Source organism: Sphingomonas sp. LR60, assembly GCF_036855935.1.
Lineage (GTDB): Bacteria > Pseudomonadota > Alphaproteobacteria > Sphingomonadales > Sphingomonadaceae > Sphingomonas.
In genome coordinates, this window is record NZ_JASPFK010000001.1 from 2,978,928 (window position 1) to 3,091,673 (window position 112,746).

Below are 112,746 nucleotides of genomic sequence, written 5' to 3' on the forward strand. Positions count from 1 at the left end.
TCGTCGAGGAACAGCAATTCGGGATCGAGCGCCAACGCCCTCGCCAGCCCGGCGCGCTTCTTCATCCCGCCCGACAGTTCCGCGGGAAACTTCGGCCCGGCATCCCCCGGCAATCCGGTCATCACGACCTTGTAGGAAGCGATCTCATCGAGCAGGGCGAGGTCGAGATCGGGATAGAATTCGCGCAACGGCACCTGCACGTTCTCGGCGACGGTCAACGTCGAGAACAAGGCGCCGCCCTGGAACAGCACGCCCCAGCGCTTGCGGATTTCGACCGTGTCCAGCTCGCTGCGATCGAGGGTCGGCTCACCGAACACCTCGACGACGCCGCGGCTCGGCGATTGCAGCCCGATGATCGAGCGCATCAGCACCGACTTGCCGGTGCCCGAGCCGCCGACCACGCCGAGGATCTCGCCACGCCGCACCTCGAGATCGAGGTTTTCGTGGATCACCTGATCGCCGAACTCATTGCGCAGCCCGCTCACCTTGATGATCGGCGCGGTGTCGGGACGGCTGGCGTTGTGCTGCGGCATCAGATCCAGCCGATCTGTTCGAAGAAGACCGCGAAGAACGCGTCGACCACGATTACCATGAAGATCGCCTGCACCACTGCGGAGGTGGTCTTGAGCCCGACCTGCTCGGCGTCGCCCTTCACCTGCATGCCCTGGAAACAGCCGGCGACGGCGATGATCGCGCCGAACACCGGCGCCTTGATCAGCCCGACGAACACGTCGGTGATCGGCACCACCTCACGGATGCGCGCGACGAATGCCACCGGGGGAATGTCGAGCGCGAACCAGCACAGCAGCCCGCCGCCGATGATCGCGATGATCGACGCATAGAAACCGAGCAGCGGCATCAGGATGATCGCCGCGATCGTCCGCGGCAGCACCAGCGCCTCCATCGGCGAGACGCCGATCGTGCGCATCGCGTCGATCTCCTCGGTCAGCTTCATCGTGCCGAGCTGTGCGGCAAAAGCGGACCCCGATCGCCCCGCGACCATGATCGCGGTCATCAAGACGCCGAGTTCGCGCATCGTGATGCGCCCGACGAGGTTGATCGTGAACGCCTCGGCGCCGAATTGCCGCAGCTGCACCGCACCCTGCTGCGCGATCACGACACCGATCAGGAAGCTCATCAGGCCGATGATGCCCAGCGCCGAAACGCCGACCACCTCGAACCGCTGGACGGTCGCGTTGAAGCGGAAGCGGCTGGGATGGCGGATGACGTGACCGAAGGCGATCGCGGTCTCGCCCATGAACGCCAGCAATCCCAGAGCCGTACGCGCCGAACTCGAGGTGGATTCGCCGATTTCCGCCAGCACCCGCCGGAAGGCGGAGCGCGATTGCGGGCGCATCTGCACCGGCTGATCGGCGGCCTGCACCTGCTCCAGCAGGTTCTGCCCGTCGCCGCTCAGCCCCTCGATCTTCGCGTCGCGCTCGCGTGCGAAACGGTGGATTACCCAGGCGCCGATCGTATCGATCCGCTCGACCGCGGACAGGTCGACGACCGAAACCGTCCCCTCCTGCTTGTCGAGCCGGGTCGGCAGATCCCCCAGCCGCGCCAGCGACAGGTCGCCGGTCACCCGCAGCACCCGCCCGCCACCCGCGCGGGCGCCGTCTTGATCGATGCTGAAATCGGCAGCCGCACTCATCGGTCGATCCATGCGGCAAAGCTCATCTGGTCACAAGCGCCCAGCACGCCAATCGTTCCGCGCGCGTACCACTTTTGTGATCGTTCGCTCACAATGACACATCGATCGTGTGGATGGCGACGCCGACCAGCCCCCCGACCAACGTCCCGTTGATGCGGATGAATTGGAGATCCTTGCCGACCGCATTCTCGAGTCGCTGCGTCACGGTCTGCGCGTCCCAGCCGCGCACCGTTTCCGACACCAGCCGCACGATCGCATCGCCGTAATCGGCCGCCGCGCCCGCCGCCGCGCGACGCACGAAGCGGTTGATGATCCGCCCGAGCCGCGGGTCGTCCTGCAAGGTCGCGCCCAGTTGATGCAGCGCCTCGCCCAGCTTGCCCGCCATCAACGCGTCGGGATCGCGCGCGGCACGCAACATCGCGGCGCGCGCCTGTTCCCACAGCCCGTTGATCCAATTTTGCATCGCGGGGTTTTCAAGCAATTCGATCTTCACCGCCTCGACGCGCGCCTGCAATTCGGGCTCGTGCTGGAGCCGTTCAGCGACGCTCGCCATCGCTTCCTCGACCTTGAGTCGCAACGGATGCTCGGGATTGTCGGCCATCTCCGCGACCAGCTTGTCGAGCCCGTCGACGATCTTGTTGGCGAGCGTCCCGTCCAGCCCGGTCCAGCGCAACACCGTGCCGGCGCGGTCGTGGACCATCGCGCGGATCAGATGCTCGTTCGCCTCCAGCGCCCCGCGCATCCAGCGCACCAGCGCGTCGATCACCGGGCGATGCCGCTCCTCCGTCATCGCCGCCGCCAGCGCACGGCCCAGCATCGGCGACACCTGCGTTTCGCGCACCCGCGCCACCATCATCGCGCGCACCATCCCGCCCAGCCGCTCCTGGTCGAGTGCCTGCAATACTTCGGTGGCAAGCCGCGAGATGCCGCGCGTCAGCCGGCTGCCCCCTGCCCCACGCGGGTTGGCGAGCCACCGCCCCGCCGCCGCCGCGACGTCGATCCGCTGCATCCGCCGCGCGACGACCGCGGGGATCAGGAAATATTCGCGGAGGAATTGCGCCAGCTGGTCGCCGATCCGGTCCTTGTTGCGCGGGATGATGGCGGTGTGCGGGATCGGCAATCCGAGCGGATGACGGAACAGCGCGGTCACCGCGAACCAGTCCGCCAGCCCGCCGACCATCGCCGCCTCGGCAAAGGCGCGGACGAAACCCCAGCCGGGATGCCGCGGCTCCAGCGCGCGCGACGCGAAGAACGCCGCTGCCATCGCCACCAGCAACAGCCCCGCCACGCGCCGCATCCTCACAAGGGCGGCGGGCGGAGGGGCGGCGCGGACGATCATCCCCGTAACAATCCCCGATCGCCCGCGAAGTTCAAGCGTGTCGTTCGACGGAGAGTGGACCAGACAATGACAACCCCGTTCGCCCTGAGCTTGTCGAAGGGCGTGTTGCTGGACACGTGCTTCGACAGGCTCAGCACGAACGGGGGTGAGGAACGTCCTTAACATGTGCCCCTGCCAAGACCGAGCCCACGTCTGTCGCATCCCCCTATTCCGCCGGATGAGATCCCTCACCCCGGAACGGTATCCGCCCATGCGGCGCGCCGATCGTGTCGTGCGGCGAATGCTCGATCACCGGACCATCATCGCCCGGACGATACGTCAACAGACGCCGCCCCAGCCACGGCCCGACACGCCGCTCGACCCCGATCGCCAGCGAAAAGGCCGCAGGCACGATCAGCAGCGTCAACACGGTCGAGACGATCAGGCCGCCGATCACGACGATCCCCATCGGCGCGCGCGACGCTCCATCGCCCGACAGCGACAGCGCGGTCGGCACCATCCCGGCGACCATCGCGACAGTGGTCATCACGATCGGCTGCGCGCGCTTGTGGCCTGCGTCGACGATCGCGTCATACGACGGTACGCCCGCCTGCATTTCCTCCAGCGCGAAGTCGATCAGCAGGATCGAATTCTTGGCGACGATCCCCAGCAGCATCAGCAGCCCGATGAACACCGGCATCGACAGCGGATTGCCGGTCAGCCGCAACGCGATCAACCCGCCGAGCGGCGCGAGCGTCAACGACGCCATGTTGACGAGCGGCGGCAGCAAGCGGCGATACAGCAGCACCAGCACCGAGAAGACCAGGAACACGCCGGCCACCACCGCGACGATGAAGTTCTGGAGCATCTCCATCTGCCACTTGGCCTGCCCGACGCTCAGCTCGCCCACGCCCAGCGGCAGGTTCTTCATCGCGGGCAATTGCTTGACCTTGGGCAGCATCACGCTGATCGTCTGGCCCGGGCTCAGGTCGGCACCGATCGTCAACTGGCGTTGCTGGTTGATGCGCTGGATACGCGTCGGGCCGGACCCGAACCCGATCTCCGCGACCAGATTGAGCGGCACCGATCCGCCGGTCAGCGTCTGCACCGGCAGGTTCTGGATCGTCGCCAGCCGCGATCGCGAACTCTGCTCCAGCGCGACGCGGATCGGGATCTGCCGATCGTTGAGCGAGAAGCGCGCGCTGTTCTGGTCGATGTCGCCGATCGTCGCGATTCGGATCGCGTTCGACAACGCGGCGGTGGTCACCCCCAGGCTGGCGGCAAGGTCGAGGCGCGGCTTGATGATGATCTCCGGCCGATTGAGATCACCCGCGATCCGCGGCGCGAGCAGCCCCGGCACCGTCCCCATTTCCTTGACCAGCCGGTCGGCGGCCTGTCGCAGCACGACCGGATCGTCGCCGCCCAGCGTGATTGAGACGTCACGGTTGTTGTCGCCCCAGCCGAACTGCGACTGGAAGTTGACGCGCGCGTCGGCGATCTTCGCCAGCTCCGGCGCGAGCGCACGCTCGAACTCGGTCGAGGTCTTGTTCCGCTTCTCGCGCAACTGCGCCGTCACGCGGCCCGATCCAACCAGCGTGCGGGTATAGATGCTCTCCACCTCCGGCTGCTTGCTGAGCACGGCATAGACCTGATCGACGACGCCCTGCGTCGTCTGCAACGTGCTGCCCGGCGGCATCGTGATCGTCACGGTCGAGCGCGGCATGTCGCGCGCTGGCTGGAAGGTCAGCGACGAGGTCGCGAACATCGCGATCGTCGCCACGAACGCCAGCACGCCCGCCCCGATCATCCACAGCCGATGATCGCGCCAATAACCCACGACGCGGTGCATTCCGCCCTTGGCGCGCGCGCGCCGCGCGGGTGCCGTCGAGCGTCCAGATCAGCAGCCGTTGATAGGTGTTGAGCAACCAGCCCCCGCCATGTTCGACATGTCCGCCGGCCTTGAGGAAATAGGCCGCGACCATCGGGGTGATCAGCCGCGCCACCGCAAGGCTCATCAGCACCGCCGCGACCACGGTCAGCCCGAAGTTCTTGAAGAACTGCCCGGCGATCCCCGGCATCAGCCCGACCGGCAGGAACACCGCGACGATCGCCATCGTCGTCGCCAGCACCGCCAGCCCGATCTCGTCGGCCGCATCGATCGACGCCTGATACGCGCTCTTGCCCATCCGCATGTGGCGGACGATGTTCTCGATTTCCACGATCGCATCGTCGACCAGCACGCCCGCCACCAGGCTGAGCGCCAGCATCGTCATGTTGTTGAGCGTGAAGCCCATCAGATCCATGAACCAGAACGCCGGGATCGCCGACAGCGGGATCGCCAGCGCCGAGATGATCGTCGCACGCCAGTCGCGCAGGAACAGGAACACGACGATCACCGCCAGGACCGCGCCCTCGATCATCGCATGGATCGCGGTCTTGAACTGCTCCAGCGGATATTTCGACCCGTCGAGCCGCATCTTGAAGCGGACCTGCGGGTTGCGCTTCTCCAGCGCTTCCAGCTTGGCCTTTGCCTCGCGGAAGACGGTGACGTCCGAATAGCCCTTGGCGCGCGTGAAATCGAACGACAGCGCCTGTCGCCCGTCGACCGACGCGGCGGAGCGCTGTTCGGCGTAGAGATCGCGGACCGTCGCGACATCGGACAGCCGCACGGTGCGGCCGTTGCCGACGTTGATCTGCAACTGGCCCAGTTCGTACGCGGTATGCGCATTGCCCAGCACGCGCACCGATTGCTCCGCGCCCGCGATTTCGGCGCGGCCGCCCGGCGCGTTGAGGTTCACCTGTCGCAATTGCGCGTTGATCTGGCTGGCGGTCAGGCCCTGCGCCGCGAGCCGCGCGGGATCGAGGATCACGCGGATTTCACGGCTGACACCACCGTTGCGCGTCACCCCGCCCATGCCCGGAACCGACATCAGCTCCTTGGTCACGGTATTGTCGATGTACCAGCTAAGCTGTTCCAGCGTCATGTCGGTGCCGACCGCGGTATAGCTGCCCAGGTCATTGTCGTTGATCTTCACCCGCGCGACCTGCGGCTCAAGGATCCCCTCGGGCAAATTGCCGCGGATCTGCGTGATCGCGTCGCGCGCCTCGTTCACCGCGCGGTCGATCGGCGTGCCGATGTCGAGCTGGACGATCGTCGTCGACGTGCCCTCGGACACGAACGACTGGATCTCGTCGATCCCTTCCAGCGAACGCACCGCCGCCTCGACGCGCTGCGTGACCTGCGTTTCCAGCTCGCTGGGCGCCGCGCCCGGCTGGGTGATGTCGATCGAGACAATCGGAAAGTCGATGTCGGGCTGTTCGTTGATATCCATCCGCACGAAGCTGACGATCCCCGCGACCGTCAGCATCAGGAACAGGACGATCGACGGCACCGGGTTGCGGATCGACCAGGCGGAGATGTTACGAAAGCCCATGACGTCCCGTCCTCTTATCGCGCGGCGGTCGGCTTGGCGCGCTGTGGCTTCACCAATTGCCCGGGGTTCAGGAACGCGCCCGCCGATTGCACGATGCGTTCGTCGCCGTTCAGCCCGCTGGCGACCGCGACGCGGTCGTCCGCGACGGTGCCCAATGTCACCGACCGGCGCTCCACCTTGTTCTGCGCGTCGACGATATAGACGTAATTGCCCTTCTCGTCGCTCAGCAATGCCGATTGCGGCAGCTCCGGCTGGCGCGCACCGCCCGCGGTGATCGTCGCGCTCGCGAAACCGCCGGGGCGCAACGCCGGGTCATAGGCGAGCCGGACACGCGCGATCCCCTGCCGCGTCTGCGGGTCGATGACGGGTGCGACCTGCCACACCGTGCCCGGGAAGGAGCGCGTGTCGCCGACCGGCACCACCTGCGCGGGCGAGCCGACCCGCACCACCTGCAGATCACCCTCGGCGAGTTGCGCCCGCATCTCCATCTCGCCGCCCTTGGCCATGCGGAACAGCATCCCCGAGCCCGAGCTGACGATCTGCCCCGGCTCGACGCCGCGCGTCAGGATCAATCCGGCGGCGGGCGCACGAATGTCGAGCCGCGCGTTGCGCGCGCGCTGCTCGGACAAGGTCGCCTGCGCCACCTGCAAGCGCGCGCGCTGCATCGCGGGTCGCGATCCGACGCTGGACGTCGGCCTTAGAAATGAAGCCGCGATCGACGAGGCTCTGCGCACGCTCCAGCTCGGATTGCGCCAGCGTCAGGTCGGACTTGGCGACGTTGATCTGCGCGGCCAGCGATTGTGCGGTCTGCGCCTGCACCGAACGGTCGATCGTCGCCAGCACCTGCCCGGCGCGCACCCATTGGCCCGGCTCGACCAGCACGCGGCTGACCATCCCGCCCTCGCCCGCGACACCGACCGGCATCTCGCGCGTCGCCGCCAGCGTTCCGGTCGCGCTGATAATCCGCGACACGGACTGCGCACCCGGCACGATCACGGTCACCGCCGGTGCCTGGCTGGCGGCGGTAGCGGGCGGCGCCTCATCACCTTTGGGGCGCAGCACGTACCAGGCGATGCCCGCGGCGATCAGCGCCACCAATCCGCCGATCAGCAACCAACGACGCCGCGTGCGTGGCGAGCGATCCTCCAGCACCAGCTGTTCGCCCTGCATCTCCCCGCCCTGGTACGTCATGATTCCCCTTTCGCGCCCCGGCGTGTATTACACGCATATGTCACCGTGACAAGCGGCGCGCGGTTGCGGCGCGTCTTATCGCGATTGTCACGGCCTGTCCCGTTCATCTTGCATTCCGACGCGCTCTGGCAGTGCTCCATTCACTTGAGTTAGTGGAGTTTTCTCGCATGAACCGAATGTTGCCCGCGCTGATGCTGTCTGCCGCCGCCGTTCTGGCGACGCCGGCCGCGGCGCAGGTCGCGCTGCCGATGGCGACGGTCGTTCCCGAAGGGACCGTGCTGGACGTCACTGCCACCGGTCGCGTGTCGCGTACGCCGGATCTCGCGACGATCACTGCCGGCGTGGTGACGCAGGCGCCGGTCGCCGCCGCCGCACTGGCCGAGAATGCACAGCGAATGGACGCGGTCATCAAGGCGCTGAAGGCGGCCGGGCTCGCCGCGCGTGACCTGTCGACCAGCAACGTCGCGCTGTCGCCGCAATATCGCTACCAGGACGGCAAGCCGCCGGTCGTGACGGGATATCAGGCGAGCAATTCGGTCGCGATCCGCTTCCGCGACATCGCCAAGGCCGGTGCGGTGCTCGATGCGCTGGTGCGCGCGGGTGCCAACCAGATCGACGGGCCGAACCTGTCGCTTTCTGATCCGGATGCGGCGCTCGACGAGGCGCGGACGCAGGCGATCGCCAAGGCGCGGGCGCGCGCCGAACTCTACGCTAAGGCCGCGGGGCTGTCGGTCGGGCGGATCGTCGCGATCAACGAGGCGGGCGAGAATGGCGGCGACCGGCCGCGTCCGATGCCGATGATGGCACGCGCTGCCGTCCAGTCGGAGGCGGACACGGTGGTTCTGCCGGGCGAGACCGACGTCACCGCCAGCGTCAATGTCCGTTTCCTGTTGAAGTAAGTCACCGCTACGTCACCCCGGACTTGATCCGGGATCCCGCTTATTCTCGAAGAAGGCGTAAGACAGTGACGGACGCTCCCTCGATGGCGGGGATCACATCAATCCTCTTCGAGCCGTCATTGCGAGCGTAGCGAAGCAATCCAGAGCGTCCTGGCTGTGGCCCTGGATTGGTTCGCTACGCTCGCAATGACGATGCTGGATCGCTGACGTCATCACGACCTCGCGAATGGTTGCCGGTCTGATCATTCGACATACAAAAGCGGCCGCCCGGTTTCCCGGGCGGCCGCCTTGTCGTTCGATCTTGGTCGGTGCGATTAACGCACGCGGCCGCGACGCGCCAGGTTAACGATCGCCAGCAGAACGACCGCACCCAGCAGCGAGACCAGGAACGAATAGATCGTCAGCGGCGCGTTGTTGATCGAGCCGCCCGAGAAGATCAGGCCGCCGAGGAACGCGCCGACGATGCCGACCACGATGTTGAGGAAGATACCCTGCTGCGCGTCGGTGCGCATGATCATGCTGGCCAGCCAGCCGATGACACCGCCGATAATAAGCCACAGAATGATACCCATGATACTACTCCCCTCAGATGCGCCCGAAGTGGCTGCTCTGGCGGGAATTACTCACGAACCCGGTACATTGTTCCGGTCCCGTAACCCATATTGTCATCACGTTTGCGCACTCCGCCCCTCCGCCTGTCTCGACGCGGGACGACGTGCGACAAAGGGTCAGAACTTCTGCTGGCGCTCGTACAACGACTTGTAATGCTGGATGCGGGTGACGCGCAGTCCCGGCATCCCCGATCGGTCGATCGCGCGCTGCCAGCCGGCGAATTCCTCGACGGTCAGGCTGTAGCGGGTGCAGACGTCGTCGACGCTCAGCAGCCCGCCGTTAACCGCGGCAACCACCTCGGCCTTGCGGCGCACCACCCAGCGGGTCGTGTCCGGCGGCGGCAGGGAGTCGATGGTCAACGGCTCGCCTAGCGGACCGATGACCTTGGCAGGGCGACAATTTTCTTGTTGTTCTATCATTCCAAACCTCGGTTCGGGGCCGCGACCCCATTCCATGTCGTACCTGCTGCGTAACGGCGATGGATTGAACGGCCCCTAAAGCGGTGCGGTAAACGACCCGTTCACGGCTGTTTCCAATGGTGAATGGCCGCTGCGGCGTCGGCATTGAACGCGCCGCCGGTCGGGCGGGCCGGCTCGTCCAGCGCACGCGCGACCTGCGCGGTGCGCGACGCGAGCTGGCGCGCGCGCAGGCTGCACAACAGCGGCATATCGTGTGGGGGATGTTCGACTTTCATGCCCTCGATCTACCCCACACGGTCTGAAAGCCCGGTAAAGCCGGCGGAAACGCTTCGTTCATTTCGGTTTACGCCGCGGGGGTCGCGGCTGTATGGTGGTCGCCATCATGGACAGCGGTGAATTCCAGCTCGCGCCCGGTGCGCGACGCATCGTCGTGGCGATGTCGGGCGGGGTCGACAGCTCGGTCGTCGCCGCACTGGCTGCGCGCCAGCCGGATGCCGAAGTGATCGGCGTCACGCTCCAGCTCTACGACCATGGCGAGGCGACGAAGCGCGCCGGTGCGTGCTGCGCCGGGCGTGACATCCGCGATGCGCGCGCGGTCTGCGACAAGCTTGGCATCGCGCATTACGTCTTCGATCACGAAAGCAGCTTCCGCACGACCGTCGTCGACGCCTTTGCCGACGAATATCTCGCCGGCCGCACCCCGATACCGTGCGTCCAGTGCAACATGGGGCCGAAGTTCACCGACCTGCTGGCGCTCGCGCGCGATCTCGGCGCGGATTGCCTCGCGACCGGCCATTACGTGCGCCGCGTCATGGGACCGGCCGGGGCGGAGTTGCACCGCGCCGCCGACCCGGCGCGCGACCAGAGCTATTTCCTGTTCGCGACCACGCAGGAACAGCTCGACTTCATCCGCTTCCCGCTCGGCGGTCTGCCCAAGGCGCGCGTCCGCGAACTCGCCGCCGAACTCGCGCTGCTGGTCGCCGACAAGCCCGACAGCCAGGACATCTGCTTCGTCCCCGACGGCGATTATGCGTCGTTGGTCAAGAAGCTGCGCCCGGAGGCGGCGACCGGCGGCGACATCGTCGACCTCGCCGGCCGCAAGCTCGGCGAGCATCGCGGGCTGGTGCATTATACGGTCGGGCAGCGGCGCGGGCTGGAGATCGGCGGCACCCCCGAGCCGCTCTACGTCGTACGGATCGAGCCGGAAACGCAGCGGGTGGTGGTCGGTCCGCGTGCCGCACTGGCGGTCGCGGCTGCGCGGCTCGAGCGGCTGAACGTGCTCGGCCCGCTGGACGGTCCGCTCACCGCCAAGGTGCGATCGATGGCCAAACCAGTGCCGGCGCGCATGTCAGGCGACCGTCTGTTGTTCGACACGCCTGAATATGGCGTCGCCCCCGGTCAGGCGGCGGTGCTCTATGCGGGAGACCGCGTGCTGGGTGGCGGCTGGATTGCGGCGACCGAGCCCGCGCTGGTCATCGAGCAAACCGCCGCACTTGTCGCGAACTGACACCCAACCGACCGATCCGAAGCCGCTTCCAGACAAAGGCCCGGCGCCGCGAGGGCACCGGACCAGTTTCGTCTAGGGAGCAACTCCAGACGGTAAGGAGAGGCGGGCGACGGCAACCGGCGCCGCCCGCAATGTCGTCAGAATGCGTTGGTGGTCGCGGTCGCGACATTGCCGTCGGTGGCGTTCAGCGGCAGCGCACCGACATCCGACAGGTTCTCGTCGCCGGGCAATGTCTCGTTCAACGCCGCGTCGTTGCCCAGGTCGGCATTGATCGCGGAGTCATTGGCGGTGTCGGTCTTCGATCCGCATGCCGCCAGCGAGAGCGCCAGCGCCACCGCAGACATGCCAGCAACGATCTTCTTCATCAACGCACATCCCTTCATGGTCGATGGCGAAGCGCCACCGTCCCATTCAAAGTACATCGAATTAGTAGGAGATCAAGCCTGTTTCGTCACCGCTGCCAGCCCGGTCGCAACGCGACCCGCAGGACGCAGTCGTTGTTGGTGACGTACAGCGCCGCACCGCCCTCACCGAAGGCAACATTCGCGGCGGGCGTCGTCGTCTCGATCAGCCCGATCGGTTCGCCTTCCGGGGTCAGGAACATGATCCCGCCGGGCATCGAGCACACCAGGGTCCCGTCGCGCGCCACCTTCATCCCGTCGGGCAGCCCCGGCTTGCCCTGCGCATGCCCCGCCTTCGCGGACACCAGCACCCGCGAAGCGCGCGGCATCCCGTCACGCCCGAGGTCGTAGGCGATCACGCGCGGATCGTCGGCGTCCGAAACCGCGACGTACAGCCGCCGCTCGTCGGGTGACAGCGCAATGCCGTTTGGCCGCGTCAATGATCCGTCGACCAGCACCGCCTCCCCGCCCGCACGCCAGCGATAGACGCCGTTGACGCTCTGCTCCTTGGCGGGCGACCGGTCGTCCCCCGCCAGACCATAAGGCGGATCGGTGAACCAGATCGCCCCGTCGCGTGCGACATGCATGTCGTTGGGGCTGTTGAACCTTTTGCCCTTGTACCGGTCGACCAGCACCGTCCGCGCCCGCGTCTTCAGGTCGACGCGGTCGATCGACCGCCCCCCGCTATTCGCTATCAGTAGCCGCCCACCATGATCGAGCGTCAACCCATTCGCACCCGGCTCGCGCAGAACGGTGCGATCAGGGTCAGGGGCGCCCGACGGCGACAGGAACGTCGTCACGCCGTCGCCCCGCGACCAGCGCCGCACGACATTGGCCGGTGGATCGGAAAACAGCAGATAGCCGCCGTCCAGTGGCACCCACACCGGTCCCTCCGCCCATTGGATGCCGGTCGCGATCACCTCGACGCGCGTGCCCGGCGCGACGATGCGGTCGAAGGCCGGAGTCAGCCGTCGCAGCACAACCGAAGGAGTCGCATCCGCAAACCCAGTCAGCGCCGCCCCCGCTAGTCCCACCAGCACAGCGCGCCGGCCCGGCCGGTCAGCGTTCATCGCCATCATCCTGCAACCCCTCCACTTTTCGCATCAGGCGCACGCTCGCACGGATCGCACGCCTCGCCAAACGGGTTGAGCCGCGATGGCGCACAAGAAACCGCATCTGCCCGAGAAGATCTGCGCAAGCTGCCACCGCCCGTTCGCATGGCGCAAGAAATGGGCACGCGACTGGGATTCGGTCAAATATTGCTCGGATCGCTGCCGCGGCGTCGGCGAACGCCCGGCGCCATAGCCCGGCCGTCAACGACCGCGTTCTGCGCCACCTTCGCCAACTTCACCGCGCGCCGCGCCGATCGATAGTCGCCAGCGCACCAAGGAAGTTCGCGATCTCGCGCCGCCGCGCGTCGGTGTCCGCCAGTTCGCCGTCGACCCCCAGCCGCCACCGCAGCGACCGCCGCTCGGGCGTGTCGTGCAACGCCGCAAACACATCGGCGCGCTCCTCCACTTCCTCGGGCGATTCCGCCAGTCCGGCCTCCACCAGCCCGTCCGCCTGCCGTCGCAGCGCGATCGCGATCTCCTGCAACGACAGTTCGGGATGATATTGCACGCCCCAGAACACACCCTTGTCGTGCCGGATCTCGGCGGCCTGCACCTGCGTCACCGCATTGCCCGCCAGCCGCGTCGCGCCCGGCGGCAAGCTCTCGACCTCGTCGCCGTGGATCGCGGGCGCATCCCAGGTCGCAGCGCGCCCCGCAAGCAATGGATGCTCGCGCCCCTCGGCGGTCGCGACGATCCGCCGCGACAGCCCGGCCTCCATCCGCTCCGGCATCTTGCGGACCGTGCCGCCCGCCGCCGCCACCGCAACCTGCAACCCTGCGCACGACCCGAACGACGGCGTTCCCGCCGCGAACACCGCGCGCATGAACGCCAGTTGCCGACGCACCTCGGGTGTATCGTCGTAGACGTGCAGCGGCGAGCCGGTCAGGAACACCGCGTCATAGTCGCCCAATTGATCTGCGGTGAAGGTCGGCGAGTCGTCGTCGGCGGGCTGGCAAATCTCGATCGTCGCGCCGGGCATCATCTGTCCCAGCGTATCGGCATAGCTCTCGCCCGAACTTTGCCCGGTGTGCGCGCGGCGCGCCTCGCGCTCCTTGGGATTTTCGCTCTGCGCAATCAGAAATCGGGGCACGCCGGTCCACCTCGGGTCGTATTCGGGAACCCCGCCAACGCTTCACGTCGTGGTAAGCCCCTGGCGAGCGATATTCTTCCCCGATCGCCACACCTGTCATCAAGGCTGCACAAAGCACGCCCATCCGTGCGCCATTCCGATCCGCGCAGATGAAGAGGCTCGCCCGTGCTCGTTTCCCGCCGTTCCCTGATCGTCGGCGCCGGTGCGCTGACCGCGTCGCCGCTGTTCGCCGCCACCACTGACGCCGCGCGCGGCTTCACCCACGCCGTCGCCAGTGGCGAACCCGGCCCCGACTCGGTGCTGCTGTGGACGCGCTGCGTGATGGCGGGCGCGGGCGAGGTCACCGCCGAGATCGCCGAGCGACCCGACATGAGCGGCGCGCGTCCGGTCGGCGCGCAGATCACCGGCCCGTGGCGCGACTATACCGTCAAGCTTACTGCCGACGGGCTCGCCCCCGATCGCTGGTATTGGTTCCGCTTCATTTCCCCCGACGGCACACGCTCGGCGATCGGGCGCACCCGCACCCTGCCCGCCGATGGCGTCCGCCCGTGGCGCGCGGCGATCTTCTCGTGCTCGAACCTCGGCTATGGCTTCTTCAACGCTTATGCCCATGCGGCGGCGCGTGACGACCTCGACTGCTCGATCCACCTCGGCGACTATTTCTACGAATATGCGCCCGATCATTATCCGACGACCAGCCAGCTGGTCCCCGGCCGCCTTCCGCAGCCGCTCGCCGAGACGATCCACCTCGACGATTATCGCCAGCGCTTCGCCAGCTACCGGGCCGACCCCGATCTGCAGGTGCTCCACGCGCGGCTGCCGATGATCGCGCAGTGGGACGACCACGAAAGTGCCAACGACAGTTGGGAGGGCGGCGCGGAGAACCACGATCCCGCCACGGAGGGCGATTGGAACCAGCGCCGCTCCGCCTCGATCCAGGCGTATCGCGAATGGATGCCGGTCTCGGACGAGCCGTGGAAGAGCTATGACATCGGCGCGCTCGCCACGCTGTTCCGCACCGAGACGCGGCTGCTCGGGCGCACGCAGCAGCCCGATCTCGACGTCCTGTTTAAGTCCAGCGATCCCGCCGCCGCCTTGCGCGCCTTCCGCGACGGGGCCTGGCAGGATCCGGGCGCGACGATGATGGGGTGGCAGCAGGAAAGCTGGCTGAACCACGCGCTCGCCGCCTCGGTGCGCAGCGGGCGGCGCTGGCAGGTCGTCGGCTTCGGGACGATCATGGGGCAGACGATGATGCCCGCCGATGCGGAGACATGGGTCGCGCCCAAGTCGAACCGCTACGTGACCGCCGGCATCGCCGCCGCGCAGGCCGGGCTGCCCTTCAACTTCGATAATTGGGGCGGCTATCCCGCCGCGCGTGCGCGCTTCCTTAAGGAGGCGCAGAAGCTGGGCGGCAGCACGGTGCTGATCTCGGGCGACAGCCACAATGCCTGGGCCTATGATCTTTCGCAGGACGGCCATGCCGCCGCGGTCGAGTTTGCCGGGCACAGCGTCACCTCGCCGGGGTTCGAGAGCGCCTCGACCTACGATCCGCGCCGCATCGCCGCCGATCTGGTACGCACCAACCCCGAGCTGAAATGGTGCGACACGTCGCGTCGCGGCTATATGGCGCTGACGATCGCGCCCGATCGCGTCCGCAACGACTGGATCATGGTCGATACGATCACCAAGCGCACTCCCGCCGCGTCGATCGGCTATTCCGCCACCGTCACCCACGGCCGCAATCAGATGGCGTAGCATCATACCGTCATTCCCGCGCAGGCGGGAATGACGAAGGCGGCGGGCGATCCGGCGGGATTTATTTGCCCGAACGCCGAAGCTTCCCCGCCACCAAGCCACCCATCGTCATGAATTAGCAACCATATAGTCACGAGCCCGCAAACACCCGCGCGCAGGGGAGCGCAACGCCGCGCCATAAAGGCGGGCATAAAGGGAAAAGATCATGCTTCGTTCGATGCTGCTCGCCGGCACTGCGCTGCTCGCCGCCATCGCCACGCCCGCGCTCGCCGCCGACACGCCCCCCGCTACGCCCGCCGCCTATCCTGCCACGGACACCCCGGCCGAAACGCAGGGCAGCGAAGTCGTGGTGCTCGGTTTCGGGCAGGCGCGGCAGGTGCAGACGATCACCGCCGCCGACATCGAACGCCAGACCCCTGGCACCACCCCGCTCAAGGCGCTCGCCAAGCTGCCGGGCGTCAATTTCCAGTCGGCCGATGCCTTCGGCGCGTATGAATGGTCGAGCCGCATCTCGCTGCGCGGCTTCAACCAGAACCAGCTCGGCTTCACACTCGACGGCATTCCGCTCGGCGACATGAGCTACGGCAACGCCAACGGCCTCCACATCAGCCGCGCGATCATCTCGGAGAACGTCGGCAGCACCACTGTCGCGCAAGGTGCGGGCGCGCTGGGCGAGGCATCGACCTCCAACCTCGGCGGCACGCTGCAATTCTTCTCGCGCCGCCCGTCGGACACGTTCGGGATCGCCGCTTCGGGCACCTATGGCTCGAACGACACGTACCGCGGGTTCGTGCGCGTCGACAGCGGCGACATCACCGGCAACGGCCTGCGCGGCTATCTCAGCTACGGCTATCTCGAGGCCGGCAAGTGGAAGGGTGACGGCGTCCAGCGCCAGCATCAGGCGAACGCCAAGCTGGTGCAGGATTTCGGCGCGCGCGGCTCGATCACCGCCTTCTTCAACTTCTCGGACCGCCGCGAGAACGACTATCAGGACCTCAGCCTCGATATGATCCGGCGGCTGGGCTATGATGCCGACAATCTCGCGCCGGATTATGCGCGTGCGCTGCAATTCGCGCAGATCTACAACAATCAGGTGACGCGCGCCGGTTCGGCGACCGCTGCTTTGCCCTATCCGAGCGCCGGGCTGACCTTCCCGTCGCCCTACACGTCGGTCGATGATGCCTATTACGATGCCGCCGGCCTGCGCCGCGATTACCTGACCGGGATCACGATGGATGCGCCGCTGACCGAGGCGGTGACGCTGTCGGTCACCGGCTATTATCACGACAACCACGGCCAGGGTGTGTGGGTGACGCCGTATCTCGGCACGCCGGGCGGCGCGCCGCTGTCGATCCGCACCACCGAATATGACATCAACCGCGGCGGCACGATCGCGCGGCTGAAGGTGGAAACCGGCGCCAATACGCTGGAGGTCGGCGGCTGGTACGAATCGAACAGCTTCCGCAACGCGCGGCGCTTCTACGGCGTTGCGGGCGGATCGACCTTCTCCGGCAATGTGCTGTCGTTCCAGAAGAACCCCTTCGCCACGCAGTTCGACGTCGATTTCCAGACCGACACGAAGCTCTATTACGTCAGCGATCGCCTGACCCTCGGGCAGCTGACGCTGACCGGCGGATGGAAGGGCTACGAGGTCACCAACAAGGCGACGCCGATCGTCGGCACGCTGGCGAGCGGCAAGATCGACGCGCGCGACTGGTTCCTGCCGCAGGTCGGCGCGGTCTACGGCTTCGGCCCGGCCGAGGCATTCGTGACCTACACCGAGAACATGCGCGCCTTCGTCTCGGCCGCGGTCGGCGCCTCGCCGTTTGCAACGACACAGCAGGGCTTCGACGCGATCCGCGGTCGCCTGCGCCCGGAAAAGTCGAAGACCGCAGAGGCCGGCATCCGGTTCCGGAGCGGCGGCTTCCAGGGGTCGATCGCGGGCTATTACGTCGATTTCTCGAACCGGCTGCTCGCCTATACCAGCGGCGCCGGGATCGTCGGCAATCCGGTGACGCTCCAGAACGTCGGCGGCGTCGAGAATTACGGCGCGGAGGCGACCGCGCTCTACAAGATCGCGCGCCCGCTCTCGATCTTCGCCTCTTATTCGTACAATCACTCCGAATATAAGGACAATGTGTTCGGCGCAAACGGCGCGCTCATTACCGCCACGCGCGGCAAGACCGTCGTCGACAGCCCGCGCCACATGGCCAAGGGCGAGATCGTCTATGACGATGGCCGCTTCCTCGCGCGTGTCGGCGCCGATTACATGAGCAAGCGCTACTTCACCTACACCAACGACCAGTCGGTCGGCGACCGCGTGCTGGTGGATGCGACGATCGGCTACACGATCGGCGACCTCGGCGGGCTGCACGGCGTCCGGATCGAGGGCAGCGCCACCAACCTCCTCGACAAGCGCTACGTCTCGACGATCGGCTCGAACGGCTACACCGGCAGCGGCGACAACCAGACGCTGCTCGCCGGCGCGCCGCGCCAATTCTTCGTCTCGCTGCGCACCGGCCTGTGATCCCTGCTCTCTCGAAAGTCCTGTAAGATGCGTCATTTCCTGACTGCGGGCGTCGCCCCGCTCGCCCTGATCGTCGCGGCGCCCGCGCTGGCGCAGAGCGTCACACCGCCGACCGACGACACCGCACCGGCCGACCCGGCGGGTGACGACATCATCGTCACCGGCACCGCCACCCGCGCCGTTGCGCAGATCACCAATGTCGAGATCCAGAAGGTGCTACCCGGCATCAGCCCGCTCAAGGCGCTTCAGACGCTGCCCGGCGTCACCTATCTGACCGCCGATCCGTGGGGCAATAACGAGCAGAACATCTCGCTGTTCGTCCACGGCTTCAACGCGCAGCAGCTCGGCTACACGCTCGACGGCGTTCCGCTCGGCGATCAGCAATACGGCAATTACAACGGCCTGAGCCCGCAGCGTGCGACGATCTCGGAGAATGTCGGCCGCGTCGTGCTCGCCTCGGGTGCGGGCGATCTCGGCACCGCGTCCACCAGCAATCTCGGCGGCACGATCGACACCTTCACCAGCGATCCCAAGCCGACCTTCGGCATCAGCGCCGCGCAGACCGTCGGCAGCTACGAGGCGACGCGCAGCTACGTCCGCCTCGACAGCGGCGACATCGGCCAGAACACGCGCTTCTACATCTCGGGCGTGCGCCAGCGCGCACGCGCCTGGGACTTCGAGGGCTATCAGAAGGGCTGGCAGGCCAATGCCAAGCTGGTCCACGACGATTCGATCGGCAAGCTGACCGCATACTTCGCTTATTCCGACAAGGCCGAGCCGAACGAAGACGCGACCGTCGTCTCCGCGACCCAGACCTATCAGCCCTATATCCGCCCGTTCCTCTACCCGAACTTCGCCGGGATGCAGGCATATCTCGCCAATCAGCTGCCGTACAACAACGCCGCCAGCTATGCGGCGTCGGGGGCGAACTACAGCAATTACTACAGTGCCGCGTTGCGCACCGACTATCTCGGCTACCTCAAGTACGACTGGAACGTCACCGACCGCGTGACCTTCTCCAACCAGGCGTATTTCCACCACAATGACGGCGTCGGCATCGTCGCCGGCCCGATCACCGTCGCCGGGCTGCCGCAGCTCTTCTCCTTCTATTACCCCGGCGTCGCGGGCAGCAGCCCGACCTCGGCCGCCAACCTCGCGCGGCTGTCGACGATCTTCGGCGGCTCCGGGCTCGCAACCCGCACCACCGAATATCGCATCGACCGCGTCGGCGGCATCTCGACGTTGCGCGCCGAACTCGGCAACCACACGATCGAGCTGGGCGGCTGGTACGAGCATCAAAGCTCCGCCGCCTATCGCCGCTGGTACGCGCTCGACGTCAACGATCCGTCCTCGCCCTATGAGCGCCCGCTCGACCTCGCCAACCCGCTCATCACGCAATATGGCAGCGAGATCCGCGTGACCGAGATCCAGGCGCACATTCAGGACGCGTGGAAGATCCTCCCCACGCTCACGCTCCAGGCCGGCTTCAAGAGCACCTTCCAGCATGCACGCCAGCGCGTGCCGGTGCAGCCGATCCCGGGTTCGTTCACCGGCTCGCGCGAGTTGCCGGTCGGGCGGATCGGCACCGACGAATGGTTCCTGCCGCAGGTCGGCGTGCTGTGGGACGCGACCGACCACGAACAGGTCTTCGTCAACGCGCAGAAGAACATCCGCCAGTTCCAGACCAGCGCCGCCGCCGGCCTCTCGCCGTTCGCGCTCGGCAGCCAGACGTTGTTCGAGTTCTTCAAGGACAATACCAAGCCGGAAACAAGCTGGACCTATGAAGCCGGCATCCGCACCCGCCGCCCGCTCGATCTCGGCCCGCTGACCGGGTTCGAGGGCCAGATCAGTTACTATCACGTCGACTTCTCGAACCGGCTGCTCGCGATCAGCCCGACCACGACGATCACCGCGATCATCAGCGGCGCGCCGATCATCGCCAACGTCGGCAGCGTGAAGACCGACGGCGTCGATGCGGCGGCGACGCTGCGCTTCGGCGACCGCTTCTCGCTCTACAATGCGTTGTCGTACAACAACTCGCGCTACGCCGATAATTATACGGTCGGCGCCGCGCAGACCGTCGTGCCGACCGCCGGCAAGAAGGTCCCCGGCTCGCCCGACTGGCTCAACAAGACGGTGGCGACGCTCAGCGGCGAAGGGGTGGAGCTGCAGCTGATCGGCGACTATATCGGTCGTCGCTATGCCACGTTCACGAACGATCTGAAGGTGCCCGGCTATTTCACCCTTTCGGGTCGGATCGGCTTCGACATGCCGCTGTCGGGCGAGGGCCTGGCCAAGAAGCTGAACGTCAGCCTCAACGTGACGAACATCACCGACAAGCGGGCCTATTCGACGATCAGCGTCGGCGCGGCATCGGGGACGTACAATTTCTTCCCGCTCGCGCCGCGTCAGGCGTTCGTCACGCTCAGCGCGGGGTTCTGAGTGTGATGACGCGCCGCGCCGCGCTCGGCTCCGCGATCGCGCTGGGGGTGGCCTCCACCGCCGGCGCGGCGCCCTCCGCAAAGAAGCCGCTGGTGTTCGCGCACCGCGGCGCATCGGCGTTGCGCCCCGAACACACGCTTGGCGCCTATGCCAAGGCGATTGCGGACGGCGCGGACTTCATCGAGCCCGACCTCGTTTCGACGAAGGACGGCGTGCTGGTCGCGCGGCACGAGAACAACATCGTCGAGACGACCGATGTCGCCGATCACCCCGAATTCGCGTCGCGCCGCACCACGAAGACGATCGACGGCGAGCCGCAGACCGGCTGGTTTACCGAGGATTTCACGCTCGCCGAGCTGAAGACGTTGCGGGCGAAGGAGCGGCTCGGCGCGATCCGCCCCGAAAGCCGCAGCTATGACGGCCAGTTCCAGGTCGTGACGCTCGACGAGGTGATCGACTTCGCCGCGGCCGAGGCGGCGGCGCGCGGGCGGACGATCGGGCTGGTGCCCGAGCTGAAACATTCGACCTATTTCGCGGGCGTCGGCCTGCCCGTCGAGGACCGCTTCCTCGCCGTGCTCGCCGCACATGCCTATACCCGTCGCGCGCCGGTGCAGTTGCAGTCGTTCGAGGTCGCGAACCTGCGCTACGTCCGCGGCAAGCTGCCGAAGGGCGGCAACCTTCGGCTCGTCCAGCTCATCGGCGATCCTTCGCAAAAGCCCGCCGATGTCGCCAAGGCAGGCGGCGCGCTCGATTACCGCACGATGGTGTCGCCCGCCGGGCTGCGCGAGATGGCGCGTTACGCCGATATCGTCGCGCCGAACACGCGGATGCTGATCCCGCTCGCCGCCGACGGGCGGCTCGGCACGCCGACCACTTTGGTCGCGGACGCACATGCTGCCGGCCTCGAAGTGTGCCCGTGGACCTTCCGCCCCGAGAACCGCTTCCTCGCCGCCGACTTCCGCAGCACCGCCGGGCCGGACGCGCGCCATGACGCCGGATCGGTGGCCGAGATGCGCCGCTATATCGCGCTCGGCGTCGACTCGTTCTTCACCGACGATCCGGCGCTCGGACGGCTGGCGGTAGACGGCGCCCGATAAAGCGGTTGCGCAAATGCCACAGCGCTCGTATATTCGGATGCGGTTGGTGTAGCCTTTCGCTTCATCGGCTTTCCCGACGGCTCCGCAGCGATGCGGGGCCGTTGTGCTTTTCGCCGTTTCCGGCGTTGTCGTTCCCCAAGGAGAATTTCGCAGCATGGCAGGTTACAAGGCCCCTGACTTCAACCAGCGCGCCGCCGCCGCCCGCGACGCCAAGGCGCGCGCCCTCGAGGCGTTGAAGAACAAGGCCGCCCCCGATCCTGCAGAGGTCGCCGCCCGTCTCGCCGCCCGCGAGGCCAAGGAAGCTGCCGAGGCGGAGAAGCGCGAAGAGCGCAAGGCCGCGATCGCCGCCGAAAAGGCCGCCAAGGAAGAGGCGCGCGCGCAGACCGCTGCCGAGGAAGCCGCTGCCGCGGAGGCCGCCGCCGCCGCCAAGCGCCCACCGGTCATGCCGACCGCGGCCGAGATGAAGGCGGCACGCGACGCCCGCTACGCCGCACGCAAGGCCCGCCAGAAGAAGTGATCCGCCCCGAACTGGTCGGCGTGGCGGAGGTGCCGGATGGCCCGCCGCTCCGGCTGTTCCGGCGTGGCGCCGACTTCATGATCGTGCTCGAGCGCAACGAGCTGATGAGCACGCGGATGAGCGGCTCGGAAGTCGCGCTCGGCACGATGACGTGCGACCGGCTCGAGGATCGTTCCGCGCCGCACCTCCTGATCGGCGGCTATGGCATGGGCTTCACTTTGCGCGCCGTGCTCGGCCGGCTGGAGGCGGATGCGCAGGTCACGGTCGCCGAACTGGTGCCCGGCATCATCGAATGGGCACGCGGGCCGATGGCGGCGTTGACCGACGGCTGTCTCGACGATCCACGGGTCACGCTCGAGATGGGCGATGTCGGCGCGGCGATCGTCACGGGCGGCGGACGCTATGACGCGATCCTGCTCGACGTCGACAACGGCCCGGACGGGCTGACTCGCCCCGGCAATGACGGCCTCTATGGCCCACGCGGGCTGGCTGCGGCCCGCACCGCCTTGCGGCCCGGCGGCGTCCTGGCGGTCTGGTCGGCAGCACCCGATCCGCGCTTCGCCCGCCGCTTCGCCGACAGCGGCTTCGCGGTCGACGAGGTCAAGGTGCGCGCACGCGAAAACGGCAAGGGCGCGACCCACGTCATCTGGTTCGGCACCCGGCGCTGACGCCCATCCGTCCCCCGGACCTGATCCGGGACCCCGCTTCTACACGCAAGCCCTGAAGCCAAGCGTCACCCCGGCGAAGGCCGTGGCCCAGTTGGGGAACGCTGGTGAGAAACGTCGCGCGTCGTTTCACTGGCGTTCCCAACCGGGCCCGGGCCTTCGCCGGGGTGACAGAAGGAGATAGTCAAAGCGGGTGGATCAGCGCTAACCGCTGTCGCCCGCCCCAGCCTGATGGTAGAGGCTGCGCATGGGTCACGGGCACCACCATCACCACCACGGTCACGATCACGGGCAAGGGCACGGGCACGGGCACGACCACGATCACGGCCATTCCCATGCACATGCCACTCCGCCCGAGCGCTGGGATCATGTGTTCGCGATCGGGATCGCGCTCAACCTCATCTATGTCGTCGCTGAAGGCGTAGCCGGGTGGATGTTCGACTCGGTCGCGCTGCTCGCCGACGCCGGACACAATCTCTCCGACGTGCTCGGGCTGGCGGTGGCGTGGGGCGGCGCGGCGCTGGCGCGGACTGCACCGTCGAAGCGCTTCACTTATGGGCTGAAGGGGTCGACGATCCTCGCCGCGCTCGTCAATGCGCTGCTGCTGCTGGTTGCGATCGGCGCGATCGCATGGGAGGCGGTGCATCGCTTCGGGTCGGCGCCGGTCGTCCCGGGGCTCACCGTATCCGCCGTCGCCGCGCTGGGAATCGTCGTCAACGCGATCACCGCCTGGTTGTTCGCGCGCGGACGCAAGGGCGACGTCAACGTCCGCGGCGCCTATCTCCACATGCTCGCCGATGCGCTGGTCTCTGCCGGGGTGGTCGCCGCTGGCGTCGTCATCTGGCTGACCGGCGCGGCGTGGATCGACCCGCTGGTCAGCCTCGTCATCGCGGTGGTGATCTTCTGGCAGACCTGGGGACTTCTTCGCGAAACCGTGGAGATGTCGCTGTCGGCGGTGCCGCGCGGGATCGACTATGACCGGGTCAAGGAAGCGCTCGCGACGCTGCCCGGCGTGGAGACGATCCACGACCTCCACATCTGGCCAATGTCGACTACCGAACCGAGCCTCACCGCGCATCTGCGCATCCCGGCCGGGCATCCGGGCGATGCGTTCCTCGAGGACGTGCAGGCGATGCTGCACGAACGCTTCGGAATCGGCCATACGACGGTACAGATCGAGACCGGGACAGCCTGCGCACTCGCCGATGAGCGCACCGTTTAGGGCCCGTACTCGATCGCAACAAGGATCGTGATCGCCCGTGGAAGGCCGCCCACGAGAAGTGCAGCGCAGTCGGGTAGCGGAGCTACCCGCAAGCAAGCGACGACGCTGGGCGGCCTTCCACGGGCGACCGCTCCGCGGCGGGCGGCTTTTGGCGCCATGCGGCGTCACGCGTCGGTCACGATGCTTGGGCATCGCTCCCTCCGTGCTCCTAGCCTGGCGCCAAAATCCGCTCCGTCACGACCTTGTTGCGATCGAACACGGGCCCTAAGGCTATTTTCGCATCAACTCCCGTCCCAGGAACGCATTCAGCAGCGCCGCGCGGCGCGCATCTTCGGCGTGATCGGCCCCGACCGAATGCCCACCCTCCAGATATTCGTGGAAGTAAACGGTGTTCCCGTTCTGCTTCAGCAACGCCGCCAGCTTGCGCGCATGGCCGGGATGCACCCGGTCATCCTTGGTCGAAAGGTAAAAGAATACAGGAGGATAGCGAACGCCTGACTTCACGTTCTGATACGGTGAATAGCGGCGGATGAACGCCCAATCGGCAGGCTTGTCGGGATCGCCATATTCGTCGATCCACGACGCCCCCGCGGACAGATGCGAATACCGTTGCATATCCTCCAACGGCGACCCCGCAATCACCGCGCCATACAGGTCGGGACGCTGCTGCATGGCCACGCCGACCAGCAACCCGCCGTTCGAACGTCCTGAAATCCCGATCTTTCCTTTGTTCGACACGCCGGTACGGACCAGATCGTCGCCGACCGCATGAAGATCGTCGAACACGTTCTGGCGCTTCTCGCGGAGCCCCGCCTGATGCCAGCGCGGCCCATATTCGCCGCCGCCGCGCAGGTTGGCGAGCACATAGGCACCGCCCTGCTCGACCCAGAACAGCGCCAGCGGCCCGGCGCGATACGGCTGCTCGGTGAGATAGGTCGGCGTCTGCGCGGCCCGGAAGCCACCATAAGCGTGGATCAGCGCCGGCGCGGGAGCCGTCGCGCCCTTCTTGGTGACGAGGAAATACGGCACGCGCGTCCCGTCCCGCGAGGTCGCAAAGCGCTGAACCACCTGATATTTCGTCGCGTCGAACCGCGCCGGAAGCGCCTGCACCGCGCGCGGGGCTACGCCCGGGCGCACCGCGTAGAGCGTCGGTGGGGTGAGCATCCCCTCTACCGTCACGAACGCCTCGTCACTCTTGCCGGTCGTCGCGCCGAGGTGAAGCGTGCTGTTGCCCGGCAGCGCGACCGGAGTCTGCGTCCAGCGCCCGTCCGCCTGTCGACGCAGCGCGAGCAGCCGCCCCGACACGTCGTCGAGCAATTTGACCCACAACACATTGTCGCTGGCCGAAACTTCCTCGATCGCCTGCGTCGCGCCCGGCGCCATGACCAGCTCGCCCTTGGGACGACGGCCGGCGATAATGTCGGGGAGCGACCAGGCGACCAGAGCGCCGGCCGGGAAGCCGTCCGCGGGCTTGTTCAGTTTCGCGATCGCACGTCCGCCGATCACGTCGGTGACATCGGCGCCCTTGGGCAGCCCCAGCGGGACGAACCTGCCATCGGCCGCCTGCACGAGCAGTTCGCGTTCGAAGAAGGTGTGCCCGACGCTGACCATCGGCCAGCGGCGGTCGGCGTCGACGAACGCCGCCGTGCCGACCTGCACCGCGCTGGCGGGGGATTCGTGGACAATGGTCGCTGCGGCTAACGGCGTGCCACGCTTCCACAATTTCGCGATGCGCGGATAGCCCGAATTGGTGAGCGCCCCCGCCCCCAATCGGTCGCGACCAGCAAGGTGTCGCGGTCGACCCACACAACGTCGCTCTTCGCCTCGGGCAATACGAAGCCATCGTCGACGAAGCGGCTGGTGGTCAGATCGAACTCGCGGACGACCTGCGCGTCGGTCCCGCCGGGGCTGAGTCGAACGAGGCAGCGCGTGTAGTCGGGCTCGAGGCAGCTCGCGCCGTGCCAGACCCAGCTCTTGCCCTCCGCCTTGCCGAGCGCGTCGACGTCGATCAGCGTGCGCCATTGCGGGCGGCCGGCCCGATAGTCGGCGAGCGTCGCGACCCGCCACAGCCCGCGCGGATTCTTCGCGTCGCGCCAGAGGTTTGTGACACGGTCACCGAGCACTGTGTCGACGTCGGCAATTTGCGCCTCGTCATCGAGGATCGCCTTGGCACGGGCGCGATCCTGTTCGTAGCGCGGGCTTTTGGTGAGTTGTGCCTCGGTCTCGGCATTCCATGCCTTGACCTGCTGAAGCGCGCGGGAGCCTTCGATGTCCTCCAGCCAGCGGTAGGGGTCGGCGGCAGGGGCGGCGGCGAGGACGATTGGGGCGAGCGCGAGCGGGATCAGGCGGTGCATGGCGATATGGTAACCTTTGCCACGATCGAGCGGAAGGGGCGCATGGGTCAGCGTCAGAAGAACTGCTCCAGCCAGCCGGCGGTCGCATCGCTGAGTCCGACGATCTTGTCGGTCGCTTGGCGGTAGAGCTTGAAATCCAGCTCGAATTGCGGCGCATCTTCAGGCCCTTCGCGCCAGGGGCGCAGCTCGCGTCGCCCGCAGGGGCGCGTCGCCACGCCGTCCACGCGGATCGTGACCGAGACGCGTGGGGTCTGTCGCGGTGCGTCGGTGCGGGGCGTGACCACCGCAGCGGCGACGATCCCGCGCGCGACCAACCCTCGCCCGCCATGCGTCTCGCTGGCGAAGAGGAAGATACGGTCGCCGGGGGTGATCGTCTTGCCGCCGTACATCGTCTTCTGTGCCGCGAATGTTACCGTGTTGGCGACGGGATCATCGATCGCGGCCTTGAGGGCGAAACGGGAGAATTGGCGCGGCATCAGCGGGTTGCGCCGGGGGTCACCGGTATCTTGGGACGCGGATGTTTGCGAAGTGCGCGCAAAACGGCCATCGAGATGGTGGCAGGAGGCGGGAGCGATGGCGTCACGCCGCTCAGTCTAGCTGAGGGTGCGGGGTGTAGGACAGCGATGGCTGTCCTTTATGCGTATGCGGCGTTGTGGCGCTTCAACGCGCTGCCTGAGAAGAAGCGGGATCCCGGGTCGAGCCCGGGATGACGAGGGTTGGGGCGAGCGCCTTGCCCGTCGCGTCGTCAGTCGCCGGTCACCTTCGCGGGGCCGAGATCGCCCTGCCCGACCGTCGTGCTCGCCATCTCCAGCATCGCGTCCAGGCTCTTCTTGGCCTGCAAGCGCAGCCCCTCGTCCATCTCGATCCGCGGGGTCAGGTCGCGCAGCGCAACGTAGAGCTTTTCCAATGTATTGAGCGCCATGTACGGACAGATGTTGCAGTTGCAATTGCCGTCCGCGCCCGGCGCGCCGATGAAGGTCTTGCCCGGGAGCGCCTTTTCCATCTGGTGGATGATGTGCGGCTCGGTCGCGACGATCAGCGTGTCGCCCGGCATGGCGATCGCATAATCGAGGATGCCGCGCGTCGAGCCGACATAATCGGCGTGATCGAGGATCACCGCCGGGCATTCCGGATGCGCGGCGATCGGCGCGGTCGGATGCTGCGCGCGCAGCTTGAGCAGCTCGGTCTCGCTGAACGCCTCGTGGACGATGCACACGCCCGGCCACAGGATCAGGTCGCGCCCGGTCTTACGCGCGAGATAGCCGCCGAGATTGCGGTCGGGGCCGAAGATGATCTTCTGCTCGGGCGGGATCTTGGCGAGGATCGTCTCGGCCGAGGACGAGGTGACGATCACGTCGCTGAGCGCCTTCACCGCCGCCGAGCAATTGATGTAGGTGAGCGCTATCGCATCGGGGTGCTGCGCGCGGAAAGCGGCGAATTGCTCGGGCGGGCAGCTATCCTCGAGGCTGCACCCGGCGTCCATGTCGGGGAGGATCACGGTCTTGTGCGGCGAGAGGATCTTGGCGGTCTCGGCCATGAAGCGCACGCCGCAAAAGGCGATGACGTCGGCGTCGGTCGCCTGCGCCTTGCGGCTGAGGTCGAGGCTGTCGCCGACGAAATCCGCGAGGTCCTGGATCTCGGGCTTCTGATAGTAATGCGCGAGGATCACGGCGTTGCGCTCCTTGCGGAGGCGGTCGATCTCGGCGCGCAGGTCGAGACCCGTCAGGTTCGTCGGCTGTTCCATGTTTGCGCAGATGGCCCGTGCCGGGGGCGCAATCAAGCGAATCAGTGTGGGTGAGTGAAGCGCGCCAATCACGGACCCGTTCGCGCTGAGCTTGTCGAAGTGCGTGTTACGAGCGCTTCGCTTGGCGCACGTGCTTCGACAAGCTCAGCACGAACGGCGGTTGGGCATTCGACAAGCTCGGCCAGAGCGAGGGTGGGACCGGCTCAGGCCCAACAATCGGCTGTCATCCCCGCGAAGGCGGGGATCCAGACGCGCAGGTCCTCGCAAGGCTCGCACCGTCAGAGGTTCTGGATTCCCGCCTTCGCGGGAATAACGGACAGGTGGCGACGCGAACGCTCGCTGCTACCGCGCGTTGCCGAGTACTTCTTCGAGCGAGCGCGTAAGGTCCCATTGGTCGCGGTTGTCGGGGCGCGACTCACCGGCGAAACGCACCTCGACGTTGACGGGCAGGTTGGCCGCCTCCAGCGTCCCCTCGAACAGCCTTTCGAGTGCCGTGCGGGCGTTCTCGCGTGCCTTGCGCATGTTCTCGGGCTCGCGCGCCTTGGCCGCCACCACGTCGGTGGCCTTGGCGGAGACCTTCTTCTGCAACTCGGCCATTGCGCCGCGTGGCGGGAGGACGCCGGTGGTGGTGTCGATCGTCACGCGGCTCTCGTCGATGTTCGGCGCGCCGACCGTCACGTCGGGCACCTCGACCAGCAAGCGGCGGCGGCGCTCGTCATAGCGGAAGTCACGCGGGCGCAGCGACCCGAGCGGGACGAAATAGTCGACGTCATACGGCGCCTTGATGACGCGGACATATTTCAGCCAGCCCCACATCCGTGTTGCCGAGGCGGTCGACTGGACGGTGCCCGACAGGTGACTGACGCGCAATTCGTTGCTGCCGTACAAGCGCCCGGCGACCACGCGCGCGACCGCGACGCCGCTTGCATCGGTGGCGACCGTGTATTTCTCGGTGAAATAGCGATAGCCGACGAAGGTCGCAACGAGGATCGCCGTGGCGATAGCCAGCGACACCAGCAGCTTGCCGAGCCCGGTCAGATGCTCCGCCATGCGTCCCCTTCCTCCACCACCAGCCCGCGCCGCGCGAGATCGATCAGATGCGCGAGCACCGAGCGCGACGCCGCGCCGAGCAGCCGCGCGTCGAGCCCGACGTACATGCGTGCGACCATCGCGGCGATCGGCTGCGGCCGCTCGCGGAGCAGGCGCAGGATCTGACCCTCGCGCTGCTTGCGGTGGCCGAGCATCCCGCGCACCAGCCGCTGCGGGCGATCGACCGCATCGCCATGGCCGGGGTAATAGACCCGCTCGTCTCGCAGCAGCAGCTTTTCGAGGCTCGCCATGTAATCGCCCATGTCGCCGTCCGGGGGCGAGACGACGCTGGTTGCCCAGCCCATGACATGATCGCCCGAGAAGAGCGCGTTGGTTTCGGGGAGCGCGAAGGCGAGATGGTTGGCGGTGTGACCGGGGGTGGCGATGGCCTGAAGCGTCCAGCCGTCGCCTGCGACCTGCTCGCCATCCGCCAGCACGCGATCGGGGGCATAATTGGCATCGAAGGCGGCGTCGGCCTGCTCGCCCGCGTCGCGCACCACCAGCGGCGCGCAGCCGATAACCGAGGCACCGGTCTCGGCGGCAAGGCGCCGCGCGGCGGGGAGTGGTCGCGATGGTGATGGGTGATCAGGATCGCGCGGACCCGGCGGCCGGCGATCGTGCGGAGCAAGGCGGCGTGGTGCGCGTCGTCGGCCGGGCCGGGGTCGATGATCGCGAGGTCGCGGGTGCCGACGAGATGGGTCTGGGTGCCGGTGTAGGTATAGGCCGAGGCATTTGGGGCAAGGACGCGCGTCACCAGCGGTTCCAGCGTCACGGCCACGCCGGTGGGGAGGTCGTCTGCCATCTGAGCTGCACATGGCGGCGGTGCGCGGTGGGTGCAAGGGTTGTGGGGTTCTCGCCCTCCCGCTTCGTCATTGCGAGCGTGGCGACGCTCGCAATGACGGAAGAACCATCAGCGTCGTCAGTCGCGCTCGGCGATACGGCGGCGCATGGTGGCGAGTTCGTGGTCGAGCGAGGCGAGCGCGTCGGTGCGCTGCGCGTCGGTGAGGTCGCGGTTGATCGCCAGCCCGGCGCGGGTGCTCTCCAGACCGGCCAGGGCGGCTTGCAGCGAGTGGCGGCGCAGATTGTCCGAGTCGAGCCGGACCCGCATCGCATCCGTCTGCGCCGCGTGACGCGCCGCCCAGGCGGCCTGACGCTGGATACGGGCCGAGTCGAAGGCCGCTCTGCGCTGAATCTGTGCGGTTTGGCGTTGCAGGCGCGCGGCGTCGACCGAGGCCAGCCGGGCGGCGTTGCGCCCCAGTTCGGCAGCCCGCGCGTTCAGTTCGGCGACGTCGGCATCGCCCGGCGCCGGCGGGACGGGGGCACGGGCGGCATGGGCGGATACGGCGCGGGGGGCGCAGGCGGTGCCGGGGGCGTCTGCGCGGGGTGCGCGGCGAGGTAACGGTCGGCCTCCTCGCCCGTGTAAGTGGTGGTGCGGCCGTCGGTCGTCACGGTGACGATCGTGTCGTGGCCCTTATGCTGCTGGACGGCGATGTGACGGGTTCCAGGCGCGGTGGCCATGGCCGGCATCGGTGGCATCGGCGGCACTTCCGGAACCTCGGGCATCTCCGGCATCTCTGGCATTTCCGGCATCGTCATCTCGATCCCCGTCGCATCCTCCATCCCGGCACGAACGCGCTCGGCAGCCTGGGTGCCCGACGCGGTGAAGGCGAGGCCGCCGATCGCCAGCGCCATGATCGCCATGCTGCCGGTCGCCGTCTGCATACGGGTGGCCTTGTTCTTGCCGAGCATCTTCAATCTCCCCTTGAGATCCTTGACGGTGTTGAGGTGGCAGGCCGGCGACACCGCGCGGCCGTATGCGGCCTTGACGATCGCGCAGCCATAAGCGTGGCGCGCCGTGCCGCCGGTGCGGGCGAGGACGCGCGCGTCGTTCGCCATTTCCTGATCGGCGCGGAACTTGCGGAAGGCGATCCAGGCCAGCGGGTTGAACCAGTGAAGCGCGAGCACCGCCAGCGCGACCCAATTGGCGACGAGGTCGCCGCGTGCGTGGTGGCCCAGCTCGTGTTCGAGCGCGAGCGCACGCTCCTCGGGATCGAAGCGCGCCGCAAAATCGCGCGGGAAGGCGACGACGCGGTCGAAGACGCCGAAGGCGAGCGGGCCGTCGGTGGCGGCGCTCTGCACGACGGTTACCGAGCCGACGCGATCGACCGCGATGCCGAGCCGCAGCACGTTATAGCGGAAGCGCAAATAGCCGACCGCCTGCCACGCGAGCAGCAGCGCCGCGCCGCCGAGCCACAGCCCCAGCGCGATCAGCGGCCAGCCGAGCGCAGAATTGGTCGTTTCGACCGGGAGGGTCGCGACCGGATGCCCCAGCGAGATGGTCATCGGCTCCAGCGCGGGCAGCACCGGCAGCGCCTCGCCGCGCCAACCCTCGGGCAGCGGCGGCATCACCATCCGCAGCGCGGGCAGCGCCCAGAGTGCGTAGGCGACACGCGCGCCGAACGCGTTGCGGACCGGTCCGCGCAGGACCATGACGGCCAGCATCAGCAGCGCCGACGCCAGCATCGCCTCGATCGCCCAGCCGATCATTGCTTGAGCGCCTTGAGCAAGGCTTCGATCTCGCTGATGTCCTGATCGCTGAGCGCATCACGCTCGGCGAGGTGCGCGACCAACGGGGTCAGCCGGCCGCCGAACAGCCGGTCGATCAGCCGATCGGACTCACGCGCGACATATTCGTCGCGGCGCACCGCAGGGCTGTAGAGATAACGACGGCCATCGACCTCGTGGCGGACGGCTTCCTTGCCGAGCAATCTACCGAGCAAGGTCTTGACGGTGGCGGCGCTCCAACCGCGCTCCGGGTCCACCCGCTCGGCCACGTCCTGCGCGGTGAGCGGGCTTTCGTCCCACAGCACCTCCATGACCGCATGTTCGGCATCGCTGATCCGTTCGACCACGACTCGCTCCCTCGCCACATCCTTCGACTACAGCTGTAATCGTATCGATTACGGTTGTAGTCAATAGCGGTCGATAGGGGTTGGTCGGGTTATTCCTTACAGCGGGCGGTGCCGCTGTTTGATCGCGGTCAGCGTCGTCGCGGGGGTGATCTGTTCGATGTCGGTCAGGCAATGGAGCAGCCGCACGCCCGACGCCGTCCGCAGTCGGTCCAGCGCGGGGGCGAAGTCGGCGGTCCGTTCGATCGTCTCGGCGGTCGCGCCATAGGCGCGGGCGAGTGCGGTGAAATCGGGGTTGTGGAGCCGGGTCGCGGCGGGGCGATCGGGGTATTCGCGCTCCTGGTGCATCCGGATCGTGCCATAGGTGCCGTTGTCGACGACGATGACGAGCAGGTCGGCGCCATGCTGGACCGCGGTCGCGAGTTCCTGCCCGTTCATCAGGAAGTCGCCGTCGCCCGCCACCGCGACGACGCTGCGCCCCGGCCGTCGCAACGACGCGGCAACCGCAGCGGGCAGGCCATAGCCCATCGCTCCGGCGGTCGGTGCGAGCTGCGTTCCCGGCCCGGCATAGGGCCAGTAACGATGCCACCAGCCCGAGAAATTGCCGGCGCCGTTGCAGATGATCGTGTCGGCGGGCAACGCGTCGCGCATCGCCGCGACGCACGGGCCGAGATCGAGCGCGACGCCGTCGCGCGGCTGCGGCGCCGTCCATGCCTCGTAATCGCGGCGCGCTTCGGCGGCGTGCGGGTGCGCGCCGCCATCGAGCGGGACCAGCGCCTCGGCGAACTCCGCCATGCCGGCGCAGATCGCGAGGTCGGTGGCGTAGACGCGGTGCAGCTCCTGCGAGATCGGGGTGGACGTGCACCAGCCGCTGACCGGGGTGGTCGGGGGTGACGAGCGCATAGCCGTCGGTGGTCGCCTCGCCGAGCCGTGCGCCGACGACCAGCAACAGATCGGCATCGCGGACGCGTGCGACCAGCGCTGGGTTCGGGCCGTAGCCGAGATTGCCGGCATAGGCCGGGCAGTCGTTGGCGATCGCGTCCTGTCGGCGGAAGGCGGCGGCGACCGGCACGCCCGCGCGCGTCGCCCAATCGGCGAAGGCGTTGGCTGCGGCAGTGTCCCACCCCGCCCCGCCGACGATCGCGAGCGGTCGTTCGGCGGTCGCGAGCAAGTCGCGCAACCGGTCGAGCGTGTCGGCGTCGACGTCCTGCGCCACCCGGTCGATGCGCGCGCGATCGGCCGCCTCGACCGCGTCGAGCAGCATGTCCTCGGGCAGCGCGAGCACCACCGGGCCCGGCCGCCCGCTGACCGCGGTGGCATAGGCGCGTGCGACATATTCGGGGATGCGGCGCGCATCGTCGATCCGCGCCGCCCATTTGCACAAAGGCGCGAACATCGCGGCGAAGTCGATCTCCTGAAACGCCTCGCGGTCGCGGGTGCCGCGATCGACGTCGCCGATGAACAGGATCATCGGCTGCGAGATCCTGATGCGCGACATGGACGCCGATCGCCGCATTGGTCGCCCCCGGACCGCGCGTCACGAAGGCGATGCCGGGCCGGTGCGTCAGCGTGCCGTCGGCGCAGGCCATGAACGCCGCCCCGCCCTCCTGCCGACACGTCACCACCTCGATCGAAGGCGTATCGTGGAGCGCGTCGAGTACCGCGAGGAAACTCTCCCCCGGCACGGTGAACACGCGGTCGCAGCCTTGTGCGACGAGCTGGTCGACCAGAATACGGCCGCCGGTTCTGAGGCTTGTCATGGGCGCGCAGCCTATCGTGTGGCGGAGGGGCCGCAAGAGGCTTGTGGTCGGAGGTTCATCCTCCCCCTGCAGGGAGGATGAGGGTTGTCGTTGCCTTCGCGGTGTCGCTCGCTAAGGAGCGAGGGTGTGCGACACGGGGCACCGTGGACGCGCGCGATCTGGGGCCGGACGGGAGTGTGCAAGCCGTGGTCAACAAGGTGTACGACGATGCGGCCGCCGCGCTGGACGGGCTGCTGTTCGACGGAATGACGATCTGCGCGGGCGGGTTCGGGCTGTGCGGCATACCCGAGCGGTTGATCGACGCGATCCGCGACGCTGGCACCAAGGACCTGACGATCGCGAGCAACAATGCCGGGATCGACGGCGAAGGGCTCGGCAAGCTGCTTCGCACGCGACAGGTCAAGAAGATGATCTCCTCCTACGTCGGCGAGAACAAGGAATTCGAGCGACAATTCCTGTCCGGCGAGCTGGAGGTGGAATTCTGTCCGCAAGGCACGCTGGCCGAGCGCTGCCGCGCGGGCGGCGCGGGCATCCCCGGCTTCTACACCAAGACCGGCGTCGGCACGCAGGTGGCCGAGGGCAAGGAAGTGAAGCTGTTCGACGGAGAGGAATATATTCTCGAACGCGGCATCCGCGCCGATCTGTCGATCATCAAGGGCTGGAAGGCCGACGAGAGCGGCAATCTGATCTTCCGCAAGACCGCACGCAACTTCAACCAGCCGATGGCGACAGCGGGCAAGGTCTGCGTCGCCGAGGTCGAGGAAGTGCTGCCGGTCGGTGCGCTCGACCCCGATCACATCCACCTGCCCGGCATCTATGTGAAGCGGATGATCGTCGGCAGCCCGTACGAAAAGAAGATCGAATTTCGCACCACCCGCCCACGCGTGCAAGCGGCGTGAAGCGCGCGAGCGTCCTGCTGGCGCTCGCCGCGACGCTCGGCGGATGCGCGGCGCAGCGGCAGGTGCTGCTCGGACGGCCCAGCCCGCCACCCCTCGCAGTCGATCCGCCCGCCCCGCCGGGCGTGCCGCCCGCGATGGCGTGGCTCTATGGCTCGGGCGAGGCGGCGGCTTTGTCCGAACAGGCGTATAATGGCATGGTCCGCTACGTTCGCGACGTGTTGACCGCGGCGCGCGACCGGCGCGGGCGGCTGCCGTCGCAGCGGCCCGCGGGCACGTTGCCGCGCTGGCCGGCGTCGGTGGTGCTCGCGCCTTGGGCGACCGCGGCGAGCGCAGATACGGTGCCGTGCGGCACGCTGCCGCCCGCGGTGGTGCTCGACATGGACGAAACCGCGGTGCTCAACCTCGGCTATGAATATGACGATGCGCAAGCCCCGCGCGGCTTCGACCAGAAACGCTGGGAACGCTGGGAGAAGGGCGGCGCGACGCGCGTGGCCGCGGTGCCGGGCGCGGTGGCGGCGTTCCACGCATTGCGCGCGATGGGCGTGACGATGGTCATCAACACCAACCGCTCCGCCAGCAATGCCGAGGCGACCGCAAAGGCGCTGGCGAACGCCGGACTCGGCGACTTCCGCCACGGCGAGACGCTGTTCCTGAAGGGCGATGCCGACGGCAAGTCGGGCAAGGACGGGCGGCGTTCGGCGATCGCGGCGAAATATTGCGTCGTCGCGCTGGCGGGCGACCAGCTCGGCGACTTCGCGGATTTGTTCAACCCGCCCGGCCCTGCCCCGGCGGTCGGGCGGCGGATGCTGACCGCGGTCGCGCCGATCGAGGCGCGCTGGGGCAATGGCTGGTTCGTCTTGCCCAACCCGGTCTACGGCACCGGGCTCGGCAGCGGTTGGGACGAGACCTTCCCGGCCGACAAACGCTGGAAGGACGTGCCATGACCGACGAACCCACGGGCGCGATCGCGCTGGAGAACGGCGACGTGCTGACCGACCGTTCGGCGGAGGTCGCGCGGATCTGGGTTACCGATGGCGCGGGCGCGTCGGTGTGGATCAACGCGGGCGTGCTGGGCGATGCCCACGTCTTCGGCTATTTGATGGCCGATACCGTGCGCCACGCCGCACGCGCCTATGCCGGCACCTATGGCATGACCGAGGACGAGGCGTTGCAGACGATCGTCGCCGGGCTGAGCGAGCAATTGCGCGAGCAGGCCACCGAGATCACCACCATCCAGAACGGGAGCCTGAATTGATGTCGCAGGAAGCGAAAGGCCCAGACGCGAAGGGCTGGGATCGCAACGGCATGGCGGCGCGCGCCGCGCGCGAGCTGAAGGACGGTTATTACGTCAATCTCGGCATCGGCATCCCGACGTTGGTCGCGAACAACATTCCGGCGGGGATGACGGTGACGCTCCAGTCCGAGAACGGGATGCTGGGGATCGGGCCGTTCCCCTATGACGACGAGGTCGACCCCGACCTGATCAACGCCGGCAAGCAGACGATCAGCGAGCTGCCCTCCTCCGCCTATTTCGGCAGCGAGCAGAGCTTCGCGATGATCCGCGGCGGGCATATCGACCTGACCGTGCTCGGCGCGATGGAAGTGTCGGAGGGCGGCGACATCGCCAACTGGATGATCCCCGGCAAGATGATCAAGGGGATGGGCGGCGCGATGGATCTGGTCGCCGGCGTCAAGAAGATCATCGTCGTGATGGAGCATGTCTCCAAGGACGGCAGCCCGAAGTTCCTGCCGGCCTGTTCGTTACCGCTGACGGGCAAGAACGTCGTCGACATGATCGTCACCGATCTGGCGGTGTTCCAGCGCCCGGACCATGACGCACCGTTCCGGCTGGTCGAGCTGGCGCCCGGCGTGACCGCCGACGAGGTCGCGGCAAAGACGGCGGCGCGGTACGAGGTGTAAAGCCGGTGGCCTACACGCTCATCACCGCCAACCGTAACTATTCGAGCTGGTCGCTGCGCCCGTGGCTGCTGATGACGACGCTCGGCATCGCGTTCGAGGATCGCATCGAACCGTTCGTGTCGATGGACAATTATGCCGCGTTCCGCGCCTTCTCGCCGACGGGGCAGGTGCCGGTGCTGATCGATGGCGAGAAGACCGTTTGGGACTCGCTCGGCATCGCGCTGTATCTCGGCGAGCGGCATGACGGCCTGTGGCCGACCGACCCGACAGCGCGCGCCTGGGCGATGTGCGCCGCGACCGAGATGCACGGCGGCTTCGCCGCGCTCCGCAACGAGCGGACGATGACGGTCGGACAGCGCGTGACGCCGCACGATACCTCGCCGCGACTCGCGCGTGACGTCGCGCGACTGGCGGAGCTTTGGGAAGAAGGCTTGTCGCGGTTCGGCGGGCCGTTCCTGGCCGGCGCGTCGTTCAGCGCGGTCGACGCCTTCTTCGCACCGGTGGCGTTCCGGGTGCGCACCTATGACATCGACGTCGGCGAGGCGGGCGCACGCTGGGTGGCGTGGATGCTGGAACAACCGGCGATGCGCGCGTGGGAAGCTGCCGCCTTGGCAGAGACGTTCCGCGAAGCCTCGCATGAGGCGGAGGTCACCGCGGTCGGCGTAGTGACGGAGGATCATCGCGCATTGCCCTCGTAAGAGCTTGAAAAGGCGGCGCCCCACGCCGTCAAGCCGCCCCGGGCAGCTTTCCCACGCCATTTTGTTACGCGTGAACTTGGACCCGCGATGCTTTTCGGTTAACAGCCGCGGATCATGTCCTCCGCTCCCCGCACATTGTACGAGAAGGTCTGGGACGCTCACGTGGTCGAGCGTCGCGACGATGGCTCCTGCCTGATCTACATCGACCGTCACCTCGTCCATGAGGTGACCAGCCCACAGGCGTTCGAGGGGCTGCGCGCCGCCGGGCGGCGAGTGCGGCGGCCCGACCTGACGTTGGCGGTGCCGGACCATAATCTGCCGACCACCGCGCGGGTCGATGCGAACGGCCATGAACTGCCGATCGCCGACCGCGAAAGCGCGGCGCAGCTCGGCGCGCTGCGGCACAATGTCGCCGAGTTTGGCGTGCCCTATATCGACGCTTTGTCGGCCAAGCAGGGCATCGTCCATGTCGTCGGACCCGAGCAGGGCTTCACGCTGCCGGGCACGACGATGGTGTGCGGCGACAGCCACACCTCGGCGCACGGGGCGCTGGGCGCGCTGGCGTTCGGGATCGGCACCAGCGAGGTCGAGCATGTGCTCGCGACGCAGACACTGATCCTGTCGCCGTCAAAGACGATGGAAGTGCGCGTCGACGGCACGCTCGGCTTCGGCGTCAGCGCCAAGGACGTCGTGCTGGCGATCATCGGCAAGATCGGTGCGGCGGGCGGGACCGGATATGTCATCGAATTCACCGGCGAGGTGATCCGCAATCTCTCGGTCGAGGGACGCCTGACGGTCGCCAATATGTCGATCGAGGGCGGCGCACGCGCGGGCATGATCGCGCCCGACGAGACGACCTTCGCCTATCTCAAGGGGCGGCCGCTCGCGCCGCAGGGTGCGGACTGGGACAAGGCCGTCGCGTGGTGGCGGACGCTGCCGAGCGACGCAGGCGCGCGCTACGACAAGAGCGTGGTGCTGAACGCCGCCGAGATCGCGCCGTCGCTGACCTGGGGCACCAGCCCCGAGGATGTCGTGCCGATCACCGGCTTCGTCCCCGCCCCCGACAGCTTCGCCGATCCGTCGAAGCGCGAGGCGGCGCAGAAGTCGCTCGACTACATGGGGCTGACGCCGGGAATGCGGATGCAGGACGTGCCGGTCCAGCATGTCTTCATCGGCAGCTGCACCAACAGCCGGATCGAGGATCTGCGCGCCGCCGCCGGGGTGGCGAGCGGGCGGCACGTCGCCGATGGCGTGCGCGCAATGGTCGTGCCCGGCTCCGGACTGGTGAAGCGGCAGGCGGAGGCCGAGGGGCTGGACCGGATCTTCACCGAAGCGGGCTTCGAATGGCGCGAGCCGGGCTGCTCGATGTGTCTGGCGATGAACCCCGACAAGGTGCCGCCGGGCGAGCGCTGCGCCTCGACCAGCAACAGAAATTTCGTGGGACGTCAGGGACCTGGCGCCCGCACCCATTTGTTGTCGCCGGCAATGGCGGCGGCGGCGGCGGTCACTGGCCGGCTCGCCGACGTTCGCGAACTGATGGGTTGAGGATAGGGGACGCGTCATGAAGAAGGTATTCGTTTTCCTGATCGCCGGCTCGGTGCTGAGCGGCGTGGCCGCTTATGCCGCGATCGCGCGCGCCACGATCCCGGCCAGCCGTCCGGCGCGCTGATGGAGCCGGTCACGCGCGTTTCGGGCACCGCTTATCCCTGGGGTGCCAAGAATATCGACACCGACGTCATCATCCCGGCGCATTGGCTGAAGACGATCAAGCGATCGGGGCTGGGCAAGGGCGCGTTCGAGACGGTGCGCGCGCAGCCGGGCAATATCTTCGACGATCCCGCTTACGCCGGCGCGCCGATCCTGATCGCGGGCGATAATTTCGGGTGCGGGTCGAGCCGCGAACATGCCGCCTGGGCGCTGGGTGACATGGGGATCAAGGCAGTGATTGCGCCGAGCTTTTCCGACATCTTCTCGGGCAATGCGTTCAAGAACGGCATCGTCCCCGTCGTGCTGCCGCAAGAAGCGGTCGACCGGCTGATCGAGGTCGCGAAAACCGATCCAGTGACGGTCGATCTGGAGACGATGACCGTCACCACCCCCTATCAGGACCGCTTCCCGTTCGAACTGGACGCCTTTCGCCGCCGCTGCCTGATGGAAGGGCTGGACGAAGTCGGGCTGACGCTGGCAAAGGATACCGCGATTTCGAAATTCGAGGAGCAGCTCGACGACGAGCGGCCCTGGATCAGGAGAGATGCGGCACATGCGGGCTTTGCTGTCGAGGGCGCCGGGCGGACCTGAAACTCTGGAAGTCGGCGAATTGCCCGATCCTTCTGCCGGGCCCGGCGAGGTGGTGGTCGCGATCAAGGCGTGCTCGATCAACTATCCCGACGTGCTGGTGATCGAGGACCGCTACCAGTTCCAACCGCCCCGCCCCTTCGCGCCCGGTGGGGACATCGCCGGCATCGTCGCCGAGATCGGCGCGGGCGTAACGCAATGGCAGGTCGGCGACCGGGTGATGGGTACGGTACTGATGGGCGGACTGGCCGAGCAACGCGCCGTGTCCGCCGACGCGCTCTACCCGCTGCCCGACGGGCGCGGGTTCGAGGAAGGCGCGGCGCTGCTGCTCACCTATGCCACCAGCATCCATGCGCTGGTCGATCGCGGGCGCGTCGCGGCGGGCGATCGCGTGCTGGTGCTCGGAGCAGCCGGCGGGGTCGGGCTTGCGGCGGTCGAGCTGGCCAAGGCGTTCGGCGCGCAGGTGGTCGGCGCGGTGTCGAGCGAGGACAAGGCGCAGGCGGTGCGCGAGGCCGGCGCCGACGACGTGATCGTCTACCCGCACGCACCGTTCGACAAGCCGGCGTCCAAGGCGTTGGCGGAGCGCTTCAAACAGGCCGGCGGATCGAAGGGCTTTCAGGTCATCTACGACGCGGTCGGCGGCGATTATGCCGAGCCGGCGTTACGCGCGATCGGCTGGCAAGGACGCTATCTGGTGGTCGGCTTCCCGGCCGGCATTCCGAAGCTGCCGCTCAACCTGACGCTGCTGAAAAGCTGCGACGTGTGCGGGGTGTTCTGGGGTGCGTTCGCGGGGCGCGAGCCGGCCGCCAATCGCGCCCATATCCTGCACCTGCTCGACTTGTGGGAAGCGGGGCGGATCGCGCCGCGTGTCACCGAGGTGTTTCCGCTCGACCAGGGCGGCGCGGCGATCGCCCGACTGGGCCAGCGCAGCGCGATCGGCAAGCTGGTGGTGCGCGTCGCCGATTGAGCGACATTGAATGTCGGCGGGGCGCGCACTATCCATCGGTGATAGACCGATGGGAGCCAGCATGACCCTTTTCGACGATCGTGAGCGCGCGTTCGAGGCGAAGTTCGCCCGCGACGAGGAGGTGGCGTTCCGGATCACCGCGCGCCGCAACCGGCTGGTCGGGCAATGGGCGGCGCAACTCATGCAGCTGACCCCCGCCGAGACCGACGCTTATGCCAAGGCGGTGGTACAGGCCGATTTCGAGGAAGCCGGCGACGAGGACGTCGTCCGCAAGGTCTATGGCGACCTGACGGCGGCGAACATCGACATCGACGAAGCGGCGGTTCGGCAGGCGCTGACCGATCAAGCCGTCGAGGCGCGTCGCCAGTTGATGCAGCCGGAGTAACGCAGATGCCGATGGAAGGAAGCGACATCGCCGCGCTCATCAAGGCCGGCATCCCGGACGCGGAGGTCGAGATGACAGATCTGGCCGGCGATGGCGATCACTGGTCGGCGCGCGTCGTGGCGGCGTCGTTCGCGGGAATGCCGCGCGTGAAACAGCATCAGGCGGTCTATGCCGCGCTGGGCGGACGGATGGGCGGCGTGCTCCACGCCTTGCAGTTGACGACCGCCGTTCCGAAGTAAGCGCGCACGCACGACCGCATTCGCAAGGAAGACGATATGACCGACGATACCAACGCCCGCATCGATGCGCTGGTGAAGAGCAACCCGGTGGTGCTGTTCATGAAGGGCTCGCCGCTATTCCCGCAATGCGGCTTCTCGAGCCGGGCGATCGCCATCCTCGAGCGGCTGGGCGTGCAGTTCGAAAGCGTCGACGTGCTGCAGGATCAGGCGATCCGGCAGGGCATCAAGGGCTATTCGGACTGGCCGACGATCCCGCAGCTCTATGTCGGCGGCGAATTCGTCGGCGGATCGGACATCATGATGGAAATGTACGAGGCCGGTGAGCTGGGCGAGTTGTTCCAGAAGGCGGGCGCTGCTGCGGCGCCGCAGGGGTAAGGCGCCACGTGCCTCGGCCGGTCGGCTGACCGGTGATGGCGGTGCTGTAGTTTCTCCCGCTCGTGCGATCGGTGCCAATGCTGGCGGTGGCCGGATTGATGTTGGATCGTGACGCGGGCTGCGATGGCGTGTGATCCATTCAAGCGGAAGCGTCACCCCGGCGAAGGCCGGGGCCTAGTTGGGGGACGCTGATGATGTAGGTCGCGGCTCATTTCGTCAGCCTTCCCAACTGGGCCCGGCTTTCGCCGGGGTGGCGATGTGAAACATTTCGAGCCGCGTGGATCGAACTCCACCACCAACTCGTCATTGCGAGCGTAGCGAAGCAATCCAGGGACGGATCAGAACGCCCGGGATTGCTTCGCTACGCTCGCAATGACGAAAATAAATCTCAGTTCCGCCTTCCGTTTTTGCACGTCTCGGCAGAAAGAAGGTGCGAGATCCTAAATCACGTCCGCGATGATGAAGAAAAAGGCCGCTTCGTTCTGCACGAAGCGGCCTCTTCTTAATCTCAGGCGTAGGCCAGATCAGATGTCGTCGCCGAGCGCACCCTTGACCTTGCCCTTGAACTGCTCGCCCTTGCCTTCGGCCTGCTGTGCCTTGCCTTCGGCCGCGAGATTCGGATCACGGTTATGGTCGCCAACGGCTTCCTTAACCTTGCCGATCGCTTCGTTGACATTGCCCTTGATCTTGTCGGTCAGCTCGCCCATCGTCGATCTCCTTACTCGAAACCCTGTGACGACAGAACGGTGCTGCAACGACGCGGTTCCGTAAGGGCGGGACAAACCTTGGTTTAGATCAATCCCGACAACGGGCTGGACGGATCGGCATAGCGGCGCTTGCCCATGCGGCCGGCGCGATAGCTCATCCGCCCGCCCTCGACCGCCGCCTTCATCGCCGCCGCCATCAACACCGGATCCTTCGCCTCGGCGATCGCGGTGTTCATCAAAACACCGTCACAGCCCAGCTCCATCGCCACCGCGGCGTCGCTCGCCTGCCCGACCCCGGCGTCGACCAGCACCGGCACGTTCGCCCCCTCGACGATCAGGCGGATCGTCACCTGGTTCTGAATCCCGAGCCCGGAGCCGATCGGCGCGCCGAGCGGCATGATCGCAACGGCGCCCGCCTCTTCGAGCTGCTTCGACGCAATCGGATCGTCGACGCAATAGACCATCGGCTTGAAGCCCTCGCGCACCAGCACCTCGGTCGCCTTCAGCGTCTCGCGCATGTTCGGATAGAGCGTACGCGCCTCCCCCAGCACCTCCAGCTTGACGAGATCCCAGCCGCCCGCCTCGCGCGCCAGCCGAAGCGTGCGGATCGCGTCCTCGGCGGAGAAACAGCCCGCGGTGTTGGGCAGATAGGTGACCTTCTTGGGGTCGATAAAGTCGGTCAGCATCGGGGCGCTGGGATCGCTGACGTTGACGCGCCGCACCGCGACGGTGACGATCTCCGCGCCGGACGCCGCCACGGCGGCGGCGTTCTGGGCGAAGTCCTTGTACTTCCCGGTGCCGACAATAAGCCGCGAACGGAAGGTGCGGCCTGCGACCGTCCACGTGTCGTCGGTGATCGGCTCACGCTGGTTGCTGCCGGCCTCCACGGCCGGGTGATCGCCGCCGCCGACGAAGTGGACGATCTCCAGTTCGTCGCCGTCCTCGACCACCACCTGCGTCAACGTCGAGCGCGGGACGACCTCGAGGTTGCGCTCGACCGCCACCTTTTCGGGCACCAGCCCGAGCGACTCCGCCAACTCGGAAAGGGTGATCCCGGCGGTCACGCGCTTGTGCTCGCCGTTCACGGAAATGGTGATGGTGCCGTCAGTATGTGCCATAGGGTTCATCTAGGGCCTGCACTCAGTCGCAACAAGGATCGTGATCGCCCGTGTAAGGCCGCCCACGAGGAGTGCAGCGCAGCCGGGTAGCGGAGCTACCCGCAAGCGAACGACGACGCTGGGCGGCCTTCCACGGGCGACCGCGAAGCGGCGGGCGGATTTCGGCGCCATGCGGCGTCGCGCGTCGGTCACGATGCTTTGGCATCGCTCCCTCCTTGCTCCTAGCCTGGCGACAAAATCCGCTCCGTCACGACCTTGTTGCGACTGAGTGCAGGCCCTAGGCGCGCGGGTGCCGGGGGCAATGTTGCGCCGCCCGCCACCGAGTGCGATGGTGCACCGCGATGACCGATATTGTCTATGTCCTCAACGGACCGAACCTGAACCTGCTCGGCATGCGCGAGCCCGATATCTATGGCCGTGATACGCTCGACGATATCGCCGGCGCGCTGGAGGACCGGGCGCGCGAGCTGGGGCTGGCGATCGACATGCGCCAGTCCAACCACGAAGGCCATCTGGTCGACTGGCTGCACGAGGCGCAGGCGCATGACGCGCGCGCAGTACTGCTCAACGCCGGAGCGTTCACGCACACGTCGGTCGCGATCCACGATGCGATCAAGGCGATCAGGACGCCGGTGATCGAGGTGCATCTCTCCAATCCGCATACGCGCGAGGAATTCCGTCACACGTCGTTCGTCGGGCGCGCGGCGAAGGGCAGCATTGCCGGTTTCGGCGCACTGTCGTACCAGCTCGCGCTTGAAGCCGCGGCCCGCTTCTGACAGGAGCCGCGACCAAAGGTCAGGGATAATCGGGGTTCAATGGCTGACATTTCACACAATAGCGGGTCGATGCAGGTCGATGTCGATCTGGTCCGCCAGCTCGCCGAGCTGCTCGACACCACGCAGCTGACCGAGATCGAGGTCGAGGACGGCGATCGCAAGATCCGCGTCGCGCGCAAGGCGGCGGCGGTCAACGCCGCACCGGCGATGCATTATGCGCCGGCACCCGCCGCACCCGCGGCGACGGCCGCGCCGCAGGTCGACGTGGCCGGGCCGTCGGCGGCGTCGGACGCCAATGCGGTGCGCTCGCCGATGGTCGGCACCGTCTATCTCGCCGCCGAACCGGGCGCGAAGCCCTTCTCCAGCGTCGGGCAGAGCGTCGCGGCCGGCGACACGTTGCTGATCGTCGAGGCGATGAAGGTGATGAACCCGATCACCGCGCCGTCGGCGGGCGTCGTCAAGGCGATCCTGGTCGACAACGGCCAGCCGGTCGAGTTCGACCAGCCGTTGGTGGTGGTCGAGTAAGCGGATGCCGCAGATCAAGAAACTGCTGATCGCCAATCGCGGCGAGATCGCGTTGCGCATCCATCGCGCGTGCCATGAAATGGGCATCAAGACCGTCGCGGTGCATTCGACCGCCGACGCCGACGCGATGCACGTCCGGCTCGCGGACGAGGCGATCTGCATCGGACCGCCGGCCGCGACCGACAGCTATCTCAACATCCCGAACATCATCTCGGCCGCCGAGATCAGCGGCGCGGACGCGATCCATCCCGGCTATGGCTTTCTCAGCGAGAACGCCAAGTTCGCCGAGATCGTCGAGCTGCATAACCTGATCTTCGTCGGGCCGAAGCCCGAGCATATCCGCGTGATGGGCGACAAGGTCGAGGCCAAGCGCACCGCGGGTGCGCTCGGGCTGCCGCTGGTGCCGGGCTCTGACGGCGCGATCAGCGATGTCGCCGAGGCGCAGGCGCTCGCGGAAGAGATCGGCTATCCGGTCATCATCAAGGCCGCGAGCGGCGGCGGCGGGCGCGGCATGAAGGTGTGCCAGTCGGCCGATCAGCTCGAGACGCTGATGCAGCAGGCGGGCAGCGAGGCGAAGGCGGCGTTCGGCGACGCGACCGTCTATATGGAAAAGTACCTCGGCAACCCGCGGCACATCGAATTTCAGGTATTCGGCGACGGCAACGGGCAGGCGATCCATCTCGGCGAGCGTGATTGCTCGCTCCAGCGCCGCCACCAGAAGGTGGTCGAGGAGGCCCCCTCCCCGTCATCACCGCCGAAGAGCGCGAGCGGATGGGCGGGATCGTCGCCAAGGCGATGGCCGACATGAGCTATCGCGGCGCGGGGACGATCGAGTTCCTGTGGGAAAACGGTGAGTTCTACTTCATCGAGATGAACACCCGGCTGCAGGTGGAGCATCCGGTGACGGAGGCGATCACCGGGCTGGACCTGGTGCGCGAGCAGATCCGCATCGCCGAGGGTCATCCGCTGACGCTGCGTCAGGAAGACGTGGTGTTCCGCGGCCATGCGATCGAATGCCGCATCAACGCCGAGGACCCGCGCACCTTCGCGCCGTCGCCGGGGCTGGTGAAGCAATATCATGCACCGGGCGGGATGCACGTCCGCGTCGATTCGGGCCTGTACGCGGGCTATAAGGTGCCGCCCTATTACGACAGCATGATCGCCAAGCTGATCGTCTACGGCACCACGCGCGAAGGCGCATTGCGCCGCCTGCGTCGTGCGCTGGAAGAGTTCGTGATCGAGGGGATGAAGACCACCATCCCGCTCCACCAGGCGCTCCTGGACGATCCCGAGTTCCGCGAGGGCGCGTACACGATCAAGTGGCTGGAGGAGTGGCTGGCCAAGCAGGGGTGAGATAGCTTCACCATGCCACGTGGCAGTGAACACTCCCTACGTTGGATTGGTGAGAACCGCTCACCATTCTGCGTCGCCCCGGGCTTGACCCGGGGCCCCGCTTCTTCCCCCTGCCGCGATGGCTGGCGGGTGGGTCTACATCATGGCCGATCGGTATCGCGGGACGATGTACGTCGGCGTGACGGCGGATTTGATCGTGCGCGTGGCGCTCCATTGAGCTCGCAAGGCTTCGGCGTTCTGCGCGCAGTATGGGCTGGCCGGGCTCGGATGCGCTGACTTCAGAATTTGAGTCAGCTGGCTTGAACCATCCCTCATTGTACCCCGGCGAAGGCCGGGGCCCAGTTGGGAAGGCCTAGGAGATGAAGCGCGACGCACATCAATAGCGTCCCCCAGCTGGGCCACGGCCTTCGCCGGGGTACACGTCAGAGTTGATGGACCACATTCTAGCGAGCAGATCGACGCCTGCATTGAACACGAGAAGCGGCCCAAACGCTGGCGCCGCGCGTGGAACTTTGCGCTGATCGTAGGCGACAATCCCGACTGGCTCGATCTGTTCGACCTCTATGCTTGAAGAAGCGGGGCCGCGGATCAAGTCCGGGGCGACGAAGTAGAGCTAAGCCAACGCCAGCAACCGATCGCGCTTGTCCAGCAGCGCCGCCATGTCGCCCGTCGCCTCCACCCGTCCCGCCATCGCCCGATCCAGCCGCTCGCGCGCCGCGGGCGTGATCTCCCCAAGACGCCCCGCGATCTCTTCCATCTCGGCCATCCGCGCCCAGCAATCGAGCACCACGTCGCACCCGGCGGCGATCGCGCCCGCCGCCTTGTCCCCCGCCGACCCCGACAACGCCTTCATGTCGATGTCGTCGGTCATCAACAGCCCGTCGAAGCCGATCCGCCCGCGGATCACCTCCTCGATCACCACCGGCGACAGCGTCGCGGGGCGTTCGGCGTCCCATGCCTGATAGACGATATGGCTGGTCATCCCCATCGGCGCGTGCGCCAGCGTGCGGAACGGCGCGAGATCGTCTTCCAGCTCCTCCGCCGAGGCGGTGACTGTCGGCAGGTGGTGATGCGTGTCGACGAGCGCGCGGCCGTGACCGGGCATGTGCTTGACGACGCCGACCACACCGCCCGCTGCGAGCCCTTCCAGCGTCGCGCGCCCCATCGCGGCGACGCGCATCGGCTCGTGCCCGAAGGCGCGACAGGTGATCGCCTCGGTCGTCTCGGGACGTGCGACGTCGAGGATCGGGTGGCAGTCGACGGTGATCCCGACCTCCGACAGCATCAGCCCCAGCGCATGGCCGTTGGCGCGCGCCGCCTCGATCCCTGACATCGGCGCCAGTTCGTAGAGGCGGTCGAAGTCGGGACCGGCCGGGAATGCCGGCCATTCCGGCGGCCCGAGCCGTGCGACCCGTCCGCCTTCCTGATCGACGAGGATCGCGACATCGTCGCGGCCTTCCAGCTCGCGCAGCGAATCGGTGAGCGCGCGCAGCTGCGCGCGGGTCTCGACGTTGCGGCGGAACAGGATGTAGCCGGCGGGGCGCACCGCGTGGAAGAAGGCGCGTTCCGCCGCGGTGAGGACGGGGCCGGACAGGCCGAAGATCACAGGCTTCATGCGCGCGCTTCTAGGGCGGAACGCCCGGCGGAGGAAATGACTTTGGAAGCCCAGGCGTGCGGTCTAGCAAGAGCGTTCGTCGCAAGTGTTCGACCGGCGCGCGCAACTCGCTCTGCGCTTGTCGAAGGGCGTGTGATTGGGCACGGGCGTCGACAGGCTCAGCCCGAATGGTACGGCTGTTCAGGGCGGCGACCCGAATGACGATTGCAGGAGAAGACGATGCGCGTTTCGGGTTGCCTGGCTTGCCTCTTCGTCGCGACCCTGCCCCATGTCGCACTCGCGCAGGACGCGCCCCCGCCTGCCGACCCCGGCGCGCTGCAACCCACCACCCCTGCCGACGTGCCCCCGCCGCAGGTGCCGATGCGCGTGCAGGTCGCGATGGGCCCGCAGTGGCAGCCATGGTTCCCCGGCGACGATCAGCGGCGGCTGAGCCCGTGGTTCAGCCTCTCACGCACGCGCGGCGACACGCCATTCGCGTTCGGTGCGCCGGATGACGGCACCAACCTGACGCTGGTACGGCGCGGGACCACCGAATATGCGATTGCGCTGCGGCGTGAGGGGCGGCGCCGCGACGGCGATCTGGTGCCCGGCCTGCCCGGCATCGGGCGGACGCTCGAACTGGGCGGGTCGATCGAGACGTGGTCGAACGAGCATGTCCGGTGGCGCGGCGATATCCGCAAGGGCGTCAACGGGCACAAGGGCTGGGTCAGCCAGCTCGGCATGGATTATGTCCGCCGTGACGGTGACGACTGGCTGGTCTCGCTGGGTCCGCGCGTGCTGCTGGGTGACGCGCGCTATCAGCGTGCCTGGTTCGGGGTCGACGATCGCGCCGCGGCAGCAACCGGCTTGCAGCGCTATACGCCCAAGGCGGGGCTACGCTCGCTGGCGCTGACCGGCAGCGCGTCGAAGGAAATCTCGCGGCACTGGGGCCTCGAGGCGCAGGCCACCTACGAACGGCTGGTCGGTGACGCCGCCGATTCGCCGTTCATCCGCCGTGCCGATTCGTCGACGCAGCTGCAGGTCGCGATCGGGGTGCACTACACCTTCTCGGTGCGGCTCCCCGATCGCGGCATCTTCCGCCTCATCCGGTGACGAAACAGCCCTCGCCGGCCAGCTTCAGCCGCGCGCACAGATCGCTGGCCGCGGCGGCGTTACCGGCGTTGACGCGCAGACGATAGACGGTGCGGCCCTTCACGACGGCCGGCTGCACGATCTTTTCGAGCGTCGCGACATAGCCGAAGCGACGCGCGATCTGGCTCCACGCCCCGTTCGCGACCGCCTGGCTGGGGAAGGCACCGAGCTGGACCATCGCCCCGCCCGACGACGCGCCCGACACCTGCGTTGCCGGTGCGCTGACCGGGCGTTGCGCGCGCAGCGGCGCGGCGGCCTGCGGCACGGACACGCTGGCGGTCGGCGCGCCGCCTGCGGTCGCGCTGGCGCCGGGAACTGGCGCCGTGGCGCGTGCGACCGGCGCCTCGGGCACCTGCGCGAGGTCGATCGCGGCGTCGGTGTGGCTGCCGGCGCTGGCGGCGATCGCCGAATCGCCTTCGCCGATCACTTTCATCCCGCCGGGCTCGTCGGGGCGAACCTTATAGTCCCCGGCCGGCGCGGCGATCAGTCGCCCGTCGCCGCCGCTGCCCGAAAACTGCCAGCGGTACAAACCGAACAGGATCGCGGCGAGCAGCAGCAGCCCGACCGCGACCAGCGCGACGATCCGCCCGACCGGCACGGCATAGGGATCGTCGGCCTCGACGGTGTCGAGCCACGGCAGGCGATCCGCATCGCTCATCCGCCCGATCGGCTCCCCCTCACGCATCAATGCATCTCCGCCACCGCCTCTACCCCCATGATGGCGAGGCCGTTGCGGATAATCTGGCCGATCGCGGCGGCCAAGGACAGCCGTGCCGCGGTGACGGCGTGATCGTCGGGCACGAGGAAGCGCCGGTCGGGCCGATCGTTGCCGGCATTCCAGAGCGAGTGAAATTCTGCCGCCAGATCATAAAGATAGAAGGCGATACGATGCGGCTCGCGCGCCGCTGCCGCGGTTTCCACCATACGCGGAAACTGGCTGGCGAGCCGCACCAGCGCCAGCTCTTCCGTATCAAGACGGGACAGATCGGCGCCTTCGGCCGCAATCCCGGCTCCGGCCGCGCGGCGATGGAGCGAGTGAACGCGGGCGTGCGCATATTGCACGTAGAAGACCGGATTTTCCTTCGACGCCTCGACCACCTTGGCGAAGTCGAAATCCATCTGCGCATCCGAGCGTCGCGTGAGCATCGTGAAGCGGACGACGTCCTTGCCGACCTCGCGCACGACATCGGCCAGCGTCACGAAATTGCCCGCGCGCTTCGACATCTTGACCGGCTCGCCGCCACGCAACAGCCGCACCATCTGCACCAGCTTGACGTCGAAGCGCGTCTTGCCCTCGGTCAGCGCGGCGACCGCGGCCTGGATACGCTTGACGGTGCCGGCATGGTCGGCACCCCAGATGTCGATCAGCTGATCGGCACTTTCGGCCTTCTGGAAATGATAGGCCATGTCGGCGCCGAAGTAGGTCCAGCTGCCGTTCGACTTGCGGATCGGGCGATCCTGATCGTCGCCGAACTGCGTCGAGCGGAACAGCGGCAGTTCGACCGGCTCCCAATCGTCGGGCGTCTCGCCCTTTGGCGCTTCGAGGACGCCGTCGTAGATCAGGTCGCGCGCGCGCAGCACCGCTTCCGCCGCCTCGGGCTTCTTCGCCGCCTGCAACTCTGCCTCGGATGAGAAGACGTCGTGGTGGATACCGAGCAGCGCGAGATCGTCCTTGATCAGCACCAGCATCGCCGCGACCGCCCGGCTGCGGAACAGCGCCAGCCACTCGCCCTCGGGCGCGGCAGCGTAGCGGTCGCCGAATTCCTGCGCGAGCGCCTGTCCGACCGGGACGAGGTAGTCGCCGGGGTACAGCCCCTCCGGCACTGCGCCGACTTCCTCGCCGAGCGCCTCGCGGTAGCGCAGGTGCGTCGAGCGGGCGAGCACGTCGACCTGTCCGCCCGCGTCGTTGACGTAATATTCGCGGATCACCTGATGCCCGGCGAACTCGAGCAGGCTGGCGAGCGCGTCGCCGACCACCGCGCCGCGGCAATGTCCCATGTGCATCGGACCGGTCGGATTGGCGGAGACATATTCGATGTTCACCGACACGCCCTGCCCGCGCGTCGAGCGACCATAGTCGCTGCCCTCGCCGACGATCGTCGCAATCTCCTTGCGCCAGACGTCGTCGTGGAGCCGGAGGTTGATGAACCCCGGCCCTGCCATCGACACCTCGGCAACCTCGGGCAGCGCGCGCAACTCGCCGGCCAGCGCCTCGGCCAGCGCGCGCGGGTTGGTGCCGGCGGGCTTGGCGAGCACCATCGCCGCATTGGTCGCCAGATCGCCATGCGTCGCGTCGCGCGGCGGCTCGACCGTGACGTTGCGACGATCGAGATCGGCAGGCAGCGTGCCGGCGGCGGTCAGCGCATCGAGCGCGGCGTCAACATGGGCGGTGAAGCGGGTGAAAAGCGTCATGCCGCGCCGCTTAGCCCAAGGGCGAGGCGGACGCAAAATGCCGCTGCCGACGTGTGATTGCAGCAATCGCAACGACGAATGCGCGACCGGCAATTGCACTGTTGCAGCGCAGCACGGATGCTGCACCGCATCATCTCCTCACAAGGAAACGCCTCATGCGCTCTTCGATCGCCCTCGCCCTGACCGCCGCTGCGCTGCTCCCCGCCGTTGCCGCCGCCGCGCCGGCCGAGCGCAGCTTCACGCGCGACGGTCACACCTATGTCTACTCGCTGACCGGGAACCAGGACGGCACCACGCTGATCCAGGGCCATGAGGTCGGCAGCAGCAACGGTCGCTTCCGCCTGACCGTCAACGGCACGCGCGTGTCGGGACAGGCCAACGGCCGCAACGTCTCGTTCCGCGCAGCACGTCCGCTCGCGCCGGTGTCGGTCGCGACGAACTGATCTGATGTTTTCATCGTCCCGGACTTGATCCGGGACGACGAAGAAGGTCCGTCATTGCGACCGTAGCGAAGCAATCCAGGGCGTCCTGATCCGGCGCTGGATCGCTTCGCTACGCTCGCAACGACGTTCTGGTCAGAAGCCTTCGGGCAAATCGATGTCACCGACTGTTTCGCGATAGCGTGACACCGCGTAGCGATCAGTCATCCCCGCGATGAAGTCGGCGATGTGGCGACTGACGTGCGATTCGCGCTCGGGCAACCGCTCCCGCCATTCCTCCGGCAACAAGCGGGGATCGTCGCGATAGGCCGCGAACAGGCCCGACACGACGCGGTGCGCCGCGGTGGCCGCCGCCACCTGCCGCGGATGGTGGTAGAGATTGGCGTACATGAACCGCTTCAGCTCGCGTTCGGCGGTCGCCATCGCGGGGGAGAAGCCGATCAACGCGCGGCCGGCGGCGCGCACATCCTCGACGCTCACGACGCCGGAGTCGGCGATTTGCCGTTGCGACTCCGCGATCAGGTCGTTGACCATCGCGCCGATCTGGCTGCGGATCAGCTCGCCCGCCAGCCGCTCGCGCGGCACGTCGGGGAAGCGCGCGATCACCCGCCGCCAGCCCTCCGCCACCAGCGGCACCGCCTCGATCTGGTCGAGCGTCAGCAACCCCGCGCGCAGCCCGTCGTCGATGTCGTGATTGTCATAGGCGATGTCGTCGGCAAGCGCCGCGACCTGCGCCTCCAGCGAGGCATGGCTGGTAAGGTCGAGTGCCGCCTCGGCGTCCGCCTCCGCCAGCGCCCACGCCGGCACCGCGATCGGACCGTTATGCTTGGCCAGCCCCTCCAGCGTCTCCCAGGTCAGGTTGAGCCCCGACCAGCGTGGATAGGGGCGCTCGATCCGCATCAGCGTGCGCAGCGTATGACCGTTGTGGTCGAACCCACCCGCCGCGCCCATCGCCTGCCGCAGCGCGTCTTCCCCGGCATGGCCGAACGGCGGGTGGCCGATGTCATGCGCGAGGCACAGCGCCTCGGTCAGATCCTCGTTGAGCCCGAGCACGCGCGCAATCGTCCGGCCGATCTGCGCGACCTCGAGGCTGTGCGTCAGGCGGACCCGGAAATGATCGCCGTCGGGGGCGAGAAAGACCTGCGTCTTATGGCGCAGGCGGCGGAAGCTGATCGAGTGGATGATCCGGTCGCGGTCGCGCTGGAACGCGTCGCGGGGGCCACGATCGGCGCTTTCCTCGGGGTGCAGCCGCCCGCGGCTGCGGGCCGGATCGGCCGCCCAGGGCGCCAGCGCGGCCATGTTACTTTCCGTCCAGCTTCGTCATCTTCTGTCCGGCCTCGCTGGTGAAAGTGAAGGCGGAAAGGCCCTGCTTCTTCAGCGCGTTGACCGCGGCACGCGCCTCGGCATCGGTCTTGTACGGCCCGGTGACCAGCCGGTTGGTCGCGCGGTTGGGGACCGTATAAGCGCGCTTGCCTGCGAGGGCGTCGGCCTTGGCCTGCGCATTCTTCCACGCCTTGGGCATATCGTCCGCATTCGCGCCGCTCGCGACCTGCACCCAGATCCGGGCGGGTTCCGCGCGGGCCGCCTTCTTCTCGGCGGCTTCCTTGGCGGTGGCCTCCTTCTTGGCCTTTTCGGCGGCGAGTTCCTTGGCGCGCGCCTTGCGATCGAGCGGCTTGGCCGCCGGCTTTTCCGCAATGTCCTCCGCAGCGACCTGCTTGCGCCCCTTCTCCGCGGCGAGTTCCTTCGCACGCGCCTTGCGATCGAGCGGCTTGGCGGCGGGTTTCTCCTCCGGCTGCTCAGCCGCCGCGACTGCCTTTTGCGAGAGACGCTTGGCGGCGGCGAGCTTGGTGCGCTTCTGCTCGTCGGCGGCGGCATTGCGCTCGGCGGTCCGCGCGGCTTCGTCCAGCGTCGCGGCGGCGGGAGCCGGAGGCGCGACGACCGGAAGACGCTGCGCGCCCGGCATCGGCGCGACGCCCAGTTCGGCGGCGGGAACCGAAATGCCCGCGACGATTCGCGCGAGGATCGAATCCTCGCTGATCCGCGGCGGACTGACGCGCAACGGCGGCGCGCGGCGCGTGATCTCGGGGCGTGGCGGCGTGGTGTTCGCGGCGGCAAGCTGCGGCGCGGGCGTGATCGTCCGCGCAGGAACCGGTTGGATCTGCGCCACGGATGTCGGTGCGGAGGGGCGCGGGAGCGTAGGCGCAGGCGCGGGGATCGCGGCGGCGACCTGCGCGGCCGGCCGGACCGACTCGGTCGTGGGTTGCGGTATCGGACGCGGCGTCTCCACCGCCGCCTGCTGCACGGGCACGGGGGCCGCTGCCGCCGGTATCGGCGTGGGCGTCGCGACGGCCGGGGTCGGCACCGGCGCACGCGTGTTCGCCGCCGCGAGCTGCGCGGCGCGGTCGCGACGGCGTTGCTCGCTGCGCGACAGCTTCTTCTGCGGCGTCGGCAACGGCTGAACCGTCGGCGCGACCGCGGCGACCTGCGTGCGCACGGGCGACACGGCCAGCGGGGTAAGCGGCGGGACCATCCGTGCGTCGGCGAGCCGCGACGGGGTCGGCGCCACCTCGCCGAAATGGACCGCGAAGGCACGATCGACCGGCGACAGCGACGGCAGCCGCTGGAAGAACGCGGCCAGGCCGCCCGCCATGCCGCGCGGCATCATGCTGGCCGCGATCTTGTTGGCGCCCGACACGTCGCCGTTCATCGCGAGGATGAAGGCGCGCGCACGCCACGCGCCACGGTCCTGCCGACGGACCAACGTCTCGATCTCGGCCAGCGCCTCGTCGCGCCGTCCCGAGATACCCAGCGACAGCGCGTAGCGGCGGCGGATCTCATCCTCTTTCGCCGCCTCGCGACCGCCCTGCGCCAAGGCGAGCCGATAATCCTGCTGCGCGCGCGCCTGCTCGCCGATCAGATCGTAGGCGAGGCCGCGGTCGTCGGCATATTGCGGCATCGGCGCGCCATTTCGCTGCGCCTGCTCGAAATAGCGCAGCGCCTCGCCCGGCCGCTCGCCGTTGACGAGGATGCGCGCGATCCCCGCCTTGACGCGGCCGTTGTTGGGATCGATCGCCTCGGCCCGCTTGTAGAGCGCGGCAGCGGCGGTCGCATCGCCCAGCGCGAACGACAGGTCCCCCGCCTCGATCAGCGCCGACAGGTCGCGCGGCGCGCTGCCCAGACGGCGGACGACATCGGCAAGCCGGTCGGCGTCGGGGTTCGGGGTCGCCACCACCTCCTGTGCCGCCGCCTGGCCCGCGCCGACGATCGTGCCCGCGGCGAGTACCAGGGCGAGGCAGCCGGCAAGGTGGAAACGTCCCGATCGCGATCGAGCGATATGGGTCATGCGCAATGCTCCCCGCTCCCACCCGCAACGGAGCAGGACGGACCGGAAAAAGGAAGTGTCGGGATCGCGGCCGCGTGCCGCATCGCGCCGACCGCCGCGGACCCAGTGGCGACGAAGGCGGACGGACGGCAGATCATCGCGCCATAGAGCCGGTCGCCACCGAACCGGCAATGACATGGCCGACCCGGCTGCGACGAAACGAGCCTGTGCGGCGGTACGCGGTCGATCCGCGCACCGCCGCCAGAGCGGTTACTGGTTGTTCTGGCGGTGCAGGAAGCGCGGCAGGTCGCCCGGCTCGCGCCCGTCGTCCTCGACCGCGCGGCCACCGGCGTTGCGGGTCGCGTTCTGCATCCGCTCGAACAGCGTGCCACCCAGCTTGACGCGGGGCTGCGCGGGGGCGGGAGTTTCCTCCTCGGTGCCCGGCGACAGGAAGCGGCGACGCTGCGGGTCACCCGCCGGCGGCGTGGCGGGCATCAGCGATTCGGCACCCAGCACCAATTCGTCCTCGGCCGGATGCGCCGGCGATGGATCGATTCCTGTCCCGCCATTGGCCGGCGGCACACCCTCGGCCATCGCACCAGCGGCGGCACCGCTCGGCTGCTGCGGCGGGACGGCCGGCGTCGGCTCGTAGGCGACCGGCTGCGCTGCGGAGACCGCGGCCGGCGCGGCGGCGGCCGGCGCAGGGGCGGCATCGGTGCGACGCGGCGCGGAGAAGCTGAAGGTACGCGGCGGCTCGGAAGGCGCGCTGGCGGCGGCTGGTGCGGTCGCCTGACCGATACTCTCTATACCGGTCGCAACCACCGAGACGCGGATCTTGCCTTCCAGCTCCGGGTTGAACGCCGAACCCCAGATGATGTTCGCATCGGGATCGACCAGCTCGCGGATGTGGTTCGCAGCCTCGTCGACCTCGAGCAGGCGCATGTCGTCACCGCCGGTGATCGAGACGATCACGCCCTTGGCGCCCTGCATCGACACGCCGTCGAGCAGCGGGTTGGCGATCGCCTTCTGCGCCGCGATCAACGCGCGGTCGTCGCCTTCCGCCTCGCCGGTGCCCATCATCGCCTTGCCCATTTCCTGCATCACCGACCGGACGTCGGCGAAGTCGAGGTTGATGAGGCCCGGCATGACCATCAGGTCGGTGATGCCGCGGACGCCCTGCTGGAGCACCTCGTCCGCCATCTCGAACGCCTGCTTGAACGTGGTGTTGGCGTTGGCGACCAGGAACAGGTTCTGGTTCGGGATCACGATCAGCGTGTCGACGAACTTCTGCAGTTCCTCGATGCCCGCGTCGGCCGACTTCGAGCGGCGATTGCCCTCGAAGCTGAACGGCTTGGTCACGACGCCGACCGTCAGGATGCCCATGTCGCGCGCCGTCTTGGCGATGACCGGGGCCGCGCCGGTTCCGGTGCCGCCGCCCATGCCCGCGGCGATGAAGCACATGTGGCTGCCCTCGAGCAGCCGACCCAGCTCCTCGATCGTCTCCTCGGCCGCGGCGCGTCCGATTTCGGGACGGCTGCCCGCGCCAAGCCCCTGCGTGATCTTCGCGCCGAGCTGGATCTTCTGCTCCGCTTCCGACTGCTTGAGCGCCTGCGCGTCGGTGTTCGCGACCAGGAAGTTCACGCCCTGCACGTCCGCCCGCATCATATTGGCGATCGCGTTGCCGCCGGCACCGCCGACGCCGATCACGGTGATCCGCGGGGTCAGATCGTCGAGATCGGGCGTGATGAATTCGATGCTCATCGCAACATTACTCCGTCCGCCCGCGTCGCTGATTTCATAACGGGCCGTTTACACCGATGTGCAACATGCGGGCGCGCGGTGAAAGAGGAAACACCGTGAAACGCCCTGTTGTCGCGTCAATAATTCGCCTTCGCGGCCTGCACGAGCTTCCAGAAGCCGCGCAACCCCTTTGACGATGGACCATTTGCTGCGTCGGCGCGAGGCCGCGCAGATCGATGGGATCGCTCGCGGCGAAGAACGCCAGCCCGGACAGCGTCGCGAAACCGGGCCCGGAATGCGCCTCCGGCAGCCCGGTCAGCCCGCGCGGGCGACCGATCCGCACTGATCGACCCAGCGCCTGCTGCGCATAGTCGGCGATCCCCTTCAACTCGGCGCCGCCGCCGGTCAGCACCACCTGCCGCCCGACCGGACCCTCGAACTTCAATTCCTTGAGCGCCGCCTGGATCTCGCCGACCAGATGCTCCAGCCGCAACCGGATCACCGCGATCAGCGCCGCCTTGGTGATCTGGAGCGCTTCGGAATCCTCTTCCTGCGTGCGCTCGCGAATCGTCACCATCTCGTGATTGTCGCGCGGGCTCGCATTGGCCGATCCGTGGAAGCATTTGATCCGCTCGGCCTGCAACCGCGTGGTGCCGAAGGCGGAGGCGATATCGTCGGTGATGTCCGCCGCGCCGAACGGGATCGACTTGAGCCCAACCAGCATCGACCCCGCGAACAGCGAGACATTGGTGATCCCCGCGCCGATCTCCACGAGGGCAACCCCCAGATCGCGCTCCTCGAAGGTGAGGCAGGCGAGCCCGGTCGCGACCGGCGCGGCGATGATCGACTTCACTTCCAGGTGCGCCGACCGAACGCACAGATCGAGGTTGCGCACCGGCGAGCCGTCCGCGGCGATGACATGGATATGGACGCCGAGCCGATCGGCGTGGAGGCCGAGCGGCTTCTTCACCCCGGTCAGCCCGTCGAGCGTATAGAGCGCGGGCTGCGCATGGAGCACCATCCGCCCCTGCGGGTCGATCGACTGCCGCCCTTCGTGGAGCAAGGCGTCGATATCGGCCTGCTCGATGCGCATCCCGCCCAGCTCGGCTTCGATGAACGCCTCGTCGCTGACCAGCCCGCCCGCCGAGAAGCCGGCCCAGACGTTCTCGATGTTGAAGCCCGCGATCCGCTCCGCCTGTTCCACCGCCTCGCGCACCGCGACCTCCGTCGCGCCCATGTCCGCGATATAGCCGCGCTTGACACCGCGGCTCTCGCGCTGGCCGGTGCCGAGCACGACCAGTTCGCCGCCATCGCCCTTTTGCGCGATCATCGCCGATACCTTGGACGATCCGATGTCCAGCGCGGTAATCAGGCCGTCAGGTGCTACCTTCGCCATCGCTCTACCCCCTCATGCTTCGCCGGAGCGCAACGCTTCCCCTGCGCGCGCCTCGATCGTTCGGTCGTTGTCGCCGATCACGTTATTGCCCGTCGCCGCCGCGGCATCGGCGGGCGGATCGTTGCGGCCGTCGTCTGCGACCTGTTGCTTGTCCTGCCCGGCGCGCCGCGCATACATCTTTGGGGTCGCGCAGGTCGAAGCGCAGCCACCCCTTGCCCAGCAACGGGTCGGCGCCATCCATCTGCGCGAACTTGATCAGCGCCTGCGGCGCGCCGTCCTGCGGCAGCGCCAGCGTCTCGCCGGTGGTGAAGGTCAGGTCCCAGCGGCGATTGCCGACCCAGGTCGCGGCGCGGATGCGCGGGCGCAGCGCGGGGGCGGCGGCGAGCAGCGCCTGATAGCCCGGCTCCTGCTGGTTCGCGCCCGGCCCGATGACGAGCGGCAGATCGGGCATCCGCGACGAATCGACCGGCGCGAGCAACCGCCCGCTCGCGTCGATCAGCGTCAGCTGTCCCTTGTCCTGCCAGATCGCCGCGGGTTCGCGCTCGGTGATGTGGATCACCAGCCGATCGGGCAGGCGCCGTGCGACATAGGCGTCGGAAATCCAGCCATAGGCCAGCAGCCGCTCTCGGACGCGCTCCAGATCGACACGCAGCATTGCGCGCGACGACTGATCCTCCAGCGCGACCGCATAGACCGTCTCGCGGTCCATCCGCTTGAGCCCGGTGATGTCGACCTGTTCGACGCGCAGCCCGGCCCGCCCGGCCGCCTCGGCGACGCCCGCGCCGATCGCCTGCGGGACGCCCAGCAGATTGGCGACGAACAGCGTCGCAACGCCGACCCCGCCGAGCACCGTCCACGTCACCGCCTTGCGCAGCGCGTCCTCGCTGATCGGCATCTTGGCGAGCAGCCGGTCGCCCAGCGACGCCTTGGGCACCCGCCGCCGGTTCGGGGTCGGGCGGCGCCCCGGCGGCGCCGCGCCGCGCTTGATCGTGCGGCTCATGACTGCACTGCCCCGACCATCGCTTCGTCGACGATCGCCTGTACCAGCTCGGGGTAGCTCATCCCCGTATGCCGCGCCTGTTCGGGAACCAGGCTCAGCGGCGTCATGCCCGGCTGGGTGTTGACCTCGAGCAGGAACAGGCCGTCAACCCCGCGCTCGTCATCCCAGCGGAAGTCGGAGCGGCTGGTGCCGCGGCAGCCGAGCACCCGATGCGCCTGCAACGCCAACGCCATGCACGCCTGTGTGATCTCGTCGGGGATCTCCGCCGGGAAGATATGGTCGGTCATCCCGTCGGTATATTTGGCGTCGTAATCGTACCAGCCCGACTTCGGCCGCAGCTCGGTAACGCCGAGCGCCCGGTCGCCCAGCACGGCGGTGGTCAGCTCGCGCCCGCGGACATAGGGCTCGGCGAGCAGCTCGTCGAATTCCTGCCACGGCCCGGTCGCGTCGCGCGCGATCGGGTTGCCGTAATTGCCCGCGTCGGTCACGATCGCGACCCCGACCGACGAGCCTTCGTTGACGGGCTTCAGCACATAGGGGCGCGGCAGCGGGTCGGCAGCGTGGACGTCGGCGCTCTTGACGATCCGCCCGCCGGGCATCGGGATGCCGGCCGGAACCAGCACCTGCTTGGTCAGCACCTTGTCGATCGCGATCACCGAGGTGGCGAGCCCGGAATGGGTGTAGCGCAGGCCCATCAGGTCCATCAGGCCCTGCACGCTGCCATCCTCGCCGGGGGTGCCGTGGAGTGCGTTGAAGACCAGATCGGGCTTCGCGTCGGCAAGCTTCGCGGCGACGTCGCGCCCCATGTCGATCCGCGTGACGCGGTGGCCGAGCGACTCGAGTGCGTCGGCGACGCCGTTGCCGGAGGAGAGCGACACTTGGCGTTCGGCAGACCAGCCGCCCATCAGGACTGCGATATGAAGGGTCATACTCCCTCTCCCCTGTGGGGAGCATCGGGTGAATAGCGCGCAGCGCTGTTCAGATCAGGCTGGGAGCCTGATCGACCCGATGCTGGTCGGGGTGAGGGGCTGGTGCCTCGCAGAGAGGTCGGGCTCGGTGAGACCTCAGCCCCTCTCCCAACCCTCTCCCCGGAGGGGAGAGGGCTTTCGTTACGCACCAAACCCACCCGCTGAATCTCCCATTCCAATTGCACCCCGCTCGCCGCCTTCACCCGCGCGCGAACATCCTCCCCCAACGCCTCAATATCCGCGCTGCTCGCTCCACCGAGGTTGAGCAGGAAGTTGGTATGCTTCTCACTCACCTGCGCATCCCCGCGCCGCAGCCCGCGGCACCCGGCTTCATCGACCAGCGCCCACGCCTTATGCCCGGCCGGGTTCTTGAACGTCGACCCGCCGGTCTTCGAGCGCAACGGCTGCGATGCCTCGCGCGCCGCGGCGATCCGGTCCATCTCGGCCTGGATCGCAGCGGCTTCGCCGGCTTGGCCGCGGAAGGTGGCGGCGATCACCACCGCGCCCTCGGGCAGGTCCGAATGGCGATAGGTATAGCCGAGATCGGCGCCGGCCAGCGTCCGCCGCTCGCCCGAGCGCAACACCACCTCGGCGTCGACGAGCACCTCGGCGGTCTCGCGCCCATACGCCCCGCCGTTCATTCGCACGAACCCGCCGACCGTGCCTGGGATCGAGCGCAGGAACTCCAGCCCCGCGACGCCCGCATCGCGCGCCGTCGAGGACACGAGGATCCCGCTCGCTCCACCCCGCAACGCAGCGTCACGCCATCGAGCGCGGTCGCGGTCGCGAACGGCTTGCCGAGCCGGACCACCACGCCCGGCACCCCGCCGTCGCGGACGATCAGGTTCGATCCGAGCCCGAGCGGCATCACCGGCACCGCCGGATCGAGCGCGGCAAGAAAGGCACAGAGATCGTCGGCATCCGCCGGCTCGAACAGCCACTCCGCCGCCCCGCCGGCCTTGAACCAGACGAGCGGCGCAAGCGGTGCGTGCTGCGTCAGCCGCCCGCAGACCTCGGGAAGCGCGCTCACCACGGCCCGGCACGCCACAATTGCGCCCATGCCTGCCACGCCGCCATGTTCGCCTCGCCCGCGCGCCGCGTCGCCTCCTGTGCCGCGATCAGCGCCGCGCCCGCATCGGTGGCGTGCCGGCCGGCCTCCAGCGCGCTGCGCTGGGTGTCGAGCAATTGCTTCTGCCAGTTGATCGTGGCGTCCAACCAGTTGGTCATGCGCGTTCCCCGATCGCGGTGGCGAGCCCGGCCGCCCATTTGGTGATGTCGCCCGCGCCGAGGCAGATCACCTGATCGCCCGCGCGCACTTCTTCCGCCAGCACCGTGGCAAGCGCGGCGGCATCCGCAACCACCGCCGCCTGACGATGCCCGCGCTCCTGCAATCCCGCGACCAGCGCCTCGGCGTCGACGCCGGGCACCGGCGCCTCGCCCGCGGCATAGACCGGGGTGACATAGACCTGATCCGCGTCGTTGAACGCGCCGCGGAAGTCCTCCATCAAATTGCCGAGCCGCGAGTAACGATGCGGCTGGACGACCGCGATCACCCGCCCCTGCGCACTCTCGCGCGCGGCGGCGAGCACTGCGCGGATCTCGACCGGATGGTGCCCGTAATCGTCGATGATCGTGGCGCCCCCACCCCGGCAAAGGCGACTTCACCGACCTTGGTGAAGCGCCGCTTGACCCCGGAGAAGCGCTCGAACCCCTTCTGGATCGTCGCATCGTCGATCCCCAGTTCCAGCGCGACGCCGATCGCGGCCAGCGCGTTCTGGACGTTGTGCCGCCCCGGCATCGGCAGATCGATCCCCTCGATCGACCGCACCGCGCCGTCGCGCGAGCGGATCATCGCCTCGAAACGGTTGCCGCCCGGATAGGGCGTGACGTTGACCCCGCGCACGTCCGCCGACGCCGCGAAGCCATAGGTGACGATCCGCCGGTCGCGGACGCGCGGGATCAGCGCCTGCACCTCCGGATGGTCGAGGCACAGCAGCGCCGCGCCATAGAAGGGCACGTTCTCGACGAATTCGACATAGGCGTCCTTCGCGCGGTCGAAGCTGCCATAATGGTCGAGATGCTCGGGATCGATATTGGTGACGACCGCGATCGTCCCGTCGAGCCGCAGGAAGCTGCCGTCGCTCTCGTCGGCCTCGACCACCATCCAGTCGCTCGCGCCCAGCCGCGCGTTCGAGCCATAGCTGTTGATGATCCCGCCGTTGATGACGGTCGGATCGACCCCGCCCGCATCCAGCAGCGCTGCGACCATCGAGGTGGTCGTCGTCTTGCCGTGCGTCCCCGCGACCGCGACGGTCGATTTCAGCCGCATCAGCTCGGCGAGCATCTCGGCCCGGCGCACGACGGGGATGCGGTTGCGCAGCGCCGCCTCGACTTCCGGATTGCCGCGCTTCACCGCGGTCGAAGTGACGACCACCGCGACGCCGTCGACGTTGGTGGCGTCATGCCCGATCGTCACGTCGATGCCGCGCGCGCGCAGCCCCTCGATCACATAGCCCTCGGCAACGTCGGAGCCCTGCACCTTGTAGCCGAGATTGTGCATCACCTCGGCGATGCCCGACATGCCGATCCCGCCGATCCCGACGAAATGGATCGTCCCGATGTCGGTTGCGACCCCCTTCATGCGAACGCCTTCCGCGCCTGCGCGACACCCACCTTGATCCGCGCCCTGGGCGCGTCGAGGCTCTCGACCAGATCGGCGAGGTCGGTGACGGCGTTCGGCGCACCGCACGACCGTGCGCGGGTCGCGGCGTTGCCGAGCGCTTCGGGATCGAGTCCGAGTTTCTGCATCTGTTTGGCGAGTTCCGTCGGCGTGAAGGCGGTCTGCTGGATGGTACGCGCGCCACCCGCGGCGGTGATCTCGCGCGCATTGGCGGTCTGGTGGTCGTCGGTCGCCGAGGGCAGCGGCACGAGGATCGCGGGGCGACCGGCGGCGGTCAGCTCGGCGATCGTCGACGCCCCGGCGCGCGCGATGACGAGATGCGACCAGCCGAGTTGCTCGGGCAGGTCGGGAAGATAGGTGGCGAGATCGGCGGCGATGTCGAGGCTCGCATATTTCTCGCGCACCGCATCGATATCCTCGATCCGCGCCTGATGCGTCACCTGCAGGCGGCGACGGAACGCAACCGGCAGCAGCGCCAGCCCGTCGGGCACCACCTGGCTCAGTACCGACGCGCCCTGGCTCCCGCCGGTCACCAGCACGCGGAAGATGCCGTCGTCCTCGGGTACCGGATAGGGCTTGGCGCGCAACGCCAGCACGCTCTCGCGCACTGGATTGCCGATCAGATGCGCCTTGGCGCGGTGGCGCGGGTTGAGCCGCTCGGTCTCGGCATAGCTGGTCGCGATCGCATCGACGCGCCCCGCCACCAGCCGGTTGACGCGTCCCAGCACCGCATTCTGCTCATGGATCGCGGTCGGGATCTTCTCGGCGAACGCCGCCGACAGCGCCGGAAACGCCGGATAGCCGCCGAAGCCGATCACCGCCGCGGGCTTGAAGCTGCGATACAGGTCGCGCGCTATCGCCCGCCCCTGCACCATCAGCCGCGCCGCCTTCGCCCAGCCGAGCGGCCCGCCTGCAAACCGCCCGGCGGGAATGACATGCGTCTCCACGCCCTCGAAAAGCCCCGGAAAGCGCACCCCGCGCGCATCGCTGACCAATGCGACGCGGTGGCCGCGCTTCATCAGCTCGGCGGCGAGCGCGGCGGCCGGCACCATATGCCCGCCGGTCCCGCCGGCGGCGAGCACGTAATGGCGGGGGCGGAAGTCGCGGACTTGCGTCATTCGGCGCTCCAGCGTTGCTGCGCGATATACGGGCTACGCAGCAGGAACGGATTGCGGCGCGTGAAGGCCAGCAACAGCCCCATCCCCATCGACAGCGCGACCATCGACGACCCGCCGTAACTAATGAACGGCAGCGTCATGCCCTTCGACGGCGCCAGCCCGGTATTGACCGCCATCGAGATCAACGCCTGCGCCCCGAACTGCACCGCCAGCCCGGAGGCGGCGAGCAACCGGAACGGGTCCTGCTCGTCGAGCAGCTTGACGAACACGCGCACCACGATCGCCAGGAACACCAGCCCGACGACCATGCACGCCAGCAGCCCGAACTCCTCACCGATCACCGAGAAGATATAGTCGGTATGCGCCTCGGGCAGTCCGTATTTGACCGTCCCGGCGCCCGGCCCGGTTCCGAACCAGCCGCCGGAGGTCAGCGTGTTGTGCGCGGCATTGGTCTGGAAGTGATCGGCCGCGCCTTCGCCCTCGACGCCGGGAAACAGGAAGGCGTCGATCCGCTTGCGCGCGGTGCTGTAGAACAGATAGGCCGCGATCAACGCGACCGGCACCATCGACAGGAAGCCGAAGATCACCCGCGTCGGCGTCCCCGCGATCGTGACGAGCGCCAGCCAGATCACGCAGAACATCACGGTCTGGCCGAAGTCGGGTTGCAGCATCAGCAGCATCGCGATCAGCCCGGTCAGTCCTGCGGTGATCGCGGTCACGGGCAGCTCGGCATCGCGCGACTTGAACGACAGCAGCCACGCAACCGTGACGACGAAGAACGGCTTGAGGAATTCGGACGGCTGGAACTGCGCGAACCCGAACCCCACCCAGCGGCGCGCGCCGTTGACGCTGACTCCGACGAACGGCACCAGCACCATCAGGGCGACGCACACCGCCGCGCCGATCAGCGACATGCGCCGCGCCATCGTCAGCGGCAGCATCGACACGATGAACAGCACCGGCAGCGACACCGCCACCCACATCACCTGCCGCCAGAAATAGTGCAGCGGCGCAAAATGGAGATGCTCGCCCGAATAGCGCGTCGCGCTGACCGGCGAACCGGCCGCGACCGCGATCAGCCCGATCGCGATCAGGAACAGCGCGAGCAGCAACAGCACGCGATCGATGTCCCAGAACCACGTGCCGAGCGGCGACGGATCGCCGCGCCCGCCGCGGTTGCGTAACGAGACGCCGGGACGCGTCGGCTCGGTTCGGGTCGCGCTCATGCCAGCTCCTCCACCGCCGCGCGGAACGCGGCGCCACGCTGCTCGAAATCGCGAAACTGGTCGAACGAGGCGGCGGCGGGCGACAGCAGCACGACGTCGCCGCGCGCCGCCTCCTGCGCCGCCAGCTTCACCGCGCGTTCCAGCGTCTCGACCTCGGCGACCGGCACGCGGCCCTGCAGCACCGCGGCGAAGCGCGGGCCGCCCTCGCCGATCGTATAGGCGCGGACGACGTTGCCGAGATGCGGCACGCAGGCGTCGAGATCGTCGCCCTTCACCTTGCCGCCGACGATCCAGTGGATGCGCGAGAAAGCGGCGAGCGCGGGCGCGGCGCTTTCGGGATTGGTCGCCTTGCTGTCGTTGATCCAGGCCACGCCGTTCAGCGTCGCGATCCGCTCCATGCGATGCGGCAGGCCGGTGAACGTCTCCAGCGCGCGCTCGATCGTCTCGGCGTCGACGCCCAGCGCCTCGGCGACCGCGACCGCGGCCTTGGCATTCTGTTCGTTGTGCGGGCCTTGCAGCGACGGCCAGCGCGCCTGATCGCCGGGCAACGGCACGCCGTCGATGAAGCGGAAGTTGAGCCCCGCGGGCGCGTCGGCGAGCACGTCATGCTCGGCCTCCGCCTCGTAATCGACCACCGCGACATGCGCGGCGGACTGCATCGAGAACAGCCGCGCCTTGCTGGCGGCATAGGCATCGAAGCCGTCGTAGCGGTCGAGATGATCGGGGGTGACGTTGAGCAGCACCGCGACGTCGCAGTCGGGCGTCTGCGTCAGGTCGATCTGGTAGCTCGACAGTTCGAGCACATAGACGCCACCCTCCGGCAGCGGCTCCTGCGCGAGGATCGGCAGCCCGATATTGCCGCCCATGCGCGCGGGGATGCCGGCGGTGTCGAGGATGTGATGGACCAGTGCGGTGGTGGTCGACTTGCCGTTGGTGCCGGTGATCCCGACGACCTTGTGCGCGGCGAGGTCGGCGCGGGCCTGCGCGAAGAGTTCGATGTCGCCGATGATCGGAACGCCCGCCGCGCGTGCCTTTGCGGCAAGCGGGTGCGTGTTGAGCGGCACGCCGGGGGAGACGACCAGCGCGTCGACAGTGGCGAGGTCCAGCAGGTCGAGGTCTAGTACTTCTAGCCCTCTCCCCTTTGGGGAGAGGGTGGGGTGAGGGGCCGGTGTCTCACCGAGATCGGCATCTCTGCGAGACCCCAACCCCTCACCCCAGCCCTCTCCCCGCAGGGGAGAGGGAGCCAAAGCCGCCCGCTTTTCCGCATCACTATCCCAAGCCGTCACCCGCGCCCCAGCCGCAACCAGCGCACGAACGGTCGCGGCGCCCGAGCGCGCCAGCCCGAGCACCGCGTAATGTTTCCCCGCCCAGGCGCGCGAGACGATCATCGCAGCTTCAACGTCGACAGCCCGGCCAGCGCCAGCACCAGCGAGATGATCCAGAACCGGATCACGACCGTCGGCTCGCTCCACCCCAGTTGCTCGAAATGGTGGTGGATCGGCGCCATGCGGAAGATGCGCTTGCCGGTGCGCTTGTACCAGAACACCTGGATGATGACGGACAGCGCCTCGACCACGAACAGCCCGCCGATGATCCCCAGGACGATCTCGTGGTGCGCGACCACCGCGATCGTGCCGAGCGCGCCGCCAAGCGCGAGGCTGCCGGTATCGCCCATGAACACCGCCGCGGGAGGCGCATTATACCACAGGAACGCCAGCCCGCCGCCGATCACCGCCCCGCAGAAGATCGCCAGCTCGCCCGCGCGCGGCACGTGGGGGATGCCGAGATAGTCGGCGAACTTCACGTTGCCGGCCAGATAGACGATCAGCAGGAACGCGACGCTCGCGATGATGACCGGCATGGTCGCGAGGCCATCGAGCCCGTCGGTCAGGTTCACCGCATTGCCGAACGCGACGATCGTGAAGGCGGCGAAGACCGGATAGAAATAGCCGAGATCGATGAAATAGCGGCTGGTGAACGGGAAATAGAGGCCGGACCCGTTCTCCTGCATCACGATCCACGCCGCCACGCCCGCGATGCCGAACTCCAGCAACAGCCGCACGCGCCCGGAAACGCCCGCGGTGCTGGCCTTTCGCACCTTGTCGTAATCGTCGAGGAAGCCGATCGCACCGAAGCCGAGGGTGACGAACAGGCACGCCCAGACGAACGGATTGCGCAGGTCCATCCAGATCATCACCGACAGCACCAGGCTGGTGAGGATCATCAGGCCGCCCATCGTCGGGGTGCCACGCTTGGCGAGATGCGTCTGCGGACCGTCGGCGCGGATCGGCTGTCCCTTGCCCTGCCGAACGCGCAGCCAGCCGATGAAGCGCGGGCCGATGATCAGGCCGATCAGCAACGCGGTCGCGATCGCCGCCCCGGCGCGGAACGTCTGATAGCGGATCAGGTTGAACCCGCCCGAGAAACCGAGTTGTTCGGCGATCCAGTACAGCAACTCAACTCATCCCGTTGGCAAGGCCGCTGACCAGCCGCGACAGACCGACGCCGTTCGATCCCTTGACGAGCAACGTGTCGCCCGGGCGGATCATGGCTCGCACGCGGTCGAGCGCCTGGCCGGCATCGGGCACATGGACGAAATCGACTTGCCCCTCAAGCGCTACGGCCAGCGGGCGCATCGCCTCGCCGACCAGCACGGCCGCTTCGACGCGCGCGGCGACGACATCCTCGGCCAGCCCGGCATGGAAGTCCGCCGACCCCTCGCCCAGCTCGCGCATCTCGCCCAGCACCGCGACGTGTCGGCCGGCCGCCTGCTCGAGCACCGCCAGCGTCGCGCGCATCGACGCGGGATTGGCGTTGTAGCTTTCGTCGATCACGGTCGCTTCGCCATCGCCGACGCGCACCGTCAACCGCGCACCGCGCCCTGGCAGGCCACCAAGCTCGCCCAGCGCCAGCCCGGCCAGCGCCAGATCGGCACCGACCGCGTCGGCCACCGCGAGAACGGCGAGCGCATTCGACACCCAATGCCGCCCGGGCTGCGCGATCGTGAAGCTCAGGTCGCGCCCGCCGACCCGTGCGGTGACGAAGGTGCCGCCGCTGCGCACCACCATCGCATCGCTGGCACAGACATCGGCCCCGCGGTCGAGCCCGAAGGTCACGATGCGGCCGGCATAGGGCTTGGCCGCCTCGATCAGCCGGTCGCGATGCGGGCTGTCGAACGGGACGATCGCGGTTCCGCCGGGCTCCAGGCCGCGGAAGATCTCGCCCTTGGCGTCGGCGATCGCGCTTTCGTCGGGGAAGAATTCGGTATGCGCGGGCGCGATCGCGGTCACCAGCGCGACATGCGGGCGCACCAATGTGGTCAGATGCGCCAGTTCGCCGGGATGGTTCATCCCCATTTCCAGCACCGCGAAATCGGTGTCGGCGGGCATCCGCGCGAGGCTGAGCGGGACGCCGGTATGATTGTTGTAGCTCTTGACCGAGCGGTGCGCGCGAACGCCGGGCGCACGATCGAGCGCCGCGAACAGCGCCTCCTTGGTCGAGGTCTTGCCGACCGATCCCGTGACGCCGATCACCTTGCCCGCCACCCGCGCGCGCGCGGCGCGGGCGAGGGCTTCGAGCGCGGCGAAGCTGTCGTCGCCGCGCACCGACGGGTGTGCGGTCGGTTGCGAGACGATCGCGCCGCCCGCCCCTTGTGCGAACGCCTGATCGAGGAAGCGGTGGCCGTCGGTCGTCTCGCCGGTCAGCGCGATGAACAGGTCGCGTTCGCCAACCTCACGCGAATCGAACGCCACGCCGTCGACGGTGAAGTCGGCGGAGGCGGTGCCTCCCGTGGCGGCGGCGATGTCGGCGGCGGTCCAGAGCGTCATGCGCGCATCATACCAAAGTCGTCACCGCCGCGCAGGCGGGGATCCAGACGCGCAGGCCCGTCGACAAGAGAGCGAGCGTCACAGGTTCTGGATTCCCGCGTTCGCGGCAATGATGAAGAACGGTCAACGCTCACGCCGCCACCTCGCGCGCCACCGTCACGTCGTCGAACGGCAGCACGAGATCCCCGACGATCTGCCCCTGTTCGTGGCCCTTGCCCGCGATCAGCACGATGTCCCCCGCGCGCGCCTCCGCGATCGCGGCAGCGATCGCGGCGCGACGGTCACCGATCTCGCGCGCGCCGCGCGCGCCTTCCAGCACCGCGCGTCGGATCGCCGCCGGCTCTTCGGTGCGTGGATTGTCGTCGGTCACGATCACCACGTCGGCGCTCGCCACCGCGGCCTGCCCCATCGGCACGCGCTTGCCCGCATCCCGGTCGCCGCCGGCCCCGAAGACCAAGAGCAGCCGCCCCTCGACATGTGGGCGCAGCGCGGCGCACGCCGCCTCGATGGCGTCGGGGGTATGCGCATAATCGACATAGACCGGCACGCCGCCCGCGGTGATCGCGGCGCGCTCCAGTCGCCCCCGCACCGGCTGCAACCGCGCGAGCCCGGCGATCGTCTGCGCGACATCGCCTCCGGTCGCGATCACCAGCCCCGCCGCGATCAGCGCGTTGGCGGCCTGATACCCGCCGATCAAGGGCAGCGTGACCCGGTGATCGACGTCCCCGGCGCGGATCGTCAGTCCCTGCCCCAGCAAGGTCGGCGCGCGCGCGACCAATCGCAGGTCGTCGCCATGCTCCCCGACCGTGAAGACACGGTTGCCGCGTTCGCGCGCGATGTCGATCACCCGCTCCGAATTCGGATCGTCGACCCATACCACCGCGGTCCCGCCATCCCCCAGCACCTGCGCGAACAGCCGCAGCTTGGCGGTGAAATAGGCGGCCATGTCGCCATGATAGTCGAGATGGTCGCGGCTGAGATTGGTGAACGCCGCGGCGCGCACCGGCAGGCCCTCGGTGCGGTACTGGCTCAGCCCGTGGCTCGACGCCTCGAACGCCACATGCGTCACGCCTTCGCGCGCCAGCCCGGCGACGTTCGACAGGAAGGTGACGACGTCGGGCGTGGTCAACCCGGTCACGACGCGCTCGTCGGCGGTCGCGACGCCCAGCGTGCCGATCGACGCGGCATGATGCCCCGCCATTCGCCACAGCTGCCGCGTCATCTCGACCGTCGAGGTCTTGCCGTTGGTGCCGGTGACCGCGACCGCGGTGTCGGGGAAGGGCGCGAAGAAGCGGGCGGCCAGCCGCGCAAAGGCTTCGCGCGGCGTGTAATCGCGGATGTGGAGCGCACCCTCGACGCGCGCGCCGGGCCGCGCGACGACCGCGACCGCACCCGCCTCGATCGCCGCGGGAATGAAGTCTTCGCCGTTCACCCGCGCGCCTTCGAACGCACCGAAGATCGTACCCGGCGCGACCTTGCGATGGTCGATCGCGAACCCCGTGACCGCCTGCTCGCCGCCGTCCTGCACCAGTTGCGACAGCTTCATGCCATGGTCCTCACTGCCCACCGCTCTTCGGCACGCGATCGGGATCCTCCCAGAGCGTCGGGACGATATCCGACACGTCGATGTCGTGATGATCGTCGGGGGTCACGCCCAGGATCGCACCGACGCGCGAGATCGTGCGCCCGACCACCGGCGCGACGTTCCAGGCGGCGGTCTTCCACCCGAAGGTTTCCTTCGTACCGAGCGGCGAGTCGAGCATCGCCACCACCACATAGCGCGGCGCGTCCATCGGGAAAGCCGCCGCGAAGGTCGCGACGTTGCGCGACCGGTCGTACCCGCCCGCTACCGCCGCCTCGGCGGTGCCGGTCTTGCCGCCGACGCGGTAGCCGGGCGCGTCACCCTTGCGTCCCGTGCCGCGCAGCACGATCAGCCGCAGCATCTGGCGCATCCGCGCGCTGGTCGCCTCGCTGATGACACGCCGGCCCGCGACTTCATGACCCGGCTGGACCTTCAGCAGCGTCGCCGGTCGCCACGTCCCGCCGTTGACCAGCGCCGCATAGGCGTTGGCGAGATGCAGCGGGGTCACCGCGATGCCATGCCCGTAAGCGGTGGTCATCGTCGTGGTCCGCGCCCAGAAGGTCGGCCACAGCGGGCGTCCCTTTTCGCGGATCTCGATGTCCGGGCGGGTGTCAAAGCCCAGCTTGCGGAACATCTTCTGCATCCGCTCCGGCCCGACCTCGTCGGCGACGCGCGCAGTGGCGACGTTGGAGGAATAGATCAGCGTCTCGGCCATGTTGAGCCAGCGCTTGGGATCGCCACGCTCGTCATGGATCGTGAAGCGCCCGACCTGCAACGGATGCGTCGCGTCGAAGCGGCGCTCCATCGAGGTGACGACGCCATTGTCGATCGCCGACGCCATCGTAATCGGCTTGAAGGTCGATCCCAACTCGAACACGCTCTGCGTCGTGATGTTGCGAAGCTGCTCGCTGCCCGACATGCCGACCCGGTTCGGATTGAAGGTCGGCAACGACACCATCGCCACCACTTCGCCGGTATGGGCGTCGAGCACGATCCCGCCGCCACCGCGCGCGGAGAAGGTCGTCATCGCGCGGCCCAGCTCGCTCTCCATCGCCGCCTGGACGCGGGTGTCGATCGACAGCGTGACCGGCTGGTTGATCGTCGCGGGGTTCGTCAGCCGCTCGTCGAGCGCGCGCTCGATTCCGCTCATCCCGTGGCCGCCGCTGATGAAGCCGAGCACATGCGCACCGAGCGTCGACTGCGGGTACAGCCGCTGCGTCTCGCGCTCAAAGACGATGCCGGGCTCGCCGATCGCGTTGACCGCCTCGACCAGCGCGGGGCTGGCGCGGCGGTTGAGATAGGTGAAGCTGACCGGGCGCGTGATCTGCGCGTAGAACCACGCCTGATCGCCGCGGTCGGGCATCAGGTCGGCCAGCTTCTGCGCGATCTGCGATGGATCGCCGAGCAGCTTCTTGGGATGGACGCCGATCGTCCAGGCATCGATCGTCCGCGCGAGCGGCGCGCCGTTGCGATCGACGATATCGCCGCGCGGCGCGGCCAGCACCGGCGCGATGCCGCGCTCGCCACCCTCGGTCACGCCAAGCATCGCCAGCCGCCCGATCACGATCAGCACCGCCGCCGCGAACAGCAGCATCAGCATCATCAGGCGTAGATGTTGCGTCGCCAGCAATTGCTGGCGCTGGTCGCCCGAGCGGCCGGCGCGAAGTGGTCGGGCGACCAGGGTTGTCAACGCAGGCGGCCCCGTTCGGCGCGGGCGCCGCTCAACAGGTCACCCAACGTATTGTCGCTGAGCAGTCCGCGGTCGAGCATCGCGACCTTGGCGACCTTGACCGGCGCGGCGACGGCACGCGCGGCGACCTTGGTGACCGTGATCGGGGCGCTGGCAGCGGCGACCTGCACCGCGGCGACCTTCACGACGGCGGGCGTGGCAGTGGCGGTGCTGGCGGTGGCGACCGCCGGAGTGACGACGACGACCGGCGCGGCGGGGACGATCAACTGCGCGGTCTGCACCTGCACGTCACGTCCCGGCACCGGCAGCCCCTGCACCGGCGACAGCGCGGCCAGCGCGCGCTCGTCCGAAACGAACTGCTGCGCGGTCGGCACCGTCAACGCCAGCGTGTTGCCGTTCCAGCGCTCGAGCTGCGCCAGGTTGGCGCGCACGTCGAACTCGGTCTCCAGCGCGCGGATATCGCGCTCGGCCGAGGCGATGCGGCGGTCGACCTGGTCGACCCGCTTGCGCTCCGCCGCGACCTGCGAGGATACCAGGTAGAAGCCGATCGCCACGATCGCGCAGCCGGTCAGCCACCCGAGCCCCTTCAACCGATATATCGCCGCCATCGTTACGCCTCCAAACGCCAAGGGGCCGCCCCGGTACGCCGGGCGGTGCGAAGTGTGGCGGAGCGGGCGCGCGGGTTCGCGGCCAGCTCCGCTTCGCCCGCGCGGATCGCACGGGCAGTGATTTCGAACGTCGGCTCGCGCGTCGGCGCGCTGACCGGCAGATGCCGCGAGCCGGCGGGTGCGGCACCCGACCGGTCGCGCAGGAAGCGCTTGACGATCCGGTCCTCCAGCGAATGGAAGGTCACGATCGCCAGCCGGCCGCCGGGCTTGAGCACGCGCTCGGCGGCTTCCAGTCCCTGCGTCAGCTCGTCCAGCTCGCCGTTGATGTGGATGCGCACCGCCTGGAAGGCACGCGTCGCCGGGTCCTTCTTGTCGTGCGGACGATGCCCGAGCGCCTTGCGGACGACGTTGGCGAACTGCGCGGTCGTGGTGAGCGGGCGCGCCGCCACCACCGCGCGTGCGATCCGCCGCGACTTGGGCTCCTCGCCATAGCGGTACAGCACGTCGGCGATCGCCTCTTCCTCGGCCTCGTTGAGGAAATCGGCGGCGGACATGCCTTCCTGGCTCATCCGCATGTCGAGCGGCCCGTCCGACTGGAAGGAGAAGCCGCGCTGCGCCTGGTCGAGCTGCATCGACGACACGCCGATATCCATCGTCACGCCGTCGACCGGCACCGCATCGCGCGCCGCCAGTTCCGATTCGAGCGCCGAGAAGGTCGCCGACACCAGCGTCAGCGCGGCTTCCTCCTCCAGCGCGCGACCGTTGGCGATCGCGTCCGGGTCGCGATCGAACGCGATCACCGCCGCACCGGTCGCGAGGATCGCACGGGTATAGCCGCCGGCGCCGAAGGTCGCGTCGACGTGGCACTCACCGGGGGCAGGGGCGAGCGCGGCGACGACTTCGTCGAGCAGGACGGGGATGTGCGGGGCGACGGTGCTGCTCATGACAGGGGGATCCCCTTGTCCTCGCAAGCGAACTCCACATACTCCTTGAGGAAGGGGTCGATCCCCGGCGTCTCGATCAGGACGTTCGGTGCCCAGATCGTGATCCAGTTGAACGCGCCGAGGAACACCGCCGCGCCCTGGATGCGGGCGTAGCGACGCTCGAACGTCGGCATGATGAAGCGGCCGGAGCCGTCGAAGGGCAGCGGCTCGGCACCGCCGGCACGGTCGAGGATATTGTAATCGGTGCGTCCGCTGCTCGCGAACTGCGCGGCATCCAGCGCCTCGAGCTTCGCCTTCCAGAACGGCACGAAGCCGGGATCATAGGCAATCAGGCAGCGATGTTCGGGGTGCGGCGCGATGATGACGGTGCCGCCATCCTTGCCGTCCTCACGCGGGGCGTTTTTGGCCAGCGTCGCGCGCAGGGTGTTGGGAATCGCGACCCGGCCCTTGTCGTCGACAAGACCGAGTCCCTTTCCCTGATAATCCACCCTGTCGACCACGCCCACCTCGCACCCGGGGCGCACAACCATCCTGCCCGGCGCACAGCCCTCGCCGCGCGCCGACGTTGCCGTCAGCAAACAACAGTGGTTCTGCCCCCAATGTCGTTAGGGATAGGTAACAGGGTTGGATGGGGAAGAGAAGGGAAATTCGGGGAAATCCGGGGAGAAGACGGATGCTCCTTAGAATCTCGCACAAATCCAAGGTGGAGCCTGTGGTGGTGGTTTCGAAAACAGGCTGGCAGGCGCGTCGCGCGGTGTCGCAAACCCCGTATTTTCCGCATTTCGGCGCCCCGTCCCCGGATTTCCCCGGCGATTTCTCAAGGCCGGAAGGGGCCACATAACGCGCTTACAGGTGGCGAAGGGGGCAATGTGCGCGCGATTCGGGGCGCGGTGCGACACGGCTTCGACCGCAGCCGAAGGCCGCGGCATGGCTGTCACAACATGCCGTTGGTCGAGGATGCGTCAGCTGCGGGTTGCGAGGGCACGGGCGATTCGACCGCCGAGGGGGTCGGTGCTGCGCCAGGGTCACGCCCATTTCGGCGAGCGGCTCGTTCGTGGGGCCGGCGGTGGGGGCGGACGCCGGCGCGCTCATGTTCGCAACCAGTTCCGGCTGCGATGCTCCGGTCGCATTGACCGGTTGTTGCTGGTTTACCGAAGAAAAGATCGCGCTCGCCAGCCCGATCAGCAGCACCACCGCGGCGAGGCCGATCATTCCGACACGCACACGCTGCCGGGTCTGTTCTGCCTGCTGCCGTTCGACAGCGGCCTTGTCTTTCGGAGGAGACTTCATCGGTCGCGCATTTCTAACCGATCGTCGCGCGATTGTCGATCAATTCGTTACCGCCGACGCGCGCACCAATCCTTTCGCGGCAAGCCACGCCGGATCGTAGAGCGTCGAAAGATAGCGGAACCCCGTGTCGCACAGGATCGTCGCGATCCGCTTGCCGGGCCCGAGCTGCCGCGCAAGTCGCACCGCGCCGGCGACATTGATCCCGGACGAAAGCCCCAGGCATAGCCCTTCCTCGCGCAACAGCCGGTCGGTCCAGTCCAGCCCCTCCTGATCGGGGATGCGGAATTGCGCGTCGACGGGTGCGCCTTCCAGATTGGCGGTGATCCGCCCCTGCCCGATCCCCTCGGCGACCGACGAACCCTCGGCGCGCAACTCGCCGCACGCATAATATTCGTAGAGCGCCGCGCCGTGCGGATCGCTGAGCGCGATGCACACATCGGGATCATGCGCCTTCAGCCCCAGCCCGACCCCCGCAAAGGTGCCGCCGGTCCCGACCGCGCAGGTGAAGCCATCGATCCGCCCGTCCATCTGCGTCCAGATCTCTTCGGCGGTGCCGACGATATGCGCGCGGCGGTTGGCGATGTTGTCGAACTGGTTCGCCCAGATCGCGCCGGGCGTCTCTTCCGCGATTCGTCGCGAGGTGTGCACGAAATGCGCCGACGACGCATAAGGCGCGGCCGGAACCGTCACCAGCTCCGCCCCAAGCGCGCGCAACGTGTCCATTTTCTCCTTGGACTGCGTATCGGGCATCACGATGATCGTGCGATACCCCTTGGCATTGGCGACCAGCGCCAGCCCGATGCCGGTATTTCCCGCCGTTCCCTCGACGATCGTGCCACCGGGGGCGAGCACCCCGCGCTCCTCGGCATCGGCGACGATGAACAAGGCCGCCCGGTCCTTCACGCTCGCGCCCGGGTTGGCGAACTCGCACTTTCCAAAGATGTCGCAGCCGGTTGCCTCGCTCGGCCCCTTCAATCGGACGAGCGGGGTGTTGCCGATCAGGGCCAGCGTATCGGTGGTGGTATGCATGGCCGCGTAGATGCGGACGCACCCGCCGATGCGCAAGCGAATGAAACTTTCAGTCCCCCTCTCCCGCCTTCATCACGCTCGCCAAGCGCCGCCTGATCTGTCATGTTCCTGATATGTTTCCGTTGTCGAGTCACCGATGCACGACCTGCCACCCCGTCCGCTGCGCTGGCTGTTCCTCGACCTGAACAGCTATTTCGCGAGCGTCGAGCAGCAATTGCAGCCGAGCCTGCGCGGACGGCCCGTCATCGTCGCGCCGGTCGGCACCGACACGACCGTCGCGATCGCGGCCTCGATCGAGGCCAAGCGCTACGGCATCACGACCGGCACCCCGGTGTGGGAGGCCAGGCAACGGTGCCGCGAACTGGTCGTCACCCCCGCTCGGCACGAACGCTATGTCGAATTCCACCATGCGATCGTCGCGGAAATCGAGGGGCATATCCCGGTCACCAAGGTCTGCTCGATCGACGAAGTGGCATGTCGCCTGCTCGACAACGAAAACGACCGCGCCCACGCCGAGGCGCTGGCGATGCGGATCAAGCGTGGCATCCGCGAGCGGGTCGGCACCTGCCTGACCTCCTCGGTCGGGATCGCGCCCAACCGGCTGCTCGCCAAGCTCGCGTCCGACCTGCAAAAACCCGACGGGCTGGTGGTGTTCGAGGCCGCTGACCTGCCGCACGCGCTGTACCGGCTGTCGCTGCGCGATATCAGCGGGGTCGGCGCCAAGATGGAACGGCGACTGGCGCGCGACGGCGTCAACGACATCCAGCAATTGCTCGCACGACGCCCGCGCGATGCCGGCCACGCCTGGGGCGGCACCAATGGCGACCGGCTCTGGTATCTGCTCCACGGCGTCGACCTGGCGGACAAGGCGACGCAGAGCCGCACGATCGGCCACAGCCATGTCCTGTCGCCCAGCAAGCGCGGCTATGGCGCAGTGCGGCTGACCGCGCGGCGGCTGGCGCTCAAGGCGGCGAGCCGGCTGCGCCGCAAGGCGTATCGTGCACGATTGCTGGTGCTCCATGCGCGGTTCGAGGACGATAAGAGCATGTGGCGCGCCTCCGCGAAGCTGCCCGCGACGCAAGACAGTTTCGCGATGCTCACCGCGCTGGACACGCTGCTGCCGCGGCTGCGCGCGCAGGAGATCGGGCATCGCAGCGGCTGCCGCATGATCGGCGTGACGCTCGCCGAGATCGAGCCGGTCGTCGGGGAGCAGCATTCCCTCTTCGCGCATCTGCCCGCCGACGATCCGCTGGCGCGCGAGACGCGCGGGCTGGCGCTGAGTCGCGCGATGGACCGGATCAACGAGCGATTCGGCCGCCACGCGGTCTCGGTCGGCGCGATGCACGGTGGCCGCCTGGATCGCGTCGGTACGAAAATTGCGTTCGGACGCATTCCCGACATGGATGAATTCCACGAATGAGCCAGACTCTGATGCACCGCAACAATCCGTGACTTGACGGAGTAAAGCGCATGGGCGAAGCGGCGCATATTATGCAGAAGCTCCTCCCCCTCTCGCTGGCCGCCGCTCTGCTGGCGCTGTCGGCCTGCAACTCCGAACCGTCCTCGCCGCAGGTGCTGGACAGCAATCCCGATCCGATGGCCTCGACGCTCGCCAACGCCGCGCCGATCGAGCTGCCGCCCGCCATCAAGGCCGACAAGACCATGCGCTGCAAGGATCAGAGCCTTGCCTATGTCACCTTCTTCGATGGCGACAAGCAGGCGGTCGTCCGCACCGAAAAGGGCGGCGCCGCGACCACGCTGAAGGCAGCGAAGGCTGGCGATCCGCTGACCGCCGAGGGCGGCTGGAAGATGACCGGCACCACCAGCGAGATCAAGCTGACCCGCCCGGGCAAGCCCGAGCTGGTTTGCCACTCGTAATCTCGTTCACTTTCCTGACGTCGTTCCGGACTTGATCCGGGACGACGATTCCTCCTGCTGCGACTGGGCTTGCGGCCCCTCCGGATCCTGTCCGGGATGACGCCGGGAAATCGCGGGCACGACCGTAGCCCACCCCTGACCCGCCATGGCGCGGGGCGCCTTCCAATCTACATCATCTTCCTTGCTCTGCGTCCGGCCGGACCGTAGCGTCGCGCCCATGACGACGGTGGCGATCTACAGCGTGAAGGGGGCGTCGGCAAAACGACGCTCGCGATCAATCTGGCGTGGTGCGCGGCGACGCTGTCGGCACGGCGCACGCTGTTGTGGGATCTCGATCCGCAGGCATCCGCGACCTGGGCGCTGGGCGACGGCCGCGCGCATGATCGCGCCGGCGCGTTGTTCGCCAAGGGCGTGTCGCCCACCAAGCTGATCACGCCGACCGCGTTCGACCGGCTGGACCTGCTCCCTGCCGACGCTTCGCTGCGAGAGCTGAACCATCAGCTGCGCGAACTCGACAAGAAGCGCCGGCTGCGCAAGTTGATCGCCGAGCTTGGCGATCACGATACGGTGGTGCTCGATTGCCCACCCGGCTTGACCGAAACCGCCGATCAAGTGGTGCGCGCCGCCGATCTGCTTGTGGTGCCGGTGGTGCCCTCCGCCCTCTCGCAACAGGCGTTCGCGACGCTCGATCGGGAATTCGGCGGACAGGTGCCGATCCTGCCGGTGCACGTAATGGTCGACCGCCGCCGCGCACTCCATGCCGAGGCGCTCGCGCGCAATCCCGACTGGCCGGTGATCCCGATGGCGAGCGCGGTGGAGAATGCCACGGCGCAACGGGTGCCGGTCGGCGTGGCCGCGCCCCGTAGCGTCGCCGCAACCGCTTTTGCGCAATTGTGGCGAACGATCGAGCAGCGGCGGGCTTGACCAGTCCGGGCACACTCGATCCGGGGTTGTTGCTCGGTGCCTATTCGGTCGGCGTGTTCCCGATGGCCGACAGCCGCGATTCCGCCAGCATCTATTGGGTGGAGCCGCGCCGCCGCGCCATTCTGCCACTCGAAGGTTTTCATCTGTCACGCTCGCTGCGGCGCGTGATCGCGGCCGACCGCTTCCGCGTCACCGTCGATCGGGCGTTCGGGCAGATCATCGCCCTGTGCGCCGAGGCGGCGGTGGACCGACCGGATACGTGGATCAATGCGATGATCGAGGAAGCGTTCCTGCGCCTCCACGCGCTCGGCCATGCGCATTCGGTCGAGTGCTGGGACGGCGATCGGCTGGTCGGCGGGCTCTACGGGCTCGCGGTCGGCCGAGCCTTCTTCGGCGAGAGCATGGTCAGCCGCGCGCCCAATGCCTCGAAGGTCGCGATCGCCTCGCTGGTCGCACGGTTGCGCGCCGGCGGCTTCTCGCTGCTCGACTGCCAGTTCATGACCGCGCACCTCGCCTCGCTGGGCGCGCAGGAGATCGATCGCGCCGATTACATGGAATTGTTGGGGGCGGCGCTTTCCTCGATCGGCTCGTCGGCGGCCTCGTCATCCGCAGCCGCGGTTGCGGACGTCGCGACAGGCGACTTCTTCGCGCTGGATGCCTTGGCCGGCGTGGACGGCGCGGTGCCGGGGAAGGTCGTGGCGCAGCTTCTCGTCCACACGTCATAGACCGGGTGGATGACGACGTTGAGCGCGGGACGCTCCTTGTAGAGCCAGCCCGAAAACACGCGTCGCCAATGCGAGTCCGCACCGCGGACGTCGAGCTGGACGAACGCACCGGTCAATTGCACGGGCTCCCACGGCGCGGTCTGTTCGCAGGCCCGCAATCGTACGATCACGTCGCCGACGCGTCCGGCCTGGCCGGGGCGGAGCGTCAGCTCGCGGCTGACGCCGTTGCGCTTGTTGAGCAGCCCCAGCACCGCGACGCGCTGCGCCATCGGCGTGGTGCCGGCATCGACGGCAGCCTCCTGCGCATCGTCGCGCACCTCGTCGGCGGCGGGGGACGGCGCGGCGTCGGGCAGCGTCTCCGGCACCGCCTTGCTCACGATCGGTGCGTCGGGCGCTGGCGCGCGCGCGTTGGGGCGGAGGCTCAGCCCCGCCCAGGTCACCCCAGCTGCCGCCACCAGAACCAGCCCGCCGATCGCGAGCGGACGCTTCACGCGTCGGGGCTCCATGCCTCGTAATCGCCGGTCGCGGCGGCACGGTGTCCGCCCTTCTCCAGCGCACCTTGCGGGCGATAGGCGAAGGCGGTGCCGGTCATGTTCGGCACGGCAGGCTTTTCCCACTGCCGCGGCGCGGGCAGCACGTCGGTGGGCACACCGTCGAGTTGGCGGTGAAGCCAGCCATACCATTCCGGCGGTACGCGGCTGACGTCGTTCGCGCCCGCGTAGATCACCCAGCGGCGCGGCTCGCCCGCGGTATCGCGGCCACCCTCCCAATAGGTGTTGCCGAGATAATCCTCGCCAACCTGACGCTTGCCGCGCAGGCCGTAGAAGATGGTGCCCCAGCTTGCGCCGTTCCACCAGGTGAAGGGGTTGAGATTGATGCCCATCGTGGCGCCTCGCTTACCCGCGTGCGCCCGCCCGTTCAATGCCCCGATTCACTCGGCCGGCGCGACGCCCACCGCAAGCGGCCCCTTGCGCCCCTGCACCACCCGCGCGCGCAACCGTTGCTCAGGCTCGACATCCGCGATCCCGGCGCGGCGCAACGTCTCCATATGGACGAAGATGTCGCCCGGCCGCGCGAGCGCGACCAGAAAGCCATAGCCCTTGATGCGGTTGAACCATTTGACGCTGACGTCTTCCCACTGCGCCTGAGCGGCGGCATCGTCGGGCGTGAGTTCGGGGACCAGTCGCTCCCGATCGCGGTCGCGCACCGTTTCGGTCGCGGCGGCCAGATCAAGCGCGGAGATTTCGGTCGCCTGCCACCCACGCGGCCCCTGCGCGGCCAGCCCCTCCAACCGCGTCCCCTCGGGCAGGGTGCGGCGGCCGTATGCTTGCAAGACGCTGAAATGGAGCAGCACGTCGCCCATCGCCGCGTCGTCGGGAACGATGAAGCCGAAGCCGCGCGTGGCATCGAACCATTTCAGCACGCCCGACAGCGCGACGCCCGGCGACACGCTCTCGGTCGTTCCGGCGTGGGATTCAACGCCTTCGCTCGATGTGCCAGGCCCGTCGTGCACGTCGCGTCCAGCCCCTTTTCATGCCCGGATCACATCGGTGCACTGCACCATGAGCGAAAGCAAGTCGGGATATGTCAGTCTATTTCGGGAATCTCTCCCGGTGCGCTATCCACCACGCGCCGCGCGGTCTGTGAATCATGGCCGGCCCGCAACAATGCGGCCAGGTGCCGCTCGCGCTCACGGGGGTCGGCACGCGCGGCGGCGAACGGCCCGATCCGCTTGCGTCGCGCGAGCCGCAACGCACTTTCTAGAGCGGCGGCGCGCGCTTCCTCGACCGCCGGCGCGCGATCTTCCTCCTCGAGCCCGGCCGCGCGCAGCGTTTCGGCAACCCGCCGCGCCCCGTAGCCACGCCGCGCCAGCGACGCGCCTTTTGCTCGGCGAAGCTGCGATCGTCGACATAGCCAGCGTCGGCCATCCGCTGCGCCACCGCACGCGGATCGACCGGCACGCCGTCCCAGCCCCGCTCGCGTATCTTGCGCGCGAGATAATCGGCCAGCTTACCGCGCGAGGTCGCGAACCGCTCGACATAGCGCAGCGCCAGCCGCTCCAACGCGGCTGCGTCCAACGGGGCGGTGCGCGGCGCGACGTGCGCGACGTGCGCGACGTGGAGCGGGTCGCAGAGGAGGGTGTCAGGGCCACGCCTTGATTGTGCCACACTGACCGTGGATCCTAATGCTCAAAATTTTAATATCTCCGGCAAACCGCCATTTTTGCCGGTCAACCATTGCGCACGCATGACAGGTGCGACAGGAACACAGGATGACGATCGACCTCGCCACGAAGACCGCCCCCGCGACGGTTGCGCCGACGGCAACCCCGACCGAGGACCGGCTGCCGCGCCGCTTCTCGGATTTCGCGACGCTGGGCGAGGCACTCGATTACGCCGCCTCCGGCGTGCGCGGGCTCAACTTCCACGACGCACGCGGTACCTTGGTACGCAGCTACCCCTTCGCTCAGCTTCGCGCCGATGCTCATGATGCGGCGCTGCGGCTGATCGCCGCCGGTGTCGCGCCGGGCGATCGCGTCGCGCTGATCGCCGAGACGAGTGCCGAGTTCGGCGCGCTGTTCTTCGGTACGGTGCTGGCCGGGGCGTGGCCGGTGCCCTTGCCGCTGCCGACCTCGTTCGGTGGACGTGAATCCTATATCGATCAGCTGCGTGTCCAGCTGGCGAGCTGCGATCCGAAGCTGCTGATCTACCCGGAGGAGCTGGCGCAGATGGCCGGTGCCGCCGCCGAGGCATCGGGCGTGACCGGAGCCGATTGGGTCGAGTTCGCGACACGCGCCGCGCCGCCCGTGGCGCTGCCCGGCGCCGATGCCGACGACGTGTGCTACCTGCAATATTCGAGCGGGTCGACGCGCTTCCCGCACGGCGTCGCGGTGACGCACCGTGCCTTGCTCAGCAATCTCGCGGCGCACGCGCACGGGATGCAGATCGCCGAAACCGATCGCTGCATCTCGTGGCTGCCGTGGTATCACGACATGGGGCTGGTCGGCTGCTTCCTGTCGCCGCTCGCCAATCAGGTGTCGACCGATTACCTGAAGACCGAGGATTTCGCGCGGCGTCCGCTGTCATGGCTCGACCTCATCAGCCGCAATCAGGGCACATCGCTCAGCTATTCGCCGACGTTCGGCTATGACATTTGCGCGCGCCGCATCTCGTCGCAGACCAAGGCGTCGGATCGCTTCGACCTGTCGCGCTGGCGCGTCGCGGGCAATGGAGCGGACATGATCCGCCCGGACGTGATGCAGGCGTTCGTCGACGCCTTCGCCGACGCCGGCTTCCAGGCGACCGCCTTCCTGCCCAGCTATGGCCTTGCCGAAGCGACGCTCGCCGTGTCGCTGATGCCGGTCGGCGAAGGCATTCGCGTCGAGCTGGTCGAGGAGACCGAACTGTCGGGGATGCACCATGGCGAGGACCGCCCGCAGCGGTATCGCGCGATCGTGAACTGCGGCAAGGCGGTGCGCGACATGGAAATCCAGGTTCGCGAGGAAGACGGCACCCCGCTGCCCGACGGCGCGATCGGCAAGGTGTGGTGCCGCGGGCCGAGCGTGATGGTCGGCTATTTCCGCGATCAGGCCTCGACCGACGCCTGTCTGGTCGACGGTTGGCTCGATACCGGCGACATGGGATATATGTCGGACGGCTATATCTTCATCGTCGGCCGCGCCAAGGACATGATCATCATCAACGGCCGCAACCACTGGCCGCAGGATATCGAATGGGCGGTCGAGCAGTTGCCCGGCTTCAAGGCCGGCGACATCGCCGCCTTCGCGATCACCACGCCCGGTGGCGAGGAAACGCCCGCGGTGCTGGTGCAATGCCGTAGCTCCGACGAGGCCGAGCGTGTCCGGTTGCGCGACGAGATCCGTGACCGCGTGCGGTCGGTGACGGGCATGAATTGCGTCGTCGAACTGATCCCGCCGCGTACACTGCCGCGCACCAGCTCGGGCAAGCTGAGCCGTGCCAAGGCGCGCAACCTGTACCTGGCGGGCGAGATCAAGCCGTACGATCTGGCGGCCTGATCGGAGACGCGGGTTCGATCCGCGAACTCGCGACCCCGGGACACTGTCGGCACTAAGTGAGGGCTGAGGAGACGGCCGCCGGTTTCGTCTCAGCGCGAGCGGCCTCGAATGATGCCCGGCCCTTTACGAGACCTATGCGGAAGTCCGGAAGTCGTCCTCGATGCTCAGTCATCCCAGACGTGTTCCGGGGTCCACTGATCCGCGAAGCCACCGGCTGACGCGTTTGCGGAACGGTGGATGCCGGAACACGTCCGGCATGACGTATGAGTTCGCACAAGTCTCGCCCTTCACGGGCAACGCTTCGTCAACCAGCGCGCGTGTAGGTTGGCCCGGTGACCACCTTTTCCGCCTCGCCGCTCGCGCATCAACCGCCGCTTTCCGCGCTGTTCGGGCTGAGCAATGGCGACGATCCCGACCTTTGGGGACGGATCCGTGCCGCGCAGTTGCTCGCGGTGCGGCAGCGCGCGCTGTTGTTGCTGGCGGCGAACCTGACCGGCGCCGCACTGGTCGTCATGTTGCTCGAGGCCTGCGTGCCGGCGCTGTGGCTGACGATCTGGCTGATCGCGATCGGTGTGGGCTCGGTGATAACCACCGTCCGGCGGCTGGGCAGCCCGAAAAAGGCCGGCGGCTATGCCGATCTCGCCGCACTGCGCGCACCGGTCGTCGAAGCCGGCGTGATGGCGCTGATGTGGTGCGTCGTGCCGTTGCTGTTCGGCGCGCACCTCCACGTCGCCACGGTGCTGGCGATGCACGTCGTGCTCGCGGTGCTGATGGCGGCCTATGCGATGGCGACCGTCTCGGTGCCGCTGGCGACGATCGTGTTCATCGGCGGGACCACATTGACGGGCGCGGTCGCCTTGCTCGTCACCGGCCATGCCGCGGTCGCGCTCGCCGACCTGCTGTTTGCCGCGTTGCTCTGCATCGGCACCTTCGATCGTGCGCGCGCGCTGGCGATGCTGCATGCCGGGGGAGTAACGCTCGCCGAGCGGGACGGAACGATCGGGTTGTTGCTACGCGACTTCGACGAATTCTCGCCCGACTGGTTGTGGCAGACCGATGCATCGCGCCGGATCGTCCAGCCGAGCGCGCGCTTCGCCGCGGCCTGCGGCGTCGAGCGTGGCGAGCTGGAAGGGCGTCCCCTGCTGGAGGTGCTGGCCGGCGCGGGCTGGGACAGCGGACAGGTCGCGCCGGTGCTCCGCGAACTTGCGATGCGGCTGCGCAATCGTGAGGCGATCCGCGACCTTACCCTGCCGATTACGGTAACGGGCGAACAACGCTGGTGGCGGATCGCCGCCTCGCCGCGGCGCGATGCCGATGGCCATTTCGGCGGCTTCCGCGGCGTCGCCTCCGACGTCACCGAGGAGCGCGCCTCCGCCGAGAAGATCGAGCGGCTCGCCCGCTTCGACACGCTGACCGGCCTCCCCAACCGTCTGTCGGTGAACGAGGCGCTGGCCGAAGCGGTCGCCCATGCAGAGCGCGAACGGGCACGATGCGCACTGATGATGATCGACCTCGATCGCTTCAAGGCGGTCAACGACACGCTCGGCCATCCGGTCGGCGACCGGCTGCTCGGCCGGGTGTCGGAGCGGCTGGCGACTTTGCTCGCCGATCGCGAGATCGTCGGACGGCTGGGCGGAGACGAATTCGCGGTCGTCGTGCGCGACGCTTCCGATCCGCTCCGCGTCGAGCGCTTGGCGCGCGCGATCATCGAGACGCTGTCGCGTCCCTATGAGGTCGATCAGCACACGTTGTATATCGGTGCCTCGGTCGGCGTCGCGACCAGCCCGCGCGACGGGCGCAGCGCCGAAACGCTGATCCGCTCTGCCGACCTGGCGCTGTACCGGTCGAAGGATCAGGGCGGCGGCGTCTTCCACGCCTACGAGCCACAGCTTCATGCCGAGGCAGAGGAGCGCCGCGTGCTCGAAATGGCGCTGCGTCGCGCGCTCGAGAACGAGGAGCTGTCGCTCGACTACCAGCCGGTCGTCGATGCGCGCACCGGCGCGCTGCGCGGGTTCGAGGCGCTGCTGCGCTGGCGGCACCCAAGCTTCGGGCAGATCCCCCGTCCAAGTTCATCCCGATCGCGGAGGAAGCGCGGCTGATCGCGTCGATCGGCGAATGGGTGGTACGGACCGCCTGCGCGGAGGCCGCGGCGTGGCCGGACGGCGTGCACGTCGCGGTCAACGTCTCCCCCGAACAACTCCACAATCCGCAATTCGTGACCATCGTCGCCGAGGCGCTGGGCGACAGCGGCCTGCCCGCACGCCGCCTCGAACTGGAAGTCACCGAAAGCGTGTTCCTGCGGGAGGGCACCGGCGCGACGCGGGTCCTTGGGGATATCCAGGCGCTGGGGGTCGGGCTCAGCCTCGACGATTTCGGCACCGGCTATTCCTCGCTCGGCTATCTCAGCTCCACCCGCTTCTCCTCGATCAAGATCGACCGCAGCTTCGTCCAGACCGCCGCTGCCGGCCGGGTCGAGGCGATCGCGATCATCCGCGCGGTGGTGGCGATGGCCGACAGCCTCGACATGACCACCACTGCCGAGGGCGTGGAAACCGAAGCCGAGTTACGGCTGGTGCAGGAACTTGGCTGTCGCAGCATCCAGGGCTATTATTTCGGACGCCCGCTGCCGGTGGCCGAGGCGCGCGCGCTGACGCTGCGTCATCTTCACACACAGGCTGCGTGACGGCGGTCGAGCAATCGCTTGACGAACGCCGCCAATCCGTTCAACAGCAGCGCCCACACAGGAGTGTAGCTCAGTTGGTAGAGCATCGGTCTCCAAAACCGAGGGCCGTGGGTTCGAGTCCCCCACTCCTGCCAGAAACCTTTTGTAAACCTGGAGCCAATACGCCGCTTGCGTGTTGTGCCGCACAGCGCCATAGCGCGAACTGGGTTTAAGTAACTTAAGGGAGTTCTACCATGCGTTCGATCCTCGCAGGCGCCGCTGCGCTCAGCCTCATCGCCACCCCGGCGTTCGCCGCGAACAGCAACCCGGCCGCCAGCCTGTCGGTCGCGCAGTCGCGCGCCGCTACCCCGTCGGCCAAGAAGAGCGAGCTGGCCGGTGCCGGCCTGTTCGGCGTCATCATCGCCGCCGGCATTGCCGCCATCGGCGTGATCGCGATCGTCAACGACAGCAACGACGACTCCGACAGCAACTGATCGGACGCGCGCGCGGCCCTGCGGGCTGCGTGCGTTTTTCGTTGAAGAGGGTCGGGCGCCATGCGCGCCCGGCCCTTTTTCGTGTCGCAACGGCGGCCGGTCGGGATAGCGGCGGCGCTCTGGTCGGACAGCAAGCTGCCCCGCTTGCCTTTTGTCGAGCACGATCCTATGTCCGATGGCATATCCGACATCGCGGAAGGCTTGCCGACCGCTTCCCGGTTTCGGACCGGGCAGCGGTAGCGATCCTATGCCGGGACTTCATTTACAGGCTCAACCGGGCCAGGGCTCAACGAAGGCGCATTTCGTGGCGAAGACGACTCCGATCGAATTCATCCGTCAGGTGCGGACCGAGACCGCGAAGGTCGTGTGGCCGACCGGGCGCGAAACGGTGATGACCGGCGTGATGGTCGTCATCATGACGACGGTGCTCGCGTTGTTCTTCCTCTCGGTCGATTCGATCTTCAACGCCGTCGTGAAGGCGTTGCTGAGCCTGGCGCAGTAAGGACGGAATTCCAAAAGATGGCGCGCTGGTACATCATCCACGCTTACTCGGGCTTCGAGGGCAAGGTCCGCGATTCGATTATGTCGGAGGCCACGCGGATGGGCCTCGAGCAACTGGTCGAGCAGATCGAGGTGCCCACCGAGACGGTCACCGAAGCGCGCCGCGGAAAGAAGATCGCGGTCGAGCGCAAGTTCATGCCGGGCTACGTCCTCGCCAAGCTGGCGATGAACGACGACGTCTATCACCTCGTCAAGAACACCCCCAAGGTCACGGGCTTCCTCGGTTCGTCGGGCAAGCCGCAGCCGATCTCGGATGCCGAGGCGGCGCGGATGCTCAATTCGAAGGAAGAGGCGGCCGCCGCACCGAAGACCAAGGTCAAGGTCGATTACGAGATCGGCGATGCGGTCAAGGTGCTGGAAGGCCCGTTCGCGAGCTTCAACGGGACGGTCGAGGAACTCGACTTCGACAAGTCGAAGGTCAAGGTCTCGGTCAGCATCTTCGGCCGCGCGACGCCGGTCGAACTCGACTTCGAACAGGTCGAGCGCAGCAAGTAATCCGGCTTAAATCGCCCCGGACTCGATCCGGGGCGCAGCTTCTTGCCGCCCGGTCCACCAAGTTTCGTCATTGCGAGCGTAGCGAAGCAATAACGCATATTCTGGACCGGGCCTAAGCCCCCGCCCCCGCCCCGCTGGCAATCCCCGCCTCGTCGCGCCACGGTGCTGCGACGACATGCGGCGCGAGATCGACGCGCTTGCGTTGCTGGCGCACCTCCAGCCCCGGCGTGAACAGCATCGTCTCCGACCGGCGGAATTGCGCGGGCGTCATGCCGACGAATTGCCGGAACTCGCGATTGAGGTGCGACGCGTCGTAGAAGCGCAGCTCGGCCAGTTCGTCGGCCGTCGGCACCGCCAGTCCGCGCATCACCGCTGCCATATCGAGGAACCGACTGCGGCGCAGCACCGTCTTCGGCAGATGCCCGAAATGCGCGCGCACGGTGCGATCGAGTCGCCGCCCCGACATGCCGACCTCCGCTGCGATCTCAGCAACGGGACGGACGGGATCGATCTCGCGCGATCTCGCTCGAACGTGGCGCTGACCGGATCGGTCGGCGTGGCGCGCACGATCACGCGTTCGAGCACCACCTGCTCCAGCCGCGCAAATGTTTGTTCGTGATCGTAGATGTCCTGGGTCGCCCAGCGCAGCGCCGCACCCCAGTCGCCACCGATCGGAAGCAGCCGGTCCGCCATCTGATCGGCGCTCTCATCGCAGAACGAGAACCACGCGCTCGGCCGAATCATGAACCCCGCCGCGATGATCGGCCCGCGACAACGCACCGCAAACCGCCGCTCCTGCGCCCCAAACAGCATCGGCCCCTCATAGCCGACCCAGCGGTCGTCGATCAGCGTCTCCCACGTGCCGACCACCGGCACGCGGACATAGGCGTTCTCATGGAGCAGGAAATCGTCGAGCAACGCATCGGCGGGACGCTCGATGATCGTCACGAAGAAGCGCGCGATATGGTCGGCGAGCGCGGCAGTGGGTGTGCGACTCAGCGACAGCGGCGCGCCGCCGAGAGATGCACCAGTACGCGGAATCGCCCCACCCATGATTTGTGGCTACGACAACCAAGGCCGATGCGGCAGCGAAACCTCACCTGCATTAGTTTATGTCATGTCGGTGTGTCCTCTACGCCACGGGTCGATGGCACATGCCGGTTGCGTGATCAGCGTTGATCCGCTAACGGCGCACGCTTCCCTGTCATCATCGACCTGGAACTGCGGGAGGGTGTCGCTTTGGCGGCGCCCAGACGAACCGCTAGACTTGAACCGGGCGCAACGGCGACGACGCGCCCCGTAACAGAGTGAGACGCATGGCAAAGAAGATCACAGGCTATATTAAGCTGCAGGTCCCGGCCGGTTCCGCCAACCCCTCGCCGCCGATCGGTCCGGCGCTGGGTCAGCGTGGCGTGAACATCATGGAATTCTGCAAGGCGTTCAACGCACAGACCGCGGAAATGGAAAAGGGTTCGCCCCTCCCCACCGTCATCACCGTCTATGCCGACCGCTCCTTCTCGTTCGTGACGAAGACGCCGCCGGCGACCTTCCTCATCAAGAAGGCGGCGAACCTGAAGTCGGGCTCGAAGGAGCCGGGCAAGGTTTCGGCGGGCAAGATCAAGCGGTCGCAGCTGGTCGAGGTCGCGCAGGCGAAGATGAAGGATCTGAACGCCAACGACATCGAGGCAGCGACCAAGATCATCGAAGGCTCGGCCCGCGCAATGGGCCTCGAAGTGGTGGAGGGCTGAGATCATGGCATTGAGCAAGAAGCAGAAGGCCATCACGATCGATCGTGAAAAGCTGCACGGCGTCGACGAGGCGATCGCGCTGGCGAAGTCGGGGGCGACCTCGAAGTTCGACGAGACGATCGAAGTCGCGCTGAACCTGGGCGTCGATCCGCGTCACGCCGACCAGATGGTCCGCGGCGTCGTCACGTTGCCCGCAGGCACCGGCAAGACGGTGCGCGTCGGCGTGTTCGCGCGCGGTGCGAAGGCCGACGAGGCGCGCGCTGCCGGTGCGGACGTCGTCGGTGCCGAAGACCTGATGGAGACCATCCAAGGCGGCACGATCGACTTCGATCGCTGCATCGCGACCCCGGACATGATGGGCGTCGTCGGCCGCCTCGGTAAGGTGCTGGGCCCCAAGGGCCTGATGCCGAACCCGAAGCTGGGCACGGTCACCATGAACGTCGCGGAAGCCGTCAAGGCAGCCAAGGGCGGTCAGGTCGAGTATCGCGTCGAGAAGGCGGGCATTATCCACTCGGGCATCGGCAAGGCGTCGTTCGCGCAGGAAGACCTGCGTCGCAACTTCGACGCGCTGGTCGACGCGGTGGTGAAGGCCAAGCCGTCGGGCGCCAAGGGCAAGTATGTTCGCAAGGTCGCCGTCAGCTCGACAATGGGCCCGGGCATCAAGGTCGACACCGCGGAAGTCGCGGGGGCGTAAGCCCGACGCGACGAAGGTGGTGAGAAAAGCCGGCGTGCTCGCAAGAGCGCGCCGGCTTTTTCGTGTCTGCTTTGGACACACTGGGGTTTGAGTATGAAGCGACCGCATCAACGAAGGCAACAGACATAGGCCCCTGCCTTCGCAGGGGCGACGTTGCCTCAATCAGGCGTCGCCCCTGCGCAGGCAGGGGCCCATGTCTGTGTCGTCCCGCAAGACGCCGCCGCTACCGCGACGTGGAGTGGCCGGACCGGAAAAACCCCGCCTTTCCAACGCTCCTTCCGCCGCATCCCCATCGACAAGCCTGCCGCCGACCGGCACTCTCCGTCGCCATACGGAGAGGATCATGCCGCATTACGGCGACTATCAGAACGCGATCTATTTCGCGGGCCTGTCGGGAATCGTGCCGGAGTGGCCGGTCGATCACGCCGGGCTGCGCGCGCGCGCCGAGGCGCATTGGTCGCCATCGGTGCGCGACTATGTTCAGGGCGGCTGCGGGGACGAGCGGACGCAGGAGGTGAACGCCACCGCCTTCGCGCATTGGGGCATGGTCCCGCGGATGATGGTCGACACCGCAACCCGCGATTTATCCACGACATTGTTCGGGCGCCGGCTGCCTTCCCCGTTGTTCATGGCCCCGATCGGGGTCAACGGCATCTGCACCGATGACGGACATGGCGATCTCGCCGCGGCGCGGGCGTCGGCGGAAACCGGGGTGCCGTTCTGTGCGTCGACGCTCGGCAACGATCCGCTGGAGGCGGTGCGCGTCGCGTGCGGAGAAACTCCGACGCTTTTTCAACTCTATACCTCGCGCAACGACGATGTCGTCGCCAGCATCGTCGCGCGGGCCGAGGCGGCTGGTTATGCGGCACTGGTGGTGACGCTCGACACCTGGGTGACCGGCTGGCGGCCACGCGACCTCAATACCGGCAACTTCCCGCAACTGCGCGGGCACGTCCTGGCTAACTACTTCGGAGACCCCGCCTTTCGTGCGTTGCTCGCCCGACCGCCCGAAGACGATCCGCAAACGGCCGTCGCGACGTGGGCGGCGACGTTCGGGCGCGTGCTGACGTGGGACGACATGGCGTGGCTGCGCTCGCTGACCAAGTTGCCGATCGTTCTCAAGGGCATCTGCCACCCCGACGACGCGCGGCGCGCGATCGATGGCGGCGCGGACGGCATCTACGTCTCCAACCACGGCGGGCGACAGGCGAATGGCGGGATCGCCGCGATCGATCTGTTGCCCGCGGTCGCCGAGGTGGTGGCGAGCCGGGTGCCGGTGCTGTTCGACAGCGGCGTGCGCTCCGGGACCGACCTGATCAAGGCGGTCGCACTCGGTGCCGATTTTGTCGGCCTCGGGCGCCCTTATTGCTACGGATTAGCACTGGGTGGCGCGGTCGGGTGCGCGCACGTACTCAAATGCGTACTCGCCGAGGCCGATCTGTTGATGGCGGTGAACGGTTGGCCGACCTTGTCCATGGTTCGCGAGGCCGGCGCCCGGCGACTCTGAAACCCGCTGTCCTACATCCTCCAACATCTGCCAGCCCGATCGCATCGAACGGCACGGAGCAGATGATGCAGGAACTGGTGGAGCAGACGATCGATGCGCACGGGCGGCGCGGCACCGGCGGCGGGCGGCGCGTCACCGTCAACCGCCGCGAATCACCGCTCGCGTGGCTCGCCGCGCGGCGACTGGTGACCGCGCGCCAGAACGAGGCGGGCGAGCGGTTGCAGGGTGATTACGAGCGCGCCGCCCTCGGCCCGGCGGTGACGATGCGCTGGACGCTGCGCGTCGATGGCGGCGGAGAGCGTGCCGATCCGGCAGTCGCGCAGCTCGCCGCCAAGCGCCGCTTCGACGCCGCGATCGCTGCGGTCGGCCCCGGCCTGTCGGATGTGCTGTGGCGTGTGGTGTGCGCAGGCGAGACGCTGCCCGACAGCGAACGCGCGCTCGGCTGGCCGACGCGTAGCGGGCAACTGGTGCTGACGCTCGCACTCGATCGCCTGGCCGATCATTACGGCCTGCGCTGACCCTCTTGCTGCGCGCGCGCCGCGTCCGCAGATAGGGTCGATGGACATCAGTTTCACCAAATGCCACGGTTCGGGCAACGACTTCCCGCTGGTCGACGGGCGCACGCTGACGCTGTCGGAGCCGGAATGGGCGCAACTGGCGCGCGCGCTCGCCGATCGCAGCGGGCCGGTCGGCGGCGATGGCCTGCTGGTGCTGACCGACGGCGACGCGCAGGCGGCGTTCGGGATGCGGATGTTCAACAGCGACGGATCGGAGGCGGAGACATGCCTCAACGGCCTGCGCTGCGTCGCGCGTGCGGGCTTTGAGGCGCTCGGGATCGGGCGCGCGACCGCGAAGCTCAAGACCAGCCATGCCGCGGTCGCGCACGCCACGCCGCTCGCCGAGCATGTCTATACCATCGAAGAGACCGCGGGGCCGGCGACGCTCGACCTCGCGCGCTGGCCGCTGACCGGTGCGGGTGAGCGGCTGATCGACGCCCCGCTCGCGACATTGCCGGGAGTGCGGCGTTTTACCGCGGTCGCGATGCCCAACCCGCATCTGGTGACGTTCGTCGACTCGGTCGCCGAGGACGAACTGGTCGCGATCGGGAAGATCTGCGAGGCTGCGCCGTCGTGGCTGCCCAACCGGGCCAACGTCTCGTTCGTCGAGGTGCGCGACGCCGATACCTTGTTCGTGCGCACCTTCGAGCGCGGTGTGGGGCTGACCGACAGTTGCGGCAGCGCGATGGCCGCTTCCACCTATGCGGCCTGCCTGACCGGGCGGATCGCGTACGATCATGAGGTGACGGTGCTCAACCGCGGCGGGCTGGTGCGCGCGCGCGCCACCGAGGCCGCAATGGTGACGCTGCATGGCAATGCGACATGGGAATGGGACGGCGTCGTCGCGGTCGATCTGGCGCAGGCGCGGGCGGGCGACCTACGCGTGCTGCGGCACTACGATGCGGAGATCGCGGCATGGGCGCGCGTCGCGGATAGCGTGTGCTGACCTTCGATCGGGTCGTTACACGTTCGTCGGAATGTTGATACGGCGGCCGGCTTCATCGCGACCGCATGGTGACGTGAGGCCGCTTCAAGCCGTCATTGCGAGCGGAGCGAAGCAATCCAGAGCGTCCTGGCTGTGGCCCTGGATTGCTTCGCTGCGCTCGCAATGACGATGCCAGGTACAGGCGAGGTCATCACCGGCTAAGCCCCCGCGTCGCCGGGGTCAGTTCCAAACCGGGTCGATCAAGCGCCGGTAGAGCGGCCGCCCGCCCCTATTCACGCATCGGCGCGGGCGACCTGGTTCTTGCCGCGGTTCTTCGCCGCATAGAGCGCGCGGTCGGCCGCGGTCATCGCATCCTCGTCCGTGGCCTTCGCGACGCCCGCGGAGAAGGTGATGTGCCCGATCGACTCACCGCTCTCCTGATGCACCAGCGAGCGCTGCGACAGGCGCTCGCGCACCTTCTCCAGCGCCGCCACCGCCTGATCGACCGACATGCCAGTGAACAGCAACGAAAACTCTTCGCCGCCGTAGCGGGCCAGCAACACGTCGCGCGGCAGGGCGGCGCGGACGAAGGCGGCGACGAACTTCAGCACGCGATCGCCCGCGGCATGGCCGAACCGGTCGTTGACCTGTTTGAAGTCGTCGATGTCGATCAACGCGACGACTGCCTTGCCGCCCTCGGTGCCGCCGATCGTCGCGCGCAGCCGCTGTTCGAAACTGCGGCGGTTGGGCAGCCCCGTCAGGTGGTCGTGCTCGGCGGCCTGTCGCGCGCGGTGCAGTTCGTTGCGCAGCGCATCGGCTTCCTGCCGCGCATTATGGAGTTGCGCCTCGACCAGCCGCGCCGCCTCGACCGCGGCTTCGGTCAGCCCGATGATCCGCGCGATCGTCGCCTGCGGATCGCTGCTCAACCGACCGGCCTCGACATGCAGCGCATTGCCGAACGTCTCCGCGGAGCCGCGCGACTCGCCGACCGCGGCGAGACAGTCGCCGATCCGCGCCTCCAGCGCGTCGGCGATCCGGCTGAGCGCGCCCGCCTGCGCCGCATCGTTGCGCGCCGCGATTCGCGCGATGCCCGCGTCGGTAAGGCCCTGCCCGCTGCGCAACTGCTCGGCGACCGCCGCCCCCGTCCCCGGATCCTCGCCGGAGACATAGGCGTGGAGCACTTCGTAAGCGCACGGTGACGGCGTCAGCGCGTGCGAGAAGATCAGCGTGCCGATATCGTCGAACAGCCGGCGCAGCACGGCGGTGCGCTGTTGCGAGACACTGCCCGTCGGCGGCGGCGGCGATGCCGGCGGCGGTGGGGAGTCGCGTCGTCGCCACCGAACCAGCCCAGCATCCCGCGACGACGCCGCGACGCGACGGGGATCGAAGACGAGGCGGTCACGACAGGGCTCCCTTCGATGTCGCAGGGCACATGGCGGACGAGTGGCCGTCCAATATCTCGATCTCGAGCGCGTCCCACCGTTCGCCGAACCAGCGCTGCCCGCATTCGGCGCGGTGGATCGGATCGGCCGCGATCGTCGCATTCAGGTCGTAGGGCGCGATGAAGCGCTGCGCCGGAATATCGTAGAAGACGCGGACGCGCGGCTGGGTCGGCTCCTGATCGTTGCCCGCGATCACGATCGCCAGCCGGCTCGATTGGAGCCGCACCAGCCCGCCGACCGGGTGGATGCCGATGCTCTCGATGAAGAGATCGAGCAGTTCGGGGTCGAAATGCCCGCTCCACGAGCGCATCCGCGACAGCGCCTCGCTCGGCGACCACGGCCGCTTGTAGGGACGCTGCGAGGTGACGGCATCATAGACGTCGCAGATCGAACTCATCCGCGCCGCCAGCGACAATTGATCGCCGCGCAGCCCCTTGGGATAGCCGCGGCCATCGCATCGCTCGTGATGGTGGAGGCACACGTCGAGCACCACCTCCGGCAATCCGCGCCCGGCGCTCAACAGCGCATGGCCCTTTTCCGGGTGATGGCGCAGCACCGCCATTTCGGGCGGCTCCAGCTTGCCGGGCTTGTCGAGCAGCGCCTTGGGCACCGCCATCTTGCCGATGTCGTGGAGCAGCCCGGCGAGGCCGAGCGCGCTGACCTCCGCCTCGGGCAGTTTCAGCGTCTGCGCGAAATGGACCAGCAGCGCGGCGACCGCGATCGAATGGACGTAGGTATATTCGTCCTTGGTCTTGAGCCGCGTGACGTTCAGCATCGCGGCGGCGTCGCGCGTCACCGATTCGACGATCCGTTCGGCGATCGGCGCCAGCGCGTCGATGTCGAGCGCGCGGCCCAGGCGAACGTCTTCGAACATCGCCTTCACCACGACCTTCGATGCGTCGACCATCGCCTGTGCGCGCTGCTCATGCGAGATCGGCGTGCGACGGCGGCGCGCAGGGAGGTGTGGCTCTTGAGGATAAGGCGATGCCTCGGGTTCCACCTGCACGGCGTCGACCCCGCCTGCCACCGCCGCGGCGATCGGCTGCGCCGCCGCCGGGCCGAGGCCCTTCGACAGGTCGATCACGATCTCCGCGATCCCGCCCTCGAGCAGCTTCTTGAGGTCCGCGGCCTTGGTGAGCACGAACTGACGACGCCAGAACGGGCTGGCCATCCACCCACCCGCAACGGCGTGTACGAACATGCCGAGCCGCGCATCCTCCGTCTTGATCGTTACCAGCACCGCTCTTCAAGCCCCCTTGATGGAAGGCCTTTGCAGCAGATGTGATTAAGGACCGGTATGGAAGATCAAGAAATCAGGGCAAAATCGCAAAAGCGCCCGACGCGGGAAGGCGCCCGACCGTCATTTGGCGAGATCTTGGCTGGCGAGTTCTTGGCTGGCGACATCGGCCGGGGCGGGCCCGCAGCCCGATGGCCGCGGGTGGTGGAAGGGGCTGCTGCCGGTACATGCTCATGAAACCCTTTAAAATCCGTCATTTTCTTCTGGTCTTGCGTGATCGGTGCCCCCTGCGGTGCCCCCAAGATTGTCACGCTGAGGCACCGGAAAGACGTTCATCCAGCCACTTCGACACGTCGGCTTCCCACCAACCGACCGATCGAGCGGTGAGCTGGATCGGCTTCGGGAAGTCCCCTGCCCCGACCATTCGGTAGATCGAAGTGCGGCTGAGACCGATGGTCGCGATCACGTCCTTGATCCGCAGAAAGCGGCCGTGCGCGGCTGGGCTTCCATCACGCTTTGCCTGAGCAAGCGTCCGGGGGCTCACAGGCCACCGAACATTACGGCGACGCTTGGCCAGCCGAATAGGAAGTGGCCAAGCTGGATGAAGGGCAGCGGCCCAATGAGGCCGGCGATAATCTGCAGCGACACAGCGTTGAGGGGGCTCAGACCCGGCTCGCGTGTCACGGAGGGTGCTCGGAACATCGGAGTGGCGGCGCGCGCGCGATCGTGGCGGCGCGGTGCGGGGGCGGTGACGTGAGGCATCAGCGATCTCCGGGGAAGATCAGCTCGCGCAGGACGGCGAGCGTGACGGCAAAAGCGAGGACCACGACGGCGAGCGCGATGCGCGCCGCGTCGACGAAGAAGAGCAGCAGCAGTGCGATGCCGAGGAGGATCCCGGCTATCGCGAGCGGAAGAGCGAGGTTGTCTCGCTGGTCACGACGAGGCGTCATGCGGCTGCGCGCAGCTTCAGCCGCGCCAGCATGATGGTGATGCCGGCGATCGCGCGGTTGAGATCATGGAGCGCGACGCCGCCGGGGCCGTGAAGGTGTGGAGCGTCGAGGATCACCAGCTCGAGCACGCCGCGTTGCACCAGCAGATCGTCGAGGATCGCAGTGACGACCCGCGCGCGCCCGTTGATGGGGAACTCGCGAAGCGCGAGCCCGGGTCGATTGAGCGCCGCGATCGCGCCCGCGAGATCCGCGATCGCGTCGATGAAGTCGGCGGTATTTGCCACTGCCAGCTCGCCGCGCAGGACGTTCAAGCAGGACCTGGTGGTATCGAGATCGTCGAGGGTCACGGGCGAGTCCTTCGGGCAGCAGAAAGCCGTTCCCGAAAGCACGTAGCGATCAGGTCCGGCGGTTAGGTCGGGGAAGCGGCAGAGGTGGCCGGGTTCAGGAACTGTCGAGCATAGGATCACGAGCGCGATTGAGAGCCTGACGTACAATCGCAATCGCCGCGCCAGTTGCCGCGTCAGACTGCTCGAGCTCACGAAGAGCTGTCGTCAGTGTCTCGAGACTGTTGTTGCTGGGGAGGGTGGCGGCGACCAAGGCGGCAGTTGCCTCGCCGGCCTCCCGCGCATGATCGATCGTTGCACGGCCGATCGCCGCCTCGTCCACGAAGCGCTCGGCACGCGCACAATCCAGCCGACGACCGAGCGCTTCGTAGAGGGGAAAGCCGCGACCGTGCTGGGCGTGAGCCTCAAGGTCGAGCAGCTCGAGATCGCGCGCGGTCAGCTGCTGATCCTTGTCGGGATCGGCGGCCGCGCGAAGGTAGTGGGGTTCCCGGCCTGTTACCTCGGCCGCGCGCTCGATCGTGATCGAGCCCAGCACGAGATACAGGGCATTTTCCATCGTCACGGGGTCGCGCAGCTTGGTCATGCCGACGTTCCCTCAAAGAGTGACGCCGATCGAGATAGACGACCGGCGTCACAGGTTGGACGGTACAGAAATGCGCAGACTGCTTCACCGCTACGGAGATACGGGGGAGGCGCGGTGACTGGCCGGTCTGCAAGCGGCCGATGGGTGAAAGAAATAGGCCCTTGGAGGTCGGGCTGGACGCTCGACGTGGTCCGGTTATCGTTGTTGTCGCATCACCCTTCATCGTGCAGGCGCCAGATAGCTAGGTTCCGCGTGATTGCCGGCCGTCTCGCGAGGGTAGAGGTCGGGACGGAGGTCGTGGCGGCTGATGCCTGTCGCGCCCTCGACCTTGAGAACGTGCTCACCAGGCAAGGGCTTGCCGTTCTTCAGCCAGGCCCAAACGGAAGGCTGGGTAATGCCCAAGAGGCGCGCAGTGGCTGCTTGGCCTCCGAGGTGCTGCACGGCATCTACCAAGGCCTCACTGGCGCAGGACGAGTCTGTTTCCTCTGATGTTTGACATCGTGACACCGCGATTTGTCCCCAATAGGCATGCCTATTGCACTCGACTAAGGTATTCCGGGGTCGCTTGCAATAGGGATGCCTATAACTAGTTCGCCGTGATTATCGGCGATCGAGTCAGAGAGCGGATGAACGCTAGTGAGCTTTCGCAGGCTGAGCTTGCACGGCGGGTTGGCGTGTCGCAGCCGACGATTTATAGCTTGGTTCACAGCAATAAGGTCGGGTCGAAGCATCTGCACAAGATTGCAAGGGTTCTTGGAACAACGCCAGCATACCTATCCGGCGAGACCGACGATCCGCTCTCAGATGCCCCTCCACCTCCTGAGCTCTCGACCGAGGAGATAGAGCTCATCGAGATTTTCCGGCGTTTGCAGCCGGCAATCAAAGGCGCCGCGATGATACTGCTTGGAGGCCTAGTGGATCAGGCTTCCTCTTGATCCAATAGGTAGAGCTATATCAATTTGCGCTGTACCTAGCGATCGGTTTAGACCTGCAAGCACACATACCGGCGCGGGCTGCCGCGCCCTGCTCCATTTCCGGCCAGGGTGCGGGTACGGCGCGGGTACTGGCACGTTTTGACGCTCTGACATGCCAGCCTTCCCGCGGAGTTGTAATGACCGAGGCGGAGGATCTCTCCGCCTCAGCTGCGATCGAGGCACCTGTTAGCTAAGTAACCTGGCTTTTCTTGCTCTATGTGTACAACCGATCCGGACGATCCGTTAAGATTTGCCCGTGGGCAACTTGGCGAACTTACTGAATGTCACGCCAGATGAGCTGCGCGGCCCGGATGCGAGCACGCTGCGTCATGTGGCTTGGATCGCTCGTTCTAAGGCGAAGTCCCTCTTCAATCCCCAGCTTCCTGCAACGCCCCTCGAGGCAGCGGAGGCCGCGCTGCAAGGATTGGCAAACGAATTAGATGAGATCGCTGCTACGATAGAGGCTTGCGGCATCACCTCAGCTTGTGGCGGCAACAGCCCGCGTTGAGCGGGTGCCTGACGGGTACCATCGAGGCCGTTCGCCTCCTCCGCGAAGGGAGAAAGGTGACCGAGGCGGAGGGTCTCTCCGCCGCGCTCATGCTTCGATCATTGGACCAAAATTGAATAGACGCGTGCCACTTTTCCTGTTTGATGGATCTGCAGAAAATCGAGGTATATGACGACTCGTCCGATCCCTGTTCACGTTCTAGTCGACTGGAACAGCGAGCTTCACGCTTTCAAAAATCTTGGTGACAGGGAAAGTCCCGAGGTCGCCCGAAGAATATTGCGGTTACTCTGCCGCAATGTTGGAAAAATGCTTCACGATATTGCAGATGCCCAAGCGTTTTTTCTCCACTTCAGATTTTATAGTGGCTGGCGAATTCAATCTAAGGTTACGCGGAGACGGGATTCTCTCGAGGCGGCAAGGGTTTATGACCCAGCTAACGTTCAAGATCGAGGCTTGGCGGAGTACTCGCCGAGGAGTTCGCAGGTGATCCGCTCCATTGCATTTGGCGATCGACTGCTCGGCGCCCGTGACGATCGACTATGTGGCCCTAGGCTCGACCATCATCTACCTAGCACCTACCAGAAAAGCCGGGACGAGTTATGGGGTGAGAAAATGGTCGATACCGCTTTGATTTCTGACCTCCTACTTCTAGCAATCGAAAACGATGGAAGCTGGCTTGTTGTAGTCGGTCAGGACGCTGACCTGGTCCCAGGAATTCTTACGGCGGAGGGGCTGCTTCATGGTACAGACCGACGTACAATCTATTTTTCCCGTGGGGGCATCAACAACAGCAACCCCAAAATGATGGATCTGGTATGCCGGCGCTGACGCTAATTCTCGACGACCTGATGCCCTTCGCCGATTTCGGCAGCACCGCCGAAGAGGGAGATGGCTCATTCTCACTTTACCGTAACGGCCTTCTGACTGAGGTGGTGCCCACCGAAGCAGGCTACATCGTGCGCACGCCGCAGGAGCCAGAGCAACTCTTGAAGAACGCTGGTGCCTTGCTAGCTAGCAGTCGTTTCGCCGATCTCGGTCGCATCGCTCAGAACCAAGCGGTAGTGCTCGGAGCCGTACGCATGCGCAGCTCGCCAGTCCCGATCACAAGCGAATTGAAGCAGGTGGCCGGCTCAGTCCCGGACTTTATCGCAACAGCCGAACCTTGGAAGGCGCTCGACTCTTGGTTGCAGAACCTGGAGCAAACCAAGCAGGAGGACAGCATCGACCTCCTGCTCATTGACGGGCCCGCGGGCGTCGGAAAGACCACTATCGTCCGGGAAGCTGCTCTTCTACGCGCCGAAAGCTACGATGGATCGCTTCCATTGATAGTGCAGATTGTCAGCCGTGGTCGAGTATTACAAAACATCTCGGATCTAATTGCATTTGCCCTCCAAGACGTGAGAGCAAATCTTACGATTCGTGAGTTAATGGTCCTGATACGACATGGCTTGATCACTCTAGCCATTGACGGCTTTGATGAACTCTCAGATCCTAATGGATTTCAAACAGCCTGGAGCGGCCTGAACACCCTATTTGAAGGCGCGCGCGGCGTTGCCACCATTCTGCTTGCTGGTCGCGAGACATTCATTTCAACTCAAACGATCCAACGACAGCTAACCTCTTTCCGGCCCACGAACGATCGCCTAAGCTCTCTTTCATTAAGTGATCCCTATCCCGAAGCCGCCCGCGCTTGGCTTCTAAATCAGCCGGGTTGGAACGCGGATCTTCTTACCTTAGATTTTGTCGAGCCGATTTTCGTGTCGAAGTCGTACGCTTTACGCCCGTTCTTCCTCGACGTTATCGCACGCGAGCCCGATGCGCTCCGTGACAGCGAGCCGCCAGCTTCAGATCTTTTGACCTATCTGGTTGACGTGATGTCGCGGCGCGAAGCGCAGAAATTCTTCGAAAGCCTTGATCCTCCGAACGGGAACGAAGCAATCAAGGTGTATGGAGAGTATGTAGGCCGCTTCCTTGAGGAAGTGGCCCGCGATCTCGCAGAGAATCAGACCGACGCGCTTGCCGATGATGCCCTTGATCTACTCGCAACAGTCGCTGCTAACGGCTTGCTGCCAGATGATCAAATACCGGCCGTTGTTCAACGCGCCAGAACAATCGTCTTTCTGGCAAACGATGTTCAGCCTGGTCATGTCCGTTTCGCGCATGAGCAGCTCCAGCAGCACTTTTAGCGCGAGAGGCGCTCCGCTCCGTCGGCGCTGGAGAGATACCGCGTTACGTGCGACGCAACCTCTTCGGCCGCGAGTCGCTGGAGGTTTTTGGCCATGTCGCGAAGGGAAGGCCGAACGACGCTATTTGCTTTTGGAAGCTGCTCGGAGAGTGATTGCCGCGCCGTCGCGCGATCGGACTGCAACAAATTTATCGGTTCTAGCTGTCGCGGCAGCTTGCGGAGCTTCTCCTGATGATGCCTCTTTGCACATTCGAGATGTCGGCATCAGTGAGGTGCACTTCCCATTTTCACCGCCGACAGGCATCACCTTTAAGGACACGGTGATAAGCATCTTGCACGCCTCTGGCGTTGATTTGACAGCCGTGACCTTCGATAACGGGGTTAACATCGCGACCCTTGAGATGGATCGGCAAACCCTCCTTCCGTCATCATTTCCTCAACCTCAGCTAATAGAAACTGGCGATCGAACGATAGCCGATCAACGTGAAATAAAGCAGATGCTCAACCCTGATGTTGCTGCAGAACAGAGCAACGAGCTAGAATGGTCAAATGGCATGACTGAGCTTCTCGGCAGGGTCGAACGGTATCGCCCGTTTTGGTTGCGCACCAACATCGAGGACACGGATCCGCAGGGGCGGCGCATCATTTCGCACGGAGACTGGCCGGCCCTGTACGAGGCCCTAAAGCAGCTCGATCTTGTTACAATCAGGTCACGTCAAGCGGCTGGAGTCCGAGCCGACTTCGTCCACTTCAAGCAAGATGTTAAGTTGTCCGTGTATGAGGAGCTTCACGCGCTTTTTAATGATGACTGTGCGGAGAGAGCATCGCCAACTAATCAGGCGTTAACTGCTGTCGCGCGAACACAAGCGGGTATTGATCGGGTACAATCACGACCTTTCACCCGATTTGTCGAGGACAAATTGTGAGCGCGGCGGAGGGTTCCTCCGCCCTATTCGGAGCGCTGGCCGAGGCCACTCACCGAAACTGCGCCCATACCGAATGGCCGCGCTTGATCAGCGCCGCCACGATCCAGCCATGGGCGAAGTGGGTCTCATGCGCTGGGTTTGTCTTCGCCGACACCGCCTCCTCCCAGAACCGCACCAGCAACGTCCGATCAGTGAGGAACGGCCGCAGCACGCGTAGCGCCAGACGCACCGCTGGCGTCGACGCGTCATGCTGGCTTGCGCAGCACGCGGCATCCTTAAGCACGGTGAGCGCGAGGTTGATGACCAGCGTCTCGGCCCGGCGCGTGCGCAGCTCGCGGTCCGTACCGCCGAATGGGATGATCCCGATCGTCACGGCTGTGCGCTCGGGCGAGCATTTCCAGCACCAAGCGTCGCGCAGGAACACTTGCCAGTCGAGCGACTGGCGTTGGAAGCTGCGCTCGCGGATTAACTCCTCGAGGTCGCGTACCTTGACCGTCCCGCAGGCGGCGCAGGTCTGGCTGATCGATCCATGAATTCTACGGACGTCGTAGAGCGTCTTGGGCTGGCCGACCACATCCGCAGGTTACGCGAGCGCCGGCAACGGCAATTGCTCACCGCGCACCAGCAGCACCGCGCGCGCCTGCATCGCGGCGTCGACCGCCTGGCGGTAGTGCACGGTCGCGCAGCGCTCGGCCTCGTCGAAGCCGATCGGCGACCAATCCTCGCTGGGATAGCAGGCGTCGTAGATCGCGCGCGCGGCTGCACGCAGCAGGAGGTCGTGCTCCATGCCAAAGCTCCTTCGATGTCAATGCGCCGGCAATCGGCGATGCGGCAAGCTACGCTGATCGCCGTGTGATTCGCAAGAACATTGAGGGAACAAAGGTTCGAGGTCAACGCGGTCTGGTGGCGGCGCCTAGTGTCCGATACGGAATGGCGCGCGCCGCGCGGCTGGGCAGCGAGGCGGGTAACGGGCGGGTACATCGGGCCTGAAATTGCTTCCCATGCCCTGGGCAGAAGACGACCGAGGCGGAGCGATCCTTCGCGTCAATGATCGCGATTGGTGGATTACGGACTAGTCGATTGAGATTTCACGGCTGCATTCCCAGCCGTTCGTTCACCCGCTAGACTGCTTACATGGAACTCTTCTCCGTCACGATCTCCGGCTTTCGCAAAATCGCACGCAAGGCCACACTTCGCACTAATGGCAAGGCGCTTGCACTCGTGGGCCCGAATGAAGCCGGGAAGTCGTCGGTGCTGGACGCGATCCGGTCGCTGGGCAACTCTGAAGCGTTCGAGGTGGCCGATGTATCGCGCGGTATGGGCGAGGACGATTTGGAGATAGTAGGGCGCTTTCTCCTTGATGATGACGAGCTGGAAGTCGCCGGACTGTCAGGGCCCAGCTGGCTGCAGGTCTACAAAGAATTCAGTGGCCGTCGCTCATATGGGTTCGTTCCATCACCGCCGGCTCGGGACACTAGTCACCGGGTGGTTGCGATCGATACGCTTGTCCAGCTTCTTGGGACGCGCGAGTTTGGCAATCAGCTCAGCGCGGACCTGCTGGCGCTCTTAAAAGAGTCGATAGAACAGGTGCGTGACGCCGGCTCAGATATGGATGCTGAGACGTTGAAAACAGTGCGCTCGGCAGTATCAGCGCTGAAAGACCTGACAGCGCTGCTGCCTGAGCTTGAGACCCTCGTCGTGGCGACTCGGCTCTGGACGGAGCTGGCAGAGATCGAGCGGGCACCGAACCCGGTTCGACGTGCGATCAACTCGCTTCATGATCGAGTGCCTACAATATTGTTCTTTGACGAGGATGCGAGAAATCTCGCATCTACTTACTCGATACAGCATCTAAGGCAAAAAATGCCGCGTGCGCTGCAGTCTCTGCTGGTGCTTGCCGACCTGAGACCCGACGATGTGTTCGCCGCGATTGATGCCAACGATACTGCCCGGCTTACGACCTTGGAGCATCGAGCTAACCGAACGCTCGAACGCAGCTTTAAGGAAGCGTGGCGCCAATCCGGTATCGCAGTTGCGCTGCGGCTCACTCTTGTGCAACTGGACATACAGGTCATCAATGAGCAATCAGATTTTACGCCATTAGCTGAGCGTAGCGACGGGCTCCGACAATTCGTCGCTCTTCATTCGTTTATTTCAATCAGTAGGGCGGACCGACCTGTTCTCCTGATCGACGAGGCCGAGCAAAAACTACACTATGATGCACAAGCTGACCTTGTGCAGATGTTGACCCGGCAACGTGTCGCCTCGAAGGTAATTTTCACGACGCACTCGGCCGGCTGCCTGCCTGAGGATCTCGGCCACGGAGTGCGCTTGGTGCAGCCGTGCACTGACGACGTCACGTGCAGCGCGATTGTCAACAAGTTCTGGGCTCAGGGCAGCGGCGGGTTCTCGCCTCTCCTTTTTGGGATGGGCGCGACCACACTGGCGTTCTTTCCGACCCGGCATGCCGTCTGCGTCGAGGGTCCAGGCGACATGCTGCTGTACCCCACAATGTTTCGCGAGGCGTTGAAGGTGCATGATCTCGGTTTTCAGGTGGTTCCAAACTTGTCGTCCGCGGCGCGTGGGCTGATGCCGCTGCTGCCCGAGGAGGCAAGCGGAATTGCCTTCTTGGTCGACGGAGACAATGGGGGCCTTGCAATAAGGGAAAGTCTTCTCGAGGAAGGGCTAAATGCCGAACGCATCATCATTCTCGGCGAGAGTGAAGGGCTTGAACTAGAAGATTTTGTGGCGCCTGAGTTGCTCCTGAGGGCGGCAAATTCGCTTATCAACCGTCATCACAGCGCCGCCGATCCGCTCGGCGCCGACGTAGTCGCCGGCGCACGGCGAATGGCGGCGCTGGAGCAGGCGTATGCAAATTCGACGGGGGTTGCGCTTCCAAAAGTCGAACTCGCATACGAGCTTCTCGACTTACTAGACGTGGATCCGAGCCTGCACCTGCTGGATGCGGGTAGAAGCGCCGAACTTAAAGAAATCGCTTTAAAGGTGATGGCGGCTGTGGGCGCCTGACGATCGCTTCGACTTGTTCAGCTTAGCTTCCGTCAGCGGCTTTCAGATATATACCAATGCCAATCAATCACGCTCCTGTCTGCCGCTGCACTTGGCCGATCGATGTTAAAACTTGAACTTGAACGATTGACAGGACTGGGGGAGGACCAAGGTGCGCCGAACATCGCTTTCTGAGCGGAAGCAGACGAGCGTTTGCGGGTATCCGACGGGTATAATCGGTGCCGATCGCCCTCATGCCCTAGGATGAGAGGCGATTGAGGCGGAGGGCCTCTCCGCCTCGGTCAACCAGCCGTCTTGGCTTGAGTATCTTCGGCTTTGCTCAGCGTCAGCGCGGCCCCTCGAAGATCCGTCAGCGTTTAAGCGGTGAAGACGACGCAGCGTTCAGAAGGATCTGCAGGTCTCTGCCAGCCCGGAAGAGCGGTCTACGGAATGCCTCCACCTCGACCGACACGCCAGTCTTGGGGTTTCTTCCAGTTCGCGCTTGTTGGGGACGAGTAGTGAACGTGCCGAAGCCCCGCAGTTCGACACGACCACCTTTAGACAGGCGATCGATAATCTCGTCGAAAAAGACGGAGACGATCGCGTCCACATCCTTAGCGTTGAGGGTGGAATTCCCCTCCAGCAAGGCGCTTTTCAGCTCCGAGCGAATCACTCATTCTTCTCCATCGCCTGGTTGATTGACCTGATGTAAGTCAGGCTCTGACTGCGTCTGCCGTCCTCAGATAACGATTGCAAACACACAACGGGTGACGGGAGCGTGACAATTTTTACAACTATCCTTTGAGCATGGACGATCGCTAGCGATTCCTCTGCGATCACAGCGGGGTCGGATTTCCAATATAAGGTTTTGGCAATGGCTCAAACGGCGGCGGCGCCTCGCCTCGGCCCGCTCCTCGTCACTTTCAATTTAACAAGGGTCCCGCTATGTTCCGTGGATGGGTGTTCCTCATGCATTGACAATCGAGGATGCCCGCCCGGCGAGCCGGCGGGACGAGGCTTACGACTTCATCCGATCGTACATCGTGCGGCACGGCCACAGCCCCTCGATGGAGGACGTCCGCATCGCGCTCGGCGTCAGCAAGACGCGGGCGAAGGCGTTGGTTCACCAGCTCGCCACGGCCAAGATGATTGAGCGCGTGCCCGGCGCTCAGCGCGGCATCAGCATTCCCGGCCTCTTCCGTCAGCTGGTGCTCGATGAGCTGCGGCGCGATGGGTATGTCGTCGACGCCGACGTCGTTTCGGGCGGGCCGTGTACTCAAGGTCATCTGCCCCTGATCGCGATCCTGGAGCATGTCCCTGGCCTCGTAGCCGGGGACCATCATGACCAATCAGAACACGGCGGCACTGCCCGCCTTTAGCGCTGCCGAGCGCGAACAGCAGCGCATCACTCACCTCGTGCTCGGCGCGCCGCGCCCGCGCCGGAAGATCACCAGCAAGCGGAAAAAGACGAAGGCACCCGTCGTGCTGCTCGCTCCGGGCATTGAGGAACGCGTCCAGCTGCGCGAGGCATGGTCGCACAAGCAGGGTACGCCCGAGACGCACGCCTATGCCGCAGCGCTCGCCAAGCTCGACGGCTCACTTGCCCGGCTTCAGCGCTCCGGCGCGATCGATGCGCACCAGGCGGCGGCGGCCGAGCTGATCGTCGCAGCGCACGAGCGCATCACGGCCGACGTGGCGGTGCGGACGGCCAAGCTCGAGCCGCGCAGCTCCGGCGGCGGCGCGAACGCAGCGTCGGCCGAGAGGCTCGCCGCGGTGATCCTCGAGCGGCGCTACACCGAGTGGCGCGAGCGCGTTGGCCCGTTCGCCGCCATGATGCTTGCGATCATCGTCGACAACATGACGCTCAGCGCGGCGGCGCGGCGGTGGCGCATGTCCGATCGGCGAGCGCGCGGGCTCCTGGTCGACGCGCTCGATCAGTGGGGACGTGCCCGCTGACATAGGGGTGACCTTGTGGGCAGTGTCCCCAAGGTCACGGTGCGAAACGGTCGTGAGACCGGCACAAACGACCCCGCCATAGTTGCGCCCATGAGCCCGCCTGCTCCCCGGAGCGGCGGGCTTTTGCGTGGAGGTGTCCAGATGCCCCTTCCCCCGGCTCCCGACCACTCTGCGAGCGGACTTCGGCACCGTCGCGTCATCAACGCGGCGACCCAGCCGCGCCCGAACGTAGCAGACCAGCTCGAACGCCTTACCCCGCGCTTCGACGAGCTGGCCTACCGGGCGCGGTTGGCCAAAACCCAAGCTGATGTCGACGATATAGACGAGCTGGTCCTGAATTTCTGTCGGGATCTGCGCGCGGTCGTGCGGTCGCCGGCGCCCAAGGCGGCGCCGCTCTACGTCTCACCCGACGGAACCGGAGCGATGTTCTGATGAAGACCGAACCGACCCGCCTGCGCGACATCCTCGCCGCCGGCCACCCCGACAACGCGCTCGTCGGCGTGACAATCGGCATGCTGAAGGGCTGGGTCGCGCTCAACCCGGCCGCTGCCGACCTGGCCGCCACGCCTTACGTCGGCACCGTGCAGAGCGCCGCCGCATGACCAGCGCACCTGCCGCCAACCGGTTCGCGCTGCGCGACAACGCCACGCTCGAGAAGGCAACGCCGCTGCTCCAGCGCTTCGCCCAGCTCGGCTTCGAGATCGCTGCTGCCGAGACGGCCCGCAACAAGCAGATCGCCGAGACCAACGCCATCGCAGACGAGATCGTCGCCCCGCTGGTGCAGGAGCGTGAGCGCCTGCGCGCCTCGATCGAGCCGTGGTGGCGTCGCACCGGCTTCGGCATGCTGCCGGGCAAGCGCAAGACCATGGAGCTGCTCGGCTGCATCATCGGGAGCAAGTCGGGCCGCAGCAAGCTCATGATCCCGGGCGACGACGAGGCAGCCGTGAAGGCCCTCAAGGCGTATCGCTGGGGCAAGGACTTCATCCGCGTCACCGAGGCTGTCGACAAGGCGGCAGTGGGCGCGGCGCTCAAGGGGAAGAACGGCGATCGCCTGCGTGCGATGGGCTTCTATACGTCGACCCCAGGCGAAGAGTTCGTCCTGGAAGCCGGCGAGCAGCAGGGCACCGCCGGCAACGCCACGGCCGCCTGATCAGGTGGGCAAGCTCAAGGCGATCGGCAGCAACCTCTCGAGGCTCAAGCCAGCGCTCGGCAGCCTGCCACCCGTCGAGCGCACCGCCAGCGCCGAGCGCCAGCTCTTTTCGCCATGGCGTACCTGGTACAAGTCAGCACGATGGCGCGCCCTGCGCCTGCTCGCCTTCGCCCGGGACCTGTACACCTGCCAGTGGCCTGGCTGCGGCTTCACGACCGCCAACACGTCGCTGCTGGTGGCCGACCACCGCAAGCCGCACCGCGGCGACGAAGGTCTGTTCTGGGACATCGACAACCTTCAGACGCTCTGCAAGCCGTGCCACGATCGACACAAGCAGCGGGCTGAGCGCCGCGGGGAGTGACGCCGGGGCTCCACCTTTCGGGTGGATCACGGCCTAGCCGTCGCCTGCGTGAGGATCGCTCCACCCCAGCTGCAGCCTGATTCCACGGCGCCGCTTGATTGGCAACCCGGGGGTGGGTCCGATCTCTAGGGGCGCCGCCTCCCGGGACCGGTCTCCGAGTCACGCAGAGAATTTTTCCTCGTCGGCGCCTTCGAGGTGCGCACTTTGAGGTCGGGGAGCTTGTTGAATGGCTTCTCGTAAATCTGCTGCTGAATGGTCGCGGATACAAAGTGAATACTTGTCGAGCGACGACTCGATCCGCGAAATAGCTGATCGGCACGAGATTTCCGAAGCAGCTATTCGGAAGAAAGCAAAGGCCGAGGGCTGGGATCGCCCGGTTCGCACCCGCAAACCGGTGCGCACTTTGCTGCCGGTACCGCGACCGGAGCCGACGGTGATCGAGCCGCGCGCGCCGGCCGAGCCGGTCGAAGCCGGCGCGATCGCCGACCACGGCCGGCAGCTGGTCGCCCGCATGTTCGACGAGCTCGACGCGATGACGAGCTACCAGGGCGAGCTCGAGGAGCTGATCGAGGTCGCGACCGCGAGCGACGAGGACGATCGCCGCCGCGAGGCGATGATGAAGGCGGTTTCGCTGCCCGCGCGCTCGCAGATCGCGAAGAACCTCGCGACGACGCTCAAGACGATCAACGAGGCGGCTGCGCCGGCGAAGGGGAAGAAGGCGCAGGCGCAGGAGCGCGCAGCCGCGGTTGGGCGCAAGTTCGGCGCGATCGGCGCGCCGACCAGGACGATCAACTGACATGGCCGCCTGGTCGACCGCCTGCCCCGACTGGAAGGATCGGATCCGCGATCGCCGACCGCTAATCCCGTTCTCGCCGCTCTTCCCGGCGTCGGCCGAGGCGAAGATGGCGGTCTTCACCGCGCTACGCATCGCCGACCTGGGCGTGAACCCGGCGACCGACGAGACCTGGACGATCGGGGAATCGGCCGACGCCTGGCTGCTCGACTTCGCCGCTGCGATCTTCGGCGCGTACAACGCTGAAACGGGCGAGCAGATGATCCGCCAGGGCATGCTGCTCGTGTCGAAGAAGAACACGAAGTCGACGATCGCCGCCGGCATCATGCTCACCGAGCTGATCTGCGGATGGCGGCCGTCGGACGAGAACCTGATCCTGGCGCCGACGATCGAGGTCGCCGGCAACAGCTTCAAGCCGGCCTGCGATATGATCCGCGCGGACGAGGAGATGAGCGACCTGCTCCACATCCAGGAGCACTACCGGCTCATCACGAACCGCGAGACCAAGGCGACGCTGAAGGTGGTCGCGGCCGACGCAGCGACGGTCTCGGGCAAGAAGGCCAGCCGGGTGCTCGTCGACGAGCTGTGGCTGTTCGGCAAGAAGGCCAACGCGGACTCGATGCTGCGGGAAGCGACCGGCGGCCAGGTCTCGCGGCCGGAAGGATATACGCTCTACCTCACGACGCAGTCGGACGAACCGCCCGCCGGCGTCTTCAAGGAGAAGCTCGCTTACGCCCGCGACGTGCGCGACGGCATCGTCGTCAACGATCAGTTCCTGCCGGTCCTCTACGAGTTCCCGCCTGAAATGCTCGCGGCCGACGAGCACCTGTTCCCGGCCAACTTCTATATCACCAACCCGAACCTCGGCCGATCGGTCAGCCAGAAGTGGCTCGAGAGCGAGTTCGCCGAGGTCGCCAACGCCGAGGACGGCACCAAGCAGGTCTTCTACGCCAAGCACCTCAACGTCGAGATCGGCGTCGGGCTGCGGCACGATGCCTGGATCGGCGCGACCTATTGGGCGCAGGCGAAAGCGGCGGTGGAGATCTGGGACGGCTCGATCGAGCAGTTCCTCGAGCTGGTCGAGGTCGCGGTCGCCGGCATCGATGGCGGCGGCCTCGACGATCTGTTCGGCCTGGCGCTGCTCGGCCGCCTGCGCGCGGATCCGCGCACCTGGCTGATGTGGAACCATGCCTGGGCGCACCTCGACGTGTTCGAGCGCCGCAAGGATATCGTCAGCCGGCTCAACGACTTCGTCGCCGAGAAGACGCTGATCCGCTGCGAGGATCCGACACAGGACCTGGTCGAGGTCGCCGACGTGCTCGACCGCGTGCGCGAGGCGGGGCTGTTCCCGTCCGAGGCGGCGATCGGGCTGGATCCGCAAGGCGTCGCCGCGCTGGTCGACGAGGTTATCGGGCGCGGCTTCACGGCCGAGCAGCTGGTCGCGGTGCCGCAGGGCTTCCGCCTGACCGGCGCGATCAAGGGCACCGAGCGCAAGCTCAAGGACGGCACCCTGCTCCATGCGGGTCAGGGGCTGATGAATTGGTGCGTCGGCAACGCGAAGGTGGAGCCGCGCGGCAGCGCGATCCTCATCACCAAGCAGGTCTCCGGCACGGCGAAGATCGACCCGCTGCTCGCGGGCTTCAACGCCGTCGTGCTGATGACCCGCAACCCGCGGGCCGACGCCTTCGAATATACGGGGATCTGAGCATGGGAATGATGGACCGTGCTCGAGCAGCTGTTCGTGCCTGGCGCTATACGAGCAGCTCCGACGCGATCGTCGCCGGCGACGACGGCCTCAATGACACCGGCGGCATGACGGTGCTCAACCTGCTGGGCGCCGGCGGCCGCGGGGCGCCGATGGGCGAGCACGAGGCGCTGAGCGTGCCGGCGGTGCTGCGCGCGCTGGAGGTCCTCTGCGGCCTCTTCGCCATGACGCCGTTCCATTATTACAAGCTGACCGATCAGGGGAAGGTGCGCGTCGACGATGCACCGCAGGCGCTGCTGTTCTCGACCAGCGCCAACTCGGTGCAGCCGGCGTTCCTGCTGAAGGAGCTGATGCTGGGCGACCTGCTGATGTGCGGGCGCTTCGGCAGCTACATTCACCGCGATCCCCTCTATCGGCCGATGGCGCTGTCGCGGCTGCTGCCGCACGCGATCGAGCCGGTCCAGCATTGGAACAAGGCCGACGGGCTCGAGGTCTTCTACGACGCCAGCCTGCCGGACGGCTCGCGCGAGCGGCTGACGCGCAACGACCTGTGGTTCGTGCCCGGCTTCAGCCGCGACGGCCTGCTCGGGCTCGATCGGCTCAAGCTGCTCTCCAACACCTTCGAGAACGCGGCGTCGACCAACGAGTTTGCGACCCGCTTCTGGAACAACAACGCCCAGCCCTCGACCGTGCTGACCACCAAGGCGAAGGTCGGCGCCGACGAAAAGAAGCAGATCCGCGCCGATTGGCAGCAGCGCTTCGCCGGTCCGCGCAACGCCGGCGCGACCGCGGTGCTCGACCAGGAGATGAAGGCCGAGTTCCTCTCGCACAACAACAAGGAGGCGCAGTTCATCGAATCGCGCAGCTTCTCAGTTGTCGAGGTGGCGCGTGCGTTCGGCGTGCCGCCGCATGTGCTCTTCGAGCTGGCGCGCGCGACCTTCTCCAACATCGAGCAGCAGAGCCTCGAGCTCTACCTCTACACCATGCTCGGCCATTTCGGCCGCGCGCAGGCGCACATGACGCATCAGTTCGCTGAGCCGGGGCACTTCTTCGAGGCTAACCCGGATGCGCTGCTGAAGGGCGACATCAAGAGCCGGTACGAGGCCTATTCGATCGCGATCGACAAGGGGATCCTCAACCCGGACGAGGTTCGCAACCTCGAGAACCGCAACAAGCGGCCCGGCGGCGACGAGTACCGCGTCGGATCCGGCTCGACGCTCGAGAGCCAGCAGCCCTCCAAGCCGGTCGACCATCGCCCGCCGGCGCCCGCCCAGCCCCAAGAGGACGACGAATGAAGCACCATGTGCTCGCTGCGATCCGGTCGCAGCCCTGGGCGATCATGCCCGGCTATCTCGAGGCGATCGAGGCGATCGCGCTGCGCGTCCTCGACGATCCGGCGGTGATGGCGCTCAAGGGCGACGGCCACC

The 112,746-nt window shown here is 67.2% G+C and carries 110 protein-coding genes, 1 tRNA gene and 10 pseudogenes (2 of these 121 running past the window's edge); 58 read left to right on the forward strand and 63 right to left on the reverse strand.

Annotated elements, in window-relative coordinates:
* From QP166_RS13960 to QP166_RS13980, 5 genes and pseudogenes are all read right to left on the reverse strand, one after another.
* On the reverse strand, nt 1-533 hold the 5' portion of the coding sequence (locus tag QP166_RS13960; RefSeq protein ID WP_333916460.1) for an ABC transporter ATP-binding protein. The gene continues 424 nt to the left of window position 1, outside the view; the window shows 533 of its 957 coding nt (coding positions 1-533); the start codon lies at nt 531-533; its stop codon lies beyond the left edge, outside the window.
* Nucleotides 533-1,654 (reverse strand): ABC transporter permease, encoded by a 1,122-nt coding sequence (locus QP166_RS13965; protein ID WP_333916461.1) that lies wholly within the window; start codon nt 1,652-1,654, stop codon nt 533-535. Before QP166_RS13965 ends, QP166_RS13960 begins: the two co-directional genes overlap by 1 nt.
* Nucleotides 1,655-1,742: 88 nt before the next feature.
* Entirely contained in the window at nt 1,743-2,951 is a 1,209-nt protein-coding gene (locus QP166_RS13970; protein ID WP_333916462.1) for a DUF445 domain-containing protein, read from the reverse strand.
* Between the two features lie 247 nt (nt 2,952-3,198).
* Nucleotides 3,199-6,406 (reverse strand): annotated as a pseudogene (locus QP166_RS13975) (efflux RND transporter permease subunit).
* 14 nt (nt 6,407-6,420) lie between these two features.
* Nucleotides 6,421-7,597 (reverse strand): annotated as a pseudogene (locus QP166_RS13980) (efflux RND transporter periplasmic adaptor subunit).
* 167 nt (nt 7,598-7,764) lie between these two features.
* Here QP166_RS13980 and QP166_RS13985 point away from each other — a divergent pair.
* Nucleotides 7,765-8,496: an SIMPL domain-containing protein gene (locus QP166_RS13985; RefSeq protein WP_333916463.1), complete on the forward strand. Its 732-nt coding sequence runs from the start codon at nt 7,765-7,767 to the stop codon at nt 8,494-8,496.
* A 314-nt stretch (nt 8,497-8,810) separates the two neighbouring features.
* Here the strand turns inward: QP166_RS13985 and QP166_RS13990 are convergent, their stop codons facing one another.
* The 3 genes from QP166_RS13990 to QP166_RS14000 all read right to left on the reverse strand — a co-directional run bounded on the left by QP166_RS13990 (nt 8,811) and on the right by QP166_RS14000 (nt 9,802).
* Nucleotides 8,811-9,068, reverse strand: a complete 258-nt coding sequence (locus QP166_RS13990) for a GlsB/YeaQ/YmgE family stress response membrane protein (protein WP_159758412.1) — start codon at nt 9,066-9,068, stop codon at nt 8,811-8,813.
* Nucleotides 9,069-9,224: 156 nt separating this feature from the next.
* A complete protein-coding gene (gene sciP / locus QP166_RS13995; protein WP_333916464.1) occupies nt 9,225-9,527 on the reverse strand; it encodes a CtrA inhibitor SciP in 303 nt (100 codons plus the stop codon).
* A 101-nt stretch (nt 9,528-9,628) separates the two neighbouring features.
* Nucleotides 9,629-9,802 carry a hypothetical protein gene (locus QP166_RS14000; RefSeq protein ID WP_333916465.1) on the reverse strand — a complete coding sequence of 58 codons (174 nt, stop codon included), beginning with the start codon at nt 9,800-9,802 and terminating at the stop codon, nt 9,629-9,631.
* 107 nt (nt 9,803-9,909) lie between these two features.
* Here QP166_RS14000 and mnmA point away from each other — a divergent pair, with 107 nt between their 5' ends.
* Entirely contained in the window at nt 9,910-11,034 is a 1,125-nt protein-coding gene (gene mnmA / locus QP166_RS14005; protein ID WP_333917350.1) for a tRNA 2-thiouridine(34) synthase MnmA, read from the forward strand.
* A 137-nt stretch (nt 11,035-11,171) separates the two neighbouring features.
* Here the strand turns inward: mnmA and QP166_RS14010 are convergent, their stop codons facing one another.
* Nucleotides 11,172-11,399, reverse strand: coding sequence for a hypothetical protein (locus QP166_RS14010; protein ID WP_333916466.1), 228 nt, complete (start codon nt 11,397-11,399; stop codon nt 11,172-11,174).
* A gap of 86 nt (nt 11,400-11,485) precedes the next feature.
* Nucleotides 11,486-12,505 (reverse strand): SMP-30/gluconolactonase/LRE family protein, encoded by a 1,020-nt coding sequence (locus QP166_RS14015; protein ID WP_333916467.1) that lies wholly within the window; start codon nt 12,503-12,505, stop codon nt 11,486-11,488.
* A gap of 85 nt (nt 12,506-12,590) precedes the next feature.
* Between QP166_RS14015 and QP166_RS14020 the strand changes: the two genes are divergently transcribed.
* Nucleotides 12,591-12,740, forward strand: a complete 150-nt coding sequence (locus QP166_RS14020) for a DUF2256 domain-containing protein (RefSeq protein WP_333916468.1) — start codon at nt 12,591-12,593, stop codon at nt 12,738-12,740.
* 42 nt (nt 12,741-12,782) lie between these two features.
* Here QP166_RS14020 and QP166_RS14025 read toward each other — a convergent pair whose 3' ends face one another.
* Nucleotides 12,783-13,637, reverse strand: a complete 855-nt coding sequence (locus QP166_RS14025) for a type 1 glutamine amidotransferase (protein ID WP_333916469.1) — start codon at nt 13,635-13,637, stop codon at nt 12,783-12,785.
* 165 nt (nt 13,638-13,802) lie between these two features.
* Here QP166_RS14025 and QP166_RS14030 point away from each other — a divergent pair, with 165 nt between their 5' ends.
* From QP166_RS14030 to QP166_RS14060, 7 genes are all read left to right on the forward strand, one after another.
* Nucleotides 13,803-15,392, forward strand: a complete 1,590-nt coding sequence (locus QP166_RS14030; protein ID WP_333916470.1) for an alkaline phosphatase D family protein — start codon at nt 13,803-13,805, stop codon at nt 15,390-15,392.
* Nucleotides 15,393-15,597: 205 nt separating this feature from the next.
* Nucleotides 15,598-17,919, forward strand: a complete 2,322-nt coding sequence (locus QP166_RS14035) for a TonB-dependent receptor family protein (protein ID WP_333916471.1) — start codon at nt 15,598-15,600, stop codon at nt 17,917-17,919.
* Between the two features lie 27 nt (nt 17,920-17,946).
* Nucleotides 17,947-20,361 carry a TonB-dependent receptor gene (locus QP166_RS14040; RefSeq protein WP_333916472.1) on the forward strand — a complete coding sequence of 805 codons (2,415 nt, stop codon included), beginning with the start codon at nt 17,947-17,949 and terminating at the stop codon, nt 20,359-20,361.
* Nucleotides 20,362-20,366: 5 nt separating this feature from the next.
* Nucleotides 20,367-21,458 carry a glycerophosphodiester phosphodiesterase gene (locus QP166_RS14045; RefSeq protein ID WP_333916473.1) on the forward strand — a complete coding sequence of 364 codons (1,092 nt, stop codon included), beginning with the start codon at nt 20,367-20,369 and terminating at the stop codon, nt 21,456-21,458.
* Nucleotides 21,459-21,612: 154 nt separating this feature from the next.
* Complete coding sequence (locus QP166_RS14050) at nt 21,613-21,975, forward strand: DUF6481 family protein (RefSeq protein WP_333916474.1); 363 nt, start codon at nt 21,613-21,615, stop codon at nt 21,973-21,975.
* Nucleotides 21,972-22,643, forward strand: a complete 672-nt coding sequence (locus QP166_RS14055; RefSeq protein WP_333916475.1) for a spermidine synthase — start codon at nt 21,972-21,974, stop codon at nt 22,641-22,643. The genes QP166_RS14050 and QP166_RS14055 overlap by 4 nt, the downstream gene beginning before the upstream one ends.
* 244 nt (nt 22,644-22,887) lie before the next feature.
* Nucleotides 22,888-23,862 (forward strand): cation diffusion facilitator family transporter, encoded by a 975-nt coding sequence (locus QP166_RS14060; protein WP_333916476.1) that lies wholly within the window; start codon nt 22,888-22,890, stop codon nt 23,860-23,862.
* Between the two features lie 270 nt (nt 23,863-24,132).
* Here the strand turns inward: QP166_RS14060 and QP166_RS14065 are convergent, their stop codons facing one another.
* The 10 genes and pseudogenes from QP166_RS14065 to QP166_RS14110 all read right to left on the reverse strand — a co-directional run bounded on the left by QP166_RS14065 (nt 24,133) and on the right by QP166_RS14110 (nt 33,718).
* Nucleotides 24,133-25,668 (reverse strand): prolyl oligopeptidase family serine peptidase, encoded by a 1,536-nt coding sequence (locus QP166_RS14065; RefSeq protein ID WP_333916477.1) that lies wholly within the window; start codon nt 25,666-25,668, stop codon nt 24,133-24,135.
* A complete protein-coding gene (locus QP166_RS14070; RefSeq protein WP_333916478.1) occupies nt 25,560-26,216 on the reverse strand; it encodes a hypothetical protein in 657 nt (218 codons plus the stop codon). The genes QP166_RS14065 and QP166_RS14070 overlap by 109 nt, the downstream gene beginning before the upstream one ends.
* Before the next feature lie 53 nt (nt 26,217-26,269).
* Entirely contained in the window at nt 26,270-26,692 is a 423-nt protein-coding gene (locus QP166_RS14075) for a hypothetical protein (RefSeq protein ID WP_333916479.1), read from the reverse strand.
* Between the two features lie 269 nt (nt 26,693-26,961).
* Nucleotides 26,962-27,960 carry a quinolinate synthase NadA gene (gene nadA / locus QP166_RS14080; protein ID WP_333916480.1) on the reverse strand — a complete coding sequence of 333 codons (999 nt, stop codon included), beginning with the start codon at nt 27,958-27,960 and terminating at the stop codon, nt 26,962-26,964.
* 342 nt (nt 27,961-28,302) lie between these two features.
* Nucleotides 28,303-29,010, reverse strand: a complete 708-nt coding sequence (locus tag QP166_RS14085; protein WP_333916481.1) for a DUF4230 domain-containing protein — start codon at nt 29,008-29,010, stop codon at nt 28,303-28,305.
* Nucleotides 28,995-29,851, reverse strand: a pseudogene (locus tag QP166_RS14090) (MBL fold metallo-hydrolase). The gene QP166_RS14085 and the pseudogene QP166_RS14090 overlap by 16 nt, the downstream one beginning before the upstream one ends.
* A gap of 117 nt (nt 29,852-29,968) precedes the next feature.
* Nucleotides 29,969-30,157 carry a hypothetical protein gene (locus QP166_RS14095; protein ID WP_333916482.1) on the reverse strand — a complete coding sequence of 63 codons (189 nt, stop codon included), beginning with the start codon at nt 30,155-30,157 and terminating at the stop codon, nt 29,969-29,971.
* Between the two features lie 167 nt (nt 30,158-30,324).
* The gene (locus tag QP166_RS14100; protein ID WP_333916483.1) at nt 30,325-31,596 is read right to left on the reverse strand and encodes a M56 family metallopeptidase; all 1,272 of its coding nucleotides are present in this window, start codon (nt 31,594-31,596) and stop codon (nt 30,325-30,327) included.
* Nucleotides 31,593-31,961, reverse strand: coding sequence for a BlaI/MecI/CopY family transcriptional regulator (locus QP166_RS14105; RefSeq protein WP_333916484.1), 369 nt, complete (start codon nt 31,959-31,961; stop codon nt 31,593-31,595). Before QP166_RS14105 ends, QP166_RS14100 begins: the two co-directional genes overlap by 4 nt.
* Nucleotides 31,962-32,057: 96 nt before the next feature.
* Nucleotides 32,058-33,718: pseudogene (locus QP166_RS14110) on the reverse strand (thiamine pyrophosphate-binding protein).
* A 185-nt stretch (nt 33,719-33,903) separates the two neighbouring features.
* Between QP166_RS14110 and QP166_RS14115 the strand changes: the two are divergent.
* The 11 genes from QP166_RS14115 to grxD all read left to right on the forward strand — a co-directional run bounded on the left by QP166_RS14115 (nt 33,904) and on the right by grxD (nt 41,496).
* Nucleotides 33,904-34,617, forward strand: a complete 714-nt coding sequence (locus QP166_RS14115; protein WP_333917351.1) for a CoA transferase subunit A — start codon at nt 33,904-33,906, stop codon at nt 34,615-34,617.
* Entirely contained in the window at nt 34,614-35,561 is a 948-nt protein-coding gene (locus tag QP166_RS14120; RefSeq protein ID WP_333916485.1) for an HAD family acid phosphatase, read from the forward strand. The genes QP166_RS14115 and QP166_RS14120 overlap by 4 nt, the downstream gene beginning before the upstream one ends.
* Nucleotides 35,558-35,872 (forward strand): DUF5076 domain-containing protein, encoded by a 315-nt coding sequence (locus QP166_RS14125; RefSeq protein WP_333916486.1) that lies wholly within the window; start codon nt 35,558-35,560, stop codon nt 35,870-35,872. Before QP166_RS14120 ends, QP166_RS14125 begins: the two co-directional genes overlap by 4 nt.
* Complete coding sequence (locus QP166_RS14130) at nt 35,872-36,537, forward strand: 3-oxoacid CoA-transferase subunit B (protein WP_333916487.1); 666 nt, start codon at nt 35,872-35,874, stop codon at nt 36,535-36,537. Before QP166_RS14125 ends, QP166_RS14130 begins: the two co-directional genes overlap by 1 nt.
* Nucleotides 36,538-36,542: 5 nt before the next feature.
* Nucleotides 36,543-37,235, forward strand: coding sequence for a glutathione S-transferase family protein (locus tag QP166_RS14135; protein ID WP_333916488.1), 693 nt, complete (start codon nt 36,543-36,545; stop codon nt 37,233-37,235).
* A 114-nt stretch (nt 37,236-37,349) separates the two neighbouring features.
* Nucleotides 37,350-38,780, forward strand: a complete 1,431-nt coding sequence (leuC, locus tag QP166_RS14140; RefSeq protein ID WP_333916489.1) for a 3-isopropylmalate dehydratase large subunit — start codon at nt 37,350-37,352, stop codon at nt 38,778-38,780.
* Between the two features lie 123 nt (nt 38,781-38,903).
* Complete coding sequence (leuD, locus tag QP166_RS14145) at nt 38,904-39,533, forward strand: 3-isopropylmalate dehydratase small subunit (protein ID WP_333916490.1); 630 nt, start codon at nt 38,904-38,906, stop codon at nt 39,531-39,533.
* Entirely contained in the window at nt 39,496-40,497 is a 1,002-nt protein-coding gene (locus tag QP166_RS14150) for an NADPH:quinone oxidoreductase family protein (RefSeq protein WP_333916491.1), read from the forward strand. Before leuD ends, QP166_RS14150 begins: the two co-directional genes overlap by 38 nt.
* 61 nt (nt 40,498-40,558) lie before the next feature.
* On the forward strand, nt 40,559-40,882 hold the full coding sequence (locus QP166_RS14155) for a DUF1476 domain-containing protein (protein ID WP_333916492.1): 324 nt from the start codon (nt 40,559-40,561) through the stop codon (nt 40,880-40,882).
* A gap of 5 nt (nt 40,883-40,887) precedes the next feature.
* Nucleotides 40,888-41,121: a BolA family protein gene (locus QP166_RS14160; protein ID WP_333916493.1), complete on the forward strand. Its 234-nt coding sequence runs from the start codon at nt 40,888-40,890 to the stop codon at nt 41,119-41,121.
* A 36-nt stretch (nt 41,122-41,157) separates the two neighbouring features.
* Nucleotides 41,158-41,496 (forward strand): Grx4 family monothiol glutaredoxin, encoded by a 339-nt coding sequence (gene grxD, locus QP166_RS14165; protein ID WP_333916494.1) that lies wholly within the window; start codon nt 41,158-41,160, stop codon nt 41,494-41,496.
* Nucleotides 41,497-42,020: 524 nt separating this feature from the next.
* On the opposite strand, the gene QP166_RS14170 is transcribed toward grxD, so the two are convergent.
* Together QP166_RS14170 and thiS are read right to left on the reverse strand one after the other, a co-directional pair.
* Entirely contained in the window at nt 42,021-42,203 is a 183-nt protein-coding gene (locus tag QP166_RS14170; protein WP_184040035.1) for a CsbD family protein, read from the reverse strand.
* Nucleotides 42,204-42,286: 83 nt separating this feature from the next.
* Nucleotides 42,287-43,321 (reverse strand): sulfur carrier protein ThiS, encoded by a 1,035-nt coding sequence (thiS, locus tag QP166_RS14175; RefSeq protein ID WP_333916495.1) that lies wholly within the window; start codon nt 43,319-43,321, stop codon nt 42,287-42,289.
* Between the two features lie 341 nt (nt 43,322-43,662).
* On the opposite strand from thiS, the gene aroQ reads away from it, so the two are divergent.
* The 3 genes and pseudogenes from aroQ to accC all read left to right on the forward strand — a co-directional run bounded on the left by aroQ (nt 43,663) and on the right by accC (nt 45,975).
* Nucleotides 43,663-44,097 carry a type II 3-dehydroquinate dehydratase gene (gene aroQ, locus QP166_RS14180; RefSeq protein ID WP_333916496.1) on the forward strand — a complete coding sequence of 145 codons (435 nt, stop codon included), beginning with the start codon at nt 43,663-43,665 and terminating at the stop codon, nt 44,095-44,097.
* A gap of 39 nt (nt 44,098-44,136) precedes the next feature.
* Nucleotides 44,137-44,622: an acetyl-CoA carboxylase biotin carboxyl carrier protein gene (gene accB / locus QP166_RS14185; RefSeq protein WP_333916497.1), complete on the forward strand. Its 486-nt coding sequence runs from the start codon at nt 44,137-44,139 to the stop codon at nt 44,620-44,622.
* Nucleotides 44,623-44,626: 4 nt separating this feature from the next.
* A pseudogene (gene accC / locus QP166_RS14190) lies at nt 44,627-45,975 on the forward strand (acetyl-CoA carboxylase biotin carboxylase subunit).
* Between the two features lie 613 nt (nt 45,976-46,588).
* Here accC and QP166_RS14200 read toward each other — a convergent pair.
* Nucleotides 46,589-47,590 carry a glycoside hydrolase family 3 N-terminal domain-containing protein gene (locus QP166_RS14200; protein ID WP_333916498.1) on the reverse strand — a complete coding sequence of 334 codons (1,002 nt, stop codon included), beginning with the start codon at nt 47,588-47,590 and terminating at the stop codon, nt 46,589-46,591.
* 219 nt (nt 47,591-47,809) lie between these two features.
* On the opposite strand from QP166_RS14200, the gene QP166_RS14205 reads away from it, so the two are divergent.
* A complete protein-coding gene (locus QP166_RS14205; RefSeq protein WP_333916499.1) occupies nt 47,810-48,682 on the forward strand; it encodes a MipA/OmpV family protein in 873 nt (290 codons plus the stop codon).
* Here QP166_RS14205 and QP166_RS14210 read toward each other — a convergent pair.
* Both QP166_RS14210 and argS read right to left on the reverse strand, forming a co-directional pair.
* The gene (locus tag QP166_RS14210) at nt 48,672-49,406 is read right to left on the reverse strand and encodes an SPOR domain-containing protein (RefSeq protein WP_333916500.1); all 735 of its coding nucleotides are present in this window, start codon (nt 49,404-49,406) and stop codon (nt 48,672-48,674) included. The two genes, QP166_RS14205 and QP166_RS14210, sit on opposite strands and share 11 nt — an antisense overlap.
* Nucleotides 49,406-51,133 (reverse strand): arginine--tRNA ligase, encoded by a 1,728-nt coding sequence (argS, locus tag QP166_RS14215; RefSeq protein WP_333916501.1) that lies wholly within the window; start codon nt 51,131-51,133, stop codon nt 49,406-49,408. Before argS ends, QP166_RS14210 begins: the two co-directional genes overlap by 1 nt.
* A gap of 155 nt (nt 51,134-51,288) precedes the next feature.
* Between argS and QP166_RS14220 the strand changes: the two genes are divergently transcribed.
* A complete protein-coding gene (locus tag QP166_RS14220) occupies nt 51,289-51,576 on the forward strand; it encodes a hypothetical protein (protein WP_333916502.1) in 288 nt (95 codons plus the stop codon).
* Between the two features lie 132 nt (nt 51,577-51,708).
* On the opposite strand, the gene QP166_RS14225 is transcribed toward QP166_RS14220, so the two are convergent.
* The 21 genes and pseudogenes from QP166_RS14225 to QP166_RS14325 all read right to left on the reverse strand — a co-directional run bounded on the left by QP166_RS14225 (nt 51,709) and on the right by QP166_RS14325 (nt 75,993).
* Nucleotides 51,709-52,872 carry a deoxyguanosinetriphosphate triphosphohydrolase gene (locus QP166_RS14225; protein ID WP_333916503.1) on the reverse strand — a complete coding sequence of 388 codons (1,164 nt, stop codon included), beginning with the start codon at nt 52,870-52,872 and terminating at the stop codon, nt 51,709-51,711.
* Between the two features lies 1 nt (nt 52,873).
* Nucleotides 52,874-54,916: an SPOR domain-containing protein gene (locus tag QP166_RS14230; RefSeq protein WP_333916504.1), complete on the reverse strand. Its 2,043-nt coding sequence runs from the start codon at nt 54,914-54,916 to the stop codon at nt 52,874-52,876.
* A 249-nt stretch (nt 54,917-55,165) separates the two neighbouring features.
* Nucleotides 55,166-56,656 (reverse strand): cell division protein FtsZ, encoded by a 1,491-nt coding sequence (gene ftsZ, locus QP166_RS14235; RefSeq protein ID WP_333916505.1) that lies wholly within the window; start codon nt 56,654-56,656, stop codon nt 55,166-55,168.
* A 34-nt stretch (nt 56,657-56,690) separates the two neighbouring features.
* A complete protein-coding gene (gene ftsA / locus QP166_RS14240; RefSeq protein ID WP_333916506.1) occupies nt 56,691-58,031 on the reverse strand; it encodes a cell division protein FtsA in 1,341 nt (446 codons plus the stop codon).
* 82 nt (nt 58,032-58,113) lie between these two features.
* Nucleotides 58,114-59,031: a cell division protein FtsQ/DivIB gene (locus QP166_RS14245; protein WP_333916507.1), complete on the reverse strand. Its 918-nt coding sequence runs from the start codon at nt 59,029-59,031 to the stop codon at nt 58,114-58,116.
* Complete coding sequence (locus QP166_RS14250; RefSeq protein ID WP_333916508.1) at nt 59,028-59,960, reverse strand: D-alanine--D-alanine ligase; 933 nt, start codon at nt 59,958-59,960, stop codon at nt 59,028-59,030. Before QP166_RS14250 ends, QP166_RS14245 begins: the two co-directional genes overlap by 4 nt.
* 191 nt (nt 59,961-60,151) lie before the next feature.
* Nucleotides 60,152-61,059, reverse strand: a pseudogene (gene murB / locus QP166_RS14255) (UDP-N-acetylmuramate dehydrogenase); the annotation flags it as partial.
* Complete coding sequence (locus tag QP166_RS14260) at nt 61,026-61,226, reverse strand: hypothetical protein (protein ID WP_333916509.1); 201 nt, start codon at nt 61,224-61,226, stop codon at nt 61,026-61,028. The pseudogene murB and the gene QP166_RS14260, both read right to left, overlap by 34 nt.
* Nucleotides 61,223-62,640, reverse strand: a pseudogene (murC, locus tag QP166_RS14265) (UDP-N-acetylmuramate--L-alanine ligase). Before murC ends, QP166_RS14260 begins: the two are co-directional and overlap by 4 nt.
* Nucleotides 62,637-63,797 carry an undecaprenyldiphospho-muramoylpentapeptide beta-N-acetylglucosaminyltransferase gene (gene murG, locus QP166_RS14270; RefSeq protein WP_333916510.1) on the reverse strand — a complete coding sequence of 387 codons (1,161 nt, stop codon included), beginning with the start codon at nt 63,795-63,797 and terminating at the stop codon, nt 62,637-62,639. The pseudogene murC and the gene murG overlap by 4 nt, the downstream one beginning before the upstream one ends.
* Complete coding sequence (locus QP166_RS14275; RefSeq protein WP_333916512.1) at nt 63,794-65,023, reverse strand: FtsW/RodA/SpoVE family cell cycle protein; 1,230 nt, start codon at nt 65,021-65,023, stop codon at nt 63,794-63,796. Before QP166_RS14275 ends, murG begins: the two co-directional genes overlap by 4 nt.
* Complete coding sequence (gene murD, locus QP166_RS14280) at nt 65,020-66,411, reverse strand: UDP-N-acetylmuramoyl-L-alanine--D-glutamate ligase (RefSeq protein WP_333916513.1); 1,392 nt, start codon at nt 66,409-66,411, stop codon at nt 65,020-65,022. The genes QP166_RS14275 and murD overlap by 4 nt, the downstream gene beginning before the upstream one ends.
* Nucleotides 66,408-67,478, reverse strand: coding sequence for a phospho-N-acetylmuramoyl-pentapeptide-transferase (gene mraY / locus QP166_RS14285; protein WP_333916514.1), 1,071 nt, complete (start codon nt 67,476-67,478; stop codon nt 66,408-66,410). The genes murD and mraY overlap by 4 nt, the downstream gene beginning before the upstream one ends.
* 1 nt (nt 67,479) lies before the next feature.
* Complete coding sequence (locus QP166_RS14290; protein ID WP_333916515.1) at nt 67,480-68,850, reverse strand: UDP-N-acetylmuramoyl-tripeptide--D-alanyl-D-alanine ligase; 1,371 nt, start codon at nt 68,848-68,850, stop codon at nt 67,480-67,482.
* A gap of 130 nt (nt 68,851-68,980) precedes the next feature.
* Nucleotides 68,981-70,396 (reverse strand): UDP-N-acetylmuramoyl-L-alanyl-D-glutamate--2,6-diaminopimelate ligase, encoded by a 1,416-nt coding sequence (locus QP166_RS14295; RefSeq protein ID WP_333916516.1) that lies wholly within the window; start codon nt 70,394-70,396, stop codon nt 68,981-68,983.
* A gap of 10 nt (nt 70,397-70,406) precedes the next feature.
* Nucleotides 70,407-72,122, reverse strand: coding sequence for a peptidoglycan D,D-transpeptidase FtsI family protein (locus QP166_RS14300; RefSeq protein ID WP_333916517.1), 1,716 nt, complete (start codon nt 72,120-72,122; stop codon nt 70,407-70,409).
* Nucleotides 72,119-72,730, reverse strand: coding sequence for a hypothetical protein (locus QP166_RS14305; protein ID WP_333916518.1), 612 nt, complete (start codon nt 72,728-72,730; stop codon nt 72,119-72,121). The genes QP166_RS14300 and QP166_RS14305 overlap by 4 nt, the downstream gene beginning before the upstream one ends.
* 2 nt (nt 72,731-72,732) lie before the next feature.
* Nucleotides 72,733-73,674 (reverse strand): 16S rRNA (cytosine(1402)-N(4))-methyltransferase RsmH, encoded by a 942-nt coding sequence (gene rsmH / locus QP166_RS14310; RefSeq protein ID WP_333916519.1) that lies wholly within the window; start codon nt 73,672-73,674, stop codon nt 72,733-72,735.
* Nucleotides 73,671-74,180 carry a division/cell wall cluster transcriptional repressor MraZ gene (locus tag QP166_RS14315; protein ID WP_333916520.1) on the reverse strand — a complete coding sequence of 170 codons (510 nt, stop codon included), beginning with the start codon at nt 74,178-74,180 and terminating at the stop codon, nt 73,671-73,673. Before QP166_RS14315 ends, rsmH begins: the two co-directional genes overlap by 4 nt.
* Nucleotides 74,181-74,520: 340 nt before the next feature.
* Nucleotides 74,521-74,964: a hypothetical protein gene (locus QP166_RS14320; protein ID WP_333916521.1), complete on the reverse strand. Its 444-nt coding sequence runs from the start codon at nt 74,962-74,964 to the stop codon at nt 74,521-74,523.
* A gap of 39 nt (nt 74,965-75,003) precedes the next feature.
* A complete protein-coding gene (locus QP166_RS14325; protein ID WP_333916522.1) occupies nt 75,004-75,993 on the reverse strand; it encodes a cysteine synthase A in 990 nt (329 codons plus the stop codon).
* Between the two features lie 136 nt (nt 75,994-76,129).
* Here QP166_RS14325 and QP166_RS14330 point away from each other — a divergent pair, with 136 nt between their 5' ends.
* The 4 genes and pseudogenes from QP166_RS14330 (at nt 76,130) to aat (ending at nt 79,520) form a co-directional block, all read left to right on the forward strand.
* Entirely contained in the window at nt 76,130-77,413 is a 1,284-nt protein-coding gene (locus QP166_RS14330) for a Y-family DNA polymerase (RefSeq protein ID WP_333916523.1), read from the forward strand.
* Between the two features lie 71 nt (nt 77,414-77,484).
* On the forward strand, nt 77,485-77,871 hold the full coding sequence (locus tag QP166_RS14335) for a hypothetical protein (protein ID WP_333916524.1): 387 nt from the start codon (nt 77,485-77,487) through the stop codon (nt 77,869-77,871).
* A 217-nt stretch (nt 77,872-78,088) separates the two neighbouring features.
* Nucleotides 78,089-78,795: pseudogene (locus tag QP166_RS14340) on the forward strand (ParA family protein).
* Complete coding sequence (aat, locus tag QP166_RS14345; protein WP_333916525.1) at nt 78,792-79,520, forward strand: leucyl/phenylalanyl-tRNA--protein transferase; 729 nt, start codon at nt 78,792-78,794, stop codon at nt 79,518-79,520. Before QP166_RS14340 ends, aat begins: the two are co-directional and overlap by 4 nt.
* Nucleotides 79,521-79,555: 35 nt before the next feature.
* On the opposite strand, the pseudogene QP166_RS14350 reads toward aat, so the two are convergent.
* The 4 genes and pseudogenes from QP166_RS14350 to QP166_RS14365 form a co-directional block, all read right to left on the reverse strand.
* Nucleotides 79,556-80,026 (reverse strand): annotated as a pseudogene (locus QP166_RS14350) (DUF2155 domain-containing protein); the annotation flags it as partial.
* Nucleotides 80,008-80,403, reverse strand: a complete 396-nt coding sequence (locus QP166_RS14355; protein WP_333916526.1) for an NADH:ubiquinone oxidoreductase subunit NDUFA12 — start codon at nt 80,401-80,403, stop codon at nt 80,008-80,010. The gene QP166_RS14355 and the pseudogene QP166_RS14350, both read right to left, overlap by 19 nt.
* Nucleotides 80,404-80,451: 48 nt before the next feature.
* Nucleotides 80,452-80,970: a cold shock domain-containing protein gene (locus QP166_RS14360; RefSeq protein WP_333916527.1), complete on the reverse strand. Its 519-nt coding sequence runs from the start codon at nt 80,968-80,970 to the stop codon at nt 80,452-80,454.
* A 137-nt stretch (nt 80,971-81,107) separates the two neighbouring features.
* Nucleotides 81,108-81,598, reverse strand: a pseudogene (locus tag QP166_RS14365) (regulatory protein RecX).
* 194 nt (nt 81,599-81,792) lie between these two features.
* Between QP166_RS14365 and QP166_RS14370 the strand changes: the two are divergent.
* The 7 genes from QP166_RS14370 to nusG all read left to right on the forward strand — a co-directional run bounded on the left by QP166_RS14370 (nt 81,793) and on the right by nusG (nt 87,768).
* Nucleotides 81,793-83,556: a fatty acyl-AMP ligase gene (locus tag QP166_RS14370; RefSeq protein WP_333916528.1), complete on the forward strand. Its 1,764-nt coding sequence runs from the start codon at nt 81,793-81,795 to the stop codon at nt 83,554-83,556.
* Nucleotides 83,557-83,888: 332 nt separating this feature from the next.
* Nucleotides 83,889-85,655 (forward strand): putative bifunctional diguanylate cyclase/phosphodiesterase, encoded by a 1,767-nt coding sequence (locus QP166_RS14375; protein ID WP_443027216.1) that lies wholly within the window; start codon nt 83,889-83,891, stop codon nt 85,653-85,655.
* Nucleotides 85,586-86,239 (forward strand): EAL domain-containing protein, encoded by a 654-nt coding sequence (locus QP166_RS19050; RefSeq protein ID WP_443027254.1) that lies wholly within the window; start codon nt 85,586-85,588, stop codon nt 86,237-86,239. Before QP166_RS14375 ends, QP166_RS19050 begins: the two co-directional genes overlap by 70 nt.
* 59 nt (nt 86,240-86,298) lie before the next feature.
* Nucleotides 86,299-86,373: transfer RNA gene (locus QP166_RS14380), tRNA-Trp, on the forward strand.
* Nucleotides 86,374-86,472: 99 nt separating this feature from the next.
* On the forward strand, nt 86,473-86,712 hold the full coding sequence (locus QP166_RS14385; protein WP_333916529.1) for a hypothetical protein: 240 nt from the start codon (nt 86,473-86,475) through the stop codon (nt 86,710-86,712).
* Between the two features lie 304 nt (nt 86,713-87,016).
* Nucleotides 87,017-87,214, forward strand: coding sequence for a preprotein translocase subunit SecE (gene secE, locus QP166_RS14390; protein ID WP_184039926.1), 198 nt, complete (start codon nt 87,017-87,019; stop codon nt 87,212-87,214).
* Between the two features lie 17 nt (nt 87,215-87,231).
* Nucleotides 87,232-87,768: a transcription termination/antitermination protein NusG gene (gene nusG, locus QP166_RS14395; protein ID WP_022687599.1), complete on the forward strand. Its 537-nt coding sequence runs from the start codon at nt 87,232-87,234 to the stop codon at nt 87,766-87,768.
* A gap of 112 nt (nt 87,769-87,880) precedes the next feature.
* Here nusG and QP166_RS14400 read toward each other — a convergent pair whose 3' ends face one another.
* Complete coding sequence (locus QP166_RS14400) at nt 87,881-88,234, reverse strand: helix-turn-helix domain-containing protein (RefSeq protein WP_333916530.1); 354 nt, start codon at nt 88,232-88,234, stop codon at nt 87,881-87,883.
* On the reverse strand, nt 88,135-88,821 hold the full coding sequence (locus QP166_RS14405) for a hypothetical protein (protein ID WP_333916531.1): 687 nt from the start codon (nt 88,819-88,821) through the stop codon (nt 88,135-88,137). The genes QP166_RS14400 and QP166_RS14405 overlap by 100 nt, the downstream gene beginning before the upstream one ends.
* Before the next feature lie 263 nt (nt 88,822-89,084).
* Between QP166_RS14405 and rplK the strand changes: the two genes are divergently transcribed.
* From rplK to dapF, 5 genes are all read left to right on the forward strand, one after another.
* On the forward strand, nt 89,085-89,516 hold the full coding sequence (gene rplK, locus QP166_RS14410) for a 50S ribosomal protein L11 (protein ID WP_333916532.1): 432 nt from the start codon (nt 89,085-89,087) through the stop codon (nt 89,514-89,516).
* A gap of 1 nt (nt 89,517) precedes the next feature.
* Nucleotides 89,518-90,210, forward strand: coding sequence for a 50S ribosomal protein L1 (gene rplA / locus QP166_RS14415; protein WP_159761126.1), 693 nt, complete (start codon nt 89,518-89,520; stop codon nt 90,208-90,210).
* Nucleotides 90,211-90,553: 343 nt separating this feature from the next.
* Nucleotides 90,554-91,717 (forward strand): alpha-hydroxy-acid oxidizing protein, encoded by a 1,164-nt coding sequence (locus QP166_RS14420; protein WP_333916533.1) that lies wholly within the window; start codon nt 90,554-90,556, stop codon nt 91,715-91,717.
* A gap of 65 nt (nt 91,718-91,782) precedes the next feature.
* On the forward strand, nt 91,783-92,235 hold the full coding sequence (locus QP166_RS14425) for a DUF6456 domain-containing protein (protein WP_333916534.1): 453 nt from the start codon (nt 91,783-91,785) through the stop codon (nt 92,233-92,235).
* 40 nt (nt 92,236-92,275) lie between these two features.
* Nucleotides 92,276-93,220, forward strand: coding sequence for a diaminopimelate epimerase (dapF, locus tag QP166_RS14430; protein ID WP_333916535.1), 945 nt, complete (start codon nt 92,276-92,278; stop codon nt 93,218-93,220).
* 272 nt (nt 93,221-93,492) lie between these two features.
* Here the strand turns inward: dapF and QP166_RS14435 are convergent, their stop codons facing one another.
* The 7 genes from QP166_RS14435 to QP166_RS14465 all read right to left on the reverse strand — a co-directional run bounded on the left by QP166_RS14435 (nt 93,493) and on the right by QP166_RS14465 (nt 98,262).
* Nucleotides 93,493-94,458 (reverse strand): GGDEF domain-containing protein, encoded by a 966-nt coding sequence (locus QP166_RS14435; RefSeq protein ID WP_333916536.1) that lies wholly within the window; start codon nt 94,456-94,458, stop codon nt 93,493-93,495.
* A 139-nt stretch (nt 94,459-94,597) separates the two neighbouring features.
* Entirely contained in the window at nt 94,598-95,881 is a 1,284-nt protein-coding gene (locus QP166_RS14440) for an HD-GYP domain-containing protein (protein WP_333916537.1), read from the reverse strand.
* Nucleotides 95,882-96,185: 304 nt separating this feature from the next.
* Complete coding sequence (locus QP166_RS14445) at nt 96,186-96,422, reverse strand: helix-turn-helix transcriptional regulator (RefSeq protein WP_333916538.1); 237 nt, start codon at nt 96,420-96,422, stop codon at nt 96,186-96,188.
* A gap of 217 nt (nt 96,423-96,639) precedes the next feature.
* Entirely contained in the window at nt 96,640-96,828 is a 189-nt protein-coding gene (locus QP166_RS14450; RefSeq protein WP_333916539.1) for a hypothetical protein, read from the reverse strand.
* Nucleotides 96,825-97,175 carry a hypothetical protein gene (locus tag QP166_RS14455; protein ID WP_333916540.1) on the reverse strand — a complete coding sequence of 117 codons (351 nt, stop codon included), beginning with the start codon at nt 97,173-97,175 and terminating at the stop codon, nt 96,825-96,827. The genes QP166_RS14450 and QP166_RS14455 overlap by 4 nt, the downstream gene beginning before the upstream one ends.
* Before the next feature lie 94 nt (nt 97,176-97,269).
* The gene (locus QP166_RS14460) at nt 97,270-97,755 is read right to left on the reverse strand and encodes a hypothetical protein (RefSeq protein WP_333916541.1); all 486 of its coding nucleotides are present in this window, start codon (nt 97,753-97,755) and stop codon (nt 97,270-97,272) included.
* A 219-nt stretch (nt 97,756-97,974) separates the two neighbouring features.
* Nucleotides 97,975-98,262: a transcriptional regulator gene (locus QP166_RS14465; protein ID WP_333916542.1), complete on the reverse strand. Its 288-nt coding sequence runs from the start codon at nt 98,260-98,262 to the stop codon at nt 97,975-97,977.
* 89 nt (nt 98,263-98,351) lie between these two features.
* Between QP166_RS14465 and QP166_RS14470 the strand changes: the two genes are divergently transcribed.
* The 5 genes from QP166_RS14470 (at nt 98,352) to QP166_RS14490 (ending at nt 102,348) form a co-directional block, all read left to right on the forward strand.
* On the forward strand, nt 98,352-98,690 hold the full coding sequence (locus tag QP166_RS14470; RefSeq protein ID WP_333916543.1) for a helix-turn-helix domain-containing protein: 339 nt from the start codon (nt 98,352-98,354) through the stop codon (nt 98,688-98,690).
* Between the two features lie 295 nt (nt 98,691-98,985).
* The gene (locus QP166_RS14475) at nt 98,986-99,237 is read left to right on the forward strand and encodes a hypothetical protein (protein WP_333916544.1); all 252 of its coding nucleotides are present in this window, start codon (nt 98,986-98,988) and stop codon (nt 99,235-99,237) included.
* Nucleotides 99,238-99,720: 483 nt separating this feature from the next.
* Nucleotides 99,721-100,065: a hypothetical protein gene (locus tag QP166_RS14480; RefSeq protein ID WP_333916545.1), complete on the forward strand. Its 345-nt coding sequence runs from the start codon at nt 99,721-99,723 to the stop codon at nt 100,063-100,065.
* On the forward strand, nt 100,053-101,423 hold the full coding sequence (locus QP166_RS14485) for an NACHT domain-containing protein (protein ID WP_333916546.1): 1,371 nt from the start codon (nt 100,053-100,055) through the stop codon (nt 101,421-101,423). The genes QP166_RS14480 and QP166_RS14485 overlap by 13 nt, the downstream gene beginning before the upstream one ends.
* Before the next feature lie 148 nt (nt 101,424-101,571).
* Entirely contained in the window at nt 101,572-102,348 is a 777-nt protein-coding gene (locus tag QP166_RS14490; RefSeq protein WP_333916547.1) for a hypothetical protein, read from the forward strand.
* 49 nt (nt 102,349-102,397) lie between these two features.
* Here the strand turns inward: QP166_RS14490 and QP166_RS14495 are convergent, their stop codons facing one another.
* Complete coding sequence (locus QP166_RS14495) at nt 102,398-102,922, reverse strand: hypothetical protein (protein WP_333916548.1); 525 nt, start codon at nt 102,920-102,922, stop codon at nt 102,398-102,400.
* A 9-nt stretch (nt 102,923-102,931) separates the two neighbouring features.
* The gene (locus QP166_RS14500; protein ID WP_333916549.1) at nt 102,932-103,135 is read right to left on the reverse strand and encodes a hypothetical protein; all 204 of its coding nucleotides are present in this window, start codon (nt 103,133-103,135) and stop codon (nt 102,932-102,934) included.
* A gap of 347 nt (nt 103,136-103,482) precedes the next feature.
* Here QP166_RS14500 and QP166_RS14505 point away from each other — a divergent pair, with 347 nt between their 5' ends.
* A complete protein-coding gene (locus tag QP166_RS14505; RefSeq protein WP_333916550.1) occupies nt 103,483-105,375 on the forward strand; it encodes an AAA family ATPase in 1,893 nt (630 codons plus the stop codon).
* 349 nt (nt 105,376-105,724) lie between these two features.
* Here QP166_RS14505 and QP166_RS14510 read toward each other — a convergent pair whose 3' ends face one another.
* The gene (locus QP166_RS14510) at nt 105,725-106,027 is read right to left on the reverse strand and encodes an HU family DNA-binding protein (protein WP_333916551.1); all 303 of its coding nucleotides are present in this window, start codon (nt 106,025-106,027) and stop codon (nt 105,725-105,727) included.
* Nucleotides 106,028-106,328: 301 nt separating this feature from the next.
* Here QP166_RS14510 and QP166_RS14515 point away from each other — a divergent pair, with 301 nt between their 5' ends.
* The 10 genes from QP166_RS14515 to QP166_RS14560 form a co-directional block, all read left to right on the forward strand.
* Nucleotides 106,329-106,733, forward strand: coding sequence for a LexA family protein (locus QP166_RS14515; protein ID WP_333916552.1), 405 nt, complete (start codon nt 106,329-106,331; stop codon nt 106,731-106,733).
* A complete protein-coding gene (locus QP166_RS14520; protein WP_333916553.1) occupies nt 106,696-107,310 on the forward strand; it encodes a hypothetical protein in 615 nt (204 codons plus the stop codon). The genes QP166_RS14515 and QP166_RS14520 overlap by 38 nt, the downstream gene beginning before the upstream one ends.
* Before the next feature lie 141 nt (nt 107,311-107,451).
* On the forward strand, nt 107,452-107,742 hold the full coding sequence (locus tag QP166_RS14525; RefSeq protein WP_333916554.1) for a hypothetical protein: 291 nt from the start codon (nt 107,452-107,454) through the stop codon (nt 107,740-107,742).
* Entirely contained in the window at nt 107,742-107,912 is a 171-nt protein-coding gene (locus QP166_RS14530; RefSeq protein WP_333916555.1) for a hypothetical protein, read from the forward strand. The genes QP166_RS14525 and QP166_RS14530 overlap by 1 nt, the downstream gene beginning before the upstream one ends.
* Nucleotides 107,909-108,460 carry a host-nuclease inhibitor Gam family protein gene (locus QP166_RS14535; protein ID WP_333916556.1) on the forward strand — a complete coding sequence of 184 codons (552 nt, stop codon included), beginning with the start codon at nt 107,909-107,911 and terminating at the stop codon, nt 108,458-108,460. Before QP166_RS14530 ends, QP166_RS14535 begins: the two co-directional genes overlap by 4 nt.
* A gap of 4 nt (nt 108,461-108,464) precedes the next feature.
* The gene (locus tag QP166_RS14540; RefSeq protein WP_333916557.1) at nt 108,465-108,821 is read left to right on the forward strand and encodes an HNH endonuclease; all 357 of its coding nucleotides are present in this window, start codon (nt 108,465-108,467) and stop codon (nt 108,819-108,821) included.
* A gap of 433 nt (nt 108,822-109,254) precedes the next feature.
* Nucleotides 109,255-109,617, forward strand: coding sequence for a hypothetical protein (locus tag QP166_RS14545; RefSeq protein ID WP_333916558.1), 363 nt, complete (start codon nt 109,255-109,257; stop codon nt 109,615-109,617).
* A gap of 1 nt (nt 109,618) precedes the next feature.
* Entirely contained in the window at nt 109,619-111,319 is a 1,701-nt protein-coding gene (locus QP166_RS14550) for a terminase large subunit (protein WP_333916559.1), read from the forward strand.
* Between the two features lie 2 nt (nt 111,320-111,321).
* Nucleotides 111,322-112,614 carry a phage portal protein gene (locus QP166_RS14555; protein WP_333916560.1) on the forward strand — a complete coding sequence of 431 codons (1,293 nt, stop codon included), beginning with the start codon at nt 111,322-111,324 and terminating at the stop codon, nt 112,612-112,614.
* A protein-coding gene (locus tag QP166_RS14560) for a S49 family peptidase (protein ID WP_333916561.1) crosses the window boundary here: on the forward strand, nt 112,611-112,746 show its 5' end (the start). 794 nt of this gene lie beyond the right edge of the window; the window shows 136 of its 930 coding nt (coding positions 1-136); it begins with the start codon at nt 112,611-112,613; the stop codon falls past the right edge of the window. Before QP166_RS14555 ends, QP166_RS14560 begins: the two co-directional genes overlap by 4 nt.

What these genes read in the sequence shown, in the direction of transcription:
- ftsZ (WP_333916505.1), bottom strand. Translation starts at nt 56,656, where the DNA reads ATGAGCATCGAATTCATCACGCCCGATCTCGACGATCTGACCCCGCGG.
- QP166_RS14290 (WP_333916515.1), bottom strand. Translation starts at nt 68,850, where the DNA reads ATGACGCTCTGGACCGCCGCCGACATCGCCGCCGCCACGGGAGGCACC.
- QP166_RS14085 (WP_333916481.1), bottom strand. Translation starts at nt 29,010, where the DNA reads ATGGCGGAGCATCTGACCGGGCTCGGCAAGCTGCTGGTGTCGCTGGCT.
- QP166_RS14325 (WP_333916522.1), bottom strand. Translation starts at nt 75,993, where the DNA reads ATGCATACCACCACCGATACGCTGGCCCTGATCGGCAACACCCCGCTC.
- QP166_RS14295 (WP_333916516.1), bottom strand. Translation starts at nt 70,396, where the DNA reads ATGAAGCTGTCGCAACTGGTGCAGGACGGCGGCGAGCAGGCGGTCACG.
- QP166_RS14555 (WP_333916560.1), top strand. Translation starts at nt 111,322, where the DNA reads ATGGGAATGATGGACCGTGCTCGAGCAGCTGTTCGTGCCTGGCGCTAT.
- QP166_RS14550 (WP_333916559.1), top strand. Translation starts at nt 109,619, where the DNA reads ATGGCCGCCTGGTCGACCGCCTGCCCCGACTGGAAGGATCGGATCCGC.
- QP166_RS14525 (WP_333916554.1), top strand. Translation starts at nt 107,452, where the DNA reads ATGCCCCTTCCCCCGGCTCCCGACCACTCTGCGAGCGGACTTCGGCAC.
- QP166_RS14245 (WP_333916507.1), bottom strand. Translation starts at nt 59,031, where the DNA reads ATGAGCCGCACGATCAAGCGCGGCGCGGCGCCGCCGGGGCGCCGCCCG.
- QP166_RS14160 (WP_333916493.1), top strand. Translation starts at nt 40,888, where the DNA reads ATGCCGATGGAAGGAAGCGACATCGCCGCGCTCATCAAGGCCGGCATC.
- QP166_RS14530 (WP_333916555.1), top strand. Translation starts at nt 107,742, where the DNA reads ATGAAGACCGAACCGACCCGCCTGCGCGACATCCTCGCCGCCGGCCAC.
- QP166_RS14130 (WP_333916487.1), top strand. Translation starts at nt 35,872, where the DNA reads ATGTCGCAGGAAGCGAAAGGCCCAGACGCGAAGGGCTGGGATCGCAAC.
- QP166_RS14070 (WP_333916478.1), bottom strand. Translation starts at nt 26,216, where the DNA reads ATGCACCGCCTGATCCCGCTCGCGCTCGCCCCAATCGTCCTCGCCGCC.
- sciP (WP_333916464.1), bottom strand. Translation starts at nt 9,527, where the DNA reads ATGATAGAACAACAAGAAAATTGTCGCCCTGCCAAGGTCATCGGTCCG.
- QP166_RS14225 (WP_333916503.1), bottom strand. Translation starts at nt 52,872, where the DNA reads ATGGCCGCGCTGGCGCCCTGGGCGGCCGATCCGGCCCGCAGCCGCGGG.
- leuC (WP_333916489.1), top strand. Translation starts at nt 37,350, where the DNA reads ATGTCCTCCGCTCCCCGCACATTGTACGAGAAGGTCTGGGACGCTCAC.
- QP166_RS14095 (WP_333916482.1), bottom strand. Translation starts at nt 30,157, where the DNA reads ATGCGGGTCCGGCTCGACTCGGACAATCTGCGCCGCCACTCGCTGCAA.
- QP166_RS14355 (WP_333916526.1), bottom strand. Translation starts at nt 80,403, where the DNA reads ATGGGCATCAATCTCAACCCCTTCACCTGGTGGAACGGCGCAAGCTGG.
- thiS (WP_333916495.1), bottom strand. Translation starts at nt 43,321, where the DNA reads ATGGCACATACTGACGGCACCATCACCATTTCCGTGAACGGCGAGCAC.
- QP166_RS14420 (WP_333916533.1), top strand. Translation starts at nt 90,554, where the DNA reads ATGCCGCATTACGGCGACTATCAGAACGCGATCTATTTCGCGGGCCTG.
- rplK (WP_333916532.1), top strand. Translation starts at nt 89,085, where the DNA reads ATGGCAAAGAAGATCACAGGCTATATTAAGCTGCAGGTCCCGGCCGGT.
- rsmH (WP_333916519.1), bottom strand. Translation starts at nt 73,674, where the DNA reads ATGAGCAGCACCGTCGCCCCGCACATCCCCGTCCTGCTCGACGAAGTC.
- QP166_RS13990 (WP_159758412.1), bottom strand. Translation starts at nt 9,068, where the DNA reads ATGGGTATCATTCTGTGGCTTATTATCGGCGGTGTCATCGGCTGGCTG.
- QP166_RS14170 (WP_184040035.1), bottom strand. Translation starts at nt 42,203, where the DNA reads ATGGGCGAGCTGACCGACAAGATCAAGGGCAATGTCAACGAAGCGATC.
- QP166_RS14200 (WP_333916498.1), bottom strand. Translation starts at nt 47,590, where the DNA reads ATGAAGCCTGTGATCTTCGGCCTGTCCGGCCCCGTCCTCACCGCGGCG.
- QP166_RS14205 (WP_333916499.1), top strand. Translation starts at nt 47,810, where the DNA reads ATGCGCGTTTCGGGTTGCCTGGCTTGCCTCTTCGTCGCGACCCTGCCC.
- QP166_RS14305 (WP_333916518.1), bottom strand. Translation starts at nt 72,730, where the DNA reads ATGGCGGCGATATATCGGTTGAAGGGGCTCGGGTGGCTGACCGGCTGC.
- QP166_RS14230 (WP_333916504.1), bottom strand. Translation starts at nt 54,916, where the DNA reads ATGACCCATATCGCTCGATCGCGATCGGGACGTTTCCACCTTGCCGGC.
- QP166_RS14060 (WP_333916476.1), top strand. Translation starts at nt 22,888, where the DNA reads ATGGGTCACGGGCACCACCATCACCACCACGGTCACGATCACGGGCAA.
- QP166_RS14425 (WP_333916534.1), top strand. Translation starts at nt 91,783, where the DNA reads ATGCAGGAACTGGTGGAGCAGACGATCGATGCGCACGGGCGGCGCGGC.
- QP166_RS14400 (WP_333916530.1), bottom strand. Translation starts at nt 88,234, where the DNA reads ATGTCGGGGCGGCGACTCGATCGCACCGTGCGCGCGCATTTCGGGCAT.
- accB (WP_333916497.1), top strand. Translation starts at nt 44,137, where the DNA reads ATGGCTGACATTTCACACAATAGCGGGTCGATGCAGGTCGATGTCGAT.
- murD (WP_333916513.1), bottom strand. Translation starts at nt 66,411, where the DNA reads ATGATCGTCTCGCGCGCCTGGGCGGGGAAACATTACGCGGTGCTCGGG.
- QP166_RS13965 (WP_333916461.1), bottom strand. Translation starts at nt 1,654, where the DNA reads ATGAGTGCGGCTGCCGATTTCAGCATCGATCAAGACGGCGCCCGCGCG.
- dapF (WP_333916535.1), top strand. Translation starts at nt 92,276, where the DNA reads ATGGACATCAGTTTCACCAAATGCCACGGTTCGGGCAACGACTTCCCG.
- nadA (WP_333916480.1), bottom strand. Translation starts at nt 27,960, where the DNA reads ATGGAACAGCCGACGAACCTGACGGGTCTCGACCTGCGCGCCGAGATC.
- QP166_RS14320 (WP_333916521.1), bottom strand. Translation starts at nt 74,964, where the DNA reads ATGAAGTCTCCTCCGAAAGACAAGGCCGCTGTCGAACGGCAGCAGGCA.
- ftsA (WP_333916506.1), bottom strand. Translation starts at nt 58,031, where the DNA reads ATGGCGAAGGTAGCACCTGACGGCCTGATTACCGCGCTGGACATCGGA.
- argS (WP_333916501.1), bottom strand. Translation starts at nt 51,133, where the DNA reads ATGACGCTTTTCACCCGCTTCACCGCCCATGTTGACGCCGCGCTCGAT.
- QP166_RS14370 (WP_333916528.1), top strand. Translation starts at nt 81,793, where the DNA reads ATGACGATCGACCTCGCCACGAAGACCGCCCCCGCGACGGTTGCGCCG.
- QP166_RS14150 (WP_333916491.1), top strand. Translation starts at nt 39,496, where the DNA reads ATGCGGGCTTTGCTGTCGAGGGCGCCGGGCGGACCTGAAACTCTGGAA.
- QP166_RS14520 (WP_333916553.1), top strand. Translation starts at nt 106,696, where the DNA reads ATGACCAATCAGAACACGGCGGCACTGCCCGCCTTTAGCGCTGCCGAG.
- QP166_RS14250 (WP_333916508.1), bottom strand. Translation starts at nt 59,960, where the DNA reads ATGACCCTTCATATCGCAGTCCTGATGGGCGGCTGGTCTGCCGAACGC.
- aroQ (WP_333916496.1), top strand. Translation starts at nt 43,663, where the DNA reads ATGACCGATATTGTCTATGTCCTCAACGGACCGAACCTGAACCTGCTC.
- QP166_RS14045 (WP_333916473.1), top strand. Translation starts at nt 20,367, where the DNA reads ATGACGCGCCGCGCCGCGCTCGGCTCCGCGATCGCGCTGGGGGTGGCC.
- QP166_RS14535 (WP_333916556.1), top strand. Translation starts at nt 107,909, where the DNA reads ATGACCAGCGCACCTGCCGCCAACCGGTTCGCGCTGCGCGACAACGCC.
- QP166_RS14450 (WP_333916539.1), bottom strand. Translation starts at nt 96,828, where the DNA reads ATGACGCCTCGTCGTGACCAGCGAGACAACCTCGCTCTTCCGCTCGCG.
- QP166_RS14385 (WP_333916529.1), top strand. Translation starts at nt 86,473, where the DNA reads ATGCGTTCGATCCTCGCAGGCGCCGCTGCGCTCAGCCTCATCGCCACC.
- grxD (WP_333916494.1), top strand. Translation starts at nt 41,158, where the DNA reads ATGACCGACGATACCAACGCCCGCATCGATGCGCTGGTGAAGAGCAAC.
- QP166_RS14275 (WP_333916512.1), bottom strand. Translation starts at nt 65,023, where the DNA reads ATGAGCGCGACCCGAACCGAGCCGACGCGTCCCGGCGTCTCGTTACGC.
- nusG (WP_022687599.1), top strand. Translation starts at nt 87,232, where the DNA reads ATGGCGCGCTGGTACATCATCCACGCTTACTCGGGCTTCGAGGGCAAG.
- QP166_RS14505 (WP_333916550.1), top strand. Translation starts at nt 103,483, where the DNA reads ATGGAACTCTTCTCCGTCACGATCTCCGGCTTTCGCAAAATCGCACGC.
- QP166_RS14260 (WP_333916509.1), bottom strand. Translation starts at nt 61,226, where the DNA reads ATGACCAACTGGTTGGACGCCACGATCAACTGGCAGAAGCAATTGCTC.
- QP166_RS13970 (WP_333916462.1), bottom strand. Translation starts at nt 2,951, where the DNA reads ATGCGGCGCGTGGCGGGGCTGTTGCTGGTGGCGATGGCAGCGGCGTTC.
- QP166_RS14485 (WP_333916546.1), top strand. Translation starts at nt 100,053, where the DNA reads ATGCCGGCGCTGACGCTAATTCTCGACGACCTGATGCCCTTCGCCGAT.
- mnmA (WP_333917350.1), top strand. Translation starts at nt 9,910, where the DNA reads ATGGACAGCGGTGAATTCCAGCTCGCGCCCGGTGCGCGACGCATCGTC.
- QP166_RS14125 (WP_333916486.1), top strand. Translation starts at nt 35,558, where the DNA reads ATGACCGACGAACCCACGGGCGCGATCGCGCTGGAGAACGGCGACGTG.
- QP166_RS14040 (WP_333916472.1), top strand. Translation starts at nt 17,947, where the DNA reads ATGCGTCATTTCCTGACTGCGGGCGTCGCCCCGCTCGCCCTGATCGTC.
- QP166_RS14220 (WP_333916502.1), top strand. Translation starts at nt 51,289, where the DNA reads ATGCGCTCTTCGATCGCCCTCGCCCTGACCGCCGCTGCGCTGCTCCCC.
- QP166_RS14405 (WP_333916531.1), bottom strand. Translation starts at nt 88,821, where the DNA reads ATGGGTGGGGCGATTCCGCGTACTGGTGCATCTCTCGGCGGCGCGCCG.
- QP166_RS14035 (WP_333916471.1), top strand. Translation starts at nt 15,598, where the DNA reads ATGCTTCGTTCGATGCTGCTCGCCGGCACTGCGCTGCTCGCCGCCATC.
- QP166_RS14015 (WP_333916467.1), bottom strand. Translation starts at nt 12,505, where the DNA reads ATGAACGCTGACCGGCCGGGCCGGCGCGCTGTGCTGGTGGGACTAGCG.
- QP166_RS14460 (WP_333916541.1), bottom strand. Translation starts at nt 97,755, where the DNA reads ATGACCAAGCTGCGCGACCCCGTGACGATGGAAAATGCCCTGTATCTC.
- QP166_RS14500 (WP_333916549.1), bottom strand. Translation starts at nt 103,135, where the DNA reads ATGGAGCACGACCTCCTGCTGCGTGCAGCCGCGCGCGCGATCTACGAC.
- QP166_RS14000 (WP_333916465.1), bottom strand. Translation starts at nt 9,802, where the DNA reads ATGAAAGTCGAACATCCCCCACACGATATGCCGCTGTTGTGCAGCCTG.
- QP166_RS13985 (WP_333916463.1), top strand. Translation starts at nt 7,765, where the DNA reads ATGAACCGAATGTTGCCCGCGCTGATGCTGTCTGCCGCCGCCGTTCTG.
- QP166_RS14155 (WP_333916492.1), top strand. Translation starts at nt 40,559, where the DNA reads ATGACCCTTTTCGACGATCGTGAGCGCGCGTTCGAGGCGAAGTTCGCC.
- QP166_RS14100 (WP_333916483.1), bottom strand. Translation starts at nt 31,596, where the DNA reads ATGATCGGCTGGGCGATCGAGGCGATGCTGGCGTCGGCGCTGCTGATG.
- QP166_RS14010 (WP_333916466.1), bottom strand. Translation starts at nt 11,399, where the DNA reads ATGAAGAAGATCGTTGCTGGCATGTCTGCGGTGGCGCTGGCGCTCTCG.
- QP166_RS14335 (WP_333916524.1), top strand. Translation starts at nt 77,485, where the DNA reads ATGCAGAAGCTCCTCCCCCTCTCGCTGGCCGCCGCTCTGCTGGCGCTG.
- QP166_RS14020 (WP_333916468.1), top strand. Translation starts at nt 12,591, where the DNA reads ATGGCGCACAAGAAACCGCATCTGCCCGAGAAGATCTGCGCAAGCTGC.
- QP166_RS14075 (WP_333916479.1), bottom strand. Translation starts at nt 26,692, where the DNA reads ATGCCGCGCCAATTCTCCCGTTTCGCCCTCAAGGCCGCGATCGATGAT.
- QP166_RS14210 (WP_333916500.1), bottom strand. Translation starts at nt 49,406, where the DNA reads ATGCGTGAGGGGGAGCCGATCGGGCGGATGAGCGATGCGGATCGCCTG.
- QP166_RS14050 (WP_333916474.1), top strand. Translation starts at nt 21,613, where the DNA reads ATGGCAGGTTACAAGGCCCCTGACTTCAACCAGCGCGCCGCCGCCGCC.
- murG (WP_333916510.1), bottom strand. Translation starts at nt 63,797, where the DNA reads ATGACGCAAGTCCGCGACTTCCGCCCCCGCCATTACGTGCTCGCCGCC.
- QP166_RS14330 (WP_333916523.1), top strand. Translation starts at nt 76,130, where the DNA reads ATGCACGACCTGCCACCCCGTCCGCTGCGCTGGCTGTTCCTCGACCTG.
- leuD (WP_333916490.1), top strand. Translation starts at nt 38,904, where the DNA reads ATGGAGCCGGTCACGCGCGTTTCGGGCACCGCTTATCCCTGGGGTGCC.